Source organism: Cellulomonas sp. P4_A2, from assembly GCF_056402515.1.
On sequence record NZ_JBFUHG010000012.1, the window covers coordinates 1 to 115,343 of the forward strand.

The following is a 115,343-nucleotide window of genomic DNA, read 5'->3' on the forward strand; positions in this document are numbered from 1 at the left end:
GGCCCACCGTCACGTCGCCGGTGAGGGTGGTCAGCTTCACGCTGGCGGCCTCGTCGAGCTTGACGACGCCCTCGGCGCCCTCGAACGTGACGTCGCCCAGGCGGCCGACGCCCCGCAGCTCGGCGCTCGCGGCCTTGGCCTCGACGCGGGAGCCGGCGGGCAGCTGCACCGTCACCTCGATGTAGCCCGAGCTGCCGAGGATCTGGTGCGGGGCGACGGACTCGACCCGCAGGACGCCGTCGGTGAACGACACGGTGGTCTGCTCGGCGACCTTGACGTCGCGGCTCTTCGAGGAGTCCGCGGGGAGGACCTCGACCGCGGTGTCCGAGCGATCGGCGGCGATGATCTGGACGCGGCCCGCGGGGATGTCGAGGACGGCGGAGATCGGGGTGGGGGTGGCGAAGGTCTGCATCGGTCTCAACTCCTGGCTCGTAGTTTCTGACATCGCAAACGCTACGTTGCGTTCGCGAAGTGGGCAACAGTGTTTCTGCAATGAAGATGCATATACGCAGTTCAGACGGCAGAAATCGTTGCAACAAGAGTGAAGCTAACGCAACAAGGCCGCGGCCTAACGTTGCAATGACAAGGAGTGAACGCTAGCCTGGCTGCACGTCGAGAGCAGGAGGTCGCGATGCCTGGAGGCAGGCTCACCCAGCAGGAGCGCCAGCAGATCGCCGTGGGCCTGGGGGACGGACTCGCGTACGCGGCGATCGCCCGGCGTCTCGACCGACCCACCTCGACGATCACCCGCGAGGTGATGCGCAACGGCGGCCCGACGGCCTACCGCGCCGACCTCGCCCACCGCGCCACCGAGCGTCGCGCCCAGCGGCGCACGCCGGCGGCTCCGCGTGCGCCGCGGCAGGGGCAAGGACGTGACGCCGACGCCGTGCGCGAGTACGAGGAGACGTTCACGACCCTGCTCATGCAGTCCGGCGTGCCCAAGATGATGGCCCGGGTGCTGACCTGCCTCTACACCTCGGACACGGGCAGCCTCACGGCCTCGGACCTCGTCGCGCGCCTCGACGTCAGCCCCGCGTCGGTCTCCAAGGCGATCACGTACCTCGAGACCCAGGGCCTCGCCCGCCGCGAGCGCGACGGAACCCGTCGCGAGCGGTACGTGGTCGACGACGACGTCTGGTACCAGTCGATGATCGCCGCGGCCCGGTCCAACGCGCTGCTCGCCGAGACGGCCCGGCAGGGGGTCGCGGTCCTCGGTCCGGGAACCCCGGCCGCCGTGCGGCTCGAGAACATCGCACGCTTCGTCGACTTCGTCGGGGAGAGCATCGCGCGCGCGGCCGAGCAGGCCCGCGAGCTCCTCTACACCAAGCCCGTGCCGATGTCGGACCCCCGGTAGACACTCGTCCGTGACGCCCGAACTGACCGGTCCGTTCGACGAGGAGAAGACATGGCCACCTTCGGTAGGTCCGACGAGCTGCAGGGTGCACTGTTCCGGGGCGTGAACCTGCGGGGCGCGCGGTTCGTCGAGTCGGACCTGTCCGGCATCGTCATGCGCGGCATCGACATCGCCGACGCGGACATCGACGCGCCGTGGATCACGGAGCCCGACGCCTCGTTCTGGATCAACGGCGTGGACGTCGCCCCGTTCGTCGAGGCGGAGCTCAACCGCCGGTTCCCGGGTCGCGACGAGAGGCGCGCCGAGACCCCCGAGGGCCTGCGTCACGCCTGGGCGGCGATCGAGGGCCAGTGGACGGCCACGCTCGACCGGGTCGCGACGACGCCCGAGGGGACCGTCGACGTGTCGGTCGGCGGCGAGTGGTCGTTCGCGCAGACGCTGCGTCACCTGGTGATGGCCACGGACATCTGGCTGGGCAAGGCGGTCCTCGAGCTCGAGCAGCCGTTCCACGCCATCGGCCAGCCGGACGCGTCGATGGACGACGAGGACACGTCGGCGTTCTCGGGGGACAAGCCTGCCTACGCCGAGGTGCTCGAGGTGCGCACCGGGCGGCAGGCGATGGTGCGCGACTTCATCGCCACGGTCACGCCCGAGGAGCTGGACGCCGAGCGCAGGAACCCGCACGCCCCCGAGTTCCCGGTGACCGTCCGGCACTGCCTGCACGTGATCCTCGAGGAGGAGTGGGAGCACCACCGGTTCGCCGTGCGTGACCTCGGCCTGATCGAGTCGCCGCGCGCGGACCCGTCCGAGGCTCGGGACGAGGCTCTGCCCGAGGGGTGAAACAGCGGCGCCGATGACCCAGCGTCAGCCAGCCGTTCAGGCGGCGGGTGCCCACGTCACACCCCCTGTTCGCCGTGGTGCAGGAGCCTCGTCGAGGTCGCTGCGGGCGGGCAGCGTCGTCGCAGAGCGGTCGACGTGCGGCCCCGGCGGTGAGATGGTCGGTTGACGGGATACGGCGGAGGGGCGCAGTGCCGGCACCACGATGGAGACACAGGGCGCGGCATCGTGCGCGCCCGATTCCCGCGAGGTGGCGCTCCCAGTCCCTCGCGGTGCTCTCATCGACGACCGTCCTGGCGGGTGTGCTGGCGGCCGTCTCGTTCGCGCCCGCCCCGTCGGTCGGGGTCGGCCGGGCCGTCGAACCCGTCACCGCGAGCCTCCCGTCCACGCAGAAGGACGTCGCGCCGGAGCCGACGAGCACGTCGTACCGCCTGGCGCTGGCCCGGCTCGACCAGCGCGTGAAGGCGGTGGAGGCCGCGACGGTCACCCTCGTCGGAACCCCGCAGGCCCCCGTCGAGCCCGCGCCGCCCGCGGAGCCGCGCCTGCCGGTCGAGACCGTCGAGGCGGTCGTGGACGCACCGGCGGTCACGGGGGCGGCGCTGACGGTCGAACAGCTCCGGCCCCGGGTGCTGGACGCGCGCCAGCAGGTCGCGGGCGGCGACCTCTCGTCTGCCGCGCGCGTGGTCAAGGGCGTCGAGACGGACGTGCTGCTGGTCGCCATCGACCTCGCGGACCAGTCGGCACAGAGCGCGGCGCTGGCCCGCCTGCTCGTCGCGACCGACCCGAACGTGGCGGCCCTCGACGCGGCGGTGGCGGCCACGCACGCGGCCGCGGACGACCGGGACGTCGTGGTCGCGGCCACGTGGGCCGCGAAGGCCCGGGACGCGGTCGCGGGCATCACGCTCGCCGCCCAGCAGGCCAGCACGAGCGCGGACGAGACCGTGAAGGCGGCGATCCTGCGGGCGGAGCAGCAGGCCCGCTCGACGGACGGCTACACCAACGGGAACATCCCGCTCGAGGTGCTCTGCCCGGTCGACTTCGCACCCGAGCACCACCTGCGGTGCGACGCGGCCGAGGCTCTGAGCCGGATGAACGCGGCCTACCGTCAGGCGTTCGGCCACGACATAGTGCTCACCGACTCCTACCGCAGTCTCGTCGACCAGGTCCTGACCAAGGCGGCGAAGGGCGGGCTCGCCGCCGCGCCCGGCACGTCGAACCACGGCTGGGGCCTGGCGATCGACCTCGGCGACGGCGTCGACAGCTATGGCTCGGCGCAGTACGCCTGGCTCAAGGTCAACGCGGCCCTCTTCGGCTGGCACCACCCCACGTACATGGACCAGGACGGCCGCGGACCTCACGAGCCGTGGCACTGGGAGTTCGGCACGACGGACGACCGCGGCGCCGGCACCTCGACACCGATCCTGCTGAACGGGCAGCCCAACGGGGCGACCCCGGTGGTCCCCGTCCAGACGCCGGTTCCGGAGCCGACCGTCGAGCCCACGCCGAGCGCCACGCCCGATCCCACGCCGGCACCGAGCCCGTCGCCGACGCCCGACCCGACGCCCACCCCGACCCCGAGCGAGTCGCCGACACCCACGGCGACGCCGACCCCGACGCCCACGCCGACGGAGTCGCCGACGCCGGACCCCACCGCGACCGAGCCCGCGGAACCGACGGCGACGCCGACCCCCTGACGTCGCGCTCCTGACGCAAACGGGTGATTTGGACGCTCGTTCAGGTCAATGCCGCTAGGCTCCGCTCTCACCATGGCCGATCTGACAGAGCCGTCCCAGGCCCGGGGGCGCACCGTGCTGCGCCGCCGCGACCTCCGCGCGTCCGCAGTCGCGGGTGCCGTCGTCCTCCTGCTCGTCGTCGCGTTCGCGCTGGTCGACCCGACGGGCCTGCTGGCACCGGTCGGCGGGCACGGGATGCCCCCGATCCGCTTCGGCGGCGTGTACCAGTGGGCGCCGCTGCTGGTCGGGCTGCCCGTCCTGCTCGTCGCGACGACCGTCCCGGTGTACGCGGCCGGCCGGACCTCCGTGACCGCCCGCCGGCTGTTCGTCGTGACGTGGGCCGCGGTGACCGGCGCGGTCGCGCTGGCCGCTGCCGCCACCGGCCTCGTCGCCGCGCTGCCGCTGGTCGGGCCGCACCTGAGCTTCGTCGCGGCGCTGAAGTTCGCCGTAGCGACGAGCGGGTTCGCCGGTCTCAAGGGGCTCGTCGTCGGACCGCTGGTCGCCCTCGCGGCGGCGCTCGCCTACGGCCGGCGTCCGTCGGGCGAGCGGGGGAGGACCGAGTCGAGCGGGTTCGCGGTCGCCGTCATGCTCGTCGTGGTCGCGCTCGCCGCGGTGGGGAGCACGACGTGGCGCGGCGGACCCGTCGGCTACGCGTTCGCCGGGCCGCTGCTCGCCCCCACGAATGCCGCGAGCGCGCTCGGCACGCTGGTCGGGATCCTGGTCTTCCTCGGCCTCTTCGCGCTGGCCGTCCGGTCGGGCGTGCGACAGCGTGCCGACGAGACCGCGCTGGCCGTCTGGCTGGCCGCGGTCGTCGCCGGTGTGGGTCTGGGCGTGCTCGGTGCCGTCGTCGCGGCGCTGACCGGCGGCCTCGAGAACGCCGGGCCGGACAGCTGGTGGATCGCGACCACGGTGATCGCGGTCGCCACCGGTATCGGGTACGGCGTCGGCGTCGGGCTGGTCGCCGCCCTCGCGACAGGCCTGACCTGGCGCTGGCGGGCGCGCGTCGTCCCCGTGCACGCGGGCTCGCGGCGGCGGGCGTGGATCGTCGTCGGGACCGCCGCGGTCCTTCTCGCCGTCCCGCTCGTGGTGCCGACGAACGCCCGGGGACCCGAGGCCGTGGCCCCGGTCGAGGCGAGTGGGGGGATGGAGCGGCTGCACCTGCTGCCCGCCCGCGAGGCGGGCGGTCTGCCGGTCATCGGCGACGTCACCGGGCGTCGGGTGATCCTGCGCGGCGTCAACGTGAACCAGCTGATCGACTACTACCTGCGCGACCCCGACGTCCCCGCGACGCAGCCGCCGACGGACGAGGACTTCGCGCAGATCGCCGCGATGGGCTTCAACGTGGTGCGCCTGGGCATGTCCTGGTCGCGGCTGGAGCCGACGAGGGGCGACTTCGACGAGGCCTACCTCGACGAGATCAAGAAGGCCGTCGCGGACGCCAAGGCGAACGGTCTGTACACCGTGCTCGACATGCACGAGGACGCCTGGGGCAACGCGCTGGCGCGCCCGGACGAGCAGTGCGACGGCGGGACCTCGCCGACGACGGGCTGGGACGGCGCCCCGGACTGGGCGACGATCACGGACGGTGCCCAGCACTGCCAGTTCATGGCCCGCGACCTCGCGCCGGCGGTCGCGACGGCGTACAGCAACTTCTACACGGACCGCGACGGCATCCAGACCGAGCTGCTCCGCACCTGGGCGACCGTGGCCGAGGCGTTCGCCGACGAGCCCGCCGTGGCCGGCTACGACCTGTTCAACGAGCCCGGCATCGGCGCGATCCCGCCGGTCACCTCGGGCCTGCTGCTCGGGCGGTACTACGACGCGGCGATCACGGCGATCCGCGAGGCGGAGACCGGTGGCTTCACGCACCTGGCGTTCTTCGAGCCGAGCGTGCTGTGGTCCGGGCTCGGCTTCGACGTGACGCCGCCGCCCGGCTTCACGTCGGACACCCAGCTCGTGTTCGCGCCGCACCCCTACAGCGAGTCGATCACGCTCGACCAGAGCCTCGGGCTGACGATCGCGTCGATCGAGCGGAACCTGGCCATGTCGGCGGATGCCGCGAAGTCGTACGGCGCGGCGCTCTGGCTCGGCGAGTGGGGTTGGTTCGGCGACCCGGACGTCGACGGCGCGAAGGTGCAGCGGTTCGTCGCCGCGCAGGACCGGCTCGGCGTCGGCGGCGCGTTCTGGGTCTGGCGGCAGGGCTGCGGCTCGCCGGAGACCGGCGACAACGCAGAGAGCTCGGGCAACCTCGTCTCGGTCGACTGCGCCACCGGCGCCCTGACCCCGCCGCCGGCAGGCTTCGCCGAGCCGCTGAGCCGGGCCTACCCGCGCGCCTTCCCGGGGCGGCTGGACTCGCTGGTCTCCGGCGGTGCGGACCTCGAGTTCTCCGCGACGGTCGACGATCCCGCCATCAACTGCGAGCTCGACATCTGGGTGCCGGGCGAGAACGAGCCCGTGCTGAGCACCACCGGCGTCACCGGCGCGGAGGCGGTCGAGGTGCCCGGTGGCTGGCAGGTCACCGGCTGCGCCGAGGGGAGCTACACCGTCACGGTAGAACGGGCCTGACGGACGCCGACGAGAGACGATGACGGTCTGTCCTCGGAGCAAAGGAGCTTGCGATGCGCACGGTCGTCGTCACGGGAGCTGCGTCCGGGATCGGCGGGGCCACCAAGGCCCTGCTCGAGTCCCGCGGGGACCGCGTGATCGGGGTGGACGTCCACGACAGCGACGTCGTCGCGGACCTCTCGACGACGGCCGGGCGGTCCGACCTCGTCGAACGGGTCCGCGAGCTGAGCGGCGGCGACGTCGACGCGATCGCGGCCATCGCGGGCGTCGCGGGCCAGACCGCGCAGGACGTCGCGGTCAACTACTTCGGTGCGATCGCCACGCTCGAGGGCCTGCGCCCGCTGCTCATGGGCTCGTCGGCGCCGCGGGCCGTCGTCACCGCGTCGATGTCGAGCCTGCTGCCGCACGACGACGAGCTGGTCGACCTCTGCCTCGCGCACGACGAGGCGGGCGCCCGGGGACGCGCCGACAAGCTCGTCGAGTCGGGGCACCCCGGCAGGATCTACAGCAGCTCGAAGCGCGCCCTGGCCCGTTGGCTGCGCCGCACCGCGGCCACGGACGACTGGGCCGGCGCCGGGATCCCGCTCAACGCGATCGCGCCCGGGATCGTGAACACGCCGCTCATGGCCCCGATGCTCGCCACGGCCGAGCAGCGTGCGGGCATCGCCGCCCAGGTGCCCATGCCCCTGCACGGCTTCATGGAGCCGTCCGCACCCGCCGCCCTGCTCGCCTGGCTGGTCAGCGAGGAGAACACGCACCTGTGCGGCCAGGTCATCTTCATCGACGGCGGCTCGGACGTGACGATCCGCGGCGACTCGACCTGGTGAGCTCCGCCGGTCACGTCCTCGTCGCCACCCAGAGCTCCTCGGCCGGCCACCGGCGTGCCCAGTCCGCCGACACGATCTCGTAGAACGCGTGGTCCGCGCCCTGCGGCGGCGCATAGATCTCGTGCATGGCCTCGACGACGAACCCCGCGGCGCGCAGCAGGCGGATCCAATCGCCGTGCGACGGGTGGAACTCGACCCCGCCGCCGGGCCACGCCACCTCGTAGGCCTCGCGCTGGCCCCGCAGCAGGTGGTCGGTGGCCAACCCCTCCTCGGCGGGCACGCAGAGCGCCGACAGGTTGCTGTTGGTGAGGAACACCAGCCGCCCGCCGGGGCGTAGCAGGCGGGCCGCCTCGGGCAGCCAGCGCTCGGGGTCGCACCACGCGGCCGACCCGTGCTCGCTCACGACGAGGTCGGCGCACGCGTCGGCCAGGGGGACCTGCTGCGCGTCACCCTGGACCAGCGCGAACGTCGGGCCGTGCTGCCGCTGGAGCCGTGCGGCGGTCGCGAGCTGCTCGAACGACAGGTCGACGGCGACCGGCCGGGCGCCGGCCCGCGCGAGCCAGGCCGAGAAGTAGGCCGTCCCGCTCGCCAGCTCCACGACGTCGAGACCGCGGAGGTCCCCGAGAACGCCGAGGGTGCGCTCGGGGACCGCGAACAGCCCCCAGACCACCTCGGTCCGCGCCCACAGCTCGTCGGCGGCAGCGTCGGTGAAGCGCTCGTTCATGATCGACCACAGCGCCCTGTTCAGCGCTGTCTCGGAGGCTCTCCCGTCGGACATGTGCCGACTCTAGGGGGCCCGATCAGTCGTCCAGGCTGCCCATGGTGAGGTTGACGGTGGTCCCCGTCATCCCGCTCGCCCGGTCCGACGCCATGAAGACCGCGACGTCGGCCACCTCCCGCAGCGTCATCACGCGCTTCGGGTGGGTCGTGCTGGCGAGGTACGCCTGGAACTGCTCCCACGTGAACCCGGCGCCCTTGAGCTCCCAGACGTCCCGCATCGACTCGCTCTCGGGGATGCCGTGCGGCCGCACGCCGACCACGCGCAGCCCGCGCGGCGCGAGCTCGGCGGACAAGCTCCGCGTGAGCGCCTCCTTGGCGGCGTGCGCCGGGCCGTACCCGCCGACGAGCACGCTGCCGGCCCGCGACGGGAGCGCCGTGACGGTCATGATCACGCCCGACCCGTTCGGCACCATCCGCCGGGCCGCCTGCTGCGCGGTCAGGAAGTACGACCGGGCGTAGCCGACGACGGGCGCCAGGAAGCTCTCGGAGTCGAGGTCGATCAGCGGTGTGCCGACGATGCCGTGGTCGTCCATGCCGACCGCGTTGAACGACACGTCGACGCGCCCCTCCGCGGCGACCACCCGGTCCAGGTGGTCCGCGATCGCGAGCTCGTCGAAGGCGTCGACCGCCGCGACGTCGGCGCCCCCCGGCAGGGACCGTGCGACCTCGTCGACGGGCCCCCCCTTGCGGCCCGTGAGGTACAGCCGAGCACCCTCGGCGGCCGCGGCACGCGCGATGGCACCGCCGATCGCCCCGCCGGCGCCGTAGATCACCATGACCTTGTCCTCGAGCAGCATCTCGTGTCCTCCTTCGTCGGGGCCGCTGTGGGTGCGGCCGTCGAGGATGTAGAGGTCGCGTCGTCGGGAAACTGGTCCGTGCCGGACCGCCCAGTTCGGGGTGCGGTCGGCGTCGATAGATCGACGACGACGAGAGGAGGCGGCGTGGAGACGGATCTCCTGACCCGCGCGCGGGCGGGCGACGGCGAGGCGTTCCGCGAGCTGACCGACCCGCACCGCACGGAGCTGCAGGTGCACTGCTACCGGATGCTCGGGTCGTTCCAGGACGCCGAGGACGCGCTGCAGGACACGCTGCTGGACGCGTGGCAAGGGCTCGCGGGGTTCGAGGGGCGGGCCTCGCTGCGCACCTGGCTCTACCGGATCGCGACCAACCGGTGCCTCAGCGCACGTCGCTCGGCGGGGCGGCGTCCGCCCGTCGACTGGAACGTCCCGGGCGTCGACCCGCCCGAGCCGACCCGGCTGGGCGAGGTGGTCTGGCTCCAGCCGTACCCGGACGAGATGCTCGACCCGCAGACCCGGTACGAGCGGACCGAGTCGATCTCGCTTGCGTTCGTTACCGCCCTGCAGGTGCTGCCGCCGCGGCAGGTCGCCGTCGTGGTCCTGCGCGACGTGCTCGGTTTCCCCGCGTCCGAGGTGGCCGACATGCTCGACACGACCGTCTCCTCGGTGACCAGCGCGCTCAAGCGTGCGCGCTCCCGTCTGCCGGTCCTCTCGGCCTCGACGGCGCCCGTCGACGACGGGTTGGTGAAGCAGTTCGTCGCCGCCTACGAGGCCGCCGACCTCGACGCGGTCGTCGCGCTCCTGACCGACGACGTCTTCGTCTCCATGCCGCCGATGCCGTTCGAGTACCTCGGCCGCTCGTCGGCCGCCTCGTTCTGCGCGCGCATCTTCGGGGCGGGTCGACGCTTCGACCTGGTGCCCACGCGAGCCAACGGTCAGCCCGCTTTCGGCACGTACATGCGTGGGGTCGACGGCGTCCGCCACGGCGTCGGGCTGATCGTGCTGGAGGTCCGCGGCGACCGGATCAGCGCGATGACCCGGTTCGAGAGCACGGTCCTGCCGTGGTTCGGGCTGCCGCGGACGCTGCCTGCGCGGGGCGTCGGACCCTCAGCGCGCTGAGCCGTCGGCCCGGCCGAGCGCCTGACGGCCGCGGTGGACGTTCTCGATGTGACGAGCCGTCAGGCCGTCAGGTGGCCGAACGCCACGATGTTGTCGACGTAGTGACCGGTGGCGTGGTCGAACGCGCCGCCGCAGGTGATCAGCCGGATCTCGGCGCGGTCGGTCGAGTTGCCGTAGACGAGCGACGTCGGGAAGTCGGCCTTGGCGTAGCTGGCGACGGTGTCGATGGTGAACCGCGCGACCGTGCCGTCGGCCCGGGTGACGTCCACCTCGGCGCCGGGGGTGAGCTCGCCCAGCCGGTAGAAGATCGCCGGCCCGCTCGGACCGTCGACGTGGCCCGCGATGACGGCGGGTCCGAGCTGGCCGGGGTCGGGGCCGCCTGTGTACCAGCCGGGCTGGGCGTAGTCGCTGGGCGGCGGCAGGACGCCGTCGGAGCCGACGCTCAGGGGCGCGAGCGTCGTCGCGTGGACGTCGATGCTGGGGATGTCGAGCGCGACGGGCTCGGACGCGGGCAGGACGGGCCCGAGGTCGGTGACCGGGAGGTCGGCTGTCGTCGTCCGAGAAGGTGCCGGTGTCGGCGTGGCGACGACCGCCGCCGCCGGCGGCTGCGGCGGACCGGGCTGGCCGTGCAGCCCGACGACGAGGGCGAGCACGCCCGCGACGGCCAGCACGGCGGCCGCCGCGGCGAGGATGCCGCGACGGCCGACGAACGTGCTGGCGGACATCAGACCTTGGCGCGCGCGCGACGAGCGGCGAACGCCCCGGTGCCGGCGGCGACCAGCAGCAGGCCGGCGCCGGTGTAGAGGTAGGCGACGCTGTTGTCGCCGCCGGACGCACCGCCGGCCCCCGTCGCCATCGAGCCGATCGGCGCGGCGGTCAGCACGCCGCAGAGGGCCGGGTCGGTGGCCTCGGTGGGCAGCGTGGCGTCGAGGTCGGACTTCGTGGCGCCGTCGTACGTGCCGTCGTGGTTGTGGTCGACGCCGTGGATGACGACCGCGGACTTGCCGTCGACGATCGCCTGGGCGACCTCCGGCGAGACGGTGATGCTGCCGCGCTGGTAGGCGATCTTGCCGCCCGGCGCGGTGTCGAACCGGTCGACGGCCAGGCCGCTCGCGGGGCTCGTGTCTCCGGTCTTTGTCAGGGAGACGACGATGTCGCCGTACGCCGGCCCGCCCTCGCTGGTGTTGAGCGTCCCGTCCTTGCTCGCGTCGTCGCTGGCGGCCGGGCACTCGTGGCGTGCCTCGGCGCCGAAGTGGATGTGCGCGGCGTGCGGTGCGTCGGGCAGCAGCCCGTTGGCGGCCATCGTCACGGTGATCGTCGTGCCGGTGACCTTCACCATCGCGGTCCCGCTCCCGGTGACCCCGTTCAGCGCGACCGGCGTGAGGTTGGCGTTCACGTCGCCGTCCGCCGCGAACGCCGTGGAGGTGCACAGGGGGATGAGCACCGCGGCGCCGAACGCGGCGGTGGCGAGCTTGAAGCTCGTGCGCATGATGTCTCCGAACCGGGCTCGTCGCGAACCCCTTGTCTCGTGTGCTTCGTGTCGGGGCTGGTTCGGGGCGGAGTCGATGCCGGATTGGTCCGGATCTGGGGACGACGTGACCGCGGTGTCCCCGGCGGCTGGCAGGGTGGGCGCGTGACGTCCTCCACGTACGACGATGCCCTGACGGTCCTGCGGCGCCTCGTCGGCAGTCCCGCTGCGGTGTTCCACGACGGGCAGTACGAGGCGATCGAGCAGCTCGTCGACGAGCACCGTCGGGCGCTCGTCGTGCAGCGGACGGGCTGGGGCAAGTCGGCGGTGTACTTCGTCGCGACGATGTTGCTGCGCGCGCGGGGCGCGGGTCCGACCGTGCTCGTCTCGCCGCTGCTGGCCCTGATGCGGGACCAGGTCGCGGCCGCCGAGCGGGCGGGTGTCCGGGCGGTCGCCATCAACTCGACCAACGCGCACGAGTGGTCGTCGTTGTTGGAGTCCCTGGCTGCCGACGAGGTCGACGTGCTGCTCGTCTCGCCCGAGCGGCTCAACAACCCGTCGTTCCGCGAGACCCAGCTGCCCGCGCTCGTCGAGCGGCTCGGGATGCTGGTGGTCGACGAGGCGCACTGCATCAGCGACTGGGGCCACGACTTCCGCCCGGACTACCGCCGCCTGCGCGACCTGATCGCCGCCATCCCGCCGGACGTCCCGGTCCTGGCGACCACGGCCACGGCGAACGCGCGGGTCGTCGCCGACGTCGCCGAGCAGCTCGGGGGATCGTCGGTCCTGACCATCCGCGGACCGCTCGCGCGCTCGTCCCTGCGGCTCGGCGTCCTGCGCCTGCCCGACGCCAAGACCCGCCTCGGCTGGCTGCTCAGCCACCTGGCCGACCTGCCCGGCTCGGGGATCATCTACACGCTCACCGTGTCGGCAGCCGAGGACACCGCGCGCCTGCTGCGCGAGGCGGGGCACGCCGTCCGCGCCTACACGGGTCAGACGGATCCCGCGGAACGCGAGTCGTTGGAGGCTGCGCTCCAGGCCAACGAAGTCAAGGCCCTGGTAGCCACGAGTGCGCTCGGCATGGGCTTCGACAAGCCCGACCTCGGGTTCGTCCTGCACCTCGGCGCGCCCTCGTCGCCCGTCGCCTACTACCAGCAGGTCGGCCGCGCCGGCCGCGCCACCGCCTCAGCGGACGTGCTGCTGCTCCCCGGGCCCGAGGACCGCGACATCTGGCAGTACTTCGCGACCGCGTCGATGCCGTCGGAGGACCGGGCGTCACGAGTCCTGCGCGAGCTCGCCGACGGGTCGGTCCTGTCGACGCCCGCGCTGGAGGCGCTGGTCAACGTCCGTCGCACCCAGCTGGAGCTCCTGCTCAAGGTGCTCGACGTGGACGGCGCGGTGCGTCGCGTTCGCGGCGGCTGGGAGTCGACGGGCCGGCCGTGGACCTACGACGCGGAGCGCTACGAGCGGATCGCGGCCGCCCGCACCGCCGAGCAGGACCACATGGTCGAGTACGAGCGGACGACCGGCTGTCGCATGGAGTTCCTGCAGCGGTCCCTCGACGACGACACCGCCGTCCCGTGCGGCCGGTGCGACTCGTGCGCGGGCGCCTGGTACCCCGTGGACATCGTCTCGTCCGCCTCGGACTCCGCGGCGCGCGCCATCGACCGCGTCGGCGTCCCCATCGAGCCGCGCGCCCAGTGGCCGGTGGGCGTCGCCGACCGCCTCGGTGTCCGCGGCAACATCCCGGTGGGCGAGCGCGCGTCCGAGGGCCGAGCACTCGCCCGCCTGACCGACCTGGGCTGGGGCAACACGCTCCGGTCGGTGTTCGCGGCCGGTGCTCCCGATGCATCGGTCACCTCGGCCATGCTCGCCGGCTGCGTCCGCGTGCTTGCGCAGTGGGACTGGGAGGAGCGCCCGGCGTCCGTCGTCGCGATGCCGTCCCGCCGCCGACCCCTGCTCGTCGACTCCCTCGCCCGAGGCCTCGCCGAGATCGGCCGCCTGCCCTACGCCGGCGCGCTGTCCCTCGTGGACGGCGGCCCCACCGGCGACCCGGGCGGCAGCAGCGCGTTCCGCCTGGCCGCCGTCTGGCAACGGTTCGACGCCTCGGGCCTCGCGCTGCCGCCCGGCCCGGTGCTGCTCGTCGACGACCTCGTCGACAGCCGCTGGACGATCACGGTCGCCGCCCGCGAGCTGCGCCTGGCGGGTGCACCGGCGGTCCTCCCGTTCGCCCTCGCCCTTCGCGGCTGACGCGAACGGTCGACCGATCTCAGAACCGCGCCGGACCGTATCGATCCGACCGGCGCGGGGTCGACGACTTTCGTCGGCGCTACTCGACGACCTTGACGTCCTTCCAGAAGGCGACGTAGCCGGTGAAGTCCTGGCCGACGCGGTCGAAGGCGCTCGGGTACGGGTTGGGGTAGCGCCACGCGCGGTCCTGGAGCGCCGCGTTGTCGACCGTCACCGTCAGGTACTCGCACGCGCCCTTCCACGGGCAGGTGTACGGGGTCGGGCTGGTCGAGACGTACTCCTCGTTGACGCTCGACGGCGGGAAGTACCAGTTGCCCTCGATCTTGATCAGGTCTTCCACGGGTGCCTCGGCGATGACCGTCTCGCCCACGACTGCCTTCATGCGTCTCCCCATCGGATGCGGGTGCCGAGCGTCGGCACCGGAAGCCATGAGAAGCCCCGCCCGGGCAGGCCGCAAACGCACGCCACCTGTCGAGACCGACCTTTCGCCGCGAGATCGGTGGTTCGCACCGCCGGTCTCGCGCCGAAGGGTCGATCTCGTCGGGACCGTTCTCGACGAGCGAGAGACCCCGGCTCGGCGCAGGTAGGCCGTCAACGTCGGACGCGGCTCAACACGGCTGCCTGGCGTGCCGATGCGACTCGGGTGACTGTTGTGAGAAGGCTGATCAGGTGCTGAACGACCTCTCCGACCTCTGGGCCTTCCTGCTCGTCGTCGCCGCGATCGTTCTCGTGGCCGGATTCCAGAACCGACGTCGGATCAGGCGGGAGCTGGACACGCTCTTCCCGGACGACCCCGAGTACGTACGCAGGTCGCTCGCGAGGATGCCCTTCATCCAGGTCCAGCGCAGGACGCCCGAGGACATGTTCGCCAGAACGCACCAGGTCGTCGTGCCACCGCTCGGCGACGGCAGGCCGGGCGAGTCGTTCTGGGCCTCCGGCAAAGGCGGACCCCAAGCTGCCGAGGACACGCCCAACGGCATGCGCCACGACACGCACGTCGTGCTCGCCGAGGGCGTTCACCTCCTGGTCGTGTCGCTCGGACACGTCGGACGGGACCACCACGGGATGGCCCTGCTGCCTGCCGCCGGTCGCGCGGCCGAGGCGCAGGCAGACTGCGACAGGGACCGCCTCGTGCGGCCCGTGGAGCGTGTCGACAGCGCGGGCGGCGTCGGCTGGCGCTGGACGTCCCGGCCACGTCAGGGCGACAAACTGCTCACCGACACCCACATCGACCACGACGGCTGGGCGTTCATCGTCGGCGTCGTATCCCTGGGACGCACGCACGACCGAGCCGTCGAGGCCGTCGACGCGGTGCTGGCGAGCTGGGAGTGGATCCCCGTCGGCCCCGCCACCCCGCGCCCCTGATCGGCGACCTCACGGCCGCGCTGCTTTCTGACAGCCAGCCGTTCATGGGGAGCCGTGTGCCGGGCGGGCGCGAGGACGGCACCCGAGGACGACGTGCGGCGTCAGCGACCCTCGAGCTCGTCGAGCTCCGCGATGACCTCGTCGAGCGGGGCGCGACGGATCTGCGCGACGGCCGCGGCGGGCGCGAGCTCGCCGGCGATCACCGCGTCGAGCGGACCCCGGAAGCGGGCGGCAAGGGTCTCGACGGCCTCGACCGAGGCCACGAGCAGCTGGCCGAAGGTGTCCACGTCGAGCTGGGCATCGCCGAGCAGGACGGGCATCCGGTACGCGACCGAGCCCGTCGTCACGTCGACCTCGAGGGACGCGTCGAGCCGTTCGGGCGTCGACTGCACGATGAAGTCACCGACGTCGGGGTAGGCGCTGATCGGCACGAGGGTCGGGTGCACCACGTAGAAGGTCACCGCGCGGGCGATCGGACGCACGATCCCGAGCACCGAGCCGATGGTGGCGTCATCCGAGGCGACGTCGATCGCGTTCAGGTTCGCGTCGATCTCGAGGTCCCGCCCGGCCGAGGCGAGCGCCTCGGCGACGTAGGTCAGGAACGGGTCCTCGCTCACGGCTTCCCCGACGGTGTGGCCGAGACCCAAGGGGTCGGCGCCGGCGACGACGGCCGCGACGGTGCCGACTTCGCCGCCTTGTTGCGGAGGGCCTCGCGCAGGAAGTCGATCCACTCGGGCGAGTTGCGACGCGGGGTGCGCTTGAGCTCGGCCTCGATCCCCGCGACGGTCAGGGCGTCGGTGAACGTCTTGATCTGCACGGGGCTGGACTGGTCCTTGAGCTGCAGGTCGCCGACGACGCAGACGATGCCGGGCGGGAGCTTCTCCGCCGACCCGAGCGCCGCGGTCTTCTCCTTGAGCATGCCGCGGTTCTCGGAGGCGAAGAGCTGCTTGATCCGCCAGCCGAGGCCGCGGTCCGTCTTCTTGTTGTCGCCGAGCTTGCCCTCCTTGGCCTGCTTGTTGCGGTCCTTGGCGAGCCCGTCGGTCTCGGCCCATGCCTCGGAGAGCCCGCCGAGCGCTCCGGTGACGGGGGCGGCCTTCTTCTTGAGGTCCTCGAACATCGACTGCGGGTCGGCGTTGGTGTCCATGCCGGCCAGCACGACCGCGCGGATCTTGAGCAGCAGCGCGTCGTTGCTCGTCTGCTCCTCCTTGCCGTCCGGCTTGGCCTTCGGGTTGAACGGCTTCACCGGCCGCGGCTTGATCTGGGTGACGTAGTCCGGCGTGATCGGCTTGCCGTCGATCCGATAGTTGGCCAGGAACTTCTGCGCGGTCTTGTCGCCGCCGGCGGCCTTCATGATGATGCCGTCGACAGCCATCTTCGGGTGCTTCTTCAGCTCGTCCTCGGCGCCGCCCTCCAGGTGCATGACCGCGGACTCCTTCTCCGCGGTCTTCGCCATCTGGTTGAGCAGCTTGCTCGCGATGTAGTGCGCGATCTTGTGCAGGTTGTCGATGACGGCCGTGGCTGCCTTGATCGCCGCGGGGACGCCGAAGCCGCCCGCCGAGGCCACCTGTGCGACCGACGTCGAGAAGTTGATGATGCTCACGCCCAGCGACCAGCACTGCTGCTCGAGGTGCTTGGTGTAGACCTGCGACACCTTCATCAGCGGGTACACCATGACGTTGACCTTCTCGCCGCTGCCGGCGCGGGCCTCGAACATCGAGAGGTCCGTCTCGCGCTGCCGCATTCCGGCCGAGGCGACCTCGGTCACGCCGCGCACCATGGCGAGCGCCGACGCCGCGATGTCGAGCCCCGGGATCACCTGCTTGACGCCCTCGGACACGCCGCTGTCGATGAGCTTGGCCAGGTCCGCGGAGTTCTTGGCGACGCTGACGAGCCCGTCGAGCCCGACCGCGCCGGCCTTCGTCGCCTTGAGGGCCTCGTACGGGTCCTTCGTCGTCCAGGCCGCCTCGGCGGACTTGACCATCTGGAACGCGGACTCGACCGCGGTCATGAGCCCGGACAGGATGCCGGTGACCTGGCCGATGCCGAACTTGGCCTTCGTCGCGTCGGACTGGGGGAGCGACTGCTCCTTGAACGCCCGCTGCCCGGTGGCGAGCTGCTTGTCGGCCCGCATGCCCGAGCGCACGGCCTCGCCGGTGCCCTGGTCGATGAACCCGGGCACGTAGGTGGTGAACTCCTTGTTCTTCACCACGCCCTGGTCCGCGCGGAGCTTCTTGTCCTGCTTGCTCCCGACGAGACCCGCGATCCCTCCGCCCGCGCCGTTGATGATCGTCTTGCCCAGACCCACGCCCTTGCCGACGTCCTTGACGGTGTCCAGCGTCTCGCTGGTCGCCTCGGGCTTCTTCTCCGCGCCGGCGCGCTTGGCCGGGTCGAGGAGCATCAGGTTCTCCTCGATCGTCGCCGCGTCGCGCTTCGCCTGCTTGTCGCGCGCGGCGACCCGGCCCTCGGCCGCGGCGAACGCGGCCTGGTCCAGGGCGCCGTCCTTGGGCGGGAGCAGCGCCTGGTCCTTGACCGGCATGCCCTTCTTGATCAGCTCGTAGGCCTCGTCCTGCGCCAGCACCTCGCTGCGCTTGGGGTCGGCCTTCATCAGGCCGTTGCGGTGCGTGACCATGCGCTCGTAGGCGGCCTCGACGTCCTTGGGCAGCATCTTGACCTTGAGGACGGCCTTCTCCTCGTCGGCCGCGCTGTTCGCCATCTCGCCCTCGTTGCGCGCCTGCCGCACCTGGATCACCAGGCGCTCGGCGGCGGTCTCGCGCGGCGGGCGGACGGCCTTCAGGTCGTTGAACTCGCCCTTCCACACCTGGTCGTAGGCGATCTCGGCGCGCTTCTCGTCGGAACCGCCGAGCTTCTTGGCCTTGAGCTGGTTGAAGACCTCCTGCTCGCGGAGCAGAGCCTTCTCGAACCGCTGGTGCATGTCGTCCATGCGCGCGCCGGTCGCGTCCTTGCCGAGCGGCACGTGCCCGGCGTCGTTGACCTTGCCGGAGACCGGCGCCTGGGGGGCGTCGTTCGTGGTGTCGTACAGCTCGGTGGTCAGCGCCTCGCGGCCCGCGACACCCTCCTTGCGCGACTCCTTGAGCCCGGCCTGCTCGGTCTTCTCAGTCTTCTTGCTCTGCTTGGCGCGGACGGCCTTGGCCTCTTCCTCGCGCTTCGCCGCCGCCTTGGCGGCCTTCTCCTCGGGCGTCTTCTTCTTGCCGAAGAGGCGCCGGGTGGTCGAGCCGCCCTCGGTGAGGACGTGCGCGATCTCGTGGGCCAGCACCTGCTCGCCCGCGGGCGTCTCGGGGGCGAACCGGCCGGCCCCGAAGAAGATGTCGTTGCCGGTGGTGAACGCCTCGGCGCTAATACCGGCGCTCAGCGCGCTCGCCTGCGCCCCGTCGTGCACCCGCACGTGACCCAGGCTCGTGCCGAACCCGGTCTCCATGCGGCGGCGCACGCCGTCGGGTAGCGGTGAGCCGCCACCGCGCGCGGCCTCGATCCGGTCCGACGACGTCGCGTCGAGCGCACCACCCTCGAGGCCCACGGTCGCGGTCGGCGAGACCGACCGGCGCAGGTGACCGCAGCCGGGGTTGTGCGCGTGCACGTCGTTCTCGGGGGCCGCCGGAACGTTCGAGCGGTGCAGCCGGCCCAGCGCGTCGTCCGCCATCCGGTCGGCGGCGTGCTCGGCCGGGTCCTCGGCGTGCCCGACGGTGAGCCCGGCGACCGGAACGCCGATCGAGGGGACGGCGACGGTCGGTGCGGCGGTCGCGAGTTCCCCCGCGGGCGCGAACTGCGTACCCGCGGCGACCGGGACACGTGCGTCGTGGCTGCTCACAAGACCTCCGGGCGTCGGACGAGGACACAGAGCCCCCTGCCGCTCAGCGTGCCGGGCGCGGGGGCACCACGACATCAGTAAGGCCTACGCAGGTTGCGGTGTCCAGCACAGATCACCCGTTCGCCCCTGGTTGTCCGCACGAGATGCTCAGCGTGCTTATCGTTGGCTCCGTGAGCTCGCTCGGTCGTCGACTCCGTGACGCCCGGTTGACCGCCGGGATCAGCCAGGGGGACCTTGCGCGCGCGGTCGGCGTGCACCCCACCTACGTCTCGCACGTCGAGCGGGACACGCGCGTCCTGCGGGGCGACGCGCTCGCGCGTGCGGCCGGGACGCTCGGCGTGACGGTCGAGTTCCTCCTCGACGGGGACCGCGCGCCGGCCTACCTCGCCGTCGAGTCCGCGCTCGTCCAGGCCCGGCAGCTGTCCCGCGCTGGCTCGGCGCTCGCCGCGGCGCGGGTGCTCGCCCGCACCGACGTGGCGCAGGTGGACGTCGAGACCGCCGCCGAGGTGGGCCTCGCGCACGCCGAGGCGCTCGACGTCGCCGGCGATCTCGGGGCGTCCATCGAGGTGCTCGAGAAGGTCTTCGCCGGCGTCTCGCTCACCAAGCGGCACCGGCTCGCCGCCCGCGCAGCGATGCGCATCGTCATGGCGCTGACCGAGGCCGCCGACCTGCAGAGTGCCGTCGCCCGGGGTGAGCAGCTGCTGGCGACGCTCCCGGAGTCCGTCGCGGGGACCGAGGAGGTCGTGCGGCTGGAGTCGACGATCGTCTGGGCCTACATCGCGCGCGGCGACACCACCTACGCGCGCTTCCGCGGGCAGAACCTGCTCGAGCGCACCCGCCGGCTCGGCAGCCCGAGCGCGGTCTCGGCGGTGCACTGGAACCTCGCGTTCATCGACGACGCGCTGGGCGACCTGGACGCCGCCCTCGGCCAGCTCGACGCCGCCATCGCGCTCACGCAGGCCGACGACGTCAACCGCGACCTGCCCCGGCTCCGGCTCGACCGCGCCTTCCTGCTCGTCTCCGTCGATCCGCCGCGCCCGCAGGAGGCCCTCGCCGAGCTGGACGCGGCCCAGACCGCCCTCGAGATCGACGAGTCCACGGTCGAGCTCGCCCGGGCCGCGTCGGTTCGCTCGCGGGCGTCGTTGCAGCTCGACGACGCCCTGGCCGCCCAGCGGCACGCCCTGCACGCGCTCGAGCTCCTCGGCGACGAGGTCCGTCGGGACGCGGCCGCCGCGCACGAGGCGCTCGGCGACGCGCTGCTCGCCCAGCGGGCCGGCGCCGAGGCCGTCGCGGAGTACCGCCGGGCGGCCGAGCTCATGGACCTGGCCTCGTCGGGCCGGCCGGCCGCGACGCTCTGGCGGCGGATCGGCGACCGGCTGCGGCTCGCGAAGGACCACGACGACCGCGTCGTCGAGGCGTACTCGCACGCGCTCGCCGCCGCGGGGATCCGCGGCTCGGTGCCGACGCGGATGTGGGCCTGACCGCTCGTCCCGGCTAGCCCTCGTCCGTCCAGCGGGCGTCGCCGGTGCGCCGCCCGAGCTTCGCCATCTCGCGGACGGTCGCCGCGCGGACGTCCCGCATCCCGACCACGCGGCTGTCCGCGACCGCGTCGTAGGCGGCCGCCAGCACGATGTTGCGGATGTCTCCGCCTGCGACCTCGAGGCTGCGCGCCAGGAACTCGACGTCCATCGGGTCCGCGGGGTCGGTGCGGGGCAGCTGTGCCAGGTGGTGCGTCCAGAGCATCCGGCGCGTCGGCTCGTCGGGGTCGGGGAAATGGACCATGAAGTGCAGCCGACGCGCGAAGGCGGGGTCGAGGTTGCCGCGCAGGTTGGTCGCGAGGACCGTGATGCCCTCCGACGCCTCCATCCGCTGCAGGAGGTAGGACACCTCCTGGTTGGCGTACCGGTCGCGTGCGTCGGACACCGAGGACCGGCTGCCGAACAGCGAGTCGGCCTCGTCGAAGAACAGGACGGCGTTGAGCGACTCCGCCTGCGTGAAGACGCGTTCGAGGTTCTTCTCGGTCTCGCCGATGTACTTGTCGACGACGGACGAGAGGTCCACCTGGAAGAGGTCCATGCCCAGGGAGTCCGCGACGACGTGCGCGGCGAGCGTCTTGCCCGTGCCCGGGCTGCCCGAGAACAGGGCGCAGATGCCGGTGCCCTTTCCGCCCTTGCCCTGCAGCTCCCCGAGAGCGAGCACCTCGTCGCGGTCGCGGGCCCAGCCGATCAGGCGCTCCACCTCGCCGCGCGTGTGCGCGGGCAGGACCAGGTCGTCGAGGGTCGCCGGCGACCCGCTCGTGCGGACGCGCGGGCCGTGCGTGTTCCCGAGCCGCCGGGCCGCCAGGCGCACGTCGTCCGGCTCGACCTGCCGGCCGGTCCGGGCGGCATCCGTCTCGGCGCGACGACCGACCGCGCTGATCTCCTCGGGCGTCATCCGCAGCGTGAGGACGTCGCGCGTGGTCGCGTGCTCGCCGACGACACGGTGCCACTGCTCGGCGCGCTCGTCCTGGGTCAGCCGTCCGGCGATGACGGCCGCGGGGAGCCCCACCGCCCACCGCGGGTCCCAGGGAGACCGGCCGACCGCGATCACGGGGACGACGGCGTCGAGGTCGCCCAGCAGCTCGGCGGCGAGGTGCGCCCCGGCGAGCACCAGGACGCTGCCGTCGAGGCCGGCCTCGAGCACCAGGGCGCGGGTCGTCTCACGCACGAGGGCGGGGTCGGTGCCCAGCCCGGGGGTGACGGGCAGACGCTCCAGGTCGCCGACGAGGCACGTGACCTCGACCTCCCGGCAGGCCGCGACCGCGAGAGCGGTGCCGGCGGTGCCGACGGGGGAGTGCACCCAGACGAGCTGCTCGCCCAGGGTCATCGCGCCGGCGACCTCCAGGTAGCCGTCCACGTCCACCGGCAGCGGGGTACGCAGGACGCGGGCCACGAGGTCCGGCACCCGGTGCGAGCCGAGCAGCCGGGCGACCACGCGGTCCGGCACCCGCAGGCGGCGGGCGAGCAGGACGTCGTCGCCCTGGAGCGTCAGCAGACCGCGGCGCTGCAGGGGGCCGTCGTCCATGAGTCGGGCGCGCGCCGCCGCGTCGACCACGCTCGCGCCCGCGAGCTCGAGGGCCAGGGCGGCGGTCGGCCGCGCCGGACCCTCGTCGCCCGAGAGCAGACCCGTGAGCAGGTGCGCGCTCGGGTGCAGCTCGGCCAGGAGCGCGACCTCGAGGAGGGCACGGTCCGTCGACGAGAGCCCGAAGATGTCGCTGACCGTGTCCAGGTGCTCCTGGGCTGCGCTGGCGGGGTCGTCGACCTCCAAGGCCGTGAGTGCGGCCCGCGCGCGCTCGCGGCCGGGCCAGTCGCCGCGACGGTCGACCGCCGCGGCCAGTGCCGCGGTCGTCGACCGGGCGGGCTGGTCGGTCGTCGTGCTCATGGGGTCTCCTCGGGGCGTGCTTCTCGACCCGTACTCTCGCCCGCCCGCGGCCCCCGCGTCGAGGGTGAGCCGCCAAGTCCGGTAGCGATTACCCAGCCCGGGCTCCGCCGCGACGGTCCCGTTGCTCCGTTCCGGGGACACGTCTCGAACGCATCCCTGTGCCCCACCTGTGTGCGAAGTTGGTGGTCTACAAGAATGTCACTGAAGTCGTTTGAAGGCTGACGAGATGCCTTGTTGGGGCGTTGCCGCGGAAAAATCACGTGAGGCCGCCTACAACTCATTCTCGGGGTGAGAATGACTGGACAGACCCGCTCGGTTGCCGCGTGATCGTGCGGATCGACGCGTGATACGTCATGCGAGCGAATCATCCGTGAATCTCCACTGGACGTTTGACCAGCACAGTTTTGTGCAGCAGACTCATCCCCGACGGTGCGCATCGCCTGCCCCCTGCGCGGTGCGCACCGTCTTCACGTCCGAAGGGCGCGGCGGATCATCTGATCCGGACCGCGCCCTTCGTGCGTCCGCCTCCGCGGCCGGGTGTGCCTCCGCTTCCGCGGCCGGGGGTGCGTCCGCTCCCGCGGCCTGGGTGCGTCCGCTTCCGCGGCTTGGCGGGAGCCTTGGTGCGACCGCCTCGGCGCGCCCTCCCGGGCCGGTGAGGGGTCCGCGGTTAGCGTTCCATCGTGACCGTCCCCGCGCGCTCCTCCGGCTCGGGGCCCGACCAGGCTCCCGAGTCCGCCATCGCTGTCGACGACTCTGCCGAGGCAGGCCTCGACGGCGCCGATGCCGTCGTCGCGCTCGTCGAGCCGCCCAGTCCCGCCGAGGTCCTCGAGGGTGCCGTCGCCACGTGGCGCGCCGCCCTGGTCGAGGCCGCGGGCGGGTCCACGCTCGTCGACGTCGAGCTTCTCGGCGAGGCCGCGCTCGACCTCACGGCCGCGCACCCGTCGGGGATCTCCCAGCTCTTCGCCGGCCGCGAGACGCGCCTGTCCAACCTGGTCCGTGAGGGCGCCGCGCTGTCCACCGCGCGCCGCCGGGCCCGCGCCGTCTCGGCCCGTGCCTCCGTCTACGCCCAGCGCTACGGGATCCTGCCCACGTCGCTCGCGATCGGCGTGGCCACCTGGACCGAGCGGACCACCCCGGACGTGGCCACCGACGACGTCGCGGCGCTCGCGACCGTCACGCGCCAGCGCGACCACTCCGGCATCGAGCAGCCCGAGGCCGCGCCCCGCACGGTCCGGGCACCCGTCCTGCTCCGGCCGGTGAGCCTGCGGGCGCGCGGGTCGGGCGAGAGCGACTACGAGCTCGCGCTGGAGCCGTCGCTCGAGGTCAACCCCGTGCTGGCCCGCGCGCTGCGGTCGCGCGGCGCACTGCTCGACCCGGGCGCCGTCGCGCGCGGCACCTTCACGTCCAACGGGTTCGACCCGCGCGGCGCCCTGCAGCGGCTCGCCTCGCTCGGCGAGGCCGTGCTGGACGACTTCTCGCTGACCGAGCGCGTCGTGGTCGGCACCTTCGTCCACCCGGGACAGATCCTCGTCGATGACCTGGACAACCTCTCGGGCACCCTCGAGCGCCACGAGGTGGTCGCCGCTCTCGCCGGCATCGACACCGACCTGCGCCGGCCCCTTCCCGCGCCCGTGGCCGGAGACCGCGACCCCGCCCTCGAGCGTGGCGTCGGCGACCTCGACCCCGCGCAGCAGCACGTGCTCGACGTGGCGGCCACCGGCGCGCACCTGTTCGTCGACGCGCCCGCCGGCGCCGACGTCACCGGGACGCTTGCCGCCCTCGTCGCCGATGCCGCCGCGTCCGGGCGCACGGTCCTGTACGTGCCCGGCCACCGCCGCGCTGCGACCGCGCTGGCCGCCCGGCTGACCTCGCTGGGGCTGGGTGACCTGCTGCTCGACGTCGCCCCCGACGCCGGCTGGCGGTCGGCGATCTCGCGTCGGCTGCTCGGCGCCATGACGCTCGAGGCTCCGGCCGTCGACGCGCAGGGCGTCGTCGCGCTGCGGTCCTCGCTCGTCGCCGAGCGCGAGCGGCTGCGTGCCTACGTCGACGCGCTGCACGCCGAGCGCGCCCCGTGGGGAGTCTCCGCCTACGACGCGCTGCAGCAGCTTGCGCGCCTGACCTCGACCCGGCCGACTCCCCGCACGACCGTCCGACTGACCACCGACGTCGCACGCGTGCTCGACGCCGAGCGCCGCGCCGAGCTGACCGCCGACCTCGTGCGCGCCGGCGAGCTCGGCGCGTTCCAGGTCCGGCCGACCGACACTCCCTGGTACGGCGCCGACCTGCGCACCCGCGCCGACGCGGACAACGCTGTGCGCCGCATCGAGCGCCTGCTGGACGGCACCCTGCCCGGCCTCGTCGAGCGGACCGCGCAGGTCGCCGTCGAGACCGGACTCGTCCAGGCGACGACGCTGCGCGCGTGGGCCGAGCAGCTCGGCATGCTCGACGGGGTGCGCGCCGCCCTCGACGTGTTCCAGCCGATCGTCTTCGAGCGAACCGCAGCCGACCTCGTCGCCGCGACGGCCACGAAGCAGTGGCGCGAGAAGCACGACGTGCCCATGGGCTACTGGGTGCGTCGCAGGCTGCGCAAGCAGTCCAAGGACATGCTGCGGCCCGGCCGGCCCGTCGCCGACCTGCACGCCGCGCTGCTCGAGGTCCAGGCTCAGCGCGAGGTGTGGCAGGCGCACTGCCCGTCCGGCGGGTGGCCGCGGCTGCCCGATGGTCTGGAGCTCATCGAGGAGGAGTTCGCCGCCGTGCGGGCCGACCTCGACGCCCTCGACGAGGTGCTCGCGGGCACGCCGCTCGGTGCGGGCCTCTCCGGACTGGCGTTCCCGGTGCTGCTCGAGCGCCTGACCCGGCTGCGCGCCGACACCTCGGCTCTGAAGACCCTGCCCGACCGCACCGGCCTGCTGCACCGCCTGCGCTTCGCCGGGCTCGGCCCGCTGGTCGAGGACCTCGCGTCGCGCAAGACCGACCCGTCGCTGGCGCCCGCAGAGCTCGACCTGGCCTGGTGGAGCACGGTCATCGAGCAGATCCTCGCCGACGACCCCGCGCTGGCCGGCTACGACGGCACCGCGCTCGGCGGGCTGTCCGCGCACTACGCGTCCCTCGACCGCGCGCACGTCGACAGCCTGCCCGGACCCGTCCTGACCTCGGTCGTGGGGCACATCGGCTCGGCCCTGCGCCAGCACCGCGACCAGGCCGAGGCGCTGTTCGCCGACCTCGTCGAGGAGCGTCTGACCACCCTGCGCGACACGGTCACCCGGCACCCGGACGTCGCCCGACGCCTGCGTCCGGTGATCGCCGCGAGCCCGATGCTGGTGCCGCAGGTGCTCCCGCCCACCCGCACCGTCGACCTCGTCGTCCTCGACTCGGCCGCGCACCTGCCCGTCGAGGTCGCGCTCGCCGCGATCGCCCGCGGCCGGCAGATCGTCGTGATCGGCGACGCCCGCTGCGCCTCCAGCACTGCCGTCCGCGCGCTCGCGGACGTGCTGCCGTCGGTCGCCCTGCTCGCCGGTGCGTCGCGCCGCGACCCCTACCTGACCGCGTTCCTCGGCGCGCACGGCTACGCCGGGGTCCTGCGCCCCACGCCGCTGCCGCAGCACCGGCCGCTCGTGCACCTCGACATCGTCGAGGGCACCGGGATGCCGTCGCGGACCACGGGGATCATCGACTCGACGCGCGAAGAGGTCGAGCACGTCGTCGAGCTCGTCCTCACGCACGCGCTCCTGCGTCCCGACGAGTCGCTCGCCGTCATCACCGCGACGCCCGGGCACGCCGAGGCCGTCCGCGAGGCGGTGCTCGGGGAGGTCCGCGCCAACCTCGCGCTCGCCGCGTTCTTCGACGCCGGCCGCACCGAGCCGTTCGTCGTCACCGACCTCCCGAACGTCGCCGGCCTGCGCCGTGAGGCGATCATCCTGTCGGTCGGCCTGGGCCGGACCCCGCACAAGCGCGTGCTGCACTCCTTCGGGCCTGTGTCTGCCGCGGGCGGCGACGCGCTGCTGCTCGACGCCCTCGGCTCCACGCGGCACCGGCTCACGGTGGTGTCCTGCTTCGGCGCCGACGACCTCGACCCGACGCGCTTGCGCGGCGCCGGCCCGCAGCTGCTCGCCGACCTGCTGTCGTTCGCGGCCCGCCGCTCCGCCGGTTCCGCCGACGCCGACCTGGTGACGCCACGGTTCGGTCCCGCCCTCGAGGCTGGTGCCGTCGCGCCCGGCTCCTCGGCGGCGCTCGACATCCCGGCCATCGAGCCCGACCGGCTCCTGCTCGACATCGCCGAGCGCCTGTGGAAGCACGGGCTGCTCGTCGAGGCCGACCACGGCATCCCCGGCGGCGAGCGCATCCCGCTGGTCGTCGGGCACCCCGACCTGCCCGACGAGATGCTCGTCGCCGTCCTCACCGACGACGCCGAGTACACCGCCGAGCCCTCCGTCCGCGTGCGCGACCGGCTCACCGCCGACCGCCTCGAGAGCGTCGGCTGGTCCGTCGTGCGCGTCTGGTCCGCGGCCGCGTTCATCGACCCGCAGGCCGAGGTCGACCGCATCCGTCGCGCCGTCCACGCCCGCGTCCCCGCCCCGGCCAGCCCCCGAAGCGGTCCGTTGCACCTCGGCCTTCCGGGCCTTCTCGACGAGTCCGACGACGTCGACGAGCTCCCCACGGCTGCGGCACCCGACGCCTCGGCTGGCGACGCAACCGTCACTGACGCCGTCGTTGCCGACGCACTGGTGACCGACCTCCCGGTCGACGCCGCGGCGGCCGACGCCTCGTCGACCGGGTCCGCACCGTCGGCGGAGCTTCCGAAGAAGGCGTCTGCCGCCCAGCCTGAGGCTCCCGCCACCGCGTCCGAGCGGGTCCCGGCGACCGCCGGCCCGGACTCGTCTGCCTCGGCGCCCACGACGACCGGCGCGGTGCCTACGACCGGCTCGGTGCCTACGACGACCAGCGCGGTGCCGACGACGACCGGCGCGGTGCCCACGACGACCGGCGCGGTGCCCACGACGACCGGCGCGGTGCCCACGACGACCGGCGCGGTGCCGACGACGACCGGCGCGGTCCCGACGAGCTCCGGCTCGTTGCCCGTCCACCCCGACGGGTCCGTCTCGACGGACTCGGGCGCCTTCGCGTCCCACCCCGACGACGTGGCCCGCCCCGACTCCGGCCCGGTCCGCTCCGTCCCGGCGCACCCTGTCCTGGTCGACTCGGTCCTGACGGGCTCCCTCAGCGCGGCAGCCGTCCGCGCCGAGGCCTCTCGCCCGCCCGCCGCACCGGCAGCACCCGCCTCGCGCGCCGCGCACAGCGCCCCGCGCGGCATCCCGGTCGTCCCGGCCCGGATCGAGGTCCCCTCCTCCAAGGCTGCCGCGGCCGCCGGAGCTGCAGACTCCGCATCGCCCACCGCCGAGGCAGCCAGCTCCGACCAGACCACGGACACCGATCAGCCCGCCGGCTCCGGCAAGCCCGCCGAGGATCCGGCGCCGCCGAGCCGCCCGCTCCAGCTGGCACTGGCCGTCCCGACCCGTCAGCGTCCCGACGTCCGCAAGGGCCTGCCGATCGGCGCCTACAGCGACGACCAGCTCGACGAGCTCGTCGACTGGCTCCGGTCCGACGAGCAGGAGCGCACCCGCGAACAGCTGGCCGCAGCCCTGCGCGACGAGCTGGGCGTGACCCGCCGCTCCTACCGCATCGACACAGCGGTCCGCTCAGCCATCGCCCGCGCCCTGTCCTGACACCCGCAACGTCCGCACTGGTGGGGGCAATACCCCTCACGAGCGCGGACGTCCCGACAGCACCCACGCAACGTCCGCACTCGTCGACGCAATAGCCCTCACGAGCGCGGACGTCCCGGCAGCACCCCACGCAACGTCCGCACTCGTCGCTGTCATAGCGCGCACGAGCGCGGACGTCCTGGTCGAGTGCCAGGCCCCACACGCGGGCCAACGTGCCCTCCACGCGTCCGTGCGAGCGCTCGCCTGGGCGCACATCCGCTCGGACCTTGCGGGCCCGCGCGGGGTTGCGTCCCGAGCAGAAATGGTCAGTGCTGTCACCCGCTCGTAGATCGCTCGTGCCTCCGCTTCGAGCCGCGGGCCTGGCGACCCTCGCATCGAGCCGCGGGCCTGGGCGACCCCTCGCCTCGAGCGACGCCAGCTCGCTGAGGTCGGGTGGGATCATGGGCGGGTGGTGGAGTCTGGGGATGCGGGCGACGCGGTGCCCGTGCGGCGGTCGCGGCGGGCCGTCCGGCATGCGGGGACGGTCGGTGGCGACGACGCGAACCTCGTCTCCGTGCTGCCGGCGCTGACGAGCGACGCCGACACACCGCCGACCGAACAGGCGGCGACGCCCGCTCCACGCACGAGTCCCCTCGCCCGGAGCGACGACGACACGGACGTCGGCTGGGGCGAGCGCGAGACCGGTACCAATGACGACCGGCTCACCACGGACAAGCCGCCGCACTGGTGAGGCCGACCCCCTGAGAGACAGCGACGGCACGTGAGCAGACGACGAAGGCCCGACCTCGCTCAGGAGGCCGGGCCTTCGTCAACGGTCGACGGTGCGGGTCAGGTGCCCGGCGGGATCGACGGCGGGACGGGGCCCGTGCCGCCGGGGTAGCCGACGTCGGGGGAGTCCGGGCCGGCGTCGTTCGCGACCGCGGGCGACGGGCGGCCCGCGAGCAGGTCGCGGATCTCCTGGAGCAGCAGGATGTCCTCGGCGGGGGCCGCCGGCTCGTCCTCGATGCCGGCCTTGCGGCGGGTGGCCAGGGCGTTCAGGGGCAGGACGATGAAGAAGTAGACGGCGGCGGCCGTGAACAGGAACAGGATGATCGCGTTCAGGATCAGGCCGATCGAGAAGATGGCCCCGTTGATCTCGAACGTGAGCACGTTGCTCAGGTCGGTCTTGCGGAAGATCGCGGCGATCAGGGGACTGATCAGCCCGTCGACGAACGCCTTGACGACGGCCCCGAACGCGGCGCCGATGACGACACCGACGGCGAGCTCGATCGCGTTGCCGCGTGAGACGAAGTCCTTAAATCCCTGGAGCACCTTCGCGGTGCCCTGCAGCCGCTCGCCTGCTCCGCGCAGGCCGCTGTTGATCCGGTCGGTCATGGGTGCTCCTCGTGGAGGGGTGGGCTGTCGTCCGTGCGACGCCGCGGGTGTGCACTGCTGGTCGATCGATCCGATCGATCATGGCACGACGACGGCGGACAGCAAGGCGGAGGCGGCGGCGCCAGCGAGCGCGGGCGCCTCGTCGGGCGACACGGCGACGAGCACGGGGACCGAGTCGTCGCCGGAGGCGCCACCGCCCAGCAGCCCGCTCGACGCGGCGGGCGGGCGCGCGACGGGCAGGACGAGCGCCCGGCGCGCGACCACCCCTCCCGGGCCGCCCTCGGCGGTCGCCGCGAGCACGTCCACGTGCATACCGGCCGAGAGGAGACCGGCGACGGCGGGGTCGGCGAACCGGACCGTCGCGACGACCGTTCCGGGTGGTCCGCTGACCTCCGCGGAGGCGAGCACGCCGGGCCCGAGCGGGCTGCCGGCGCTGAGCGGGACGGCCGTCGAGGCGCCGACGGCGGACGCGAGAGCGGTCAGCGCACCGTCGGGCACGGTCGCGACCGGGTATCGGGCGACCCGCACGTCGGACGCGGTCAGCGAGACACCGGCGGGAACCGCGCGGGCCGCGACGACGACCCCGACGGTGGGCGCCGCAGGCGGTCGGACCGCCTGGACCGTCGAGGCTGCGGCGAGGCCGAGGAAGAGCGCGCAGACCAGGAACCGGCACCGCCACAGGAAGACCCGCAGCCGGACGGGCAAGGGAGGCCGGCGCGGGGTGAGCGGTGGCGGCCGGCCGGCGAGATCGCGCATGCCCCGACGTTAGGAGGCCGTCGAGCCTCCTCGACGAGTCCGGGCCGCAGAACGCGGGCGGCGGGGCTGTGGTCGGCTGGTGACACCCAGCACCTCGAGCCCGAGTCATCGAGAACAGGCAGACGCCGTCAGAGGCGGCGCCGGGGAGATCAGGAGGTCGCGGCCGGCTTCGCTGCGGGCGCGGGGGTCGAGGGCGCAGGTGCCGGCGCGGGGGTCGTCGAGGTGGACGACGACGAATCCGACGTGGAGGACGACGTCGACGGCGCTGGGCTCAGGGTGGACGACTTCGCTCCGGCGCGGGCGTCGTTGCGGTAGAACCCGGACCCCTTGAACACGACACCGACGGACGAGAACACCTTGCGCAGGCGTCCGTCGCACTCGGGGCACACGGTCAGGGAGTCGTCGCTGAAGGACTGGACCGCCTCGAAGGCGTGGCCGCAGGCGGTGCAGGCGTAGGCGTAGGTAGGCACGAAGAACGACTCCTGGCAGGTGGTCGGCGGCTCAGGCGATCAGACGAGGACCTGGCACTCACAACATCCGAGTGCCAATCCTAACGGCATCCGGGGCCCCGACATTCCGAGCGACCACGCGATCGAACGGTTCAGGGTCCGGCGAAGTACCCTCCGAAGCGTGCCTCGTCGTCACCTGGTCCGCCTCTCGTTCATCACGCTCGCCGTGGTGCTCGTCGTCGTCCTCGTCGGCGTCGTCGTCGCCGGGTTCGTGGTGGTCCGCCGCCCGTTGCCGGAGGTCGCGGGCTCACTGGATCTCCCGGGCCTCGGCGCCGACGTCACGGTCACGCGCGACGACCGGGGTGTCCCGACGATCACCGCGCGGTCGTCGCGTGACCTGTTCATGGCGCAGGGGTACGTCGCGGCGCAGGACCGGTTCTTCGAGATGGACTACCGCCGGCACGTGACGTCCGGCCGGCTCGCGGAGCTCGTCGGCAACGTGAAGGACGCCGTCGACGCGGACAAGGTCACCCGGACGCTGGGCTGGCGACGGGTCGCCGAGCAGGAGTGGCAGCAGGTCACACCGGCCACGCGGGCGGCCCTGCAGGCGTACGCGGACGGCGTGAACGCGTACCTGGACGGCAAGCCGAAGGGTGCGATCGCGGTCGAGTACACGATCCTGGACCTCCAGCTCGACATCAAGGACCCGGAGAAGTGGGACCCGGTCGACTCGCTGGCGTGGCTCAAGGCCATGGCGTGGGACCTGCGCGGCAACTTCGACGACGAGCTGGGCCGCGCGGCCGCGTTCTCGACGATCGGTGACGTGGCCCGTGTCGACCAGCTCTACCCGGCCTACCCGCAGGACCTGAACGCGCCGATCCTGACGCGCGAGGACCTGCCGAGCACGGTGACGGGCACGGCGTCGACCACCAGCCTCGACCTGGGGCAGGACGACCTGCAGCGGGCGATGGCGAGCGCCCAGAAGGCCCTCGAGGCGGTGCCGCACCTGGTCGGCGAGGGCGAGGGCGTCGGGTCGAACTCGTGGGTCGTCGGCGGCGCGCTGACCGAGTCGGGCAAGCCGCTGCTGGCCAACGACCCGCACCTGGGCATCTCCGCGCCGGGCGTCTGGGCGCAGGTCGGTCTGCGGTGCGCGGACGTCTCGAGCGCGTGCCCCTACGACGTGTCCGGCTTCTCGTTCGCCGGGATGCCCGGTGTCGTCATCGGCCACAACGCGAACCTCGCCTGGGGCCTGACCAACCTGGGCGCGGACGTCAGCGACTTCTTCCTCGAGCGGGTCGACGGCAGCACCACGCGGATGAACGGCGGCACCGAGCCGATCACCGAGCGCACCGAGATCATCACCGTCAACGGCGGTGACCCGATCCGGCTCCCGGTGCGCGAGACGGTGCACGGCCCGATCGTCTCCGACGTGCTCGACGTCGACACCGTGGCGGGCGCGCCGGTGCCGGACAACGCGCCGGGCAGCCGCTTCGAGGTCGCGCTCGCGTGGACCGCCCTGCAGCCGAGCCGGAGCATGGAGGCCGTGCTCGCGATGGACGTCGCGAAGGACGCCGACGACATCCGAGCCGCGGCTGCGCTGCTCGACGTCCCGTCGCAGAACATCGTGTTCGCGACGACCGACGGTCACATCGGGTACCAGGCGCCGGGCCGGATCCCGGTCCGCGCGGACGTCGTCGGCGGGCCGGTCCCGTCGGACGGCACGTGGCCGCGGCCGGGCTGGGACAGCGTCTACGACTGGCAGGGCTACGTCGACCCCGACGACATGCCGCGCGCGCTCGACCCCGCTGCGGGCTTCATCGTCACGGCCAACAACGCGGTGACGCCCGCCGGGGTGGGCCCGTTCCTCACCGACGACTGGGACTACGGCTACCGGGCACAGCGGATCCGGGACCAGATCGAGGCGGCCAAGGACCACAAGCTCACCGTCGCGGACATGAGCGAGATCCAGTTCGACCAGCACAACCCGTACGCGGACGTCCTGGTCCCCACGCTGCTGGAGCAGAAGATCCCGAAGGTCGGCACCAGCTCGCAGCTGGCGTTCGACCGCGCCGGGCAGGACCTGCTGCGCAGCTGGGACCGCGTGCAGTCCGACGACTCCGCGGCCGCGGCCTACTTTGCGGCGGTGTGGGCCGACGTGATGCGCTCGGCCTTCGCCGACGACCTGCCCGAGGGCGAGGGCCCGACCGGCGGCTCGCGCTGGCTCGAGGTGGTCCGCAACCTGCTCGACGAGCCGACGTCGCCATGGTGGGACGACAAGACGACCGCAGGGGTGGTCGAGGGGCGCGACGAGATCCTGACCGACGCCATGGTCTCGGCCCGTCGCCAGCTCACCGCCCAGCTGGGCCGGGACGCGACCCAGTGGCGCTGGGGCAAGCTGCACACCGCCGCCCCCGAGCACCTGCTGCTCGGCGGCTCGTCCGTCCCCGGGCTGATCCGCTCGCTGGTGAACCCCTCACCGCTGCCGGTCGGCGGCGGCTCCTCGATCGTGGACGCGACCGCCTGGGACGCGAGCGCGGTCGGCGAGGACGGCACCAGCCAGGACTACGGGGTGACCGCCGCACCGTCGATGCGCATGGTGGTCGACCTCGGCGACCTGGACTCGTCGACCTGGGTGACCCTCACGGGAGCCTCGGGGCACCCGGCGAGCGTGCACTACGCCGACCAGCTCGGACCGTGGTCGAGGGGTGAGACGTTCCCGTGGCCGTTCTCCGCCGCGGCCACCGAGGCGGACGCGAACGACCGTCTGACGCTGCACCCCTAGGGCACCGCACCTCAGTGCAGCAGGTGCCACTCCTCGGGCGTCGCCACGGCGTCGACCGCGCGGTCGTGGCGCTCGCTCGGCAGTGGGCGCACCTCGGCGTCGTAGAGCTCCTCGGGGAAGACGAGCGCGACCACGGGGACGCCCGGCCGCAGGTGCTCGAGCGCCCGGTCGTACCAGCCGCCGCCCTGCCCGAGCCGTGCGCCGCTGGTGTCGACGGCCAGCGCGGGGGCGATCACGACGTCTGCCTCGGCCAGCGCCGCGGCGCCCAGGGTCGGACCGCCCGGCTCGGGCGGACGTCCCGGCGCACGCTCGCGCAGGTCGTCGGGACCCGCGTACTCCGCCCAGTCCCGCTGCAGGCCGCTGCCCAGGACGGGCATAAGGACGCGAACGCCACGGGCGGACAGCTCCTCGAGCAGGACGCCCGTGCCGGGCTCCGTCGCGCGCGCGGCGTAGACCGAGACGCAGCGCGCGTTCTCGACGGCCGGGATGGTCAGCACGACCTTGGCGAGGGCCTGCGCGGCCTCCTCGCGACGACGGGCGGACCGCGTCTTGCGCGCCTCCCGGATGGCCAGCCGCAGCTGCTCCTTGACGTCCTCGACCTCGTCCCCCTCGGAGACGTGCGGATAGGGCTGGGCGACGCTGCTCATGCCTCCAGTGTCGCACCTGGGACCCCGTCGGAGATCCTCCCCAGGGCGGGTGTGGTGACCTACGCCACTGCGCGGTTCCGCACCCGCGGCTAGGGTCCCCAGATGACCATCCAGAAGGCAGTCATCCCCGCCGCGGGTCTGGGCACCAGGTTCTTGCCCGCCACGAAGGCGACTCCCAAGGAGATGCTCCCGATCGTCGACAAGCCGGCGATCCAGTACGTCGTGGAGGAAGCGGTCCGCGCCGGCCTCGACGACGTCCTGCTGATCACGGGCCGGTCCAAGCGCTCGCTGGCCGACCACTTCGACGCCGCCCCGGAGCTCGAGCAGGCGCTCGAGGCCAAGGGAGACACCGAGCGGCTGGCCAAGGTCCGCGAGTCCAGCGAGCTCGGGCACGTGCACTTCGTCCGGCAGGGACAGCCCAAGGGCCTCGGGCACGCAGTCTTGCAGGCCAAGCACCACGTCGGCGCGGAGCCGTTCGCGGTCCTGCTCGGCGACGACCTGATCGACGAGCGCGACGAGCTCCTGAGCACCATGCTCGAGCTCCAGGAGCGCACGGGCGGGTCGGTGATCGCGCTGCTGGAGGTGCCGCCGTCGCAGATCTCGCTGTACGGGTGCGCCGCGGTGGAGCCGTTCTCCGACGACGACGAGGACCAGGTCCGCGTGACCGCCCTCGTCGAGAAGCCGGACGCCGCCGACGCGCCGAGCAACCTGGCGATCATCGGCCGGTACGTGCTCAACGCGGCGGTGTTCGAGGTGCTCGAGCGCACGGAGCCCGGGCGCGGCGGCGAGATCCAGCTGACCGACGCGCTGGCGACGCTCGCCGAGATGCCCGCCGACCAGGGTGGCGGCGTCTACGGCGTGGTCTTCCGCGGTCGTCGCTACGACACCGGTGACCGGCTCGACTACCTCAAGGCCGTCGTCCAGATCGCCTCGGACCGACCTGACCTGGGCCCCGACTTCCGGGCGTGGCTGACGGAGTACGCGGCGAAGCTCGACGACTGACGTGCCACGCCTGCGCCCGCGGCGGGGCAGAATGCGCGCATGAGATCGGTGCAGGACCACCTGGCCGCGGTGCTCGCGGCTGTCGGGCCGGTGTCGCCGCTCGACGTCGTCCTGCACGACGCCGTCGGCTGCATCCTGGCCGCCGACGTCGTCGCCACGCAGGACCTGCCCGCGGTGGGCGTCGCTGCGCGAGACGGGTACGCCGTCGCCGCGCACGACACGTCGCGGTCGGGCTACGCGACGGAGACGCCGCTGCCGGTCGCGCACGACGTCCGCCCCGGGCAGGGCGCCCCGCTGCGGCTCGTGCCCGGCACCGCCGTGCGGATCGCGTCCGGTGCGCCGCTGCCGATCGGCGCCGACGCGGTCGTGCCGCTGGAGGAGACCGACCGGGGGACCGCTCGGGTCTCGATGCAGCGTCCCGCCGTCGCCGGCCAGCACGTGCGGCCCGCGGGCTCCGACGTGCGGACGGGGCAGGTCGTGCTCGAGGCCGGCACCCGGCTCGGCGCGCGCCAGCTCGCGCTCGCCGCGTCGATGGGTCGGGGTCGGCTGCGCGTGCACCCGACGCCGCGCGTCGTCCTGCTCTCCGTCGGCGACGAGCTCGTCGAGCCGGGGAGCACCGGCGCACCGGCCGGCACCGTGTTCGAGGCCGACGGGCACGCGCTCGAGGCGGCCGTCCGGGACGCCGGAGCCGCGTCCGTGCGGGTCGCCGCGCTTCCCGACGACCGCGCGGTCCTGCGCGAGGCGCTCGAGGACCAGCTGGTCCGCGCCGACCTGATCATCCTCACCGGCGGGCTGTCCGAGCTGACGCACGACACCGTCAAGGACGTCCTGGCCCCGATGGACAGCGTCCGCCTCGACCAGGTCGCGATGACGCCCGGGTACCGGCACGGGTTCGGGACGTTCTCCGGCGAGGACGGCGACCGGGCGGTGCCGATCTTCGCGCTGCAGGGCCACCCCGTCGCCGCGCAGGTGTCGTTCGAGGTCTTCGTCCGCCCCGCGCTGCGGACGATGGCCGGCCACACCGAGGTGTTCCGACCGTCCGTCGCCGCCGTCGCGGACACCGGGTGGATCTCCCCGCCCGGCCTGCGCCAGTTCGTGCCGGCCACCGTGCTCGGGTCTCCCGACGAGGGCTACCGGCTCACGCCGCTCGGCGACCCGTCCGAGCCGAGCATCAGCGCCCTCGCGCACGCCAACGCGCTCGCGGTCGTCGGCGAGCAGGAGCTGACCGTGCACCCCGGCCAGACCATCCACTGCCTGGTGCTCGAAGGATGACGGCCGTCGGATGGCCCGCCGTCCTCGTCGACGGGGACGTGCGCCTGCGGCCGCTGCGTCGTCGCGACCAGGACGCCTGGATGGAGCTGCGCCAGATCAACGCCGGCTGGCTGGAGCCCTGGGACGCCACGAGCCCGATCCCCGTGACCGGTCCGCGGCCCTCGTTCGGCGCGTTCGTCCGCACCCTCGGCTCCCAGGCCCGCGCCGGGACGACGCTCCCGTTCGCGATCGACCTGTCCGGGGAGCTCGTCGGGCAGCTGACCGTCTCCTCGATCACCTACGGCTCGCTGCGGTCCGCCGCGATCGGGTACTGGGTGTCCGAGCACGTGGCCGGACGCGGCATCACCCCGACGGCCGTGGCCCTGGCCACCGACCACTGCTTCAGCGTGCTCAACCTGCACCGCATCGAGGTGAACATCCGGCCCGAGAACGGCCCCTCGCTGCGGGTCGTCGAGAAGCTCGGGTTCCGCGACGAGGGCGTGCGCGAGCGCTTCCTGCACATCCAGGACCGCTGGTGCGACCACCGGTCGTTCGCCCTGACCGTCGAGGACGTGCCCGAGGGGCTCCTGGCGCGCTGGCACGCCCGCCGCCTGACCGGCTCGTAGTCGTCCCCGGGCGCTCGCCGGCGTCGTCGTCACCCGCCCGGGGTGTCCCGGCCGGCCCGAGGTCCGACACGCCGCCGCCCTCCCCGGTCGAGGCTGCTCCCGCGCCTACCGTCGGTGCGTGAACGATCTCGCAGGACCGGTCGCGCTCGCGCTGGTCGGCCTGTGGGTGGCCTACCTGGTGCCGCACAAGCTGAGGCACCGGCAACAGCTGCTCGAGTCCCGGGCGGACGACCGGTTCTCCGAGGCGCTGCGCGTGGTCGCAGTGACCACGCGTCCGGCCTCGGTGGCCGTTCCGGCCCTGGCCTCGACGGCCAGCAGTACCGCGGGGCTACTGACCCCGGGCAAGGGGCTCCCGGTGCAGATCGGGAGCGGAGGAGGAGGCGCCACCGTGGACCGACCGCGAGGCATGCAGGACCGGATCACCGCAGACGCCGCGAGGCGTGCCGCCCAGGCGCGCGCTGCTCGCGCCGCAGCGGTCGCACGTCGTGCTGCCGCCGCTCGTCGCCGCGCCGTCCTGGCCGGCCTCCTCCTGCTCGCCACCGTCGCCGGCTGGACCGCCGTCGCCCTCGTGCCGACCGTCGGCTGGGTCGCCGGTGTCGCCCCGACCGTCCTGCTCAGCACCGTTCTCGTCCTCGGTCGTCGGGCCGTCCTCGCCGGCCGCGMGGCCGACGCCGAGTGGGAGGCCCGGATCGCCGACGAGCGTCGCGTGGCCGGTGCCCCGCGCACCGGGGCCCAGCGCGCCGTCGCGACCGCCGCCGCCCAGGCCCGCGTCGCCGCCGAGCCCACGGCCACCGCGGCGGGATCGGGTGCCGCTCGTTCGGCGACGGCAACCTCTGCCTCTGCCTCGTCGACCTCGTCGTCCACCTCCACCGCCGCCCGCCCCGCCGCGTCGTCCGCGCCGGCGGCGAAGTCCGCCACTGCCGCGAAGTCGGCCCCCGCTGCGACGTCCGCTCCGGCCGCTGCGTCGGGTTCTGCCACGAAGTCCGCTCCTGCTGCGAAGTCCGCTCCTGCTGCGAAGTCCGCTCCTGCTGCCAAGTCCGCGGGTGCGGCCGTGGGCGCCGAGCCGGTCGTGACCGCCGGGCTCGACACCGCGCACGCGACCGCACCGGACCGGCGCGAGTCCACGCTCGCGTTCGTGGGCCGCGCGATCCACCCGTCCGACGCCAGCACCGAGGTGTTCGAGCGCATCGTCGAGGACAAGGGCGAGACCGGCGGGCCCGCGCGGCACTCCACGGGTGCCATCCCGGTCGTCCGCCGCTCGGCGCTCACCGACCCGGTCGCCCAGGTCGCCGAGTTCACCGGCGCCGATGCGGCAGCCGCGGACGACGAGGCCTGGTCCCCGGTCCCCGTCCCGCGGCCGACCTACACGATGAAGCCGTCCGCGCCCCGTCGCGAGCCCGCACCGCTGGAGAACCTCGAGGGTTCGACGGCGGCCCGCACGCCCGTCGAGGTCCCCGCCGAGGACCGCGCCCCGCTGGAGGCCCCCGTCGAGACCACGGGCAGCATCGACCTCAACGCGGTCCTGGCGAAGCGTCGCGCCGCAGGGGAGTGATCGACCCCGACCCACGGCTGCGGAAGGCTCCCGGATTTCGCGAAGCGAGCAGCCGTGGTGTTAGTCTTTAGCCCGCTCGCGGGGCTGTGGCGCAGTTGGTAGCGCGTCTCGTTCGCAATGAGAAGGTCAGGGGTTCGAATCCCCTCAGCTCCACCCGCACACGACGGCGGCCCCCCTCGGGAGGCCGCCGTCGTCGTCTGTCCGGAGCGCGCGATCCGTCGAGTGGTTCGCCGGACGTCGCGGCCGAGGTCGCCTCGCGCCCCCCGTTCCCACCCCGTCCGCGGCTCCTCGTCGTCCCTCGATCGACTCAGCCTCCACGCAGCGCCCGGCCCCAGGAATTCGGGCTCAGGGGGCGCTTCAGGCGCCCGGTTCCGGCTAGCGTTGCGTGCGAACCGAGGGGGCTCAGTGATCCGCGTTCGGAACCTGTCCAAGTCCTATGGCGCGACCCGGGCGGTCGACGACGTCTCGTTCGAGGTCGCAGCCGGGTCGATCTTCGCGTTCCTGGGCACCAACGGAGCCGGCAAGAGCACCACGATCAGCTGCGTCACCACGGTGCTCGCGCCGGACGCCGGCGAGATCGAGGTGGGCGGCCACGCGGTCGGGACCCAGGACGACGAGGTGCGCAGGCTCGTCGGCGTGGTGTTCCAGCAGTCGCTGCTCGACCCGATCCTGACGGTCCGCGAGAACCTGGACGTGCGCGCGGCGTTCTACGGTCTCGACCGCGCGACCCGACGCCGGCGGCTCGGGGAGGTCGCGCCCCTCATCGGGATCGACGGCATCCTCGACCAGCGCTACGGCACCCTGTCCGGCGGGCAGAAGCGGCGTGCCGACATCGCTCGCGCGCTCACGCACGGACCGTCGGTGCTCTTCCTCGACGAGCCGACGGCCGGCCTCGACCCCGCCAACCGCGAGCAGGTCTGGGAGACCGTGCACGCGCTGCGGCGCGACGCGGGGCTGACCGTCTTCCTGACGACGCACTACATGCACGAGACCGAGGAGGCCGACCAGGTCTGCATCATCGACGCCGGCCGGATCGTCGAGCAAGGGACGCCCGGCTCGCTGCGCGAGCGCTACAGCAGCAGCGTCCTCACGGTCACCCCACGGGATCCGGTGCCCATCCGCGCGACCTGCGCCGCGCGCGGTCTGACGTTCACCGAGGTCAACGGGGTCCTGGCGATCGAGGTGGACTCGAGCGTCACGGCTCGCGAGCTCCTGCAGCGGCACGACGCCGACATCCTCGACTTCGAGTTCCGGCACGGCACCATGGACGACGTCTTCCTCGCGCTGACGTCACGGACGGTCGACGCGTGAGCACCGTCGTCGTCGCCGCACCACGACCTGTGGGTGTGCTGCCCGTGGCCCTCGTGGTCGCTCGTCGGAACCTGATGCTCTTCGTGCGCGACCGCGCCGCGGTGTTCTTCTCGATGCTCTCGCCGCTCATCCTGCTCGCGCTCTACACGTTCTTCCTGGGCGGGCTGCAGGTGGACACGATGAAGGAGCAGTTCCCCGCGGCCGACGTCGGCGACATCCGGGGCTTCGTCGACGCCTGGGTCTTCGCCGGCATCACGATGATCACGTCGCTGACCACGGGGCTCGCCGCGATGAGCGTGTTCGTCGAGGACGGGGAGTCGGGACGCTTCAAGGACTTCCTGGTCTCGCCGGTCCGCCGGTCCAGCCTGATCCTCGGCTACATGGGTGCGACGGTCGTGATCGCCTTCACGATGACGACGTTCTTCCTGGTGGTCTCGCAGGCGTACACGTTCGCGCGCTACGGCTCGGCGATGACGGCGGGCGAGTTCGTGCGGTGCCTCGGGATCATCCTGCTCTCCGCCGGCGCGTTCTCGGCGTTGTCGGCCTTCGCCGTGACCTTCGTGCGGACCAACGGGGCGTTCGCCGCGTTGAGCACGATCGTCGGGACGCTCATCGGCTTCCTGGCCGGCGCGTACATCCCGATCGGCGACCTGCCCGCCGGTGCCGTGAACGTCATGAACGCCCTGCCGTTCGCCCAAGCGGCCATGCTCGTCCGTGGGCCCTTCACCGACCGACCGCTGGCGGTCCTCACGGACCCCGTGCCTGGATCGGCGGCCGACGTCGAGGCCTACTTCGGGATCACCGCCTCAGTCGGCGGCACCGAGATCACGACGACGATCGCGGTCGTCGTCCTGGTGGCCGTCTTCGTCGTGTTCTCAGCGCTGGCCGCCTGGCGCATCGGCCGCCGCATCCGGTAGCAACGAACCGCGACCGCCGGAAGCGACACGTCGCGATCTCGCCCGCTGCCAGGACAGAGTTGTGGACAAGCGGGGCAGGCGAGTCAAGCAAGGGAACAAAGAGACACCGAAACGAGGGCGCAGCCGCGACGATCCCGCGACTGCGCCCTCGTCGGAACGCCGAACCACGAACCCCTAGAGGATCGACCGCCGACGCCGACGCGACGACACGGCCGCGACGAACACGGCGGCGAGGCCCACCTGCAGCGCGAGCTCGATCCAGTCGACGCCGCCGGTGTCCCGGACGCCGATCAGGCTCGCCAGCCACGTGCCGACGAGTGCTGCCACGATGCCGACGATGATCGTCACGAGCCAGGAGATCCGCTGCTTGCCGCGGACCAGCAACCGGCCGAGGATGCCGACGATCGCACCGATGAGGATGGCGCTGATGATGCCGTTCTGAGTCATGGTCCAACTCCTGTTCGAAGACGGGCCCCCCACGACAACTAGCGAAGATAGGGGCAGACGCCCCCGCCCGCTCGCTGAGAGGCGACGAGACGGCAGACTTGCCCGCGTGACCCGGGTGCGCGGATGGCTGGATCTGCAGGTCATCGTGGTCCTGGTGGCGCTGGTCCTGGGCCTCGTCGTGCCGGCCACGGGCGACGCGGCCGATGCGGTGGCGGGCGCTCGGACGGCCGCGATCGTGCTCCTCTTCTTCCTCTACGGCGCCCGCATGGCGACGCGCGAGGTCTGGGACGGCCTGCGCAACACGAGGCTCCAGGGCCGGATGCTCGCGGCGACCTACCTGGCCTTCCCGATCCTGGGGCTGCTGGTCCAGCTGGTGCCGGGGCTGGACACCGACACCAAGCGCGGTCTGCTGTTCCTGAGTCTCCTGCCGTCGACGGTCCAGTCGTCCGTGGTGTTCACGTCGATCGCGCGGGGCAACGTGGCGGGGGCGATCACGGGCGCGACGATCTCCAACCTGGTCGGCATCGTGCTCACCCCGGTGCTGGTCGGAGTGCTCCTCACCAGCGAGGGGAGTTCCACCGACCCGACGGCCATCGTCGTCCAGCTGCTCCTCCCGTTCGTGCTCGGCCAGCTGGCGCAGCCGTGGCTCGGTGGGTGGCTGCGGGCGCACGTCGGCTTCACGCGCACGACGGACCGGGCGACCATCGCCCTGGTCGCGTACGTCGCGGTGAGCGAGGCCACCAACGACGGTGCCTGGGAGCACGTCACCCCAGGGGCGCTCGCCGCGCKCGTCGCGACGMGCGCGGCCCTCCTGGCGGCGATGCTGACGATCACGTGGGTCGGTGGACGCGACCTCCCGTGGCGCGACCGCATCGCCCTGCTGATGGTCGGCTCGAAGAAGAGCCTGGCCACCGGCCTGCCGATGGCCGCCGTGCTGTTCAGCCCGGTCGTCGCGGCGGGCGTGACGCTGCCGGTGATCGTCTTCCACCAGCTGCAGCTCGCGACGTGCGCGGTTCTCGCCCGGCGGCTTGCCGCCCGTGTCCAGTAGCGTTTCCCCGGCGATCCCCCCGTCGCCCAGGACAACCTCAGGAGCCTCGTGCCCGCCGTGCCCGCCATCATCCCGAAGCCCGCGCGCCTCGAGACGACCGAAGGCGACCCCTTCGTGATCTCCGAGTCGACGACCGTCGTGGTCAACGGCCGACCCGACCTCATCGGGATCGCGGTGCTCGCCGCCGACCTGCTCGGGCGTGTCACCGGTCGGTCGATCGAGATCCGGTACGCCGAGACGGACGCCCCGGACGTGGTGCGGCTGCGGCTGACGGCCCAGGACGCGGAGGGCGACGAGTCGTACAGGCTGGTGTCCAGCGCGGGGCGCGTGGAGCTCGAGGCCAGGTCGCCGGCCGGTCTGGTCCGCGCCATCGTCACGCTGCGCCAGCTGCTCACGACCGCCCCGGACGGCTCTCTGCGGGTCCCTCCGGTGATCATCGAGGACGCGCCGCGCTACCAGTGGCGCGGGCTGTCGCTGGACGTCGCCCGGCACTTCGTCGCCAAGCGTGACCTCAAGGTCATCATCGGGCTGATGGCCCACTACAAGCTCAACGTCCTGCACCTGCACCTCACGGACGACCAGGGCTGGCGCCTGCAGGTCCGGTCGCGTCCGCAGCTGACCCGGCTGTCCAGCAGCACGTCGGTCAACGGCGACCCGGGCGGGTACTACTCGGCCGACGACTACGCGGAGATCGTCGCGTTCGCGTCGGTTCGCGGCGTGCGGGTGGTCCCCGAGGTCGACGTCCCGGGGCACGTCAACGCGGCCACGCACGCCTACGGCAACCTCACGCCGACCGGTGAGCCGACCGATGCCTACACCGGCATCGAGGTGGGCTTCAGCCGGCTCTACGCGGACCTGCCCGCCACGGGGGACTTCCTGCGGGAGGTCTTCGCCGACGTCGCCGCGATGACCCCCGGCGAGTACCTGCACATCGGCGGCGACGAGGTGCTGACCATGGAGCCCGAGGAGTACGCGACCCTCGTGGCCGCCGCGTCCGACGCCGTCCGCGCAGCCGGCAAGAAGGTCGTCGGCTGGCAGGAGATCGCCCACACACCGCTCGAGCCGGGCACGGTCGTGCAGTACTGGGACACCCGCGTCGACCCCGAGCCGTTCGTCGCGGCCGCGCAGGCCGGCGCGCTCCTGCTCATGTCGCCGGGCTCCAAGGCGTACCTCGACATGAAGTACGACGCGGACACGGTCCTGGGACTGGAGTGGGCCGGGCACATCGAGCTTCGCGACGCCTACGACTGGGAGCCGTCGACGCTCATCCCCGGTGTCCCGCAGGAGTCCGTCATCGGCGTCGAGGCGGCGTTGTGGACCGAGACCCTGCGCGACCTGCCGGCCGTGACGTCGATGCTGCTGCCGCGCCTCGCCGCGATCGCCGAGGTCGCCTGGACGGACCCCGAGCAGCGCGACTGGGAGGACTTCCGCGGACGGGTCGCCGGCCAGGGCCCGTTCTGGGACCGGCTCGGGCTGTCCTGGTACCGCAGCCCGCAGGTCGACTGGTAGGCGGCAGGCCTCAGATCCAGGTCCGCAGCCACATGTGGACGTGCCAGAACCTGTACGGCACGATCCACGCGGACCAGATCGGGTAGAAGAACAGCCCGACGAGGACGATCAGCCCGACGAGGATCCCGCAGCCGATGATCGCCCGTCGTCGGCCGACGGGTTCCAGGTCCTTCGGCCCGACCACTAGGCCCATCACGTACGTGAGCGTCAGGGCGATCCAGGGCGTGAAGACGATCGCGTAGAACGTGAAGATCGTGCGGTGCTCGTAGGCGAACCACGGCAGCCAGCCCGCGACGATGCCGGCCAGGACCGCGCCGGCCCGCCAGTCGCGGTAGCGGATCAGCCAGACGACCGTGACGAGGATCGCGGCGGTCGCGCACCACCACAGGATCGGGTTGCCGAGCGCGGTGATCGCCTGCGAGCACGCCGACGCCCCGCACGCGTCCTGGGCCTGCTGGCCGGTCAGGCCGGACACCTCGGTCGGGTAGAACATCGACGTCGGCCGCCACTGCACGATCCAGCCGAGGGGGTTCGCGGCGTAGGAGTGCGGGGTCTCGAGGCCGTTGTGGAACGCCCACATGTCCTGGTGGTACTTCCAGAACGACCGCAGCGCCGGCGGCAGCCACTGCACGCCCTGGCCCGGGTTCTGCTGCGCCCACTGCCGGCCGTAGGACTCCGCGTGCGTGAACCAGGTGAACCAGCTGGACACGTAGACGGCGAGCGCGATGAAGACCATCGACACCCCGGCGATCAGCCCGTCCTTGACGATCCCCGCCCAGACCCACTGCCGGACGCCCGCCGTACGCCGCGCCGTGACGTCCCACGCCACGCTGAGCAGCCCGAAGACTGCCAGGAAGTACATCGCCGACCACTTGGTCCCGAGCCCCAGCCCGAGCAGCACGGCCGCCGCGAGCCGCCACCAGCGCACGCCCAGGCCGGGCCCCCAGCCGATGTCCCGACCCGCGTCGAGCAGGACCGACGTGCGTTCCGCCAGCCGCCGTCGGGCCTGGTCGCGGTCCAGCAGCAGCGCCCCGAACGCGGCGAGCATGAAGAACATGAGGAACGGGTCGAGCAGGGAGACCCGCGAGAGCACGATCGCCTGGCCGTCGACGGCGAGCAGGAGGCCCGCCACGGTGCCGAGCGCGGTCGAGGCGAAGATCCGCCGCCCGATCCGCGCGGTCATCAGCACCGCGAGCGTCCCGCAGATCGCCGCCGAGAGCCGCCATGCCGTCGAGCTGTCGATCCCGCCGCCGAAGTGGATGCCCAGCGCGATGAGCCACTTGCCGATCTGCGGGTGCACCACGTACTCGCCGGTGGTCCCGAGCCCGCTCAGGTCGCCCGACTCGAACGCCGGGTTCGGGTTGTCCGCCCAGTTGGCCTCGTAGCCGTTGACCAGCAGCGACCAGGCGTCCTTGACGTAGTAGGTCTCGTCGAACACGAGCCGGTGCGGGCGGCCGAGGTCCCAGAAGCGCAGCAGGCCCGCCAGCAGCGTCACCGCGAGCGGCCAGAGCCAGCCCATGAGGCGCGCGCGAGGGGCGTCGTCGATCGTGAGGGTGTCCGTGCCGAGCAGCAGCCGCAGCAGGCGCGGCCGGTTGTCCTCGCGCTCCGCCGGCTCGAGGTCGGTCTCCTGCGGTCCGTCGAGCGTGGCGACCGCGGTGGGAGCGGAGCTCTCGTCGCGGGAGGCGTCGTCCGGCGACGAGGGCGCGACGGCCTGCGGCGAGGCGAGGGTGGCGTCGGGTGACGGCGTCGCGGCGTCGTCTTCGGTGGGCGGCACGACGGTCATCGTAGGGGCGGCGTCTGTGGCTGGGCAGATCAGGTGGCAGGCTGACCGCGTGGATGCCCCAGCCCCCGGCCGGCTCGTGCTCGCGGCGACCCCGATCGGCAACGTCGAGGACGCGTCGGCGCACCTGCGCCGCCTGCTCGAGCAGGCCGACGTCGTCGCCGCCGAGGACACGCGTCGGCTGCGCGCCCTCGCCGCGCGGATGGGCGTCGTGATCGGTGGGCGGGTGGTGAGCCACCACGAGCACAACGAGGCGACGTCGTCCGCGGAGCTGCTCGCCGTCGTCGCGGGCGGCGGCACGGTCGTCGTCGTGACCGACGCCGGGATGCCCGCGGTGTCCGACCCGGGCTTCCGCGTGGTCACCGCCGCGGTCGCCGCGGGTCTGCCCGTCACGGCGGCACCCGGCCCGAGCGCCGTGCTCACCGCCCTCGCGCTGTCCGGGCTGCCGACCGACCGGTTCTGCTTCGAGGGCTTCCCGCCGCGCAAGCCGGGCGAGCGGGCGCGGGCCTTCGAGCTCCTCGCCGACGAGCGCCGCACGATGATCTTCTTCGAGGCCCCGCACCGGCTCGACGACACCCTCGCGGCCATGGCGGCCGCCTTCGGCGGTGACCGGTCGGCCGCCGTCTGCCGCGAGCTGACCAAGACCTACGAGGAGATCCGACGAGGGCCGCTGGCCGATCTCGTCGCCTGGGCGGCCGCGGACCAGGTGCGCGGCGAGATCGTGGTGGTGGTCGGCGGTGCGTCCGGCGCCGTCGAGCTGTCCACCGTCGACCTCGTCGCCGAGGTCCTGTCGCGGGCCGACGCGGGGGAGCGTCTCAAGGACGCGGTCGCCGAGGTCGCCGCGGCCGCGGGTGTCCCGAAGCGGGACCTCTACGCGGCAGCCCTCGCCGCCAAGGGCCGCTAAGTTAACCCGTCGAAGTAAGGCGCCTCGAATCGTTACGATAGGCGGGTGACCCAGCCCCTCCTCGAAGAGTCGTACGACGGCGCCCACCCGCTCCGTACGCTCGGCCACCTCTTCCGGCCGCAGCGGCGGCGCATGGTCGTCGCGGGGCTCGCGTTCGCGGCCAAGCACTCGCCGATCTGGGTGATCCCCGCGCTGACGGCCAACGTCATCGACGTCGTCGTCCAGCACCAGCCCCTGCGCCAGCTCTGGGTCGCCGCGGTGCTCATGGCGCTCGTCGTCGCGCAGAACCTCCCGCTGGCCAACGTCTACAACCGGCAGCTCTCGATCGCCGTGCGCACCGTCGAGACGAACCTGCGCATGGCGCTGTCCCGGCGCCTGCAGGAGCTGTCCATCGGCTACCACCGCCGCATGAGCGCCGGCGTGCTGCAGGCCAAGATCGTGCGCGACGTGGAGAACGTCGTGGAGAGCAGCCGCCAGACGTTCGACTCCGGGATGGCCGCGATCACCACGCTCGCGGGTGCGCTGGTCATCACCGCGTTCCGCGTCCCCGAGTTCCTCCCGGTGTTCGCGCTCGCCGTGCCGGCCTCCGCCGCGCTCGTCGTCTCGATGCGCCGCCGGATGACGTCCCGCAACGCGGACTTCCGTGCCCAGGTGGAGCGGATGTCCGCACGCGTCAGCGAGATGACCCACCTCATCCCCATCACGCGCGCGCACGCCCTGGAGCGCGACGAGCTGGACCGCATGGACGCGACCCTCGGGGACGTGCGCGCCGCGGGCATCCGTCTGGACGTGACCAACGGTCGGTTCGGCGCGATGTCCTGGACCGCCATGCAGCTGCTCTCGGTCGCGTGCCTGATCGGTGCGGCGTGGGTGGCGTGGTCGGGGATGTGGGGCATGTCCGCGGGCGACGTGACCATGCTGAGCAGCTACTTCGTGGCGCTGACCGGGTCGGTCACCGCGCTCATGAGCCTCGCGCCGATCATCACCAAGGGCCTCGAGTCGGTGCGGTCGATGTCCGAGGTGCTCACCGAGCCCGACCTCGAGCGCAACGCGGGCAAGGCGACGGTCGAGCACGTGCGCGGCGACGTCGACTTCGAGGGCGTCCGGTACGTGTACGACGACGCCCCGGACGAGGTCGCCGTCGACGACCTGTCCCTGCACGTCCGCGCCGGGGAGACGATCGCGCTGGTCGGCCCGTCGGGCTCGGGCAAGTCGACCGTGCTGAACATGGTGATCGGCTTCCTGACCCCGAGCGCCGGCCGGATCCTGCTCGACGGCCGGCCGATGACCGAGCTCGACCTGCGCTCGTACCGCCGCTCGCTGGCCGTCGTCCCGCAGGAGTCGCTGCTGTTCGAGGGGACCGTCCGCGACAACGTCACCTACGGCAGCCCGGACCTGACCGACGAGGCCGTCCGCGACGCCCTGCGCGACGCGAACGCGCTGGAGTTCGTCGAGCACATGGGCGGCCTCGACGCGGTGATCGGCGAGCGGGGTGCGCGCCTCTCGGGCGGCCAGCGCCAGCGCCTGGCGATCGCCCGCGCGCTGGTCCGCGACCCGCGCATCCTCGTGCTCGACGAGGCGACGTCCGCCCTCGACACCTCGTCGGAACGGCTGGTGCAGGAGGCGCTCGGGCGGCTCATGACCGGCCGCACCACGTTCGTCGTCGCCCACCGGCTGTCCACGATCCGCGGCGCCGACCGCATCGCGTTCATGCGGGCCGGCCGGCTGGTGGAGATCGGGTCGCACGACGAGCTCGTCGCGGCCGGTGGCGCCTACGCGGAGCTGGACCGGCTGACGAGCGTCCCGGGTTAGGTCTGGTCACGCATCGTCCGACATGCGAGATGCCTTGACAGCATGTGGACGGCTCCGCACACTCGTGTCATGTCCATCGCCACACCCGTGCCAGTGACCCCGCGTGCCGCGGGTTCCGTCGACGTCGCGTCGACGCACGAGTGTCTCTGTCGAATGTGTCTCTGACGACCCAGTCGTCCTGGTCCTGCCCGCTCTAGCGAGCTCCCCACGTGTCGTTCCCGTGGGTCGCAGGACCGTCCCGCCGCCTCGCGGCGCAGCCCCGCCACCGTGCACCCCTGGTCGACGACCTCGGGCAGGCCGGAGCGGACCCGACACGATTCGCAGAACGACCCGATGGAGCCGACATGCTCGACCGCACCCGTATCGACGTCCTCCCGATCCAGGAGGCTGTCGCGAACGCCTCGCCGAGCGCCTGGCGCGACGGCATCGCGCTGTCCCGCGACGAGGACATGCTGACCGTCGCCCTGCTCGACGGCCAGGTCACCGTCCTGACCACGCGCGCGGCACCGGCCCCGGGCGAGCCCGTGGCGGTGCACCCCGTCGCGGAGCTCGTCGCGATCGGGGGCGCGTGGTACTCCGCGCGCACCCTGACCGGCCGGGACGCCGGGGTCGCGCGCTAGCCGGTCAGGCTCGCCGCACCCAGGACGTCAGGCCGTCTGCATCGAGGACATCGCCGACGAGCACGCCGCGACCATCGCCCGGCACGCGGACGCGCAGATGCGGCAGTGCTCGGACGTGCCGGCGTGCATGTCGCACTCGGCCGCGCACGCCTCGCCCATGGCCATGCACGCGGTCATCATCGACGTCATGACGCCCATGTCGTAGCCGGCCGGGCGCATCATCATGCGCATCATCGTGGTCGCGACGTCCGCGGTGTTCATACACATGGACGCACATCGGCCCATGCCCTCGCCGCCGTCCGCGTCGGCGCACATCGTGGCCGCCATCGCCGCCGCGGAGCACGCCTCCACGCAGTCCTGCATCATCGGCATGTCCATGCCCGACATGCCCGCCGTCCCCGGCATCGACATGGACTTCATCATGTCCGCCATCATGCTCATCGCTGCTCGCCCCGCTCTCGTCGACCGCTGACCCTGGTCCGATCGACGGTACGCCGCGAGCCTGCGCCGATCTAGAAGAAGACCGCATCCCGCGGACCGACAGGGTGCCGGAACGTCGACCACACCCACCACTGCGCGGCGAGCAGCACGGGCACGCACGCCGCCAGGACGAGGGCGAGCCCCGGCGTGGCCCCCGCGCCCTCGGCGAGCGCGGGGTAGAGCCCGGTCGCCGCGCCGACGACCGGCAGGGCGCCCGCGACGACCACGGCCAGCCGGGCGCCGGCGACGCGTCCGCCGGCCAGGAGCCGGCGCGCGACCAGCAGGCTCGCGGCCGCGCCGACGATCAGCAGCGGGGGGACGACCGCGCACACGACCGACTCGGCGGGGACCAGGACGCCGTAGCCGATCGCGCTCAGCGCCAGCAGCGTCGCGGCCCGGGGCAGGGCGCGCACGGCCGTGGCGAGCGCGCGCTCGTGCAGGGCGCCCGTGGTCCGGGTGGCGACGAAGACGGTGCCGAGCACGCGCGTCAGGGCGACCGCCGTGGCGGCGCCGAGCACGGGCACGAGGATGCGCGAGGCGAGGTCGAGGCCCGGGAGCCACGCCAGGGCGGCACCGACGAGGGCGCCCGCCGAGGCGGCCAGGCTCACGGAGGCGACGACGACCACGCGTTCCCACCACGTCCGCCACGACGCCGACGGCCGGCGGCTGCGCAGCCACACGCCCGCGTCGCGCAGGACCCACGAGACGAGCAGCGCGATCACCAGCGGGTACGCGACGAACCAGAGGTCGGCCTCGAGCTGCGCGAACCCCGCCAGCAGGATGCCGACCCCGGCGATCAGCCACACCTCGCCGGACAGCAGGAACGGACCCAGCGCCGTGAGCACGGTGCGGCGCTCACCGGGGGTGACGCCGACCGTGCGGAGCGTGGCGCCGAGCCCCTGGTTGGCACCGTCGAGGACCGCCCACCCGACGAACGCGCCGGTGAGCAGGACGAACCAGAGCGCAGTCATCGGGTGGCCTCCGCGAACGTCAGCTCGTCGGGTTCTCGCGCGGCGAGGGGCGGCGCGCCGAGCGTCGGCTCCTGCGGACCGCGCCGGGCCAGCCGCGCGAGCACGGCCCAGTCGACGACGGCGAGCGCCGCGACGAGTCCCACGAGCACACCGAGGGAGACGAGCACGGTCGTGGACGTGTGGGCCGAGGCGGCGTCCGCTGTCCGGAGCACGCCGACGACCACCCACGGCTGCCGCCCGATCTCCCGCGCGAGCCAGCCCAGCACGGCGATGACGAATGGCACCGGGATCACGAGCGTGAGGAACCCGTAGATCGTGTCCTGCACGCCCCGCGGGAGCCGGAACAGTGCGGGCAGCAGCAGGAGCATCGGGATCGCTCCGAGGAACAGGGCGAACCCGCCGAGGATCATGAAGCCGAGCGCGACGCCGACGACGGGGTTCGTGCTGGTGGCGTCGCCGAGGTAGCTGAACTGCGAGAACCCGAACCCGACCGCGAGCAGCGCACCGACCGCGCCCACGACCACCCCGGTGCGCAGAGAGCGCTGGAAGAGCTCGTCGTGACCCGTCTGCCGGCGCAGGTGCCACGCGCTGACGCCGATGACGACGAACGCGCCGGCCACCAGGCACGCGCCGACGACGTGCCCGAGCGAGAGCACGGCCGCGGGGTTGAGCACGAGCTCGCTCGTCGACGTGATCCGCGCGACCCCGTCGACCAGCTCGTAGCCGACCGGGTGCCGCAGGAACCCGTTGGCCACCATGACCGCGAACGCGGACGCGTACCCGGTCAGCACGACGAGCCAGAACACGAGCGTGTGCACGCCCCGGTTCAGCTGGTGCCAGCCGAAGATCCACAGCCCGAGCAGGGTGGACTCGAGGAAGAACGCGACCGTCGTCTCGACCGCGAGCGGCGCCCCGAACACCTCGCCGGCGACGTCGAGCAGACCGGGGAAGTGCAGGCCGAACTGCAGCTCGAGCAGGATGCCGGCGACGATCCCGAGCGCGTAGTTGACGAGGTACAGCTGCCCCCAGAACCGCGTCGCGCGCTCCATCACCATCGAGCCGGTGAGGGCCCAGCGGGTCTGGAACACCGCCACGACGGGTCCCAGGCCGAGGGTCACGAGCACGAACAGGAAGTGGATGCCGGCCAGCAGCGCGAACTGCACGCGGGAGGCGTCGACGGTGGTCACCCGGCCGACGCTAGGGCCGCGAACGTCGGTCGGAACCCCCTTCCAGGGGAAGATCAGGGAAACACCGGGACCGTCCCTGAGGTCGGGCTCAGGGGTCTCCCGGAGTGCGTCGCGCGGCGGCGCGTGCTGGGCTGAGGGATGGCTCGTGCACCCGTCGTCCTCGCGCTCCTGGTCGGCCTGCTCGCGGGCTGCACGGCCGCGGACGACGACGCGCCGGGGCCCACCGGCACCACGGGCGCGGTCACCGACGTCGTCACCGACCTCGAGGTGCCGTGGGGGCTGGCGTTCCTGCCGGACGGGCGGGCCGCGGTCACGCTGCGCGATGCCGCTCGGCTGGTGCTGGTGGACGCCGACGGCGAGGTCACCTCCGTGACGGGCCCGGGCGCGGACCAGCTGGTCGACGTCGTCGAGCCGCAGGGGGAGGGCGGGCTGCTCGGCGTCGCGGTGCTCGACTCCTCGTCCGACGGCGTGGATCTCGCCCTCTACGCCACGACGGCCGACGACAACCGCGTGCTGCGCGGCACCCTGCAGGACGGTCGCCTCGGCGCGCTGACGCCGATCGTCACGGGGATCCACAAGGCGGGCAACCACGACGGCGGCCGGCTGGCCGTGGGCCCGGACGGCTATCTGTACGTGACCACGGGCGACGCAGGGGAGCGGCCGGACGCGCAGGATCCGGACAGCCTCAACGGCAAGATCCTGCGGGTCACGTTCGACGGCGAACCGGCGCCCGGCAACCCCGGAGGCAGCCGCGTGTGGAGCCTCGGGCACCGCAACGTCCAGGGCCTCGGCTGGGCCGACGACGGACGGATGTTCGCCTCCGAGTTCGGCCAGGACACCTGGGACGAGCTCAACGTCATCGAGCCGGGCGGCAACTACGGCTGGCCCGAGGTGGAGGGCGTCGGCGGGAACGACGGCTTCGTCGACCCGGTGGCCACCTGGTCCACCGACCAGGCCTCGCCCAGCGGCCTCGCGGTCACCGACGACGCCGTCTACCTGGCGGCGCTGCGCGGCGAACGGCTGTGGCGCGTCCCGCTCACCGCGGACGGCGTCGGCACGCCCGAGGCGCTGCTCGTCGGGACGTACGGTCGGCTACGCGCCGTCGCGGAGTCGCCTGACGGGTCGTTGTGGGTGCTGACCAACAACACCGACGGTCGCGGCGACCCCCGCCCGGGCGACGACCGCATCCTGCGCGTGGCCGTGCCCTGAACCGCCGCTCACCTAGGATCGGGCCCATGTCTCGCATCCTGTCTGCCGTCGCCTGGCCCTACGCGAACGGCCCCCGCCACATCGGTCACGTCGCAGGCTTCGGTGTCCCCTCGGACATCTTCAGCCGCTACATGCGGATGGCGGGCAACGAGGTGCTGATGGTCTCCGGCACCGACGAGCACGGGACGCCGATCCTCGTGCTCGCCGAGCAGGAGGGCGTCGGCCCGCAGGAGCTGGCGGACCGGTACAACCGCGTGATCGTCGAGGACCTGACCAACCTGGGCCTGTCCTACGACCTGTTCACGCGCACCACGACGCGCAACCACTACGCCGTCGTGCAGGAGATGTTCCGCACGGTGCACAAGAACGGCTACATGATCGAGCAGTCGACCATGGGCGCCATCTCGCCGAGCACCGGGCGCACGCTGCCCGACCGGTACGTCGAGGGCACCTGCCCCATCTGCGGCTACGACGGCGCGCGCGGCGACCAGTGCGACAACTGCGGCAACCAGCTCGACGCCATCGACCTGATCAACCCGCACAGCCGGATCAACGGCGAGACGCCGAAGTTCGTCGAGTCCAACCACTTCTTCCTCGACCTGCCCGCGTTCGCGAGCGCGCTCGAGGCGTGGCTGCGCACGCGGACCGACTGGCGCCCCAACGTCCTGAACTTCTCGCTGAACCTCATCGACGACCTGCGCCCGCGCGCCATGACGCGGGACATCGACTGGGGCATCCCGGTGCCGCTGCCGGGCTGGGAGGAGAACCCGAACAAGCGCCTGTACGTGTGGTTCGACGCGGTCATCGGCTACCTGTCCGCGTCGATCGAGTGGGCGCGCCGCTCGGGCGACCCGGACGCCTGGCGCCCGTTCTGGAACGACCCCAGCGCCCTGAGCTACTACTTCATGGGCAAGGACAACATCACCTTCCACTCGCAGATCTGGCCGGCGGAGCTGCTCGGCTACGACGGCGGCGGCACCCGCGGTGGCGCGCCCGGGCCTTACGGGAAGCTGAACCTGCCCACCGAGGTGGTCTCGTCGGAGTTCCTGACGATGGAGGGCAAGCAGTTCTCCTCGTCGCGCGGCGTGGTCATCTACGTGCGCGACGTGCTGTCCCGCTACCAGCCGGACGCGCTGCGCTACTTCCTGTCGGTCAACGGACCCGAGAACCAGGACTCGGACTTCACGTGGGCGGACTTCAAGACGCGCACCAACACCGAGCTCGTCGCCGGCTGGGGCAACCTGGTCAACCGCACCGCCAGCATGATCGCCAAGAACTTCGGCGAGATCCCGGCGGCCGGCTCGTTGCAGCCCGTGGACCAGGCTCTCCTGACGACGACGGCCGCGGGCTTCGGCCGGGTCGGCGAGCTGCTCGAGGGCCACCGCAACAAGGCGGCGATCGGCGAGGCGATGCGGGTGGTCCAGGAGGCCAACCGGTACATCTCCGAGACCGAGCCGTGGAAGCTCACCACCGACCGCGACCGCCTGGGCACGGTGCTGCACACGGCCGCGCAGGCGGTCAGCGACGCGAACACGCTGCTCGCGCCGTTCCTGCCGCACTCCGCGCAGCAGGTGCACGAGGTCCTCGGCGGCACCGGGGTCTTCTCGCCGCTGCCGCGCATCGACGAGGTCACGGACCTGGACGACGACTCCCGGCACTACCCGATCATCACCGGCGACTACGAGCTCGGCCGGACGGTCGCGCCGTGGGCCGCGAGGCCGGTCGTGCCCGGGACGCCGGTCGCCAAGCCGACACCCGTGTTCACCAAGCTCGACGACTCGATCGTCGAGGAGGAGCTCGAGCGGCTGCGGCAGGGCTGATGGCGCGCTCGCGCGAGCAGTCGAGGGACCGGAGCTGGCCGGAGCCGCCCGAGGCACTGCCCCTGCCTGTCGTCGACAACCACACCCACCTCGACTCGGTGCTCGGCTGGCGGGCCGACGGCTGGGAGGCGGCCCACGACCTCGACGCCCAGCTCGACCGCGCCGCCTCCGTGGGCGTCACGCGCCTGGTCCAGGTCGGCTGCGACCTCCAGGCGGTGGACTGGACCTCCGAGGTGGTGCGCGGCCACGAGCAGCTGCTCGGCGCCGTCGCCATCCACCCCAACGAGGCCGTGCGTCATGCCGGCATCCAGGAGGTGGCGGCGGACGGGCTCGACCCGGAGGGCCCGTACGAGGTGTCCCTGGACGACGCGATCGCGCACGTCGCGTCGGTCGCGCGCGGCAACGACCGCGTCCGTGCGATCGGGGAGACCGGCCTGGACCACTTCCGCGCCGGTCCCGCCGGCCGGGCGGTCCAGCGGGAGGCGTTCCGGGCGCACATCGCGCTGGCCAAGGAGCTCGGCCTGGCGCTGCAGATCCACGACCGCGACGCGCACGACGAGGTCGTCGAGGTGCTGCTGGCCGACGGTGCCCCCGACCGCACTGTCTTCCACTGCTTCTCGGGCGACGCCTCGCTGGCCCGCCTGGCGGTGTCGCAGGGCTGGTTCCTCTCGTTCGCCGGACCCGTCTCGTTCGGCCCGAACGACGCGCTGCGTGAGGCGCTGCGGGAGGTTCCGCCCTCCCGGCTCCTCGTCGAGACGGACGCCCCCTACCTGACCGTGCACCCCTTCCGCGGCCGCCCGAACGCGCCCTACCTCCTACCCGGCACGGTGCGGACGGTCGCCGAGGTCACCGGGCGGTCGCTGGCCGACGTGTGCGCCGACATCGCGGCGACCTCCGAGGCCGTCTACGGCTCCTGGTGACCGATATGTCCGGTCGTGGGCGATGCCGAGGTACCGCAACTCGGACGCCGGGTTTCGGGGATCATCACGGATCGGTTACGGTCGGACCGCCGTCCAGGACGGTGTCCTGTCCCCAAGGCCGAGGAGTCACCGCGTGAGCGACGACGAGGAGCGCGCGACGACCAGTCGCCTCGTGCCTCGTGGACGCCTCGGTCGGCTCGTCGCCCAGGCCGCCGTGCTGGCGGTCGTGGCCGGGGTGACCAGCGCTTTCGCCGTCCTGCACAAGCAGGTCACCGTCGACGTCGACGGGAAGGCCGTCCAGGTCGAGGCCTTCGGCCGGACCGTCTCCGACGTGCTGGCCAGCGGCGGGATCACCGTCGGCGACGGGGACCTCGTGGCGCCCTCGCTCGGCGAGACCATCGCGTCCGACGGGCAGATCGTCGTCCGGCACGGGCGCAACGTCGAGGTCGAGGTCGACGGTTCGGCGCGCAAGGTCTGGACCACCGCGCTGACGGTCGGCGAGGCCGTGGACGGGCTCGGTCTGCGCGACGACGAGGTCCGCCTGTCCGCGTCGCGCTCCGCCGAGCTCGGCCGCGACACGCTGCGGGTCTCGACGCTCAAGACGATCCACCTCGTCGTCGACGGGCAGGTGATCGACGGCGTGAGCAGCGCCGCCACCGTCCGCGACTCGCTCAAGGACGTCGGCCTCGTGCTCGGGGAGGGCGACCAGGTCTCGGTCCCGCTCGACGCGACGTCGGTGGACGGCCTCGTGGTCCTGGTGACCCGCGCGAGCACCGGCGGCGAGACCGTCCAGGAGGCCGTGCCCTTCGACTCCCAGGAGGTCGAGGACCCCAAGTCCGTCAAGGGCACCAAGGTCATCGAGACCAAGGGCAAGGCGGGCGTCCGGACCACCACGTACGAGCTGCAGATGGTCGGCGGCGTCGTCACCGGTCGCACGGCCGTCTCGTCGGTGGTCACGGTCCCGCCGGTCACGCAGGTGACCAAGGTGGGCACCCAGGAGCTCCCCGACCCTGCGGTCGTCGTGGTCGAGCCGGGCAGCGCGCAGGCGATCGGCAAGGAGCTCGCCGCGGCCCGAGGATGGGGCGACGACCAGTTCGCCTGCCTGCTGTCCCTGTGGAACCAGGAGAGCGGCTGGCGCGTCAACGCGGCCAACAAGTCGTCCGGCGCCTACGGCATCCCGCAGGCGCTCCCGGGCTCCAAGATGGCATCCGTCGGGGCCGACTGGCAGACCAACCCGGCCACCCAGATCACGTGGGGCCTGAACTACATCGGCGGCCGGTACGGGAACCCCTGCGGCGCCTACTCGCACCACGAGTCGAGCGGCTGGTACTGATCTTCACCCGATCTCCTCGACCGGCGGCAACAACGTCCTGACGTGCACCGATGGGTGTCGGTTCCGCATGATCACGGGCTTGCGAGGGGTCGGCGAGGCCCACTGGCTTTGCCAATTGCGTAACGGAACGGTTACGGTCGACGCGCTCCTCGAACCTGGACGCCGGCCCATCTGGGCAGACGACCAGTCTCCGGGAGCCGACGGGGCCCGCTGCAGGCGGGCCGCCGTGACGGCCGGATCGGGGATCCGGGACCGACGGTTGACGCCTCCCTCCAGGCGTCTGCACGAGCCGCACTCCGGGCTCACCGCCGGGTGTCGCACCGCGGCACGACCTGCACCCCGTGCCCGGGCACCTCGACGGCTGGAGCCTCGTGCAGTTCTCGACCCTGAACCCCTTCGCGCGCGCCGCCGCCGCCTCCGACGTCACCCCTGACGACCTGGCCGGCACGACGCCCGACGACACCGCCGCGAAGGGCCATCGGTCGATGCGCACTCGCGTCCTGCCCATCACGGCGGCAGCCCTCGTCCTCGTCCTCGCGGGCGGCACGGCGGCCTACGCCCACGCCCAGAAGACCGTCACGCTCGACGTCGACGGCAAGGTCACCAAGATCACCACGTTCGCCGGATCCGTCGAGGGCCTCCTCGACACGCACGACGTGACGGTCGGCGCCCGCGACGACGTGAGCGCGAGCGGCGCGCTGACCGAGGGCGCGGACGTGGTCGTGCGGCACGCGCACCAGGTCACCGTGAACGTGGACGGCCAGGTGACGAAGCTCTGGACGACCGCCTTGTCCGCCGACGACGCGCTCGACGCCCTCTCCGCCCGCGGCGACCAGGTCGCGCTCGTCGCGTCCCGGTCCTCCGGCCGCGCGGAGCTCCCGCTCGACCTGACCGTCAGCGGCCCGGCCGAGGTGCTGGTGGACGGCACGACTCTCGCCATCCCGGATGCCGACGCCACGGTCGCGCAGGTGCTCAGCGAGCTCGACGTCACGCTGCAGCCGCTGGACCTGGTCTCGGTCAAGCACGCCGACACCGGTCGCCTGCAGGTCGTCGTGAACCGCGTGGTCGAGCAGGACGTGACCGCGACGGTCGAGGTGCCGTTCGCCTCCGTCCAGCAGGACGAGCCCACGCGCTACGTCGGCCAGAAGCGGGTGCTCACGGCCGGCGTCGCCGGTGTGCGCACCGTGGTCGACCACGTGACCACCGTCGACGGCGTCGAGACGGCGCGCGTGAACCTCTCCGACACCGTCACGACGGCGCCGGTCAACGAGGTCGTCGGCGTCGGCAGCAAGGCGCGCCCGGTCGTCGCGAAGGCTCCGGCCGCCGCGTCCGGCACCCCGGTCACCGCCGGTGGGTCCGCCGACTCCCTGAACTGGGCTGCGCTCGCCGCCTGCGAGTCCGGTGGCAACCCCACCGTCGTCTCCAAGAACGGGCTGTACCACGGGCTCTACCAGTTCTCCGTGGGCACCTGGGCAGGCGTCGGCGGCTCCGGCCTGCCGTCGCAGGCCTCGTCCGACGAGCAGACGGCCCGCGCGAAGATGCTCTACAACCGCTCCGGCGCGAGCCCCTGGCCCGTGTGCGGGAAGCGGCTGTTCAGCTGATCGACGTGCCGCGAGGCCCTCGTCCCCTGGTGGGACGGGGGCCTCGCCCGCATCCGGCGTGTGTGCGTCGGAGCGAGACGTCTCGCCTAGGCTCGGGCCCATGTCGAGCATCGAGCTGCTGAGCGCCACGGAGATCCGTGAGCTCGCGGCCCGTGCCGGCATCCGCCCCACCAAGCAGCTCGGGCAGAACTTCGTGCTCGACGGCGGGACCGTGCGCAAGATCGTCCGGCAGGCCGACGTCGTCGCGGGCGACCGCGTCGTCGAGGTCGGGCCCGGGCTCGGCTCGCTGACGCTCGGGCTGCTCGAGGCCGGGGCCGACGTGATCGCGGTCGAGATCGACCCCGTGCTCGCCCGGCTGCTCCCGTCCACGGTCCTCGCGCACCTGCCCGGGCTCACGGTCGTGGAGCAAGGTTCCGACGAGGACCCCGTGGTGCTGCGCGACGCGGACGGCCGCGACCGGCTGACGATCGTCCTGTCGGACGCCCTCGAGGTGCGCGCGCTGCCCGGACCCCCGCCCGTCGCCCTCGTCGCGAACCTGCCGTACAACGTCTCCGTGCCCGTCCTGCTCACGTTCCTCGAGCGGTTCGACTCCTTGCAGCGTGTGCTCGTGATGGTGCAGGCCGAGGTGGCCGACCGCCTCGCGGCCCCGCCCGGCAGCCGCACGTACGGGGTGCCGTCCGCGAAGGCAGCCTGGTACGCCTCGGCCCGACGCACCGCGACGGTCGGCCGCACCGTCTTCTGGCCCGCCCCGAACGTCGACTCCGCGCTCGTCCGGTTCGACCGTCGCGAGCCGCCCGAGACCAGCGCATCGCGCGAGGAGGTGTTCGAGGTCGTCGACACCGCTTTCGCGCAGCGCCGCAAGATGCTCCGCTCCGCGCTGGCGACCCTGGCGGGGTCGCCCGACGCCGCCGTCGCGGCGATCGGGGCCGCGGGCGTCGACCCGCAGGCACGCGGCGAGGTCATCGACATCACGGCGTTCGCGCGGATCGCCGCGGCTCTGGCTGCGCGGGCTCCCGGACCTGGCAGGGTGGAGCCGTGACCCTGACTCCCGTAGCGCCGCTGCCCGAGCACGAGGTCCGGGTCCGCGCGCCGGGCAAGATCAACCTCTCGCTGCGCGTCGGCCCGCTCGAGGCGGACGGCTACCACCCCGTCTCGACCGTGTTCCAGGCGGTGTCGGTGTTCGAGGAGGTCGTCGCGACCCCCGCCGACCGTCGCACGCTGACCGTCAGCGGGCCGCAGTCCGAGCTCGTCCCGACCGACGCCACGAACCTCGCCCTGCGCGCCGCGCAGCTGCTCGCCGCGCGCGCGGGGATCGACGACGGCGTCCACCTGCACCTGCACAAGGGCGTGCCCGTCGCCGGGGGCATGGCGGGGGGCTCCGCCGACGCCGCGGCCGCCCTGATCGCCTGCGACGCCCTGTGGCGCACGGGCATGAGCCGCGACGACCTGCTCGAGCTGGCCGCCGAGCTCGGCTCCGACGTGCCGTTCGCGCTCTCGGGCCACACCGCGGTCGGCTCCGGCCGCGGGCACCTGCTGACGCCCGCCCTCAGCCGCGGCGAGTTCCACTGGGCCTTCGCCGTGCAGGACCGCGGCCTGTCGACCGCCGCCGTGTACGCCGCGTACGACGAGCTCGCCGACGCACCGCGCGACCCCGAAGCCGAGGACGACGTCCCGCTCATGCAGGCCCTGCGCGCGGGCGACCCGCGTGCGCTCGGCGCAGCCCTGCACAACGACCTCCAGCTCGCCGCCCTGTCGCTCGACCCCGGCCTGGCCGAGCCGCTCGCGGTCGCCCAGGACGCCGGGGCGCTCGGCGTCGTCGTCTCCGGCTCCGGACCGACCATCGCCGCGCTCGGCCGCAGCCGCCAGCACGCCCTGGTCCTCGCCGCCGCGTTCACCGCCTCCGGCGTGGCCGACCGCGTCCTGACCGCCGCCGGCCCCGTCGCGGGCGCCCGCGTCGTCAGCTCGACGGACTGATCTCCCGCGCACCCCTTGACATCCGTCGCGCATGGGCAATACTTAAGCACATGCTTAACCATGACGGGCTGGACAAGGTTTTCAAGGCCTTGTCCGACGGGACCCGCAGGGCGATGGTCGAGCGCCTCGTCCGCGGTCCGGTGTCGGTCAGCCAGCTCGCCGAGCCGTTCGCGATGTCGCTCCCGGCGGTCCACCAGCACCTCGCGGTGCTCGAGGACGCGGGGATCGTGACCTCCCACAAGATCGGTCGCGTCCGCACGGTCCAGCTCGCCACGGACGCGCTCACGCCCGCGGGGGAGTGGATCGGCCGCCAGCGGCTGCCCGCCGAGCGGCGGCTCGACCGCCTCGGCGCCCTCCTGGCCGACCCGCACGCCTGACCCGAGGAACACCCACCCGGCCGCCTCGTCGGCCATCCCGAAGGAGCACCCCATGTCCACGGACACCAGTACCGAGAACACCGTCACCCACGCGACCTTCGTCGTCGAGCGCACGTTCGACGCGCCGCTGGACCGCGTCTGGGACGCGTTCGCCGTCCCGGAGCAGCACGCGCAGTGGTTCGGCGCCGAGGACAACTTCACGGCCACCGAGGAGTCGGAGGACTTCCGCGTCGGCGGCGGCTCCGTCCAGGACGGTCAGTGGCACGAAGGACCGACCAGCCGGTACGTCGGCACCTACACCGACATCGTCGACAAGCAGCGGATCGTGGCCACCTACGACATGTGGGTGGACGGCAAGCACCTCTCGACGTCGGTGAACTCGACGGTGTTCGAGGCGGTCGAGGGCGGCACACGCCTCACGTACACGGAGCACGGCGTCTTCCTCGACGGCCAGGAGGACGGCTCGCAGCGCGAGGCCGGCTTCGGCGGCATCTTCGACGTGCTCGCGGCGTACCTGGCGCGCTGAGCCGACGACACCTCACGACCGCACCTCGCGGCGGTGGATCCCCCTGCGGTCCACCGGCGCGAGGTGCGGTCGTCTCAGGTGCAGGTCGTGGCGGCGTCGGCCGACGTGGTCACGCCGTTCGAGGGCGTCCAGGGCGGGACGACGAGGGGTGGGACGGTAGCGGCCGGCGACGCGGCGGGGCCACCGGATTCGACCAGTGGCGACGGCGCGACCTCGCCCACCGGCTGGTCCGCCGCGAGCCGGGCCCAGAGGGTGTCCGCCTCGGGCGCCCACACCAGGCGGTTGCGGTCCTTGGGCGACACCGCGGTCGGCATGGACAGGAACACGACGTGGTCGGCGCCCACGTGCCGCAGCGACAGCCCGAGCCCGGTCAGGTCCGCCAGCGACGAGAACCCCTCGCTCGCGGTCAGCGAGCTCGTCGCGGCACGGGCGAACGAGAAGAGGGCCACGGGATCGGCGAGCGTCTGCGCGCTCAGCAGGGACGCCGACATCGCACCCATGAGGTCGTGCTGGCGCAGGATCCGCTGCGTGTCGGAGCCGTCGCCGAGGTCCTCGCGGGCCCGCGCGAACTGCACGGCGGTCGTCCCGTCGAACACCTGCGGGCCGGCCGGCACGTGCAGGCCGGTGCTGGCGTCGTCGTACGCCTCGGGCAGGCAGATCGGGATGCCGCCGATCGCGTCGACCATGGCGGTCAGCCCGACGAAGTCGAGCAGGACGAAGCCGTCGAGCCGAAGCCCGGTGATCGTCTCGACCGTCCGCCACGTGCACGCGGCCGCGGTGGCCAGGTCCTGGCTGTGGTTCCAGCCGACCGAGAAGGCGTCGTTGAACATGTCCTGGGACTTCCCGGGGATCTCGGTGCCGTCCCGGGTGACGCACGTCGGGCGGTCGATCACGAGGTCCCGGGGGATCGAGACCAGCTCGACGCGGCTGCGGTCCGCCGAGATGTGCGCGACGATCGTCGTGTCGGAGTGCATCCCGTCGTTGGCGCCGCCGATCGCCGCGTTCGCGCCGCTGCGGTCGTCGGAACCGAGGATCAGCACGTTGACCGCGGAGCCCACGTGCACGTCGCCGGGAGCGGACGGGGTCGCGCTCGGCGACGGGCGGTCGCCGAGCATCGCCGTGACGTCGCCCGCGTCGTCGATGTTGTCGTCCAGCGACAGGTAGGCGGCCGCGGCGGCGCCCGCCCCGAAGGCCAGGGTCGCGACGACCCCGAGGGCGATCCCTCGACCGATGCGCCGGCCGGGCCGGCGCCGTCCGTGCTGTGCGGCGGCTGTGCGCATGCTCTGGACGTTAGGCCGCAGGTCAGGGGCTGTGTGCGGGCTTGGGTGGAGATCCGGTCGAGGAGCTGTGCACGTGTGCGGGTAACCTTCACGCCGATGGCTCACCTACTCGGCGCGGACCGCGTCACGCTCACGCTGGGCACCCGGACGCTCCTGGACGAGGTCTCCCTCGGGCTGGACGACGGCGCCCGGATCGGCGTCGTCGGCCCCAACGGCGCCGGCAAGTCCACCCTGCTGCGCGTCCTGTCGGGCCAGCAGGAGCCCGACGCCGGCCGCGTCACCTGGGCCGGCGGTGTCCGGGTCGTCGTCCTGGACCAGCGCGACCAGCTCGCTCCGGGCCGTACGGTGCTGGACGTGGTGCACGGGTCCGCCGACGAGCACGAGTGGGCCGCCGACTCCCGGATCCGTTCCGTGCACGCGGGGCTGCTCGCGGACGTCGCGCTGGACACCCCGGTCGACAGCCTCTCCGGCGGGCAGCGCCGCCGGGTCGCGCTCGCGGCCCTGCTCGTGCGCGACGAGGAGGTCCTCGTCCTGGACGAGCCGACCAACCACCTGGACGTCGAGGGCGTCGCGTGGCTGGCCGAGCACCTGGTCGAACGGTTCGGCCGCGGGCAGGGAGCGCTCGTCGTCGTCACCCACGACCGGTGGTTCCTCGACGCCGTCTGCACGCGCACGTGGGAGGTGCACGACGGCGGCGTCGACCAGTACGAGGGCGGGTACGCGGCGTACGTCCTCGCGCGGGCCGAGCGGGCCCGCAACGCCTCGACCGCCGAGGAGAAGCGGCAGAACCTGCTGCGCAAGGAGCTCGCCTGGCTACGCCGCGGGGCACCCGCGCGCACGTCCAAGCCGAAGTTCCGCCTCGACGCCGCCGCCGAGCTCATCGCCGACGAGCCCCCGCCCCGCGACCAGCTGTCCCTCACGAGGATGGCGACCGCCCGGCTCGGCAAGGACGTGCTCGACATCGAGGACGCGTCCGTGGTCTACGGCGACCGCACCCTCCTGCACGACGTCACGTGGCGGCTCGGCCCGGGCGACCGCGTCGGCCTGGTCGGCGTCAACGGTGCCGGCAAGACGACGCTGCTGCGGCTCCTGTCCGGTCGGCTCCAACCCACCACCGGCCGGGTCAAGCGCGGCAAGACCGTGCAGGTCGCCGAGCTGCGCCAGGACGTCGAGGACCTCGACGAGCTCGCCGACCTGCGCGTGATCGAGGTGATCGAGCGCGAGAAGCGGTCGGTCGTCGTCGGCGGAAAGGAGCTGACGGCCGCGCAGCTGGTCGAGCGGCTCGGCTTCACCCGGGAGCGGTCGAGCACGCCGGTGCGCGACCTGTCCGGGGGCGAGCGCCGACGGCTGCAGCTGCTCCGGCTCCTCGTCGGCGAGCCCAACGTCCTGCTCCTCGACGAGCCCACCAACGACCTCGACACCGACACGCTCGCGGCCCTCGAGGACCTGCTGGACGGCTGGCCGGGCACGCTGATCGTCGTCTCGCACGACCGCTACCTGCTCGAACGCGTCTGCGACACGCAGATGGCCCTGCTCGGCGACGGCATGCTGCGCCAGCTGCCGGGCGGCGTCGAGCAGTACCTGACGCTGCGCCGGACCGCGATCGCCGCGGGCGGCTCGGTGACCTCGGTCCTCGATGCCGGCCCGGCCCCCGTCGACCGTCCTGCGGTCTCCGAGGCCGACCTGCGCACGGCCCGCAAGGAGATCGCGCGGATCGAGCGTCGGCTGTCGCGGATCGCCGACCAGGAGTCCGCGCTCCACCAGAGGATGTCCGAGCAGGCGACCGACCACCAGGCCGTTCTCGCGCTGGACGCCGAGCTGCGCGCGCTCGCGGCCGAGAAGGACGACCTCGAGACCGCCTGGATGGAAGCCGCCGAGATCGTCGGCTGACGTCAGCGGTCGGTCAGGACTTCATCGACCGCAGCGCCAGCCCGGACGCCGACGCCATGGCGACGACCGCGACGAGCACCACGGCCAAGGGTCCCGACCACCCGCCCGACGCGGTGTGCACGGCCCCGAGCACGGACGGCCCGAGCGCGCCGGCCGTGTACCCGATCGACTGCACCGTCGCGGACATCCGGCGCGCGGCGGCCTGCGACCCGGCGGAGGACGCGATCACGGTGAAGATGACGGTGAAGTTCCCGCCCTGGGCGATCCCGGCGCAGATGCACCAGACGGCCCACAGGGACGGTTCGAGGAGCAGGCCGAGGGGCAGAGCCAACCAGAAGACCGCGATGCCGAGCGACACGAGCGGCAGGGGAGTACGGCGCGCGAGGACGAGCGGCACGGCGACCCCGCCGACCATGCCGAACAGCTGGAAGAGCGCGGCCGCGCCCCCGGCGCCGGTCGGGGCCAGTCCGAGGGTGTCGCCGAGGATCGAGGGCAGCCAGGCGCTGACGGCGTAGTACCCGAACGCCTGCCCGGCGAACGCGACGGCCAGGAACCACGTCACGGGCCGTCGCCAGACGGAGTCGCCGGAGGCGGACGCGAGCACCGGCGGAGCGACGTCGTCGCGAGCGGGGTAGGCCCGTCGCCACACGACGATCGCGATCACCGCCAGCAACCCCCACGACGCCAGCGCCCACCGCCAGCCGACCAGCGCCGCCAGCGGTGCGGTGAAGACGGTGGTCAGGACGGACCCGCCGTTGAGCGCCGCGGTGTACAGGCCCGTGACCCGAGCGACCGACCCGGGGAAGTCCCGCCCGATCACCACCGGCACGGCGACGTTCCCCGCGGTGATCGCGACGCCGATCAGGACCGTGCCCGCCAGGGCGAGGGCGAACCCGCCCGACGAGCGCAGCAGCGTCCCGGCGAGCACGATCACCAGCGACGCGAGGACGACGCGTGAGGTCCCGAGCCGCCCGAGCAGCACGGCCATCACGGGCGTCAGCACCGCGAAGCAGAGCACGGGGATGCCGGTGAGCAGCCCGACGCCGGCGGCGGAGAGCCCCAGCGACGCGCGCACCTCGTCGGCCACGGGTGCCAGCGCGGTGATCGGCGCGCGCAGGTTCAGGGCATACAGCAGGACGGCAGCAAGAAGGAGGCCCCGCGACGCTGAGCGAAAGGTCGTCAAGACGCGTCGAACGGGGCGACGACCTCGCGCAGCAGGGCCGCGAGCTGCTCGCGGTCGCCCTCCTCGAGGTCGCCGAGCAGTCCGCGCTCGACGTCGAGCAGGTCGGCGAACGCCGCGTCGACCCGGGCACGGCCGGCCGCGGTGAGCTGCACGAGCACACCGCGGCGATCGTCGGGGGCGGGCAGCCGCTCGACCAGCCCGTGCTCGGCCAGGCGGTCGATGCGGTTGGTCATGGTGCCGCTGGTGACCAGCGTCTGGGTCAGGAGCGCGCCGGGCGAGAGCCGGTACGGGGACCCGGCCCGGCGCAGCGCTGACAGGACGTCGAACTCCCAGGTCTCCAGGTCGTGCCGCGCGAACGCGGACCGTCGGGCGAGGTCGAGGTGCCGTGCCAGGCGGCTGACGCGCGAGAGCACGGTCAGGGGGCGGACGTCGAGGTCGGGTCGCTCGCGCTGCCAGGCGAGGACGATCTTGTCGACCTCGTCCCGCGCGCCGTCGCGATCCGGGAGTGCCATAGCGCCGAGATTACTCGACGTCGACAGAAGACCGCGTCAGGGTGGGCCGGCGCTCGAGTCCGGACAGACCGTTCCACGCCAGGTTGACCAGGTGCGCGGCGACCTGGTCCTTGCTGGGCTTGCGCGCGTCGAGCCACCACTGCCCGGTCAGGGCCACCATGCCGACGAGCATCTGCGCGTACATCGGGGCGGTCTTGGGGTCCTGCCCCTGCTTCTTGAACTGGTCGGCGAGCAGGTGCTCGACCTGGGTGGCCACGTCGCCGATCAGGCTCGAGAACGTGCCGGTCGCCTGGGCGACGGGGGAGTCGCGCACGAGGATCCGGAAGCCGTCCTCGGAGGTCTCGATGTAGCCGAGCAGGGCCAGGGTGGTCCGTTCGACGAGCGCCTTGGGGTGGCCGCCCTCTTCGAGCGGCGCGCTCAGCGCGCGGGTCAGGGCCTGGATCTCCCGGTCGACGACGACCGCGTAGACGCCCTCCTTGCCCCCGAAGTGCTCGTAGACGACGGGCTTGGACACCTCGGCGCGCGCGGCGATCTCCTCGACGCTCGTGCCGTCGAACCCCTTCTCGGCGAACAGGCGGCGCGACACGTCGAGCAGCTGTGCTCGACGCTGCGTCCCCGTCATCCGGGTACGAGCTGCGCGCTTGGGGTCGGTGGCCACGCGCCCATCATGCCGTGGCGGGGTGCGCAACCTGTGCGTTCTCCCTGGCAGACTTGGCGACGAGTGGGCACAGCCCGCCGGTCCGCCCTGGTGTAACGGCAGCACGCCGGCCTTTGGAGCCGTGCAGTCCAGGTTCGAATCCTGGGGGCGGAGCCTCGACTGCGCGCCTCTGCGCAGGCCGAACGCGCCCCGCCCTGTCCTCGTCGGCTCGCGCTGCGGTCTGCCTCGCGACCCTGTACAAAAGGTACGGGACTAGTGCCGATCAATACCCGGACTTTTGCCGGAGGATTGTCAGAAGTCCGGCAAAAGTGTTAGTTTGCGCCTGCCGCCCGATGCGGGTCGGCGCACAGGAAGCACCTTCGAAGGAGAAGGAATGCTGTCTGCCAGGCATCCCGAGACGCACGGTCCTCGCGTCGGAGATGGATCGGTCCCGCTCGTCGCCGAGCGGCGATCGCCCGGCCCCGAGAGCGACCAAGGGCCGCCGGTCGTCAGCTAGAGCGGCGCCCCGCCCGGGGCGCCCACCCTGTGGCCCGCCACGGGTGCTGCCGAAGGCAGCGAACACTGCCGCACTCGCGGCCATGTCGCACCGACGCTCGTGGGTCGGCGCGGAGATCACCAGCAGGGAGAGCGCGGCTGCGCGCGCCCATCTCCTGCCCACCCGGTTCGATCACGAAAGGACTTCACCATGCCCGGTCTCACAGACCGACGTGCCGGCCGTTCGCCGGCAGGTCAGCAAGCCCTCCACCCGCAGGCGAGCACGCACTGCGGACGGGGTGCCGCATGACCCCCCAGCGGCGGAAGGGGCAGGGTGTCGCAGCCGCCCTCCCCTTCCGTCCTCGCCGGCGCCTTGCTGCAACGATCGCTGCCGTCGTCGCGTTGGCCGTCACCGGTCTGGTCGGGGTCGCGCCTGCCGCGAGCGCGGCGTCCACCGGCTCGGTCCAGCAGGCGCCGGCGATGCCGGCGCTCGCGCAGTCGGTGCCGTCGGTCCTGCCCATGCACGAGGAGGGCGTCGAGCCCTACAAGGTGCTGGTCTTCTCCAAGACGGCGGGCTTCCGGCACACCGACGGCATCACCGCCGGGATCGCCGGCATCACGGCGCTCGGCGCTGAGCACGGTTTCACCGTGGACGCCACGGAGGACTCGTCCGCGTTCACGACGGCGAACCTGGCGCAGTACGCGACGGTCGTCTTCCTGTCGACGACCTCACCGACCGCGGACGCGCTGCTGGACACCGCGCAGCAGCAGGCCCTGCAGGCCTACGTCGAGAACGGCGGTGGCTGGTTCGGCATCCACGCCGCTGCCGACGCCAACTACGACTGGCCCTGGTACCAGGGTCTCGTCGGCGCGTACTTCAAGCAGCACCCGGCGATCCAGCAGACCAAGGTGCTGATCGAGGACCGGGTCCATCCCGCGACCGAGGGCCTCGGTGACGAGATCACCCTGACCGACGAGCTCTACGACTACCAGACCAACCCCCGGGACAGCGTCCACGTGCTCGCGTCCCTGGACGCGCGCTCGTACACCGGCAGCACGATGGGCCTCGACCACCCGATCGCCTGGTGCCAGGACTACGACGGCGGTCGGTCCTTCTACCTGGGCCTCGGCCACGACGCCACCAACTGGACCAACGGCGCCTTCCTGCAGATGGTCTCCGGGGGCATCGAGACCACCGCCGGTGTCGTCTCGGCGGACTGCGGCGCCTCGGTGCCGAAGAACTACGAGCTGGTCAAGCTCGACGACAACACCTTCGACCCGATGCAGCTCGACGTCGCCGCTGACGGACGGGTGTTCTACATCGAGCGCGAGGGCGCGATCAAGGTCATCGACCCGACGACCGGCCACACCTCCGCCGTCGCGACGCTCAACGCCTTCACCGCCAACGAGTCCGGAGTGCTGGGCCTGGCCCTCGATCCGGACTTCGTGACCAACAACTACGTCTACGTCTTCTACTCGCCAGCGGGTGCCGACAGCGTCGACCAGCTCTCGAGGTTCACCGTGTCGGCGACGAACACCTTGGTCGCGGGCTCGGAGAAGGTCGTCCTCCAGGTGCCCGTGCAGCGTGGCGAGTGCTGCCACCACGGCGGTTCGATGGTGTTCGACCGGGCCTCGGGTGACCTCTACCTCGCGACGGGTGACAACACCAACCCGTTCGCGTCGGACGGGTACGCGCCGCTGGACCAGGGCGCCGGTCGGGCGGCCTGGGACTCCGAGCGCACGGCGGGCAACACCAACTCGCTGTCCGGCAAGCTCCTGCGCATCCACCCCGAGGACGACGGCACCTACTCCGTCCCCGCCGGCAACCTGTTCGCGCCCGGGACCGACAAGACCCGGCCCGAGGTCTACGGGATGGGCTTCCGCAACCCGTTCCGCATCAACATCGACCCGAAGACCGGCACCGTGTTCGTCGCCGACTACGGACCCGACGCGGGGAGCGCGGACCCGAACCGCGGTCCGCAGAACACCGTCGAGTGGAACATCATCGCCAAGCCGGGCAACTACGGCTGGCCCTACTGCACCGGCCCCAACAAGGCCTACAACCACTGGAACTTCGCCACCCACCAGTCCGGTCCCGCGTACGACTGCGCAGGCGGGCCGGTGAACGACTCGCCGAACAACACCGGTCTGGCGCAGCTGCCTGCGGCGATCCCCGCAACGCTCTACTACCACTACAACGCCGCGGAGGACTTCCCCGAGATCGGCGGCGGTGGCGCGCCCATGGCAGGGCCGATGTACCGGTACGACGAGACGAGCACGTCGGACACCAAGTGGCCCGCGTACTGGGACGGCAAGGCCCTGTTCGGTGAGTGGAACAACAACGTCGTCTACTCGTTGCTGACCACGTCGGACGTCCGCCGGCTCCAGAAGATCACCAAGATCAACGAGGCCAGCCTCGGCGCCGGCCAGCGCTCCATCAAGATGATGGACGCGAAGTTCGGTCCGGACGGCAGCCTCTACATCATCGACTGGGGCTCCGGCTGGGAGAACAACGGCGACTCCGGCCTCTACCGGATCGACTACGTCTACGGCAACCGGTCGCCCATCGCGAAGGCGTCGGCGGACGTCGACTCCGGGCCGGCACCGCTCGCGGTCCAGTTCTCCTCCACCGGGTCCCGCGACCCGGACGGCGACGAGCTGACGTACTCCTGGGACTTCGGCGACGGGACGACGTCGACCGAGGCCGCCCCGAGCCACACGTTCGCGGCGGGCACGTACAACGTCGTGCTGACGGCGACGGACGCCGACGGCCGCTCCGGGCTCTCCAGCGTCTCGGTGATCAGCGGGAACACCCGGCCGACCGTGACCGTGACGGCGCCTGTGGACGGCGGGTTCTTCCAGTTCGGTGACCAGATCAAGTTCGACGTGACCGTCACCGACCCCGAGGACGGTTCGACCACGTCGCAGACGATCTCGTGCGACGACGTGCACGTGCAGAACCAGCTCGGTCACGTGTCCGGCAGCGACTCCCACGCGCACCCGATGAGCCAGACGACCGGCTGCACGGGTGTGGTCCAGACGCTCGAGGACGGTGGCCACGGTGGCGACGTCCACCTGTTCTGGGTCATCGAGGGCTCCTACACCGACAAGGGTGCGCCCGGCGGGGTCCCGTCGCTGACGGGCACCACCTCGGTCGTGCTGCAGGACAAGCACCACCAGGCCGAGCACTTCGACTCGACCGGCCGCCTGCCCGGATCGGCCTCCACCGGAGACCCGGGCGTGCAGAAGGAGACCACGTCCGACCCGCTCGGCGGCACCCAGAACATCGGCTTCATCGAGCCCGACGACTGGTTCGCCTTCGCCCGGGTCAACCTGAGCGGGATCGACCGGATCCAGATCCGGGCCGCCAGCCCGGCTGACGGTGGCGCCGACCTGAACCTTCGCTGGAACGACCCCGTGGACGGCCCGCTCCTGGGCACCGTGCACGTCGACAACACCGGAGGGTGGCAGAGCTACCAGAACTTCGGGGTGGACCTCACCGACGCTCCGACCGACACCGGCACGATCTACGTCGTCGCCGCGAAGCCGGGTACCACCGGCTCCGTGACCAACGTCAACTGGGTCGACTTCGTCGGCAAGGGCGTCACGGCCAACGAGCGGCCGGTGATCGGCACCGCCGACCTCTCGCCGACGAGCGGCACGGCGCCGGTGAGCGTCACGGCCACGGCCGCGGCGAGCGACCCGGAGGGCAAGGCCGTCTCGTACCACTGGGACTTCGGTACGGCTGACGGTGCGACGGCTGACACGGCTTCCGCCTCCTACACCTACACCGTGCCGGGCAAGTACACCGCCAAGCTCACGGTGACGGATCCGGGCGGGGCCACCGCCAGCCGCACCTTCCCGGTGACGGTCGACGCACCGCCGGACGGCTGCTTCGGCAACCTGTCCGACCAGTTCGACGGCACCACCTTGAACACCGGTCGGTGGAGCACCGTCGTCCGGCCCAACCAGGACCTGCAGGTCCGGGACGGTGCGCTGCACATCCCGGCGTCCAAGACCGACATCTACGGTGCTGGCGGCGACGTCCCCAACATCGTGCTGCAGGATCTGCCGAGCGGCGCCTGGCAGGCCACGACCAAGGTGAACATCAAGGCGTACACGTCGTACCAGCAGGCAGGTCTGCTCCTGTACAGCAACGACGACAACTACGCGAAGCTCGTCGTCCAGGGTCGGAGCAGCAACCCGGCCGACCACATCATCCAGTTCGCCCACGAGGTCGGTGGTTCGGCGCAGGAGGCCAACTCCGCCGCGCTCGGTACCGCCTTCCCCGACACCGTGTACCTGCGGATCTCCAGTGACGGCACCACCCTGTCGCCGTCGTACTCCACCGACGGGACGACGTGGATCACGCCGGACCAGTCGTGGAGCGGCTGGGACGCGATCCGCAAGACTCAGGCGAGCCTGGGCAGCCCGAAGATCGGGCTGGCCGCCTTCGCCAACGGCTCCGGAACGGTGACCGACGCGGCCTTCGACTGGTTCCGGCTCAGCCCGGACCCGTCCGAGTCGGTGTCCACCCCTGATGACGAGTTCACCGGGGATGCACTCGTCGCCTGCCGGTGGACCACCCTGCGTCCCGACGCCACGGCCCTGCGGGTGGGTGACGGGAAGCTCTCGATCGACACCAAGCCGGGTGAGATCGACACCAGCAGCAACGTGATCGTGCAGAACCAGCCGGCGGGCAACCACTGGGTGGTCGAGACCAAGATCGACGGCTCCGCGCTGAACGAGCACTTCCAGCAGGCCGGCATCGTGGTCCTGGGCGACGACCGCAACTACGTCAAGCTGGACTTCATCACCGACAACAACCCCGGCAGCGCCGTGACCCGTCGGCTGGAGTTCCGCAGCGTGCTCGACAACGTCCAGCAGCAGCCGCAGCCGAACCTGAACAACCTGACCCAGGGTGTCTGGTACCTGCGGGTGGAGCGTCAGGACAACAACTTCGCCGGTTGGTACTCGACCGACGGAGCGACCTGGACGAAGTTCGCCGACACGGTGGCCAACATCCCGGCGGCCTCCGGCGGCAAGGTGGGTCTGTTCGCCATCGGGGTGGACCAGACCGGGTCGGCGACCGCGGCGTTCGACTACTTCCGCGTGATCGGAGGTGCTCCGGCGGACACCACCGCGCCGGTCACCACCGCCATCAAGGACCCGGCCGAGCCGACCGGTACGAACAGCTGGTACACCGGTCCCGTGACGGTCAGCCTGACGGCCGTCGACGAGACGGGCGGCTCCGGTGTCCAGGGCATCTCGGCAGCTGTCGACGGTGGTCCTGCCGGGACCTACACGACGCCCGTCGCCCTCAGTGGTGACGGCGTCCACACGGTGGCGTTCGCGGCCACCGACAAGGCGGGCAACGTCGAAGGATCACGGACGCTGACCGCGAAGATCGATGCGACCGCACCGGTCACGGCGCACGCTCTGTCCGAGACGGGTCTGCTGACCCTGACGGCGGTCGACGCCACCTCGGGAGTGGAGCGGACCGAGTACAGGATCGGCACCCAGCCGTGGTCGGCGTACACCGCGCCGGTCCAGGTGGAGCTCACGGCCTCCGAGCAGACCGTCGAGCTCCGGTCGGTGGACAAGGCCGGCAACACGGAGGCGACGCAGTCGGTCACCGTGCCGGCCGCGGGCGACACCACACCTCCGGTGTCGAAGGCCACCGTCGACCCGTCCAGCCCGGACGGCCAGAACGGCTGGTACACCGGAGACGTCAGCGTCACCCTGACCTCGGACGACGCCGACAGCGGCGTCGACCGGATCGAGTACGCGACGACGGACGACGCGTGGACCGCCTACACGGCGCCCATCGCGATCACCGACGGCATCACCGCGATCCGGTTCCGGGGCGTGGACGAGGCCGGGAACGTCGAGTCGCCCAAGACTCTGACGCTCAAGCGGGACACGGTGGCGCCGGAGACCGCCGCCGACGTGGACTCCGACGCCGCGAACGCCACGGTCACCCTGGTCCGGGCGGACGACACCTCCGGTGTGGCTTCGACGCAGTACCGGGTCGACGGTGGGGCGTGGAGAACCTACTCCGCACCGTTCGTCGTGGCCCGGACGTCGGCTCCGCAGGTGATCGAGTTCCGGTCGACCGACAAGGCCGGGAACGTCGCCGGTCCCCGGTCGGTCACCGTCCCCGCCAAGCAGGTCCAGGGGAAGCCGTCCGTGACCACGCTGTCGCTGTCGGCCACCCGGATCACGGTCGGCAGCCCGATCAAGGTGACCATCTCGGTCGTGACGAGCGGAACGCTCGGCAACGAGCTGGTGACGCTCTACGACGGGTCCACCCCGATCGGTGCCGGCATCCTCAAGAAGGGCACGGTGACCGTCACCGTGCCGGACCTCGAGGTGGGTACCCACGCGTTGCAGGCGAAGTTCGCCGGCAACGCAGGCGTGGCGGAGTCCGCGTCGCCCGTCCGGCAGGTGGTGGTCGACGCCGCGGCGTCCACCACCAAGCTGACTGCCAGTGCTGCCGGGCAGACGTACGGCACCGACAAGCCGGTGCTGCTCACGGCAAAGGTGACGCTCACCAACGGCGCCGTGCCGGCCGGCGGCGTGGAGTTCCGGTCGGGCGGTCAGGTGGTCTACACCGCCCCGGTCTCGTCCGGGAAGGCGACCTACCGGCTGCCGTCGGACGCGACCGTCGGGGCGACGTCGTTCACCGCGACGTTCGTCCCGGCCGATCCGACCACGTCCGCGGGGTCCACCTCGACGGCCGTGACGGTGACGGTCGTCAAGGCGGTCTCCAAGACCTCCTTGAAGGCGAGCGCGACGAGCCAGAAGTACGGGACGAGCAAGCCGGTCACGCTGACGGCTGCGGTGTCGCTGGACACCGGTGGACCCGCCACCGGCACGGTGGTGTTCGCCAGCAACGGCAGCACCGTCGGCACGGTCGTCGTCTCCGGCGGCAAGGCGGCGTACACGCTGAGCCCGACGACGCCGGTCGGCTCGCAGAAGGTCACCGCGACCTTCGTCCCGGCGACACCGGGAGGAGTCGTCGGATCGACCTCGGCGGCGGTCACCGTCGTGGTGAAGTGAGGTAGCAGGACGAGGAAGGGGCAGATCCGCGAGGAGCACCCACAGGTGACGTTCCCCCGCCCAGCCGCCGTCGTCGTCCTCGCCGCAGGCGAAGGAACCCGGATGCGCTCGGCGACACCCAAGGTCCTGCACACGTTGGCCGGCCGCAGCCTGCTCGGCCACGCGATGGCCACCGCGCGGGCGCTCGACCCCGGTCGCGTGCTCGTCGTCGTCCGGCACGAGCGCGAGCTCGTCGCCGCGCACGTGCGTGAGCTCGACTCGCAGGCCCTGCTGGCCGACCAGGACGAGATCCCCGGCACCGGCCGCGCGGTCCAGGTCGCCATGCGAGGCCTCGACGCCGCCGCCCAGGCCGACGCGGCGGGCGAGGGCACGGTCGGATCGGCGACGAACGCGCAGGTCGCCGGTGCCGTCGTCGTCATCGCGGGCGATGTCCCGCTGCTCGACGCGGCGACTCTGCACGAGCTGCTCGAGGCGCACCACGCGGACGGCAACGTGGTCACCGTGCTCACCACCGAGGTGGCCGACCCCTCGGGCTACGGCCGCATCCTGCGGGAGCCCGGGACCGGGGACGTGCTCGGCATCGTCGAGGAGAAGGACGCGACCGACGAGCAGCGCGCCATCGCCGAGATCAACTCGAGCATCTACGTCTTCGACGCCGAGATGCTGCGCGGTGCGCTCGGCCGGCTCGGTCGCGACAACGCGCAGGGCGAGGTCTACCTGACCGACGTGCTCGCGATCGCCCGCACCGACGGCGGCCACGTGCGGGCGCTGCGCACCGACGACCCGATGCTCGTCGAGGGCATCAACGACCGCGTGCAGCTCTCGGTCCTGCGCGCGGAGCTGAACCGCCGGATCCTCGAGGACTGGATGCGCGAGGGCGTCACGGTCGTCGACCCGGCCACCACCTGGGTGGACGTCGACGTCGAGCTCGAGCGCGACGTGACCCTCCTGCCGGGGACGCAGCTGCACGGCGCGACGGTGGTCCGCGAGGGCGCGACCGTCGGCCCCGACACCACGCTGACCGACGTCGAGGTGGGTGCGCGCGCCACGGTCGTGCGGACGCACGGGAACCTCGCGGTCATCGGCGCCGGCGCGAGCGTCGGCCCGTTCGCGTACCTGCGCCCGGGCACCGAGCTCGGCGAGGACGGCAAGATCGGCACGTTCGTCGAGACGAAGAACGCGCAGATCGGCACGGGCTCGAAGGTCCCGCACCTCTCCTACGTGGGTGACGCGACGATCGGCGAGCACACGAACATCGGTGCGGCGTCGGTGACCGTCAACTACGACGGTGTGAACAAGCACCGCACGACGATCGGCTCGTACGCCCGCACCGGTGCGGACAACATGTTCGTCGCTCCCGTGACGATCGGCGACGGTGCCTACACGGGCGCCGGCAGCGTGATCCGTCGCGACGTCCCCTCGGGCGCCCTCGGCGTCAGCGCGGGCGCGCAGCGCAACATCGAGGGGTGGGTGTCGCGCTCGCGGGCCGGCACCCCCGCGGCGGCCGCCGTCGTCCGTCCGCGCGACGACCTCTCGCCCCAGGCGCGCGCGGAGCTCGACCGCGCCGCGACCGCCGCCGGAGCCACCCCTGCGACACCTCCTCCTGTACTACCCGTCGACACGAAGGACTCCGCACGATGACCGGGATCGTCTCCACGGACGGCGAGAAGCGACTGGTGCTCCTCTCCGGTCGCGCGCACCCCGACCTGGCCAACAACGTGGCCACGCACCTGGGCATCGAGCTGCTGCCGACCACCACCTACGAGTTCGCCAACGGCGAGCTCTACACCCGGTTCGGTGAGTCGGTGCGCGGTGCGGACACGTTCGTCCTGCAGTCGCACTCGTCGCCGATCAACACGTGGATCATGGAGCAGCTGCTCATGGTCGACGCCCTCAAGCGCGCGTCCGCCAAGACGATCACCGTCGTCGCACCGTTCTACGGGTACGCCCGCCAGGACAAGAAGCACCGCGGCCGCGAGCCGATCTCCGCGCGCCTCATGGCCGACCTGTTCAAGACGGCCGGTGCGGACCGCCTCATGAGCGTCGACCTGCACGCCGCGCAGATCCAGGGCTTCTTCGACGGACCGGTCGACCACCTGTGGGCCATGCCGATCCTCACGGACTACGTGCGCAGCCGCGTCGACACCTCCAACGTCACGGTCGTCTCGCCCGACGCCGGCCGCATCCGCGTGGCCGAGCAGTGGGCCGCCAAGCTCGGCGGCGGACCGCTGGCGTTCGTGCACAAGACCCGCGACATCCGCAGCGCCAACAAGACGGTGTCCAACCGCGTCGTCGGTGACGTCGAGGGCCGCTCCTGCGTGCTCGTCGACGACCTCATCGACACGGCCGGGACCATCGCCGGCGCCGTCCGCGTGATCCTCGAGGCCGGCGCCAAGGACGTCATCGTCGCGGCGACCCACGGCGTCCTGTCCGACCCGGCCGTCGAGCGGCTGCAGGGCAGCGGCGCCCGCGAGGTCGTCATCACCGACACGCTCCCGATCGCCGACGACCGCCGCTTCCCCAAGCTGACGGTCCTGTCCATCGCCCCGCTGATCGCCCGCGCGATCCGCGAGGTCTTCGACGACGGCTCGGTCACCTCCCTCTTCGACGGCCAGGCCTGACGGTCCCGATGGGCGACGAGCGTCGAGGGTCCCGCGGCGGCGTCACCGTCCGCGGTTCCGGCGAGGCGCTCACCGTCCCGGACGTCGTGATCGCCGAGCTGGGCGCCGAGGCGCGCGCGCTCGACGCCAACCGTGCGCTGGTCCTGGCGAGCGCCGCGGTCGTGCGCATGACGGACTCCCTGCGCGAGGCGGGCGTCGAGGCGCGGGCCCTGCAGAGCCGGGGCACGTCGACCTGGACCGACGGCGACCACGCCGTGGCCCGGACCGACCTCACGTGACGCTGCGCGACATCGACGCGGCGGGCGACCTGCTGGGTGCCGCGGTCACCGCGGGGGGCGACGAGGCCCGCGTCGGCACGCTGCGCTACGCGGTGAGCGACCCGAGCGCCGCCCAGGCGTCCGCGCGCGAGCTCGCGTGGGCCGACGCCGTGACCAAGGCCACGCACTGGGCGACCCTGGCCGGGCGGCCGCTCGGCGAGGTGGTCTGGGTCCAGGAGGGCGGCGCGGACGCGGCCCCGATGTTCGCGCGGGTCGCCGCCGCGCCGATGGGCATGTCGATCCCGGTCGAGGCGGGCGAGCAGACCGTCCGGGCCGACGTGACGGCCCGCTTCGCCTGGGCGGAGTAGACCTCCGGGGTTGGGAGCACCCACCTGCCTCGGGTAGTCTCTTCAGGTTGCCTCGGCGAGGGACGAAGGACGGTCGGAAGGATCGGCGCCACGGCGTCGGACCCGCAAGGCCCCTGAGCTCCGTGATCGACTGGGCGAGCCGCCTCCGCGTGCCCGTCCTGCGTCCCGCGTCGAGGCCACCACCACTGCCACCAACTGCGGCTCGTGCCGCCTCACGTTGTTCCGTCCGCCCGCGACACTGCGCGGGCGCCTACTCCCGGAGTCACCATGGCTGAGATCAAGCTCGTCGCCACCACCCGCACCGAGTTCGGCAAGGGCGCTGCGCGCCGCCTGCGTCGCGCGGAGCAGATCCCCGCGGTCCTCTACGGCCACGGCTCGGACCCGCTGCACGTCGCCCTCCCGGGCCACCAGACGATGCTCGCCGTGAAGCAGGCCAACGCGCTGTTCTCGATCGAGCTCGACGGCAAGTCCACGCTCGCGATCACGAAGGACGTCCAGCGCGACGTCGTCAAGAACACCATCGAGCACGTCGACCTGCTCATCGTCACGCGCGGCGAGAAGGTCACCGTCGACGTCCAGGTCACCGTGACCGGCGAGTCCTACCCCGGCACGATCCACGTCTTCGAGGCGCAGACGCTGTCGCTCGAGGTCGAGGCGACGCACATCCCCTCCGAGGTCCAGGTCTCCATCGAGGGCCTCACGGGTGGCACCTCCATCACCGCCGGCGAGATCACGCTGCCCTCGGGTTCCACGCTGCTCAGCGACCCCGACCTCACCGTCATCGCGATCAGCGTCCCGCACGCGTCGGCCGACGACCTGGCCGCCGAGGCCGCCGCCTCGGAGATCGCCGCGTCGCAGTCGGCCGCGTCGGCCGCCGCCGCCGAGGCCTGAGCCTGATCCGACGTCTCACCGACGCCCGGTCCGTCATCGACGGGCCGGGCGTCGTCGTGTCTGCCGTGGGATCAGCCGATCCCGGCGCGCACGGGGTCCGGCCGAGGGGTGTCGAGCGAGGCCGGCGGGGTCGACGATCGTCCCGAGCCGACGAAACGCTTCTCCACGAACTGGTAGGAGATCGTCGCCCACACGGTCGACAACGCCATGATGGCCACGACGGCGGCCGCGTAGAACAGGCTCGACCGCCGCTGGCCGTCGATCTCCGACTGCAGAGCCTTGATCATCGGCAGGTGCCAGAGATAGATGCCATAGCTGACGACGCCGACGTAGCGCACGGGCCGGAGCTCGAGCGCAGAGCGGATCCAGCTGGGTCGTGAGCAGGCGCCGATCAGGATGAGGGCGAAGCACGCGGAGAGCATCGGCCGCAGCGCGACGATCGGGAGGACACCCCATCGCGAGTCGCCGGACCAGAACTCCGAGAGCCCGATGCCACGCTGGATGGTCCAGACGACGGCCGCGACCCCCAACGTCCCGACCGCCACCAGACTCATGGCGAACCAGAGGCGAAGTGGCTGGGCGCGCCGCTCGAGGACGGTCCAGAGCGCTGCGGCGGTCATGCCGAACGCGAACTGGTCGATCACGCCAGGGAACTGCATGATCACGTCGAAGTAGGAGTCGACGCCCTCGACGGTGGAGACGACGAGCCAGCGATACGCACAGCCGACGAGCACCGCGCCAGCGAGGCCCACGATCCAGCGCCGCCCGATGAACGCGAGCGCCATGAGCGGCAGCACGATGTAGAAGGCAAGCTCGCAGTACAGCGACCAGTAGACCGGGTTGACGGACGCCACCCCGGCGTATCCGGCGGTGAACGTGGCGTTGGCGACGATCACCGACCAGCCGTGGGCCGACGTCATCAGCGCGGGGACGGTGAGGGTCACCAGGACGAACAGGTTGAGCCAGTAGGCGGGCACGATCCGCCGCACGCGTCGGACGAAGTAGCGCCGGAGCGGCACGGTCCCGCCGTCGCGGGCGGCCCGTGCGAAGGGCAGGAAGAGGATGAACCCCGAGATGGTGAAGAAGAGGTCGACACCGATCCATCCCACGGCCGCCGTCGGGGGAACGGGTCCTGTGCCCTGACGGGCGAGAAAGTTGATGTGATACGCGACGACGGCCGTCGCGGCCAGGGCCCTGAGGCCGTCGAGGCCCTTGATCGAGTGCGACGGCCGGGGGCCGGCGGTGTCAGTTGCTGTTGGCTGCTCTGTCGTCATGCGATCCCGTCCGCGAGCGAGGCACTGTGGGCGTGGGGGGCGGCGCAGCCCAGGCACGGTCGCGCAGGCGGAGCCTCAGGCTAGGGGAGGGCTGCCGGGGTCGGCCACGGTTGGTCGGGTGAACTGACCAACGCTCCCCGGACATCGGCGCTGCCCGCGGAAGGTAGCGTTTCGCCCGAGTCGGTCGTCGCTGCGACGGCCAGGCAGAAGAAGAGAGAGAGGCAGATGACCGACGGACCCTGGCTGGTCGTGGGCCTGGGCAACCCCGGCGCGCAGTACGCCGGCAACCGCCACAACGTGGGCCACATGGTCCTGGACGAGCTGGCGAGGCGCACCGGTGTCAGCTTCGGCACGAAGGGCGGCCTGCTGTCGCGACGACCGCAGGCGGCGGTCGCCGAGGCTCGCCTCGGCGTGCTGCCGGGCGGCGTCCCGGGGCCGCGAGTGGTGCTGGCCAAGCCGACCACCTACATGAACGTGTCGGGCGGACCGGTCTCGGCGCTCGCGCAGTACTACGACGTGCCGGTCGAGCGGACGATCCTCGTGCACGACGAGCTCGACATCCCGTTCGCCGACGTCCGGCTCAAGCGCGGTGGGGGCGAGGGCGGCCACAACGGCCTGCGCGACACCAGCAAGGCCCTGGGCAGCAAGGACTACGTGCGCGTCCGCGTCGGCGTCGGGCGCCCGCCGGGTCGCATGGACGCGGCCGAGTACGTCCTGCGCGACTTCGCCAAGGTCGAGCTCAAGGAGCTCCCGTGGCTGCTGGACCGTGCCGCGGACGCCGTCGAGGCGGTCGTCGTGAAGGGTCTCGAGGCCGCTCAGCTGGAGTTCCACACCCGTTCCTGAGCCGTCATCGTCTGTTCACTCGTCTGAGGGTGAAGTCGGCACAAGCCGGGTGAAATCGGACACAAGGTACTGAACGGTACAGATCGTCGCTATAGCCTCTCCGTGTCCACAAAGCACACACGAGGGGTGGGGGAGTAGTGACGCTCGCAGCGGATCACGAGTACTCGCTCTTCCACGACCCTGCGGACCGTCGCGGAACCGCGAGCGAGCCGCGTCGGTCGTGGGCCTCCTCGCAGCCCTTCGAGCAGCGCAGGACGCTGCAGGACGCCGACGACAAGGCCACCGGCTGGCGTTCGGTCGGCAGCCGCTACGGTCTCGCGGCCGTCGCCTCCGACGCCGGGATCGCCGTGTTCGTCACGGGCATCACGCTGGCCCGCTCGTACGACCTGCGCACCTCGCTCGGCCTGGGCATCCTCGGTGCCGCGGCCTTCGTCGGCCTCGTCGCCGCCTTCGGTGGCTACCGCGCCCGGCACCTCGGCGACGGCCCGGGGGAGTTCCAGTCGCTGCTGCGTGCCGCCGTCTCCGCGGCGCTGGGGCTCATGGTCCTCGGCTACGTCTTCCAGGTCCCCGTGCCGCGGGCGCTCGTGCTCGTCGGGCTTCCGGTGGGGACGGCCCTGTGCTGGTTGTTCCGCCACATGCAGCGTCGGTGGTTGCACCGGTGGAGGCAGTCCGGCGCCGCGATGATGACCACGGTCGTCGTCGGTGACCCGGACTCGGCGAGCAAGGTCATCCGTGACCTCACCATCGCCCCGCACCACGGCTACCGGATCGACGGTGTCTGCATCCCGTCGCTGAACGGTGAGCGCGCCGTCGCGGGCGCTCCGGTGCTCGGCGCCGTCGCGGACGTCGTGCAGGTGGTCGCGGACCGCCAGATCGACGTGGTGGTCGTGACCGGCAACTACCTGTCGGGTGCTGCGCTGCGCCGCCTGTCCTGGGCCCTGGAGCGGGCCGGGGCGCACCTGGTCGTCGCGCCGGACATCATCGAGGTCTCCGGGCCGCGCCTGACCGTGCACCCCACCGCGGGGCTCTCGCTGCTCGAGGTCGAGGTGGGTTCGCCCCGCCGTCGCCTCGTCGCCAAGATGTTCATCGACGTGACCCTCGCCGCGATGGCGCTCCTGGTCTTCGCCCCCGTCATCGCGGTCGCCGCGATCGCGGTGCGGGCCACCAGCAAGGGTGGTGCCTTCTACAAGCAGACCCGCGTCGGCATCGACGGTCGCCCGTTCACCATGTGGAAGCTGCGCACCATGTACTCCGACGCCGACCAGCGCCGCGAGGCGCTGCTCGACTCTCGCATCGGCGACGGCGTGATGTTCAAGATGGCCGAGGACCCCCGCGTGACGCGCGTCGGCAAGGTGCTCCGCCGGTACTCGCTGGACGAGCTTCCCCAGCTGTTCAACATCCTGCACGGCGACATGGCCCTCGTCGGCCCTCGCCCTCCGCTGCTCGAGGAGGTGGAGGCGTACGAGGACCAGGTCCAGCGTCGGCTCCACGTCCGCCCGGGCCTGACCGGGCTGTGGCAGGTCAGCGGTCGTTCGAACCTCGGCTGGATGGAATCGGTCCAGCTCGACCTGCGGTACGTCGACAACTGGTCCGTCACGATGGACATGCTGATCCTCTGGAAGACCGCTCGCGCGGTCGTCACGGGGAACGGCGCGTACTGACGACGCAGACATCGCCCGGGTGAATCGATCCCATCCGGACCCGGTCGGGCAGCCCACGACCTAGGCTCGCCGCGCGCGAATCAGAGCCCACGACGAGCGAGGAGACCCGATGAGCGAGCCGAAGGCCCCCATCCGTCGGAACCTCTCGATCGCGATGGTCGGGACGCGGGGCGTGCCGGCGCGGTACGGAGGCTTCGAGACCGCCGTCGAAGAGGTCGGGCGCCGGCTCGCCGCCCGGGGTCACGCGGTGCGCGTGTACTGCCGGTCGCAGGACGAGCCCGCCCGTGGCGAGTACCTGGGCATGGAGCTGGTGACGCTCCCCGCGATGCGCAGGCGCTCGCTCGAGACGCTCAGCCACACCGCTCTGTCGGTCGCCCACCTGGCGGCGCACCGCACCGACGTCGCCTTCGTGTTCAATGCCGCGAACTCGCCGCTCCTGCCGGTGCTGCGCGCGCGACGCATCCCGGTCGCCACCCACGTCGACGGGCTCGAGTGGAAGCGCGCCAAGTGGGGCGGCACCGGGCGTCGGTACTACCGGACGGCCGAGGGGCTCTCCGTGCGCTGGTCGGACGGTCTGATCGCCGACGCCCGAGGCATCAGCGACTACTACGACGCCGAGTTCGGCGCCGTGACGAGCCTGATCACGTACGGCGCGCCGCTGCTGATCGACCCGCCGGACGACAAGCTCGCGCAGTTCGGCGTCGTCCCAGGCGGGTACCACCTCGTCGTCGCGCGGTTCGAGCCCGAGAACCACGTCGACGTCGCCGTCGCGGGGTACGTCCGTTCCCATGCCCGGCTGCCCCTTCTCGTCGTGGGGTCCGCCCCGTACGCCGACGAGTACACCGCGAAGGTGCGCGCCGCGGCGGGGGACGACGACCGCGTGCGCCTCCTCGGTGGCGTCTGGGACCAGGACGCGCTGGACCAGCTCTACGCGCACGCCCTGACCTATGTGCACGGGCACTCGGTGGGCGGCACCAACCCGTCGCTGCTGCGTGCCATCGGTGCCGGCACCTCGACGATCGCCTACGACGTCTCGTTCAACCGCGAGGTGCTGGGCGTGCCGGGCCGGTACTTCACGTCCGCCGACGACGTGGCCGCGGCGGTCGCGGAGGCCGAGTCCGACCCCGCCGCCGCGGAGGCACGGGGCAAGGCACTGCAGGACCGTGCGCGCGACTACGACTGGGACGACGTCGCTCGCGGGTACGAACGGCTCGCCTACGAGCTGCGCAACCGGACGGCGCCAGGCCCTCAGCGCAGTCGCCGCAGCACCACCGACACTCCGACCGCCGCGAGGAACTGATGAGCCAGACGACGGGCCCGGCCACGAGCTACCGGGACACGGTCCGGCTCCTCGCCGGTGCCCAGAAGGGCGCGGCGCGCAGCGCGCCCGCCTACTCGCGGTTCGTGAACCGTCGACTGGGCCGGCTGCTCGCAGCGTGGGCATACCGGCGAGGTCTGTCGCCGAACGCGGTGACCGGGCTGAGCGCGCTCGCGACGTTCTCCGGTATCGCGCTGCTCGCCCTGTTCGCGCCGTCGTGGATCGTCGGCGCTGCGGTCGCGCTGCTCCTCGTCCTCGGATACGCCCTCGACTCGGCCGACGGTCAGGTCGCGCGGCTCACCGGTCGGGGGTCACCCGCCGGGGAGTGGCTGGACCACGTCGTCGACGCGACCAAGATCTCCGCGATGCCGCTGGCCCTCGCCGTCGGCCTCTTCCGCTTCGACACGGTCGACGTGGGCTGGCTCGCCGTCCCGCTCGTGCACGCCGTCGCCGGTGCCGTCTTCTTCTTCGCGATGATCCTCACCGAACAGCTGCGTCGCGCCCACGGGGTGCAGAGCACTGCCTCGACCGAGGGCCGGGCGCCGTGGCTGCGCTCGCTGCTCGTCATCCCGACCGATTACGGCGTCCTGTGCCTGTCGTTCTTCCTATTCGGGGCGCCGACCGTGTTCTTCGGGGTCTACACGGTGATCGTCGCGTGCACGGCGGCATTTACCTGTGCGGCAGCAGTGAAGTGGTTCCGTGAGATTGGTCACCTCGGCGCATAAGCGGAATTGCCGCTTTGTCCGATTTGACGCCGGATCCACATCTTGCGCCCGGGCGCGGGGGACCGCGACGGTCCGAGCTTCTCTGCGCGGCCCCGTCAGAGCTAGTTGTCACGACTCGTGTCACGCGCTCTGTTACAGCGTGAGCGAGCGTGGGTAAGCGGTTGCTCGCTCGCTCGGCCTGTCATGGGCTACTCCGATCGGGCGAACGACGCGCGACGACCGTCCACATGTTGGACAAACGACCAGGTATTTCTGAGAGTGTCGCAGATCACAACCACAGCGATATGTCCGTGTGATAGTCGGGCCGCCGACAATGACTCCGCAGATCAGCCATTCGTGACGTTTCGGAATGTCCGGTTTGCCCATTGGCGGGCGTCGTCTCCTCAGTTGTCACGAGACCTGGGGATAGGTTCTGTCACACGCGTTCTGACACCTAGGGTCCTCGGCTAGCACTCGTCCCCCGAGTGAGAGCGAGCCCCTAGGAGAGATTCGAATGAGCATTCGCAGGCAAGAGACGGAGCGCCATCAGCGCTCCCGCGACGCGCGCCGCGACGGTGTGTCAGCGCGTCCCCGGTTCGTCCGCAAGCCGTCCGTCTGGGCGGGCGCCCTGGTCGCCGCGCTGACGATGGGCGTCGTCGCCGTCGCCACCGGCCCTGCGGCCTCCGCGGCCCAGACCGAGACCCAGGCCGTCGGATCGACGCTCCTCGACTACCAGCTGGTCGGGTCCAACACCTCGGTCGTCGTCCCGCTCAAGGGTGTGCCGGCCGACGCGACCTCCGCGACGTTCGAGCTGACCGCCAAGTACGCGTACAAGGCCACGAACCTGTCGATCTGCCCCGGCACCGTCGTCACCGACGCGTGCAAGGCGGCACCCTCCTTCGTGACGCCCGTGCAGACCCAGGGCACCACAACCGTGACGGTCCCGCTTGCGGGCGCCGGTGGCAACGTCGTCCTGTACAACTCCGTCGCCAGCGTCCGCGCGACCCTCAAGCTCACCTCCGTGCAGATCCCGCTCGTCGAGGTGCCCCGCGACTACGCGACGAACGTGCTGCTGCCGTCGGGAACGGCGCAGACGATCGACCTCGCCGACCTGCCCAGCACGGTCTCGACCGCGACGTTCACGGTGTCCGCGAAGTACGCGTACAAGGCGTCGAACATCTCGGTCTGCGCCGGAGCCACCGCGACGCCTGAGTGCCTCGCAGCGCCCGCGCTCGTCACGCCGGTCCAGTCCCTCGGCTCCGCGAAGGTCACTGTCAACCTCGCCGGTGCCGGCCGCAAGGTCACGCTGCAGAACTCGGTCGCGAGCGCGCGTGTCTGGCTGGTCCTCAACTCCTACACGACGACCGCGGGCAGCACCGTGACGTCGCCGGTCGCCGTTCCGACGCCGACCCCGACGCCGACGCCGACCCCGACGCCGACGCCGACCCCGACGCCCACGCCGACGCCGACCCCGACGCCCACGCCGACGCCGACCCCGACGCCCACGCCGACCCCGACGCCGACCCCCGTGCCGAAGCCGGGCCCGGCGGGCGCGACGAACACCGGTGTCCCCGCCGGCACCAACCTGACCGTCCACGAGGGCAACCTGACGGTCTCGGTGGCGAACACCGTCATCAACGGGCTGGACATCCACGGGTTCGTCACGATCGCCGCGCCCGGCGTCGTGATCAAGAACAGCATCATCCGTGGTGCGTACACCGAGTACGACAAGGGCCTGGTCATGCTCTCCAAGACGACGCCGTCGAGCGTCACGATCCAGGACTCAGAGCTGGTCCCGACCTACGAGTCCGCGCACGTCCGCGGCATCATCGGCGCGAACTTCACTCTGACCCGGGTCAACATCCACCGGGTGATCGACCAGGTCCTGATCACCGGTGACAACGTCACGGTCCAGAACTCCTGGCTGCACGACAACCTGTACTACGAGCAGGACCCCAACTACAACAACACCCCGTCGCACAACGACAACATCCAGATCTCGATCGGGAAGAACCTCCGGTTCCTCAACAACACCATGAACGGCACCAAGAACGCCGCGATGATGGTGACGCAGGACCGCGGGACCGTGACCGACCTGGTGTTCTCGGGCAACAACGTCGACGGTGGCGCCTGCTCGATCAACCTCGCTGAGAAGGCCTACGGCCCGCTCAGCGGGCTGACCATCAAGGACAACGTCTTCGGTCGGAACACGAAGGTCGCCAACTGCGCGATCCTCTCGCCGTCGACGACGACGCCTCTGCTCACGCTCGGCAACAACACCTACACCGACGGTGCGGCGGTGACCGTCCACCGCGGCTGACGCGACAGCCACGCGGCTCCGGCCGTGTTCGATGCCCGTCACTCCCTTTCCGGGGTGGCGGGCATCGTCGTGGGTGCCGGTCGTGTGATTCCGGACGCACACGCGTGTCTCGAACGGGTGATGCCCAGGCGCCCGGTGTATAGGAGGTGCCCGGCGCCGGAGACAGCCTGCGCACCGCGTGCTCAATCTCTCTACTCGCGAGCTGCCGGACCGACACGTGCGGGTGGCTCCTGAGCGGTGCGCGACTGGGCCGATCGGGTCGGTGAACCGCGAGTCCGTGCTTCTTGACCGTTTCCGGCCACCCTCCCGGGTGGACCGCCGGCGGCCGCGGCGGCCATCCGTGGAGGGCGACCGGATGCGGCGGGAGGCACTGGATGTCGGCTCGACGCGGCTCGGCGGGTGGTCATTCCTCACCCGACCCCGTAGGTTGACCGGAACTTCCGAGGGCCAAACGGGTGATCCCGGTTGCCACCCGACGTCCGCATGTTGGACAGGCGACCATATTTCCCGTCGGAGTGATGCAGGTCACAGGTGGCGGAGATTTGTCCGGGTCCTGTCGGTATCTCCCGAAGGAGTTGGCTGATCAGCGGACGAAGGCTGTTCAGCGTGTCCGAAATGCCCCCCGAGGGCATCCGAGCAACCGTGCACGGAATCAGAGCCAGACGGTTCTGGTGCCGTCCGATTAACCCCTAGGCTCCCGAATCAGCACTCACCCGACCGTGCGAGCAGCGAGCCATGGAGGCACCGATGACAGTTCCCCGGCACGCCACACGTGAACGACCGGCCCCGTCCCGCGGCATCTCAGCAGCAGTCCGAACCCTCTCGTCGACGTCTCGTCGAACCCAGATCTGGGCAGGTGCAATGGCCGCCGTCCTGGCCGTCACCGCCTTCTCGATCACGACCGGGGAGCGCGCAAGCGCCGCCACCGTCACGCAGGTGGCGTCCGGCACCCTCGTCGACGCGCAGGTTCTCGCTCCACGCGCGAGCGTCGTCGCCTCTCTTCCGGCGGCACCCGCCAACGCCGTCTCGGCGACCTTCGAGGTCACCGGTCGCTGGGCCTGGCGGTCCACGAGCATCTCGGTCTGCCCCGGCACGGTGGTGACCGACGCCTGCAAGGCATCGCCGGCACTCGTGACCCCGGTCCAGTCGCTCGGTACAGCGACCGTGACGGTCCCGCTGGCCTCCGCGGGCGGCAAGGTCGTCGTCTACAACTCCCTGGCGAGCGTCCGCGTCAGCGTCAAGCTCGTCTCCTACACCGTGCCGACCACCGACACGTCGACCAGCTACGTCGACAACGTCGTGATGGCCCCCAAGACGTCCAGGACGGTGACGCTCAGCGGCGTCCCGTCCAACGTGGCCACGGCGACGTTCACGGTCTCGGCGAAGTACGCATGGACGCCCACCAAGATCTCGGTCTGCGCAGGCTCGACGGCCTCCGCGGAGTGCATCGCCAAGCCCGCGCTCGTCAGCCCGACGCAGTCGCTCGGCAAGGCGACGGTCACCCTGAACATGACGGGAGCCGACCGCAAGGTCACGGTGTACAACTCCACGGCCAGCGCTCGCGTCTGGCTCGTGCTCACGGGCTTCACCACGACTCCCGCCGGGGCGACAGCGCCTCCGCCGGTAGCCGCGCCGACGCCGACTCCGACGCCGACTCCTTCCCCGACGCCGACTCCTTCCCCGACGCCGGCACCCGCTCCGGCTCCGGACCCCGCACCGGCTCCCGCTCCGGCACCGGCTCCCGCACCGGCACCGGCTCCGGCGCCCGCACCGGCTCCCGCTCCGGCACCGGCACCTGCTCCCGCGCCCGCTCCGGCTCCCGCGCCGTCAGGCGGACGCCCGGGTGCGACGAACACCGGCGTCCCCGCCGGGACGCCGCTGACCGTCGCCAACGGTGACATCCGCGTGACGACGCCCAACGCGGTGATCGACTCGATGGACATCCGCGGGTTCGTGGTGGTCGCCGCCCCGGGCGTCGTCATCAAGAACAGCATCATCCGCGGTGCGAACACCGACTACGACCGGGGCCTCGTCATGGTCGCGGCCGGTACCGGAAGCGTCACGATCTTGGACTCCGAGCTCGCACCGAGCACCGAGAGCTATCACATCCGCGGGATCATCGGCGCGAACTTCACGCTCGATCGGGTCAACGTCCACCACGTCATCGACCAGGCGCTCATCACGGGTGACAACGTGACGATCCAGAACTCCTGGTTCCACGACAACTCGTACTGGGCGCAGGACCCGAACTACAACAACACCCCGTCGCACAACGACAACATCCAGATCTCGATCGGGAAGAACCTGCGGTTCGTCAACAACACCCTGACCGGCACGAAGAACGCGGTCATGATGGTGACCCAGGACCGCGGGACGGTGACGGACCTGCAGTTCAACGGGAACTACGCCGATGGTGGCGCCTGCTCGGTGAACCTCGCCGAGAAGTCCTACGGCCCGCTGCGGGGGCTCTCGTTCAAGGACAACGTGTTCGGCCGGAACACGAGGGTCGCCGACTGCGCGATCATCGCGCCGGGCACCACGGCCCCGCTGCTCTCGCTGAGCAACAACGTGTACACCGACGGCAAGCCGGTGGTCGTGCACAAGGGCTGACCAGCACGAGCACTCCACGAAGCCCCCGGACCGCCCGKCGGTCCGGGGGCTTCGTCGTGCCGGGAGCAGGCGAGGCCGTCCGCCCGGGAGCAGCACGACCGACCTCGTAGCCCAGGACCGGTGCAGCGCGACCAGTCTCGCGCCGCTCAGGGCACGGTGCAGCACGACCGGACCCGCGTCGCTCAGGCTCGGTGCAGCGCCAGCTTCACGGCGAAGGTCACGTCGAGCACGTCCCGCCGCAGCGGCCGGATCACGAGGCATCCGACGCCGAGGACCAGGACGTAGACGACGGCCTCGATCCCGAGGGCGGCCCAGGGCGACGCCGGGTCGATCGCGTACGCGGTCAGGTAGGCGGCCAGACCGCTGACCGTGAACGCGGTCAGGGTGCGCAGAGCGCCGCCGATCAGGGACCAGAGCTGGACCGGGGTGTGCCGCGACAGCCACCACAGCGACAGGGGCCAGGACAGCATGGGGGCGAGCGCGAAGCCGGCGGCCACGCCGACCGTCCCCCAGTGGCTGCCACCGACGACGCACACGATCTTGATGGCCGCGGACACCAGCGTGTACCGCAGGAGGACCCCGGTCAGCCCTCGGGCCAGGTACACCCAGTACCCGACGTATGCGAGCGTCGCGAACGCGCCGGCGACCGCGAGCAGACGGATCAGGGGTGTCGCGGCCAGCCACTGCGCGCCGAGCAGGATGTCGGTCAGGGGCTCCGCCGCGGCCACGACGAAGGCCAGGCCGGCGACGAGCCCGTAGGCGAGCGCGAGCTGCCCTCGGCGCACGAACTCCGCGAAGCGCACCGGGTCGTCGCGGAGCCGGCTCAGGATGGGCAGCGCGACCGTCGTCGTCGGGGAGCGCAGCTGCGACAGCGTCGACATGAGCAGCTGGTAGGCACGGTTGTAGAGGCCGAGCTGGGTGGCGCCGAACCGGACGCCGATGGTGAGCGAGTCGACGTTGTTGCTCGCGTACGCGACCAGCTGGGTGGCCATCAGGTTCCAGCCGAACGAGAGGAGCCCGCGCATCGGCACGCCCCGTCGGGGGAGCCCGGGCTTCCACGGCGCGACGATCAGCACGCCGATCAGCAGCGCGAGCGCCGCGGTGAGCTGCTGGCCGACGAGCGCCCAGTACCCGGCGCCGAGCAGTGCCATGACGATGGCGACCGCCAGCGCGACGACCGCGCTGCCGACGTCGATGACGGCGAGCCGGGCGAAGGCCATGCGGCGCGTCAGGTCCGCCCGGAACTGCGTGGCCATGCCGTTGAACAGGAACGTGAATGCCAGGGCGTGCACCACCTGCACGAGGTCGGGCTCGCCGTAGAGGTGCGAGATCGGGAGGGCGAGCGACGCCGTGAGGACGCAGAGCAGAGCGCCGATGCCGGAGTTCAGCCAGAAGAGGTTGCTGCGCTGCGCCACGCTGAGCGTCTTGGCCTGGATGGCCGCCGACGAGAGCCCGAAGTCGCGGAACAGCTCGCCGATCCCGGTCACCGCGGTGACCATCGCGATCAGTCCGTAGTCGGTGGGGGAGAGCAGTCGGGCCAGGACGACGACGCCGCCCACCTGCAGCACGATGCGGATCGCCTGGCCGCCGATCGTGACGAAGGCGCCGCGGGCCGCTCGGCGGCCCATGCCGCGCACGTCCTTGCCGTACTCGGCCGGACCTGCCGTGACGGACTCGGCGTCCTGGTCCGCGGGGCTCATCGGCGCAGTGCCGCCCGCAACGCGTCCTGCGCCGGGACCAGCAGCTCGTCGGCGCGGGTGCGGACCTTCTCGGCCTGCGCCCAGAGCCCGGGGTCCCCGACGCGCTCGAGCACCTCGCCCGAGGGGTCCTGCGACGTGCGCAGGTCGACGGTGTGGGACCAGTCGAGCGCGTCGAGCAGGGGCGCGAACTTGCGGGAGTAGGCGAGCGGAAGCGCCGGGACGCCCATCGAGAGGGCATTCAGGCACGCATGCATGCGCGAGCCGATCACGAGCTCGCCCGACGCGATCACCGCACGGACGTCGTCGAGGTCGGTCGGGACGACCACCTCGACCTCGGGGTGGCGCTCGACGACGGCGCGCACGGCGGGGACGTCGTTGTCGGCGAGCGGGGAGTCGAGCACGTGGGCGAGCAGGGTGACCCGCCGGCCCGCTGCGAGCAGGCGGGTCGTCAGGTCGTCGATCGTGCGCTGGTACGCCGGGCCGTCGACGTGCGGGCTACCGTTCCAGAGCAGTCCCGACACGTTCAGCAGCACGTCACGCGTGTGGGTGAGCTCGGGCACGGGCAGGGCGAACACGACGTCGGTGGTGAGGATGTCGACGTCGCGGCCGAGGGCGTGCGCTGCGGCGGCGCTCTCCGGGTCGCGTGCCATTGTCACGGCGGAGCCCTTGAGCGAGTGCCGCGCGAGCGCCCGGCCGGTGCGGGTGGTGAACGGCCCGATCGTCTGCGGACCCAGCACCACCGGGACGCCGGCGCGCTTGGCCAGGTCGGCGAACGCCGCCATCGTCGCGAGGCGCTTGGTGCCGTAGATGTCCGCGAAGCTGTCGCCGGACCGGGTGTCGATCACCAGGTCGTAGGTGGCCAGCCAGTCGCGCACCTGGTGCCGGTCGACGTGCTCGCGCACGAGGCTGCGCAGGCTGCCGACGGGGACCGGCGAAGCGCCCTTGCCGAAGTTCTGGAAGTCGACGTCCACGTCGCCGAACGTGGTGCGGGCCAACGCCGCCGAGCCGTGCGCGAGCGCACGGACCCCGAGGTTGCGAGACCGGTCGTCGGCCCAGGCGACGAGCACCCGCATGCGTTACCTCCTGGTCGGGGCGACGGACGTCCCATGTATTTGAGACGCCAAATCTAGTTGTCGAGACGATGCCCGAAGCGTCCGAAATGGGGTGAACTGTCCGGGCGTTCGGATGAACTACCCGGCAGCAGAGCTGAGCAGGCGGGCGATCCGCTCGTCGTACAGCGCGGTGCCGAACCGCTCGTGGGCGTCAGCCTCCCCGCGGGCGCCGAGCGTGGCCCGCAGCGTGTCGTCGGCGATCAGCCGGTCCACCGCGTCCGCGAGCGCGACCGGGTCACCCGGTTCGACGAGCAGGCCCGTCTCCTCGTCGCGAAGCACCTCGGTGAGACCCTGCACGCGGGAGGCGACGACGGGCCGGCGGGCCAGGAGCCCCTCGACGGCGGTGTTGCCGAACGGCTCGGTGCGTGACGGGACCAGGACGACGTCGCAGTCGGCGAGCTCGTGCCAGGTCGGGTTCACGTACCCGAGCAGCGAGACCCGGCCGGCGAGGTCCGGCTCGGACGCCCGGGCGCGCAGCTCCTCCTCGTACCACTCGTACCCGGGGAACACGGTCCCGCAGACGCTGATCGTCACGTCCCGGCCGCGGCGGACCAGCTCGCCCACGGCGTCGAGCGCGACGTCGATCCCCTTGCGCGGGGAGAGCCGGCCGATCACGGCGAGGTGCCACGGGTCGCCGGTGGAGCGGGTGCGCGCGGACGGGGGTTCCGGAGGCCCAGGGACTCCGTTGTGGACCACGGTCACCCGGCCCGCCAGCCGCGGGAGCGTGTCGGTGACGACGGAGGCGGCGGCCGCGCTGTTGGCGACGATCTCGCGGGCGAGCGCGAGCGGTGCGTTGAGCACGAGGGAGACGAGCGGGTGCTGGTCCAGCTCGGCCTCGTGCACGTGGGCCAGCGACGGGCGCCGCGCGAGGCGACCGGCGACGAGCCACCACGGGATGGTCACCGTGTTGACGTAGAGCAGGTCGGCGCGGGTCGAGCGCAGCAGTCGGACGGCGCCGACCGTCGCCGCGGTGGCCTGCCAGGCGAGCCGCAGGATGCGCAGCGGGTGCAGCAGCGACTTGCGCAGGACGGGGAACGGGACGACGCGGACTGTCGCGCCGCTCGCCTGCGCCAGCTCGACCAGCGGCCCGGTCGCGGGCAGGACCAGCAGCACGTCCCAGCCGTCGGCCCGGGCCGCCTCGATCGAGCGGAGCATCTGGCGGTCCGAGCCGTACAGGTCGGGCGACGGGTGCGCCAGGACGAGCCGTCTCATGCGGCCCGCCCTCCGTGGCGCGCGACGAACCAGGCGCCCTCGCTCGTCCCGCGGATCGCGGCCCAGACGGGGCCGGGGGAGCGGAGCAGCTGACGACGGCCGCCGCGCAGCAGGACCTCCCACGCGAAGGCGGGGGCGCGCAGCACCCAGCGGCGCTGCGCGGCGCGGTCGAGGTTGCGGGCGGCGAAGACGAGCCTGCTGCGGCAGTTGTGCCGGTAGTAGACGTCGGACTTGCGACGTGTCCCGGAGTGGTCCTGCGTCCCGCCGACCTCGTGCACGGCCGTGAGGTCGTCACGCACGACGAGGTGGCGACCGGTCGTCGTCATGCGGAAGGAGAGGTCGACGTCCTCCCAGTAGAGGAAGAACGCGTCGTCGAAACCTCCCACGTCCGACCAGGTGGAGACCGTCATCGCGAAGCACGCCCCGCTGATCCACGCGACGGGTCCGGCGCGCAGACCGGTGGTCCGGCCCCGCGTGAGGTCGAGTTCGCCCCCGACGGACCAGACCCGCCCGTCGGAGCGGACGATCCGGGGACCGACCAGCACGGACGGGTCCGACCGGGCCGCATCGAGGAGAGCCCGTGCGGCGTCCGCGTCGAGACCCAGGTCCGGGTTGAGCACGAGGAAGGTGTCGCAGCCGAGCGCGACCGCCTCGGTCACGCCCCGGTTGACCCCGGCGCCGAAGCCGTCGTTGGGCGTCTGCACCAGGTGCCACCTGCGCGAGCTGGCCACCTCGAAGGCAGCCGCGCGCGACTCCTCGGTGGTCGAGTTGTCGACCACGACGACCTGGGCCTCGAGCTCCGCGGCGAGCGGTGCGAGGTACTGCTCGAGCATCGCGTGGGACCCGTGGTTCACGACGACCACGGCGCTGCGTCCGTCCACGCGCTCGCCTCCCCTGTGTCGCCGCCGGTGGGTGCGCCGGAGAGCCCGGCGGGTCGGAGCGTATCTCGCGGGCACGGGCGTGCAGAGCGGGGCGGTCGGGTGAATCGGTAGCATCCGGGCACGACCAGACGGGAGCGACCATGGCGGACGGCAGCACGAGGGCGACGACCGGTCGGCTGCGCGTCCTCGAGTCGTTCGGTCCGCCACGGCAGACGACGAACCCGCACTCGGTGCTCCTGCTCGACGCGCTGCGGCACCACGCGGACGTCGAGACGTTCACCTGGAAGCGGGCCCTGACGTCGCGGTACGACGTGTTCCACGTGCACTGGCCCGAGGTCGTGGTCACCAAGAGCACGTGGCCGCGGCGGCTCGCGGCGTGCCTGCTGCTGGCCGTCGCGCTCGTCCGGTTCCGGCTGCGCCGGACGGCGATCGTCCGGACGGCGCACAACGTGGCGCCGCACGAGGACAAGGACGTCGTGACGCGGGCGGTCCTGCGGCTGACCAACCGGTGGACCACCTGGTGGATCCGCCTGAACGACACGACGCCGACGCCCTCGGGCGTGCCCGCGACGACGATCCCGCTCGGCGACTACGGCGACTGGTACTCCGGCCACGCGCGCGGCGACGCGCAGCCCGGTCGACTGTTGTTCTTCGGTCTGATCCGGCCCTACAAGGACGTTCCCACCCTGCTGCGCGCGTTCGGCCGGGTTCCCGACGAGGATGCGCGCCTCGTCGTCGCGGGAAAGGCGTCGTCGCCGGAGGTGGAGCGAGAGGTCCGGGCTGCGGCGACGGGCGACGAACGCGTCGAGCTCCACCTGGGGCACGTCGCCGACGCCGACCTCGCGGCGTCGGTCGCGGCGGCCCAGCTCGTCGCCCTGCCGTACCGCGAGATGCACAACTCGGGCGCCGTCCTGCTCGCCCTCACCCTGCGCCGGCCGGTGCTGGTCCCCGCGAACGCAGTCACGGACGCGATGGCGGACGAGGTCGGTGCCTGGTGGGTGCAGCGCTTCGACGGCGACCTGACGCCCGATGTCCTGACGGCCGCGCTCGCGGCGACCACGGACGGCCCGCCCGAGCCGCCCGACCTGTCGGCCCGCAGCTGGGACGCCCTGGCAGTGCGGCACGTCGCGGTGTTCCGGGACGCCGTGGCGCGGGTCCGGCGCGGGTGAGCAGTGGGGTGAATCACGCCGTGGGCCGGGGATCGGGCGATGACGCGAAACGGACATTGCTGCACACTCAGTCCATCCCTCGTGAATGGAGTCGCCGGTGTCACGACCCCTCCCCGCCGCTGCTGACCTGGGCGACCAGGTGAGTGCCCAGGTGCTGGGCGTGACGATCGCGATGCTCACCTACCGTCGCCCGGACGATCTGCGCGCGGTCGTCCCGCTGCTGCTCGAGCAGGCGTCGCAGGTCTCGGACCGCGTCGAGCTGCTCGTCGTCGACAACGACCCCGACGGCGGCGCCGCGGGGACGGTCGCGGCGTTCGGCGACCCGGTCCGCTACGTGCACGAGCCGACGCCGGGCATCGCGGCGGGCCGCAACCGAGCGCTGGACGCGTCCGGGGGCGCGGACCTGCTGATCTTCATCGACGACGACGAGCGCCCGACGCCCGGCTGGCTGGCCTTCCTGCTCGACGCGTACCGGTCGTCCGGTGCCGCGGCCGTCGTGGGACCCGTCGTCTCCGAGATGGCGGTACCGCTGGAGCCCTGGGTCGAGGCGGGCCGGTTCTTCGACCGGCGGCGCCTGCCCACCGGAACGCCCATCGACGTGGCCGCGACCAACAACCTGCTCCTCGACATGACGGTCGTGCGGCGCCTCGGCCTGCGCTTCGACGCGGCGTTCGGCCTCAGCGGTGGTTCCGACACCCTCTTCACGCGGCAGCTCGCAGCCAGCGGCGCCGCGATGGTGTGGTGCGACGAGGCGATCGTCACCGACGTCGTCCCTGCGGAGCGCACGACCCGGCAGTGGGTGCTGCACCGCGCACGCCGGAGCGGGAACTCGGCGAGCCGGTGCGAGGTCGTCCTCGCCCGGAGCGCGCCGAAGCGGTTCGCCGTCCGCGCGCGATGCGTGGCCCTCGGCGCGCTGCGCGTGGTCACGGGGACCGGACGGTCGGTGCTCGGGCGCGTAGCCCGGTCGGACGTGCACGACGCCAAGGGGCAGCGCACGGCTGCGCGGGGCCGCGGCATGATCTCGGGGGCGCTCGGCAGCGTCGTCTTCGACTACGCGCGCTGATGACCCACGCCGTCACGGTGTCCAGGACGCACGTCGCGGCCGCGTCCGAGCGGCGGCGGGCGGCGCTCGCCGGTCTCCTCGGTGCCGTCATCGTGGCCATCGGGTCCTGGGTACCGGCGCTGTGGACCGACGAGGCGGCGACGATCTCGGCGTCGACCCGGAGCCTGCCCGAGCTCTGGCGGATGGCCCACACGATCGACGCCGTGCACAGCACGTACTACCTGCTCATGCACGGCTGGATCGCCGTCGCGGGTCAGAGCGAGCTCGCCCTGCGCGCGCCCAGCGCGATCGCCGTCGGCATCGCGACGACCGGCGTCTACCTGCTCGCGGTCCGGCTGGGCTGGTCGTCGTACGCACCGGCCGCCGCCGCCGCGTTCGTCCTGATGCCCCGCGTCGCCTGGATGGGGATCGAGGCTCGCCCGTTCGCGTTCGCGACCGCCGCAGGGGTGTGGGCCACCTACGTGCTACTGGTGGCGCTCCGCCGGGGGCGTGCGCGGTGGTGGGTCGCCTACGGTGCGCTCGTCGCGCTCGCCATCCTGCTGAACCTTTATCTCGTGCTCCTCGTCGGCGCGCACCTGGTGTCGCTGCTGCTCACGCATCGTTCGGACCGGCGGATCCTCGTGCGCTGGCTGCTCGCGGCCGGCGTCGGCACCGCCGCGACGTTGCCGATGGTGCTCGCAGCGCTCGGCCAGACCGGGCAGATCGGCGTCGCGCCCCGATCCTTGGCGGAGCTGGCCCGCAACGTCGTCGTGAACCAGTGGTTCCTGGGCGAGACACCCACGGTCTACTCGCGCGGCGCCGACCTCGCGGCTGCGGACCCATCCGTGCACGTCTGGCAGGTCGCCTCCGTCCTGCTCGCGCTCGGGTTCGTGGTGCTCGTCGGCTTCGCCCTGGTGGCAGCCTGGCGTTCCCGCCCCCTCGAGCGCCCGACCGTGGACCTGCTCGCGTGGGCCGTGCCGTGGGTCGTCGTCCCGACGGTCGCCCTGGCCGCCTACGCGATCGTCTCGACCACCTACTCACCGCGGTACCTCGCCTTCACGGCACCCGGGATCGCGCTGCTGGCGGCCTTCGGGCTGGCGTCGCTGCGCCGACATGTCGTCGTGCAGGTCGTCGCTGCGACCGTCCTCGTCTCGCTCGCCATCCCCGTCCTCGTCTCGCAGCGCACCGAGAACGCGAAGAGCGGCTCGGACTGGCGGCAGGTGGCCGAGCGGGTGAGCACGCAGGTCGGGCACGGGGACGGGGTCTACTTCTCACCGCGCGTCGAGGCGACCGGTCCCGAGGTGCGGCTGACCACACGGGGCATCGCCGTGGCCTACCCCGAGCCGTTCGCCGGCACCGTCGACCTGACGCAGCTGACGACGCCGGTCGAGGCGGGCGACCTGTTGGGCACCTCGTCGACGATCGAGGATGCGACCGCGCGACTGGCCGGCGTGGACCGGCTCGTCGTCATCCGTCGGCACGACTACCCGCAGACCGCTGCGGACGCCGACGACGCGGTGCTCCAGGGCGCGGGGTTCGTCAAGGGCGAGACGTGGAACGGGTCCCTCGACGAGGTCGTGACCTTCCAGCGCTGAACGTCCGCCTCGACGGGTGGGCCGTCCTCAGGTCCGTGCGGAGGCCTCGTCGCGGCTGAGCTCGTCGTCCTCTGCGAGCTCGAGCTCGTCGACGTGCTCCCGCTCCGCCAGGGGTTCGTCGAGCTCGGTGCTCTCGTGCTGGTCGACGGGCTCGGTCGTGGTCTGCTCGACCAGCGCGTCGGGCTCCTGAGCCTTCTCGGGGACGTCGACGGCCGCGTGCGAACCGACGCGCTCGGTCTCGACGGGACGGTCGGCCGGCGGCATCGGCTCCGGCACGTCGACGGCCTTGACCTCGGAAACCGGGGTCGCGGGTGTCGGCAGCTCGCCTGCAGCGATGGCTGCGAGGCGTGCGGCCGCCTGGGTCCGGGGCTCGGTGGTCGTGCCGCGGCGACGACGGCGACGCGACCTCTTGTTCCTCGTGCTGTACGTGTAGCTGTAGCTGTACGAGTCGCCGCGCCCCGTTCGTACCTTGTTCAGGACGATCCCGAGGCACGTCACCTCGATCGCGTCGAGGGAGGCAAGGGCGTCGCGCAGCTCGTGCCGCCGAACCTTCGACGACCCCGCGACGACGATGACGCCGTCGGTCTGTCGGCCGAGGACCGCCGCGTCGGTGACGGCCAGCATGGGGGGCGCGTCCACGACGACGAAGTCGTACTCCGCGCGGGCGGCCGCGATGAACCGGGTCATCGCCTCGGACTCCACCAGGTGTCCGGGGTTCGGGGGCGTGGCCCCGGCCGTGATGACGTCGAGGTTCGGCGCACCCCACGGCTGCACTACCTCGTCCATGGTGGCCTCACCGACCAGGACGGTCGACAGGCCCGCGCTGCCCTCGAGCCCGCACTCCATCGCGATGCTCGAGCGCCGCAGGTCGGCGTCGACCAGCAGCACGCGCTTGCCCTGCTCGGCCATGGTCAGCGCGAGGTTGATCGACGTGAGCGACTTGCCCTCGTTGGGCACCGCCGAGGAGATGACGACGACCGTCACAGGCTTGGAGACGTTGAGGAACTGCAGGTTGGTACGAACGCGCCGGTAGGACTCGGCCAGCGGGGCGTGCGGGAACACCATGATCGCCCGGGCGCCGTGCTTCCGGATCGCCTTGTCCTGCGGGATGGTGCCCAGCAGCGCGCGCTCGGGCTCGGTCGGCAGGTCCTTGACCGTACGGACGCGCGTGTCGAGGCGGGCGACGAGCAGCGCGATCACGACGCCGATGGCCAGCCCGCCGACGAGACCCGTCGCGACCTTCATCTTCTTGTTCGGGGAGAACGGGGCGGTCGGCGCGGTGGCGGGCGCGACGACGTTCATCTTGACGGTCGCGGCTCCGCTCTCCGACGTCGGCGAGAGGTCGACGACGGTCTCCGAGAGGTGCGCGGCCACCGAGTTCGCGATCGCCGCGGCCCGGTCGGGGTTCTTGGACACGGCCGTGACCTGGATGATGACGGTGTTCAGCGGGGAGGTGGCGCTGACCGCGCCGGCCAGCGCGTGGCTGCTGATCGTCAGACCCAGGTCGTCGACCACAGGGTCGAGGACCTTCGGGGTGGTGGCCAGCTGGACGAACGACTCGACGAGGCTGCGCGTGTAGGTCGACCCCTGGACGAGCTCACCGGTCGTGTCGCCGCGGGCGAGAGACACGTACATCTCGCTGGAGGCGCGGTACAGCGGCGTCGCGGTCTGCGCCTGGTAGTAGCCGATACCTGCGCCGACCACGGCAAGCAGGACGATCACGAGCCAGCGCTTGCGCAACGCGGTGAGGTACTCGTTCATCCCCAAGGACCGAACCTCCGTCTCCAGGCGCCCTCTGCGCTGTGCCCTGCCCGGTGACCTGCGACGAGGTGGAGGCGACGAAGCGCCTGCGCCGGTCCCTCATCGTCTCACGGGACGGTAGCGGGTCCTCCGGTGGCGCGGCTGAAATCCGGCCCGACCCCGCAGAACCCACGGGCTGCCCCCATACACTGGCGCCTCGTCTCGTCCCGTCGGTGCGTGGAGTGTGCGATGTCCGAGCCTGAGAACCCGCAGCCGACCGAGCCGGCGGACGACCCGCGCCGCCTCGCGTGGTGGTGGTGGGCCATCGGTGCGGCGGTCGTCCTCGTCGCGCTCGTCCTCGCGGTCGTGCTCACACGTTCCGACGACACGGACACCGCCGCCACCGGGACGGCCTCCACCGCGACCGTCCGCGAGAGCATCGACCCGTCGAAGGGCTCGCCGCCCGACCCCTCGTCGAGCCCTTCGGCCGGCGACGAGACGCCCACGGCGACCCCCGAGGAGCCGACCGCCGAGCCCGAGCCCGCGCCCACGCAGACCGTCCCGGTCGACGAGGAGGGGACGCCGGAGGCCGGCGTCACGGCAGCGGTCAGCAAGATCGAGGCCGTCGAGGGGACCGCGGAGGTTCCCGGCGAGGTGGGCGGTCCGTCCCTGCGCGTCACCGTCCAGATCGACAACCAGACCGGCTCGGAGCTCGACCTCTCCTTCGCCGTCGTGAACCTGTACTACGGCGAAGCCATGAAGCCTGCGCTGCCGCTGGGACAGCCGGGGGTCGAGCCCTTCCCGGGCTCGGTCGACGCCGGCGAGTCCGCCTCGGGCACCTACGTGTTCAACGTCCCGGTCGACGAGCGCGACGACATCACGATCGAGCTCGACCTGTCCGTCGACTCGACGGTCGTCCTCTTCCGGGGGCCCGCGGGCGTCTGAGCCGTTCGGGTCGCCCGGTTTCACCCAGTTGGGCGTACCCCGCCGGGGCCATCTGGACGGTCGACCGTCTGCATGTTGGACGGATGTCCGCACGCCAGCGCGAGGTCCGCCGCGAATCACCCCAAATACGGGCAAGTTCACCCAGACTCGATGCCCCTAATGTCCGGTTTCGAGGCTAGTTTCTCCCCCAGTCGCTCCGTGGGCACGTCGTCCTGAGCGTTGACCGGGAGGAGCCGCACATGCAGCCGACGAAGTGGGCCAGGAGGGTCGCCGGCCCCATCGCCGTCGCGGCCCTCGCGTTCGCGGGACTGGCGGTCGCCGCACCGGCGCAGGCCGACACCGCTCCCGTGGACCCGACGACCGAGCCGACCACGGTGACAGCGGACTCGCTGCCGACCGTGCAGATCAACGGCGTCGTGTGGAACCAGCAGATCGTCGGCAACACCGTCTACGTCGCGGGCGACTTCACGAAGGCCCGACCCGCGGGGGCCGCGGCCGGCACCAACGAGGTGAACCGGACGTACCTGCTGGCCTACAACCTGACCACGGGTGTGCTCGTCCCGGACTTCGCGCCGGTGCTCAACGGCCAGGTCAAGGACCTCGCGCTCTCTCCCGACGGCACGCGCCTGTACGCGGTCGGCAACTTCACCACGGTGGACAGCCAGAACCGCTACCGGATCGCCTCGTGGGACACGGGGACCAAGGCGCTCACGACCTTCAAGCCGACCGTCAACGCCCCGATCTCCAGCGTCGCGGTGACGAGCAACGCCGTGTACTTCGGCGGCACGTTCACGAGCGTCCAGGGCTCGGCGCGCTCGAAGGTCGCGTCACTGAACCCGGACGGCACGATCCGCCCGTTCACGGCGTCGGTCGCCGGCAGCGTCACGTCGATGACCGCCGCTCCGGACGGCGCCTCCATCGTCATCGGTGGCAGCTTCACCTCCGTCAACGGCGCCGACCCCTACGGCATCGCGCGCCTCGCGGCCGCTGACGGCTCGGTCATCCCGCTCCCGGCGAACGCGTTCGTCCGCAACGGCGGCACGGACTCGGCGATCCTGAGCCTGGAGTCCGACGCGACGAGCTTCTACGGCTCGGGCTACCACTTCGGCGGCGGCGGCAACATCGAGGGCTCGTTCTCCATCAGCTGGGCCACGGGCCAGATGAACTGGGTCGAGGACTGCCACGGCGACACCTACTCGGCGTTCCCGGCCGGCAACGAGGTCTACTCGGCCAGCCACAAGCACTACTGCGGCAACTCGGGCGGGTTCCCGCAGACCAACCCGTGGACGTACTACCGCGCGACCGCGACCAGCAAGAACGCGGTCGGCGTGAACACCCCCGACATCTACGGCTACCCGGACCACGCGGGCCAGCCCAAGCCCCTCTTTCTGAACTGGTTCCCGACGATCAACACGGGCACGTTCACCGGCAAGAGCCAGGGCCCGTGGACCGTGAACGGCAACGCCGACTACGTGCTGTACGGCGGCGAGTTCACGCAGGTCAACGGTTCCGGTCAGCAGGGTCTCGCGCGATTCGCCCGCTCGGTGATCGCCCCCGACCTGCAGGGTCCGCGCCTCTCGGGCGCTCAGTGGGACCTGTCCGCGAACTCGTTCGCCTCGGGCCAGGTGCGCCTGTCGTGGACCACCAACTACGACCGCGACAACGCGACGCTCACGTACAACCTCTACCGGACGAACATCACCACGCCGCCGATCTACACGTCGACCGTGACGACCCCGTTCTGGCAGCCGAAGAACATGGGCTTCGTCGACAAGAACCTGACACCGGGATCCTCCCAGCGGTACCGGGTCGAGGCCGTCGACCCGTTCGGCAACCTGGTGCGCTCGGACTACGTCACGGTCACCGTGAGCAGCGACGGCGCGGCGAGCCCGTACACCGACGCCGTCTGGAACGACAACGCGACGTCCTTCTGGCGGCTCGGTGAGCCGTCCGGCAGCAACGTCTACGACTGGTCGGGCTTCTCCGACTCGACGGCGAACGCCGGTGTGACGCGCGGCGTCACCGGTGCGATCCTCGGCGACTCGAACAAGGCCTCGCACTTCGACGGCTCGGACTCCGGCTTCGCGGCCACCCGTTCGCCCATCGAGGGCCCGCAGGTGTTCTCGATCGAGACGTGGTTCAAGACCACCTCGACCGTCGGCGGGAAGATCGTCAGCTTCGGCAACAACAACACGGGGAACAGCGGCAGCTACGACCGGCACATCTACATCACCCCCGCCGGCAAGGTGGCGTTCGGTGTCTACCCCGGCACGACGAAGATCCTCACGTCGCCGAACACCTACAACGACGGTGCATGGCACCAGGTCGTGGCCAGCCTCGGCCCCGACGGCCAGAAGCTCTACGTCGACGGCAAGCGCCTCGCGACCGACGCGAGCGTGACCTCGGCACAGAACTACTCGGGCTACTGGCGCATCGGCGGTGACTCGGCGTGGGAGGGAAACAACTACTTCAACGGCGACATCGACGACGTGTCGATCTACTCGAGCCCCCTCACGGCCGCCCAGGTCGACGCGCACTGGGTCGCCTCGGGCCGGACCTCGACCCTCCCGGTCGCCCCGGCCGACGCCTACGGTGCGGCGGTCTTCAACCTCGCGCCCGACCTCTACTGGCGGCTCAACGACGCGAACGGCAGCTCCACGGCCGCGGACGCCGGCCCGCTCGAGAACCCCGGCAACTACCTCGGCGCGGTGAACTACCAGGGCGCTGGTGCCATCTCGGGCACCAACAAGTCGGTGGAGCTTCCCTCGACGGGCGGCACCCACGGGCTCGTCGTCGCGAGCAAGTCGGCGGTCGGACCCACGACCTACAGCGAGGAGCTGTGGTTCAAGACGGGCACGAGCAACGGTGGGAAGCTGATCGGCTTCGGCAACGCCACGTCGGGCACGTCGAGCAACTACGACCGGCACGTGTACATGGAGAACGACGGGCGCCTGACGTTCGGCGTGTGGACCGGATTCACCAACACGATCACCACACCGCTGGCCTACAACGACAACCAGTGGCACCACATGGTCGCGACGCAGTCGTCCGCCGGGATGAGACTGTACGTCGACGGCGTGCTGCGCGGTACGAACGGGCAGACCAGTGCCCAGGACTACTCGGGTTACTGGCGCATCGGCGGTGACAACACCTGGGGACCGCAGCCGTGGTTCGACGGGTCCCTCGACGAGGTCGCGGTCTACGCCGTCGCCCTCACGCAGGAGCAGATCGCCTCGCACTACGACCTCGGCCAGGGTGTCCAGCCGAACGTGCTGCCGACGTCGTCCTTCACGGCGACGCCGACCGACCTGAGCGTGGTGTTCGACGGTTCGGCCTCCACGGACTCCGACGGGACGATCAGCAGCTACGAGTGGACGTTCGGTGACGGCGGTACTGCCACCGGTCCGACGCCCCCGGCACACCTGTACGCGGCTGCCGGGACCTACACGGCGACGCTCAAGGTGACCGACAACCGTGGCGGGACGGCGACCAGCACGCAGTCCGTCGCGGTGGTGGCACCGAACCAGCCGCCGGTCTCGTCCTTCACGGCGACGCCGACCGAGCTCAGTGTCGTCTTCAACGGCTCGGCGTCCTCCGACCCCGACGGCTCGCTCGTCTCGTACGAGTGGAACTTCGGTGACGGCGGCACGGCGACGGGTGCGACGCCCGCGGCGCACGTCTACGCGGCTTCGGGGACCTACACGGCCACCCTCAAGGTGACCGACAACCGGGGCGGCTCGACGACCAGCTCGCAGCCCGTCACGGTCCTGGCCGCCAACGTGGTCCCGGTCTCGTCCTTCACGGCGACGCCGACCGACCTCAGCGTCGTGTTCGACGGCTCCGGCTCGTCCGACCCGGACGGCTCGATCGTCTCCTACGCCTGGACGTTCGGCGACGGCGGCACCGCGACCGGCGTGACGCCCGCCGCGCACGTCTACGGCGCGGCCGGGACGTACACGGCGACTCTCAAGGTCACCGACAACCGGGGCGGCTCGACGACCAGCTCGCAGTCCGTGTCGGTGCTCGCGGCCAACCAGCTGCCGGTGTCGTCGTTCACGGCGACCTCGACCAACCTGAGCGTCGTGTTCGACGGTTCGCCGTCGGCCGACCCGGACGGCACCATCGCCACCTACGAGTGGACGTTCGGCGACGGTGGCACCGCCACGGGCAAGAACCCCACGCCGCACGTCTACCCGGCTGCCGGGACCTACACGGCGACGCTCAAGGTCACCGACAACCGCGGCGGGACGGCGACCAGCTCGCAGTCGGTCACGGTCGCGGTGACGCAGCCGGAGAACCAGGTCCCGGTGGCGTCGTTCACGACGACACCGACGAACCTCAGCGTGGTGTTCGACGGCTCGGGCTCCTCGGACCCGGACGGCTCGATCGTCGCCTACGAGTGGACGTTCGGTGACGGCGGGACCGATACCGGTGCGACGCCGCCGGCACACGTCTACGCGGCGGCCGGCACGTACACGGCCACGCTCAAGGTCACGGACAACGGTGGGGCGAGCGCGACGAGCTCGCTGCCCGTCACCGTCGCCGCGGCCAACCAGGCACCGGTCTCGTCCTTCACGGCGACGCCGACCAACCTGAGCGTCGTCTTCAACGGATCGGGCTCCTCCGACCCGGACGGCTCGATCGTCGCGTACGAGTGGACGTTCGGCGACGGGGGCACGGCCACCGGCGCGACGCCCGCGGCGCACGTCTACGCGGCGGCCGGGACGTACACGGCGACCCTCAAGGTCACCGACAACCGGGGTGGCACCGCGACGAGCTCCAGCTCGGTCACCGTGTCCACACCTGCACCGGCGGTGTTCCTGCGCGACCTGTTCTCCAGGACGCTGTCGAACGGCTGGGGAACCTCCGACGTCGGTGGCGCCTGGACCCAGGTCGGCACCGCGAGCAGGTTCTCGGTGAACGGGACGACGGGCGTGCACTCCGTGACCGCGGGTGCCACGGCGATGGGCAGCTACCTGCCCAGCAAGACGTCGGCCCGGACGGACACGAGCGTGACGTTCAGCCCGAACAAGGTCCCGACGGGCGGCGGCGCGTGGATCGCGGTGCAGGGCCGGACGGTGGGCGCCGAGCACTACGACGCCCGAGCCCGACTGCAGGCGGACGGCACGGTGCAGTTCCACATCGTCCGCACCTCGACGGCGATCGTCGGCACCTCGGCGGTTCCCGGCCTCACCTACGCCGCCGGCGACAAGCTGACGATCCGGATTCAGGTCTTCGGCACGAGCCCGACGACGGTGCGGGCGAAGATCTGGAAGGTCGGCACGACGGAGCCGACGGCGTGGACCGTGAGCACCACGGACTCGACGGCGGCACTCCAGTCGGCCGGCAGCATCGGGATCACGTCCTACCTGTTCGGTACCGCCACGAACGGCCCGCTGCTCGTCTCGTACGACGACCTCGTCTCGACCGAGATCCCGTGACCTGACCGGCAGCACCGACCGACGACCGAGGCCCGCGACACCAGCCGCGGGCCTCGGTCGTCGCTGCGCCGCCGGCACAGGTGTCTGGCACGGTGGTGCGCCGCCGGTCCACATGTCCGGCAGGGCACCGACGAACACGAGCCGGGCTGCCTCGTGCGAGCCGGTCGCGCGATCCCGGACCGCAGCCCGGCTCGCTCAGGTGGTGACGCGACCGCCGGGCGGTGCGTCGTCGGTGCGCGCCGCGGCCAGGGGGATCAGCAGGCCCATGGTGACGATCACCAGCCCGACCGAGCTGAACACGGGGCTGAAGAAGATGTTCCACAGCATGCGGATGGCAAGGAACGAGAGCAGCGCGGGCGCGGCACGGCGGGCGATGAGCGTGCTGATCGACGACATGGTGATCCAGAGCATGACCAGGACGAAGACGATGCCCAGAAGTCCCAGCCAGGCCCACATCTCACCGATGATCGAGTGCAGGACGAACCCGTTGCCGAACAGGTAGTTCTCGACGTAGCCGTTGTCCGGGTCGTAGCCGAGCGACGCCATGCCGGTCTTGGCCACGAGGATGTCGGAGACGGTCGGGATCGTGCCCGCCCCGAACCCGGTGGGGTGCGAGGAGAAGAGCGCCAGGGTTGCCCCCAGCTCGGGTCGGGCACCGAGCAGGATGTTCCCGCTCGTCTGCACCTGGACCTCGGTGCGAGCCTGCGCGTCCTGCCCGAGGTAGCCGTCCAGGATCAGCCCCTGGCCCACCTGGTAGATGGCGAACACCAGGGCCGCGATGAGGATCGCGACCCTGGCCCGGGAGCCGGTCTTCGTGCGGCTCGAGGACGCCTGCCAGGCCGTGATCAACGCCGCGACGAGCAGCATGGCGAACGTGGACCGCCCGCCGGCCGCCCCCGACGCGAGCGCCAGGGTCAGCGCCGTGACCACCTCGAGCCAGCGCTTCCCGATCCGCCACGCGATGGCCAGCGCGAGGATCGAGACGGGCAGCGCGAAGCCGAAGCGCCAGGGGTTCTCGGCAAACCGGCCACCGGTCGAGATGCCGAGCACGAGGCCCACGCCGAACAGGATCGCCACGTTGGCGTCGGGCATCAGCGTCCGGGTCCACAGGAGGGTGGCGACGCCGACGAGGAGGGTCACCAGGAGGATGACCGTCGCCTTCAGCAGCTTGCCCGAGGTCGCGTGGTCGACCGTGCTCTCGGTCAGCCAGACGCCGGACACGATCGCCAACCCGCCGGCGGCCATGAACAAGCGGGCGCCCTTGAACCGCGCGAGGGTTCCCCACCAGAGCGGGGTGAACGCGACGGCGCCCACCAGGGCGATCGTGATGCCGCCCTTGAGCTCGCGGTTGAGGCCGAACAGCACGACGAGCACCGCCGCAACCCACGCTTCGGCACCCCACGCGGGGTGCGCCGACGTGGCCGGAGCCGGAGCGAGTGATCCGAGACTGGTCGGCATGCTCACCCTCCTCGGACGCACCGCACGGGCAGACCGTGGTCAGTGTAGGCGTGGGGCATCGGCGCTGGCAGGGGACCCAGACTAGAGGTCGGTGGGGTGGCAAAGATTACCCGCTCGGCCCATTGCACGCCCCGAACGCTCACCTAGCATTGGGGCGTGCGGACAAAAGCGGGCAATGCGGGCAAGGGCCCGGCTGTGCCCGTAGTACCCGGCGCTCGCCTCGAGTGGGTCGATGCGGGACGCGGGATCGCCATCCTTCTCGTTGCCCTCTTTCACAGTTCCAACTGGCTCCTGGCCGCCGGGGCCCACGTGGCCGGTTGGGTCGAGTTCAACCTCATCGTCTCGTCGCTGCGCATGCCGCTCTTCTTCGCCCTGTCGGGTCTCTTCGCCGCGAAGTGGCTGAAGGCCACCTGGGGGACGCTCTGGAGCGGCAAGCTCCGCATGTTCGTCTGGGTCTTCCTCGTCTGGTCCCTGATCGGGTCAGTTCTCTTCACGTTCGCGACGCGTGTGACCAAGGGCGAGGGATCGCTCGTCAAGGGGACGATCATCCCGTTCCTCCTGTCACCCGGCGAGCCGCGACTGGAGCTCTGGTTCATCTGGGCTCTCGTCCTCTTCTTCGTGCTGGCCAAGCTCACCCGGAGCATCGACCCTCGGATCCAGCTGGCGGTCGCCGGGCTAGCGTCCGCCGTGGCGCTCAGCGGATGGGTCACAGCGAGTCCGGGGTGGAGCGGCTCCGTGAAGTACTACGCGTTCTTCCTTGCGGGTCTCTACGGCAAGGCCTTCCTCATTAGGCTCGGACAGACTCCTCGACGCGGGCTCCTCGCTGGGTTGTTCGCCGCCTGGCTCGTCGTCTCGATCCTGCTGTGGCGGCTGGACCTGCGAGAGATCCCTGGCCTGTACTTCGTCAACTGCGTTCTCGGGGTCGGCGCGGGCATCGCACTCAGCCGCGCGCTGAGTTTTGGGCTGCTGAGACGGATCGGCTCGCAGACGCTCCCGATCTACCTCGCACACACGCCGCTTGCGGTGCTTACCAGCGTCGCGCTCTACCTGACGGGCGTCACCGCGATCGCCCCGCTGTGGCCGGTACTGCCGCCGTTGGTCATGGTGTTCGTCGTCTGGGGCGCCTTGCAGGTGCACAAGGGTGCCATGCGGTTCTCGCTCGGCTTCCTGTACGTGGCGCCGTCGTGGTTCCCCGGGCGGACACGGTCGACCACGCCGGCACTGGTCACCGCGGAGCAGCGGTGAGCGAGCCCGTGACGGTCAGCTCGGACGGCCTGAGGGAAACGGTCGTAGCGCCTGCGCCGCGTCCCCGGCTCGCCTGGGTCGATGCCACGCGCGGTTACTGCGTCGCCGCCGTGGTGCTCTTCCACGTCGTCCTGTGGCACTTCGGCTCCGGGGGTGCCGAGGTCGCGCCGGCGGCGGACAGGGTGTGGCGGTTCGTCAACTCGGTGCTCGGCAGCGTTCGGATGCCCGTGCTGCTGGCCGTGTCCGGTCTCGTGCTCGCCCGGCAGGTCCGCGAGGGCATGCACCGCAGGACCACCGGGTTCCGAGCGGCTAACAACTACTACCTCTATGTCGTCTGGCTGCTCGTCTACGCGGTGTTCTATCTGTTCTTTGCCCAGCCCTACCTGCACCACCGGGTCGACGGCTGGGGGATTCTGCGGCAGCTTGTGCTGCCGGCCACGACGCTCTGGTACATCTACGCCCTGGCGCTGTACATCGTGGTGCTCGCCCTGGCGCGCCGTGTGCCGCCGTGGATCGTGCTGTCGGTGCTGTTGGTGCTCTCGACTGTCGTGCACAGCCTGCGCTACCCGGCTGAACTGTGGCTCAAAGTGCCTGAGCTCTTCATCTTCTTCGCCATCGGCGTCTACGGCGCCGAGCGCGTCCGCGGCCTAGCCGAGAAGGCGAACGTGCTGCGCTTGCTCGGAGCCACGTTGGCCGCCGTGGGCATCACGGCGCTAGGGCGGTTCGCGACGACACCCGTCACCGATGCCTTGCTCTTCGTTCTGCGAGGAACGGCATTCATGGTCCTGGCAGTCACGACGGTCGCCATCGCCGTGCGTTGGAGCCCTGTTCGGCGCCTCGGTACTGCGCTCGGCCAGCGCACGCTGATCGTCTACACGCTGCACCCTCTGTTGATCGCGCTCCTGACGATCGTCGCGGCCGGACCTGCCCGGCAGGCGCTCGAGAGAGTCTGGTCCACCGAGGTCGGCGCCCTGCTCTACCCACTGCTCGCGACCCTCGGGATCGTGCTCGCCGCGATGGGCTTCCAGATCCTCGCGGAGCGTGTGCGGCTCGGATTCCTGTTCGAGATGCCTCGACGGTGGCGCGTCCGCTTCGGGCGTGTTCCCGCCGTCCCCGCCGAACCCGTGCCGGCATCGGGTCGCTGACCCCCGAACGGGGTGCAAAAAGGGTGAAATCGGGCACATCCCCTCTGTGATCAGGGACCCGCGCGGTTAGCCTTCGTGGACGCACCAGGCGCTCTCGGGCCTGGTTGTTTCCTACTGGAGGTCACGTGAGCAGCTCGGGCGCACCTGCGTACGACGTGACCGTCATCGTGCCCACGTTCAACGAGGCGCTCAACGTGCCGGAGCTCGTGCGGCAGCTCGGCGTCGCGCTGGACGGTGTCGCGGCCGAGATCCTGTTCGTGGACGACTCGTCGGACGACACGCCCGAGGTGGTGCTGGCCGAGGCGCAGACCGCGACCCTGCCGGTCCGGCTGATCCATCGTGACGACCCGGTCGGCGGCCTCAGCGGAGCGGTGCAGGACGGCCTGGCGGCGACCGACTCCACGTGGTGCGTCGTCATGGACGGCGACCTGCAGCACCCGCCGGACCTCGTGCCGGTCCTGCTGAGCACGGCGACGCGTGAAGGCGTCGACGTGGTCGTGGCATCCCGCTACCTGGCGGACGGGAGCAGCGGTGGGCTCGCCAACGTCACGAGGCAGGCCGTCTCGTCGGTGTCGACCACCCTGACGCGCGCGATGTTCCCCGTGCGGCTCGCCGAGTGCTCCGACCCGATGACCGGCTTCTTCATCGTGCGGCGCTCCGCGGTGGACCTCGAGCGGCTGCGCCCGCGCGGGTTCAAGATCCTTCTCGAGATCGTGGCGCGGCACCGGCTCGCGATCACCGAGATCCCCTTCATCTTCGGCGACCGGTTGGCGGGGGAGTCCAAGGCATCCCTCAAGCAGGGCGTCGCGTTCCTCTCCCAGCTCGCGGCGCTGCGGTTCGGCCGCATGTCGCGGTTCGCCCTCATCGGCGGCATCGGCGCACTCGTCAACATCGCGCTGGTCGCGGCACTGACGTCGGTGGGCGCGGGCTACCTGCTCGCCGCGATCATCGCTGCCGAGGCCACGATCGTGATGAACTTCGGCCTCCAGGAGCGGTTCGTGTTCCGTGACCTGCGGCACGAGGGGCGCGGTGTCTGGCGACGGTTCGGCAGCTCGTTCGGGTTCAACAACGCCGAGACGCTGATCCGACTGCCGCTGCTCGCGCTGCTGGTCAGCACGGCGCACATCGCGGCGGTGCCGGCGACCGCGTTGACGCTGCTGGTCGCTTTCCTTGCCCGGTTCACGTTCCACTCCCGCGTCATCTACCGGCCGCGTCGGTCGTCGCGCCGTTCCGAGCTCTCGCCGGTCGAGGACTCGCTCCTCGACGAGACGCGTTGAGCCGACCGGGGTAAATCGGGCAAACCGGCTGGATTCACCCTTCGGACGCCTGCCCAACTTGCCCTTTTCGCCCTAATCTCGCACTCGAGAGAGTTAGCCGCCGCCACCGTTGCCGGCCCAATGCGTCAGGAGGTCGGATGTCCCGGATCGTCGGCTATGCCCCTGGGGCGTACGACCTGTTCCACGTCGGCCACCTGAACATCCTGCGGCACGCGCGCGAGCACTGTGACTTCCTCATCGCGGGCGTCGTCTCGGACGAGATGCTGGAGCTGGCGCGCGGTCGTCGCCCGGTCGTCCCGCTCGCCGAGCGGATGGAGATCGTCCGGCACATCTCGTTCGTGGACCAGGTCCACGCCGAGATCGTGCCCGACAAGCTCGACACGTGGCGCGCGGTCGGTTTCGACGTGTTCTTCAAGGGTGACGACTGGCGGGGCACCGCCAAGGGCGCCGACCTCGAGCGACGCTTCTCCGAGGTGGGCGTCGAGGTCGTCTACTTCCCGTACACGATCCAGACCTCCAGCACGAAGCTGCGATCGGCACTCGACCTGTTGAACGCGCCGGACGGCCAGGACGACGCGGTCGCCGTCACAGCCTGACGAGCAGCCCGCGAGGCGCGCCTGTCAGACCGTCCTCCTAGACTGAGCACGTACCCCGGGTCCTCGTGGATCCGGGGCGTTCGTGCTGTGCGACACGCTCGCGTGTGCTCCTCGGAAGGACCTCATGGACCTCAGCGGCCTGCTCCCCGCCCTCCTCGCCGATCCCGCCGCCGCCGAGGCGGTCGACTCGGTGCGCGCCCGCGGCGAGCTCGACATCGTCGGACCCGCCGGCGTCCGCCCGCCGCTGCTCGCCGCTCTCGCGCGGCAGCGTCCGCTGGTCGTGGTCACCGCGACCGGCCGGGACGCCGACGAGCTCGCGTCCGCGCTGCGCTGCTACCTGCCCGCCGACGACGTCGCGGTCCTGCCGGCCTGGGAGACGCTGCCGCACGAGCGGCTCTCGCCGCGCAGCGACACGGTCGCGCGCCGGCTCGCGGTGTTCCGCCGCCTGAAGCACCCCGAGGGTGCCGGGTACGCGGGGCCGATCCGGGTACTGGTGGTCCCCGTCCGAGCGCTGCTGCAGCCGGTCGTCGACGGCCTGGGCGACCTCGAGCCGGTGTCGGTCAGCACGGGCGACCGCGTCGACCTGGCGGACCTGGCGGAGCGGTTGGCAGGCGCCGCGTACACGCGCGTGGACATGGTCGAGCGACGCGGCGAGTTCGCGGTGCGTGGCGGGATCGTCGACGTGTTCCCGCCCACCGAGGACCACCCGCTGCGCGTCGAGCTGTGGGGCGAGGACGTCGAGGAGATCCGCTGGTTCTCCGTGGCCGACCAGCGCAGCCTCGAGGTGGCCGAGCACGGGGTGTGGGCTCCGCCGTGCCGGGAGATCCTCCTGACGGATGCGGTCCGGCAGCGGGCGGTCGAGCTGATCCCGCAGCTGCCGGGGGCCACCGACATGCTCGACCGGCTGGGGCAGGGGATCGCCGTCGAGGGCATGGAGTCCCTCGCGCCGGTGCTGGTGGACCAGATGGTCCCGGTGCTCGACCTTGTGCGCGACGACAGCCTGCTGGTGATGGTCGACCCGGAGCGCGTGCGTCGGCGGGCGCACGACCTCGTCGCGACGACGCACGAGTTCCTGGAGGCGGCGTGGACGTCCGCCGCGGCCGGTGCCGCGACGCCCCTGGACCTGTCTGCCGCGAGCTTCGCCTCGTTCGCCGAGGTGCGCGTGCTCTCGGCCGTGCGCGGGCTGGGCTGGTGGACGCTGAGCCCGTTCACGCTGGACGTGGATGCAGCGGCTGTCGGCACCGCCTCGGAGGAAGACACAGCCTTCTACGAGGGCGCGACCGGCACCGGCCACACGGCCGCCCGCAACCAGGCGCCGGCGCAGCTGGCGGGGATGGCCGACGACCTCGCCGCCACCGCGCGGACGGTGGTGCTGCAGGCGCGGGAGGTGGAGAAGTACCGCGGCGAGGTCGACCGCGCCGTCGCGGACGTCCGCACGCTCCAGCAGGCGGGCTGGCGGCTCGTGCTGGCGACCGAGGGGCACGGCCCGGCCCAGCGCATGGTCGAGCAGCTGCGCGCCGCCGAGGTTCCCGCCCGGCTCGTCGCGACGATCGAGGAGGAGCCCGAGGGCGGTGTGGTCCTCGTCGTGCCTGCGGCGGTGGGCCAGGGGTTCGTGGCCGAGCCGCTGCACCTGGCGGTGTTCTCCGAGTCGGACCTGACCGGCCGCGCCGGCACGAGCACGCGCGACATGCGCCGGATGCCGAGCCGCCGGCGCAACGTCGTCGACCCGCTGCAGCTGCGGCCGGGCGACCACGTGGTGCACGAGCAGCACGGCGTCGGCCGGTTCGTCGAGCTCGTGCAGCGGACCATCGGCACGGGCCCGACCGCGACGACGCGCGAGTACCTCGTGATCGAGTACGCGAGCAGCAAGCGTGGGCAGCCGGGCGACCGCCTGTTCGTGCCCAGCGACCAGCTCGACCAGGTGACCAAGTACGTCGGCGGCGAGTCGCCGACCCTGTCCAAGATGGGCGGCGGCGACTGGGCCAAGACGAAGGGCCGCGCCAAGAAGGCCGTCAAGGAGATCGCGGCCGAGCTCATCCGGCTGTACTCGGCGCGGATGGCCACCAAGGGGCACGCGTTCGCCCCGGACACGCCCTGGCAGCGCGAGCTCGAGGACGCGTTCGCCTACGTGGAGACGCCCGACCAGGCCGCGACGATCGACGAGGTCAAGGCCGACATGGAGAAGCCGATCCCGATGGACCGGCTGGTCTGCGGCGACGTCGGCTACGGCAAGACCGAGATCGCCGTGCGGGCGGCGTTCAAGGCCGTCCAGGACGGCAAGCAGGTGGCCGTGCTGGTGCCGACGACACTCCTGGTGCAGCAGCACCTGGACACGTTCCAGGAGCGCTACAGCGCGTTCCCGGTGACGGTGAAGGCGCTCAGCCGGTTCCAGAGCGCCAAGGAGTCCAAGGAGGTCGTCGCGGGGCTGGCCGACGGGACGATCGACGTCGTCATCGGCACGCACCGCCTGATCACCGGCGAGGTGCACTTCAAGGACCTCGGCCTCGTGGTCGTCGACGAGGAGCAGCGGTTCGGCGTCGAGCACAAGGAGACGCTCAAGGCCTTGCGCACCAATGTGGACGTGCTGAGCATGAGCGCGACCCCGATCCCGCGCACGCTCGAGATGGCGGTCACGGGCATCCGCGAGATGTCGACCCTGGCCACGCCGCCCGAGGAGCGGCACCCGGTGCTCACGTTCGTCGGCGCGTACGACGAGAAGCAGATCACCGCCGCGATCCGGCGCGAGCTGCTGCGCGAGGGCCAGGTGTTCTACGTGCACAACAAGGTCGACTCGATCGAGCGCACGGCGTCGCGGCTCATGGAGCTGGTGCCGGAGGCCCGGGTGGCCGTCGCGCACGGGAAGATGAACGAGCACCAGCTCGAGCAGGTGATCGTCGACTTCTGGGAGAAGCGGTTCGACGTGCTGGTCTGCACGACGATCGTCGAGACGGGCCTGGACATCTCCAACGCCAACACGCTGATCCTCGAGCGTGCCGACCTGCTCGGCCTGAGCCAGCTGCACCAGCTGCGCGGGCGCGTGGGCCGCGGGCGCGAGCGGGCGTACTCCTACTTCCTCTACCCGCCCGAGAAGCCGCTCACCGAGACGGCGCACGACCGGCTGCAGACGATCGCCGCCAACACCGACCTCGGTGCGGGCATGGCGGTGGCGATGAAGGACCTCGAGATCCGCGGCGCCGGCAACCTGCTGGGCGGTGAGCAGTCCGGGCACATCGAGGGCGTCGGCTTCGACCTCTACATCCGCATGGTCGGCGAGGCCGTGGCCGGCTTCCGCGGCGACGCGGAGGAAGAGGTCCCCGACGTCACCATCGAGCTGCCCGTCGACGCGCACATCCCGCACGACTACATCGCGCACGAGCGGCTGCGGCTGGAGGCGTACCGCAAGATCGCGGCGGCCCTCGACGCGACCGCCCTGGGCGAGGTCCGCGCCGAGCTCGTCGACCGGTACGGCCCGGTGCCGGCGGCGGTCGACAACCTCTTCGAGGTGGCCGAGTTCCGCCTGCACGTGCGGGCGTCCGGCCTGTCCGACGTCACGGCGCAGGGCAAGTTCGTGCGGTTCGCGCCGGTCGAGCTGCCCGAGTCGGCCCAGCTG

The 115,343-nt window shown here is 72.0% G+C and carries 84 protein-coding genes, 2 tRNA genes and 1 pseudogene (1 of these 87 running past the window's edge); 58 read left to right on the plus strand and 29 right to left on the minus strand.

Annotated elements, in window-relative coordinates; genetic code table 11:
- Positions 1-412: pseudogene (locus AC1DUE_RS12725) on the minus strand (DUF4097 family beta strand repeat-containing protein); the annotation flags it as partial.
- 219 nt (positions 413-631) lie between these two features.
- Here AC1DUE_RS12725 and AC1DUE_RS12730 point away from each other — a divergent pair.
- The 5 genes from AC1DUE_RS12730 (at position 632) to AC1DUE_RS12750 (ending at position 7,316) form a co-directional block, all read left to right on the plus strand.
- The gene (locus AC1DUE_RS12730; RefSeq protein WP_477039796.1) at positions 632-1,354 is read left to right on the plus strand and encodes a GbsR/MarR family transcriptional regulator; all 723 of its coding nucleotides are present in this window, start codon (positions 632-634) and stop codon (positions 1,352-1,354) included.
- Between the two features lie 51 nt (positions 1,355-1,405).
- Positions 1,406-2,194: a DinB family protein gene (locus AC1DUE_RS12735; RefSeq protein WP_477039797.1), complete on the plus strand. Its 789-nt coding sequence runs from the start codon at positions 1,406-1,408 to the stop codon at positions 2,192-2,194.
- A 269-nt stretch (positions 2,195-2,463) separates the two neighbouring features.
- Positions 2,464-3,885, plus strand: coding sequence for a M15 family metallopeptidase (locus tag AC1DUE_RS12740; RefSeq protein WP_477039798.1), 1,422 nt, complete (start codon positions 2,464-2,466; stop codon positions 3,883-3,885).
- Positions 3,886-3,957: 72 nt separating this feature from the next.
- Positions 3,958-6,489: a glycoside hydrolase family 5 protein gene (locus tag AC1DUE_RS12745; protein WP_477039799.1), complete on the plus strand. Its 2,532-nt coding sequence runs from the start codon at positions 3,958-3,960 to the stop codon at positions 6,487-6,489.
- 53 nt (positions 6,490-6,542) lie between these two features.
- Positions 6,543-7,316 (plus strand): SDR family oxidoreductase, encoded by a 774-nt coding sequence (locus tag AC1DUE_RS12750; protein WP_477039800.1) that lies wholly within the window; start codon positions 6,543-6,545, stop codon positions 7,314-7,316.
- 10 nt (positions 7,317-7,326) lie between these two features.
- Here the strand turns inward: AC1DUE_RS12750 and AC1DUE_RS12755 are convergent, their stop codons facing one another.
- A complete protein-coding gene (locus AC1DUE_RS12755) occupies positions 7,327-8,094 on the minus strand; it encodes a class I SAM-dependent methyltransferase (RefSeq protein WP_477039801.1) in 768 nt (255 codons plus the stop codon).
- Positions 8,095-8,116: 22 nt separating this feature from the next.
- Entirely contained in the window at positions 8,117-8,893 is a 777-nt protein-coding gene (locus AC1DUE_RS12760; RefSeq protein ID WP_477039802.1) for an SDR family NAD(P)-dependent oxidoreductase, read from the minus strand.
- A gap of 144 nt (positions 8,894-9,037) precedes the next feature.
- Between AC1DUE_RS12760 and AC1DUE_RS12765 the strand changes: the two genes are divergently transcribed.
- Positions 9,038-10,012 carry a sigma-70 family RNA polymerase sigma factor gene (locus AC1DUE_RS12765; RefSeq protein ID WP_477039803.1) on the plus strand — a complete coding sequence of 325 codons (975 nt, stop codon included), beginning with the start codon at positions 9,038-9,040 and terminating at the stop codon, positions 10,010-10,012.
- A gap of 59 nt (positions 10,013-10,071) precedes the next feature.
- On the opposite strand, the gene AC1DUE_RS12770 is transcribed toward AC1DUE_RS12765, so the two are convergent.
- Both AC1DUE_RS12770 and AC1DUE_RS12775 read right to left on the minus strand, forming a co-directional pair.
- Positions 10,072-10,737, minus strand: a complete 666-nt coding sequence (locus tag AC1DUE_RS12770; RefSeq protein WP_477039804.1) for a class F sortase — start codon at positions 10,735-10,737, stop codon at positions 10,072-10,074.
- Entirely contained in the window at positions 10,737-11,501 is a 765-nt protein-coding gene (locus tag AC1DUE_RS12775; protein ID WP_477039805.1) for a hypothetical protein, read from the minus strand. Before AC1DUE_RS12775 ends, AC1DUE_RS12770 begins: the two co-directional genes overlap by 1 nt.
- A gap of 144 nt (positions 11,502-11,645) precedes the next feature.
- On the opposite strand from AC1DUE_RS12775, the gene AC1DUE_RS12780 reads away from it, so the two are divergent.
- A complete protein-coding gene (locus AC1DUE_RS12780) occupies positions 11,646-13,730 on the plus strand; it encodes a RecQ family ATP-dependent DNA helicase (RefSeq protein ID WP_477039806.1) in 2,085 nt (694 codons plus the stop codon).
- 79 nt (positions 13,731-13,809) lie between these two features.
- Here AC1DUE_RS12780 and AC1DUE_RS12785 read toward each other — a convergent pair whose 3' ends face one another.
- Positions 13,810-14,112, minus strand: coding sequence for a DUF427 domain-containing protein (locus AC1DUE_RS12785; protein WP_477039807.1), 303 nt, complete (start codon positions 14,110-14,112; stop codon positions 13,810-13,812).
- A 287-nt stretch (positions 14,113-14,399) separates the two neighbouring features.
- Here AC1DUE_RS12785 and AC1DUE_RS12790 point away from each other — a divergent pair, with 287 nt between their 5' ends.
- Entirely contained in the window at positions 14,400-15,095 is a 696-nt protein-coding gene (locus AC1DUE_RS12790; protein WP_477039808.1) for a hypothetical protein, read from the plus strand.
- A gap of 101 nt (positions 15,096-15,196) precedes the next feature.
- Here the strand turns inward: AC1DUE_RS12790 and AC1DUE_RS12795 are convergent, their stop codons facing one another.
- Both AC1DUE_RS12795 and AC1DUE_RS12800 read right to left on the minus strand, forming a co-directional pair.
- Positions 15,197-15,712 (minus strand): hypothetical protein, encoded by a 516-nt coding sequence (locus tag AC1DUE_RS12795; protein ID WP_477039809.1) that lies wholly within the window; start codon positions 15,710-15,712, stop codon positions 15,197-15,199.
- On the minus strand, positions 15,709-18,921 hold the full coding sequence (locus tag AC1DUE_RS12800) for an eCIS core domain-containing protein (protein WP_477039810.1): 3,213 nt from the start codon (positions 18,919-18,921) through the stop codon (positions 15,709-15,711). The genes AC1DUE_RS12795 and AC1DUE_RS12800 overlap by 4 nt, the downstream gene beginning before the upstream one ends.
- 170 nt (positions 18,922-19,091) lie before the next feature.
- Here AC1DUE_RS12800 and AC1DUE_RS12805 point away from each other — a divergent pair, with 170 nt between their 5' ends.
- Positions 19,092-20,402: a helix-turn-helix domain-containing protein gene (locus tag AC1DUE_RS12805; protein WP_477039811.1), complete on the plus strand. Its 1,311-nt coding sequence runs from the start codon at positions 19,092-19,094 to the stop codon at positions 20,400-20,402.
- A 13-nt stretch (positions 20,403-20,415) separates the two neighbouring features.
- On the opposite strand, the gene AC1DUE_RS12810 is transcribed toward AC1DUE_RS12805, so the two are convergent.
- Positions 20,416-22,341 (minus strand): ATP-binding protein, encoded by a 1,926-nt coding sequence (locus tag AC1DUE_RS12810; RefSeq protein ID WP_477039812.1) that lies wholly within the window; start codon positions 22,339-22,341, stop codon positions 20,416-20,418.
- A 680-nt stretch (positions 22,342-23,021) separates the two neighbouring features.
- Here AC1DUE_RS12810 and AC1DUE_RS12815 point away from each other — a divergent pair.
- Together AC1DUE_RS12815 and AC1DUE_RS12820 are read left to right on the plus strand one after the other, a co-directional pair.
- Positions 23,022-28,064 (plus strand): hypothetical protein, encoded by a 5,043-nt coding sequence (locus tag AC1DUE_RS12815; protein WP_477039813.1) that lies wholly within the window; start codon positions 23,022-23,024, stop codon positions 28,062-28,064.
- A gap of 448 nt (positions 28,065-28,512) precedes the next feature.
- A complete protein-coding gene (locus AC1DUE_RS12820; protein ID WP_477039814.1) occupies positions 28,513-28,794 on the plus strand; it encodes a hypothetical protein in 282 nt (93 codons plus the stop codon).
- A gap of 98 nt (positions 28,795-28,892) precedes the next feature.
- On the opposite strand, the gene mscL is transcribed toward AC1DUE_RS12820, so the two are convergent.
- From mscL to AC1DUE_RS12835, 3 genes are all read right to left on the minus strand, one after another.
- Complete coding sequence (mscL, locus tag AC1DUE_RS12825) at positions 28,893-29,438, minus strand: large conductance mechanosensitive channel protein MscL (protein ID WP_477039815.1); 546 nt, start codon at positions 29,436-29,438, stop codon at positions 28,893-28,895.
- 78 nt (positions 29,439-29,516) lie between these two features.
- On the minus strand, positions 29,517-30,194 hold the full coding sequence (locus AC1DUE_RS12830) for an SAF domain-containing protein (RefSeq protein WP_477039816.1): 678 nt from the start codon (positions 30,192-30,194) through the stop codon (positions 29,517-29,519).
- A gap of 149 nt (positions 30,195-30,343) precedes the next feature.
- Entirely contained in the window at positions 30,344-30,664 is a 321-nt protein-coding gene (locus AC1DUE_RS12835; RefSeq protein WP_477039817.1) for an FmdB family zinc ribbon protein, read from the minus strand.
- Positions 30,665-30,824: 160 nt separating this feature from the next.
- On the opposite strand from AC1DUE_RS12835, the gene AC1DUE_RS12840 reads away from it, so the two are divergent.
- Positions 30,825-33,425: a penicillin acylase family protein gene (locus tag AC1DUE_RS12840; RefSeq protein ID WP_477039818.1), complete on the plus strand. Its 2,601-nt coding sequence runs from the start codon at positions 30,825-30,827 to the stop codon at positions 33,423-33,425.
- A gap of 11 nt (positions 33,426-33,436) precedes the next feature.
- Here the strand turns inward: AC1DUE_RS12840 and AC1DUE_RS12845 are convergent, their stop codons facing one another.
- Positions 33,437-34,072, minus strand: a complete 636-nt coding sequence (locus AC1DUE_RS12845) for a 5-formyltetrahydrofolate cyclo-ligase (protein WP_477039819.1) — start codon at positions 34,070-34,072, stop codon at positions 33,437-33,439.
- 102 nt (positions 34,073-34,174) lie between these two features.
- Here AC1DUE_RS12845 and galU point away from each other — a divergent pair, with 102 nt between their 5' ends.
- From galU to AC1DUE_RS12880, 7 genes are all read left to right on the plus strand, one after another.
- On the plus strand, positions 34,175-35,074 hold the full coding sequence (galU, locus tag AC1DUE_RS12850; protein WP_477039820.1) for a UTP--glucose-1-phosphate uridylyltransferase GalU: 900 nt from the start codon (positions 34,175-34,177) through the stop codon (positions 35,072-35,074).
- 39 nt (positions 35,075-35,113) lie between these two features.
- Positions 35,114-36,346, plus strand: coding sequence for a molybdopterin molybdotransferase MoeA (locus tag AC1DUE_RS12855; protein WP_477039821.1), 1,233 nt, complete (start codon positions 35,114-35,116; stop codon positions 36,344-36,346).
- Positions 36,343-36,951, plus strand: a complete 609-nt coding sequence (locus AC1DUE_RS12860) for a GNAT family N-acetyltransferase (RefSeq protein ID WP_477039822.1) — start codon at positions 36,343-36,345, stop codon at positions 36,949-36,951. Before AC1DUE_RS12855 ends, AC1DUE_RS12860 begins: the two co-directional genes overlap by 4 nt.
- 118 nt (positions 36,952-37,069) lie before the next feature.
- Entirely contained in the window at positions 37,070-38,503 is a 1,434-nt protein-coding gene (locus AC1DUE_RS12865) for a hypothetical protein (protein WP_477039823.1), read from the plus strand.
- A gap of 80 nt (positions 38,504-38,583) precedes the next feature.
- Positions 38,584-38,656: transfer RNA gene (locus tag AC1DUE_RS12870), tRNA-Ala, on the plus strand.
- Between the two features lie 252 nt (positions 38,657-38,908).
- On the plus strand, positions 38,909-39,814 hold the full coding sequence (locus AC1DUE_RS12875; RefSeq protein WP_477039824.1) for an ABC transporter ATP-binding protein: 906 nt from the start codon (positions 38,909-38,911) through the stop codon (positions 39,812-39,814).
- A complete protein-coding gene (locus tag AC1DUE_RS12880; RefSeq protein ID WP_477039825.1) occupies positions 39,811-40,731 on the plus strand; it encodes an ABC transporter permease in 921 nt (306 codons plus the stop codon). Before AC1DUE_RS12875 ends, AC1DUE_RS12880 begins: the two co-directional genes overlap by 4 nt.
- 174 nt (positions 40,732-40,905) lie before the next feature.
- On the opposite strand, the gene AC1DUE_RS12885 is transcribed toward AC1DUE_RS12880, so the two are convergent.
- On the minus strand, positions 40,906-41,178 hold the full coding sequence (locus AC1DUE_RS12885; RefSeq protein ID WP_477039826.1) for a GlsB/YeaQ/YmgE family stress response membrane protein: 273 nt from the start codon (positions 41,176-41,178) through the stop codon (positions 40,906-40,908).
- 106 nt (positions 41,179-41,284) lie between these two features.
- Here AC1DUE_RS12885 and AC1DUE_RS12890 point away from each other — a divergent pair, with 106 nt between their 5' ends.
- Complete coding sequence (locus AC1DUE_RS12890; RefSeq protein WP_477039827.1) at positions 41,285-42,226, plus strand: bile acid:sodium symporter family protein; 942 nt, start codon at positions 41,285-41,287, stop codon at positions 42,224-42,226.
- 48 nt (positions 42,227-42,274) lie between these two features.
- Positions 42,275-43,735, plus strand: coding sequence for a beta-N-acetylhexosaminidase (locus AC1DUE_RS12895; protein WP_477039828.1), 1,461 nt, complete (start codon positions 42,275-42,277; stop codon positions 43,733-43,735).
- Between the two features lie 10 nt (positions 43,736-43,745).
- Here AC1DUE_RS12895 and AC1DUE_RS12900 read toward each other — a convergent pair whose 3' ends face one another.
- Positions 43,746-45,518 carry a dolichyl-phosphate-mannose--protein mannosyltransferase gene (locus AC1DUE_RS12900; protein WP_477039829.1) on the minus strand — a complete coding sequence of 591 codons (1,773 nt, stop codon included), beginning with the start codon at positions 45,516-45,518 and terminating at the stop codon, positions 43,746-43,748.
- Between the two features lie 49 nt (positions 45,519-45,567).
- Between AC1DUE_RS12900 and rsmI the strand changes: the two genes are divergently transcribed.
- The 3 genes from rsmI (at position 45,568) to AC1DUE_RS12915 (ending at position 48,851) form a co-directional block, all read left to right on the plus strand.
- Positions 45,568-46,419 carry a 16S rRNA (cytidine(1402)-2'-O)-methyltransferase gene (rsmI, locus tag AC1DUE_RS12905; protein ID WP_477039830.1) on the plus strand — a complete coding sequence of 284 codons (852 nt, stop codon included), beginning with the start codon at positions 45,568-45,570 and terminating at the stop codon, positions 46,417-46,419.
- 45 nt (positions 46,420-46,464) lie between these two features.
- A complete protein-coding gene (locus AC1DUE_RS12910; RefSeq protein ID WP_477039831.1) occupies positions 46,465-48,231 on the plus strand; it encodes an ABC transporter ATP-binding protein in 1,767 nt (588 codons plus the stop codon).
- 344 nt (positions 48,232-48,575) lie between these two features.
- Positions 48,576-48,851 (plus strand): nuclease, encoded by a 276-nt coding sequence (locus tag AC1DUE_RS12915; protein WP_477039832.1) that lies wholly within the window; start codon positions 48,576-48,578, stop codon positions 48,849-48,851.
- Positions 48,852-48,878: 27 nt separating this feature from the next.
- Here the strand turns inward: AC1DUE_RS12915 and AC1DUE_RS12920 are convergent, their stop codons facing one another.
- Positions 48,879-49,223: a four-helix bundle copper-binding protein gene (locus tag AC1DUE_RS12920; protein WP_477039931.1), complete on the minus strand. Its 345-nt coding sequence runs from the start codon at positions 49,221-49,223 to the stop codon at positions 48,879-48,881.
- Here AC1DUE_RS12920 and AC1DUE_RS12925 point away from each other — a divergent pair.
- Entirely contained in the window at positions 49,135-49,323 is a 189-nt protein-coding gene (locus tag AC1DUE_RS12925; RefSeq protein ID WP_477039938.1) for a hypothetical protein, read from the plus strand. The genes AC1DUE_RS12920 and AC1DUE_RS12925 overlap by 89 nt on opposite strands.
- Before the next feature lie 40 nt (positions 49,324-49,363).
- On the opposite strand, the gene AC1DUE_RS12930 is transcribed toward AC1DUE_RS12925, so the two are convergent.
- The gene (locus AC1DUE_RS12930; protein WP_477039833.1) at positions 49,364-50,302 is read right to left on the minus strand and encodes a cytochrome d ubiquinol oxidase subunit II; all 939 of its coding nucleotides are present in this window, start codon (positions 50,300-50,302) and stop codon (positions 49,364-49,366) included.
- Positions 50,299-51,489, minus strand: coding sequence for a cytochrome ubiquinol oxidase subunit I (locus tag AC1DUE_RS12935; protein WP_477039834.1), 1,191 nt, complete (start codon positions 51,487-51,489; stop codon positions 50,299-50,301). Before AC1DUE_RS12935 ends, AC1DUE_RS12930 begins: the two co-directional genes overlap by 4 nt.
- A gap of 138 nt (positions 51,490-51,627) precedes the next feature.
- Between AC1DUE_RS12935 and AC1DUE_RS12940 the strand changes: the two genes are divergently transcribed.
- The 9 genes from AC1DUE_RS12940 to AC1DUE_RS12980 all read left to right on the plus strand — a co-directional run bounded on the left by AC1DUE_RS12940 (position 51,628) and on the right by AC1DUE_RS12980 (position 61,249).
- Positions 51,628-52,698 (plus strand): PQQ-dependent sugar dehydrogenase, encoded by a 1,071-nt coding sequence (locus tag AC1DUE_RS12940; protein WP_477039835.1) that lies wholly within the window; start codon positions 51,628-51,630, stop codon positions 52,696-52,698.
- 26 nt (positions 52,699-52,724) lie between these two features.
- Positions 52,725-54,518: a methionine--tRNA ligase gene (metG, locus tag AC1DUE_RS12945; protein ID WP_477039836.1), complete on the plus strand. Its 1,794-nt coding sequence runs from the start codon at positions 52,725-52,727 to the stop codon at positions 54,516-54,518.
- Positions 54,518-55,438: a TatD family hydrolase gene (locus AC1DUE_RS12950; RefSeq protein ID WP_477039837.1), complete on the plus strand. Its 921-nt coding sequence runs from the start codon at positions 54,518-54,520 to the stop codon at positions 55,436-55,438. Before metG ends, AC1DUE_RS12950 begins: the two co-directional genes overlap by 1 nt.
- A 133-nt stretch (positions 55,439-55,571) precedes the next feature.
- Positions 55,572-56,771 carry an aggregation-promoting factor C-terminal-like domain-containing protein gene (locus tag AC1DUE_RS12955; RefSeq protein ID WP_477039838.1) on the plus strand — a complete coding sequence of 400 codons (1,200 nt, stop codon included), beginning with the start codon at positions 55,572-55,574 and terminating at the stop codon, positions 56,769-56,771.
- 341 nt (positions 56,772-57,112) lie between these two features.
- Positions 57,113-58,372 (plus strand): transglycosylase family protein, encoded by a 1,260-nt coding sequence (locus AC1DUE_RS12960; protein ID WP_477039839.1) that lies wholly within the window; start codon positions 57,113-57,115, stop codon positions 58,370-58,372.
- Between the two features lie 100 nt (positions 58,373-58,472).
- Positions 58,473-59,411, plus strand: coding sequence for a 16S rRNA (adenine(1518)-N(6)/adenine(1519)-N(6))-dimethyltransferase RsmA (rsmA, locus tag AC1DUE_RS12965; protein WP_477039840.1), 939 nt, complete (start codon positions 58,473-58,475; stop codon positions 59,409-59,411).
- Positions 59,408-60,346 carry a 4-(cytidine 5'-diphospho)-2-C-methyl-D-erythritol kinase gene (locus tag AC1DUE_RS12970; protein ID WP_477039841.1) on the plus strand — a complete coding sequence of 313 codons (939 nt, stop codon included), beginning with the start codon at positions 59,408-59,410 and terminating at the stop codon, positions 60,344-60,346. Before rsmA ends, AC1DUE_RS12970 begins: the two co-directional genes overlap by 4 nt.
- Positions 60,347-60,396: 50 nt before the next feature.
- A complete protein-coding gene (locus AC1DUE_RS12975) occupies positions 60,397-60,723 on the plus strand; it encodes an ArsR/SmtB family transcription factor (protein ID WP_477039842.1) in 327 nt (108 codons plus the stop codon).
- Between the two features lie 52 nt (positions 60,724-60,775).
- Positions 60,776-61,249 (plus strand): SRPBCC domain-containing protein, encoded by a 474-nt coding sequence (locus AC1DUE_RS12980; protein WP_477039843.1) that lies wholly within the window; start codon positions 60,776-60,778, stop codon positions 61,247-61,249.
- A 74-nt stretch (positions 61,250-61,323) separates the two neighbouring features.
- Here the strand turns inward: AC1DUE_RS12980 and AC1DUE_RS12985 are convergent, their stop codons facing one another.
- Positions 61,324-62,529, minus strand: a complete 1,206-nt coding sequence (locus tag AC1DUE_RS12985) for an LCP family protein (RefSeq protein ID WP_477039844.1) — start codon at positions 62,527-62,529, stop codon at positions 61,324-61,326.
- A gap of 96 nt (positions 62,530-62,625) precedes the next feature.
- Between AC1DUE_RS12985 and AC1DUE_RS12990 the strand changes: the two genes are divergently transcribed.
- A complete protein-coding gene (locus tag AC1DUE_RS12990) occupies positions 62,626-64,419 on the plus strand; it encodes an ABC-F family ATP-binding cassette domain-containing protein (protein ID WP_477039845.1) in 1,794 nt (597 codons plus the stop codon).
- 13 nt (positions 64,420-64,432) lie between these two features.
- Here the strand turns inward: AC1DUE_RS12990 and AC1DUE_RS12995 are convergent, their stop codons facing one another.
- The 3 genes from AC1DUE_RS12995 to AC1DUE_RS13005 are packed head-to-tail and all read right to left on the minus strand — an operon-like array spanning position 64,433 to position 66,736.
- Positions 64,433-65,602 carry an MFS transporter gene (locus AC1DUE_RS12995; RefSeq protein WP_477039846.1) on the minus strand — a complete coding sequence of 390 codons (1,170 nt, stop codon included), beginning with the start codon at positions 65,600-65,602 and terminating at the stop codon, positions 64,433-64,435.
- Positions 65,599-66,114 (minus strand): MarR family winged helix-turn-helix transcriptional regulator, encoded by a 516-nt coding sequence (locus AC1DUE_RS13000; RefSeq protein WP_477039847.1) that lies wholly within the window; start codon positions 66,112-66,114, stop codon positions 65,599-65,601. The genes AC1DUE_RS12995 and AC1DUE_RS13000 overlap by 4 nt, the downstream gene beginning before the upstream one ends.
- 10 nt (positions 66,115-66,124) lie before the next feature.
- Complete coding sequence (locus AC1DUE_RS13005) at positions 66,125-66,736, minus strand: TetR/AcrR family transcriptional regulator (protein ID WP_477039932.1); 612 nt, start codon at positions 66,734-66,736, stop codon at positions 66,125-66,127.
- A 117-nt stretch (positions 66,737-66,853) separates the two neighbouring features.
- Between AC1DUE_RS13005 and AC1DUE_RS13010 the strand changes: the two genes are divergently transcribed.
- The 7 genes from AC1DUE_RS13010 to AC1DUE_RS13040 all read left to right on the plus strand — a co-directional run bounded on the left by AC1DUE_RS13010 (position 66,854) and on the right by AC1DUE_RS13040 (position 78,445).
- Positions 66,854-66,925: transfer RNA gene (locus AC1DUE_RS13010), tRNA-Gln, on the plus strand.
- A gap of 723 nt (positions 66,926-67,648) precedes the next feature.
- A complete protein-coding gene (locus AC1DUE_RS13015; protein ID WP_477039848.1) occupies positions 67,649-74,308 on the plus strand; it encodes a ThuA domain-containing protein in 6,660 nt (2,219 codons plus the stop codon).
- A gap of 45 nt (positions 74,309-74,353) precedes the next feature.
- Positions 74,354-75,949: a bifunctional UDP-N-acetylglucosamine diphosphorylase/glucosamine-1-phosphate N-acetyltransferase GlmU gene (glmU, locus tag AC1DUE_RS13020; RefSeq protein ID WP_477039849.1), complete on the plus strand. Its 1,596-nt coding sequence runs from the start codon at positions 74,354-74,356 to the stop codon at positions 75,947-75,949.
- On the plus strand, positions 75,946-76,929 hold the full coding sequence (locus AC1DUE_RS13025) for a ribose-phosphate diphosphokinase (RefSeq protein ID WP_477039850.1): 984 nt from the start codon (positions 75,946-75,948) through the stop codon (positions 76,927-76,929). The genes glmU and AC1DUE_RS13025 overlap by 4 nt, the downstream gene beginning before the upstream one ends.
- An 8-nt stretch (positions 76,930-76,937) precedes the next feature.
- Positions 76,938-77,207 (plus strand): SIMPL domain-containing protein, encoded by a 270-nt coding sequence (locus AC1DUE_RS13030; RefSeq protein WP_477039851.1) that lies wholly within the window; start codon positions 76,938-76,940, stop codon positions 77,205-77,207.
- Entirely contained in the window at positions 77,204-77,554 is a 351-nt protein-coding gene (locus AC1DUE_RS13035) for an SIMPL domain-containing protein (protein WP_477039852.1), read from the plus strand. The genes AC1DUE_RS13030 and AC1DUE_RS13035 overlap by 4 nt, the downstream gene beginning before the upstream one ends.
- A gap of 267 nt (positions 77,555-77,821) precedes the next feature.
- A complete protein-coding gene (locus tag AC1DUE_RS13040) occupies positions 77,822-78,445 on the plus strand; it encodes a 50S ribosomal protein L25/general stress protein Ctc (RefSeq protein WP_477039853.1) in 624 nt (207 codons plus the stop codon).
- Positions 78,446-78,516: 71 nt separating this feature from the next.
- Here AC1DUE_RS13040 and AC1DUE_RS13045 read toward each other — a convergent pair whose 3' ends face one another.
- Entirely contained in the window at positions 78,517-79,719 is a 1,203-nt protein-coding gene (locus AC1DUE_RS13045) for an acyltransferase family protein (RefSeq protein WP_477039854.1), read from the minus strand.
- Between the two features lie 225 nt (positions 79,720-79,944).
- On the opposite strand from AC1DUE_RS13045, the gene pth reads away from it, so the two are divergent.
- From pth to AC1DUE_RS13075, 6 genes are all read left to right on the plus strand, one after another.
- Positions 79,945-80,562 (plus strand): aminoacyl-tRNA hydrolase, encoded by a 618-nt coding sequence (gene pth / locus AC1DUE_RS13050; protein WP_477039855.1) that lies wholly within the window; start codon positions 79,945-79,947, stop codon positions 80,560-80,562.
- 137 nt (positions 80,563-80,699) lie between these two features.
- Positions 80,700-82,223, plus strand: a complete 1,524-nt coding sequence (locus AC1DUE_RS13055; protein WP_477039856.1) for a sugar transferase — start codon at positions 80,700-80,702, stop codon at positions 82,221-82,223.
- Positions 82,224-82,332: 109 nt separating this feature from the next.
- A complete protein-coding gene (locus AC1DUE_RS13060; RefSeq protein ID WP_477039857.1) occupies positions 82,333-83,523 on the plus strand; it encodes a DUF1972 domain-containing protein in 1,191 nt (396 codons plus the stop codon).
- Positions 83,523-84,266, plus strand: coding sequence for a CDP-alcohol phosphatidyltransferase family protein (locus AC1DUE_RS13065; protein WP_477039858.1), 744 nt, complete (start codon positions 83,523-83,525; stop codon positions 84,264-84,266). The genes AC1DUE_RS13060 and AC1DUE_RS13065 overlap by 1 nt, the downstream gene beginning before the upstream one ends.
- Positions 84,267-84,759: 493 nt before the next feature.
- Entirely contained in the window at positions 84,760-86,565 is a 1,806-nt protein-coding gene (locus AC1DUE_RS13070; protein WP_477039859.1) for a right-handed parallel beta-helix repeat-containing protein, read from the plus strand.
- A gap of 861 nt (positions 86,566-87,426) precedes the next feature.
- The gene (locus AC1DUE_RS13075) at positions 87,427-89,175 is read left to right on the plus strand and encodes a hypothetical protein (RefSeq protein WP_477039860.1); all 1,749 of its coding nucleotides are present in this window, start codon (positions 87,427-87,429) and stop codon (positions 89,173-89,175) included.
- Positions 89,176-89,357: 182 nt separating this feature from the next.
- Here AC1DUE_RS13075 and AC1DUE_RS13080 read toward each other — a convergent pair whose 3' ends face one another.
- The 4 genes from AC1DUE_RS13080 to AC1DUE_RS13095 form a co-directional block, all read right to left on the minus strand.
- Positions 89,358-90,875, minus strand: a complete 1,518-nt coding sequence (locus tag AC1DUE_RS13080) for a lipopolysaccharide biosynthesis protein (RefSeq protein ID WP_477039861.1) — start codon at positions 90,873-90,875, stop codon at positions 89,358-89,360.
- On the minus strand, positions 90,872-91,948 hold the full coding sequence (locus tag AC1DUE_RS13085; protein WP_477039862.1) for a polysaccharide pyruvyl transferase family protein: 1,077 nt from the start codon (positions 91,946-91,948) through the stop codon (positions 90,872-90,874). Before AC1DUE_RS13085 ends, AC1DUE_RS13080 begins: the two co-directional genes overlap by 4 nt.
- Positions 91,949-92,065: 117 nt before the next feature.
- Positions 92,066-93,199, minus strand: coding sequence for a glycosyltransferase family 4 protein (locus AC1DUE_RS13090; protein WP_477039863.1), 1,134 nt, complete (start codon positions 93,197-93,199; stop codon positions 92,066-92,068).
- Positions 93,196-94,080, minus strand: a complete 885-nt coding sequence (locus AC1DUE_RS13095) for a glycosyltransferase family 2 protein (RefSeq protein WP_477039864.1) — start codon at positions 94,078-94,080, stop codon at positions 93,196-93,198. Before AC1DUE_RS13095 ends, AC1DUE_RS13090 begins: the two co-directional genes overlap by 4 nt.
- Before the next feature lie 140 nt (positions 94,081-94,220).
- On the opposite strand from AC1DUE_RS13095, the gene AC1DUE_RS13100 reads away from it, so the two are divergent.
- From AC1DUE_RS13100 to AC1DUE_RS13110, 3 genes are all read left to right on the plus strand, one after another.
- A complete protein-coding gene (locus tag AC1DUE_RS13100; RefSeq protein WP_477039865.1) occupies positions 94,221-95,249 on the plus strand; it encodes a glycosyltransferase in 1,029 nt (342 codons plus the stop codon).
- A gap of 97 nt (positions 95,250-95,346) precedes the next feature.
- Positions 95,347-96,312 (plus strand): glycosyltransferase family 2 protein, encoded by a 966-nt coding sequence (locus tag AC1DUE_RS13105; protein WP_477039866.1) that lies wholly within the window; start codon positions 95,347-95,349, stop codon positions 96,310-96,312.
- The gene (locus AC1DUE_RS13110; RefSeq protein ID WP_477039867.1) at positions 96,312-97,886 is read left to right on the plus strand and encodes a glycosyltransferase family 39 protein; all 1,575 of its coding nucleotides are present in this window, start codon (positions 96,312-96,314) and stop codon (positions 97,884-97,886) included. The genes AC1DUE_RS13105 and AC1DUE_RS13110 overlap by 1 nt, the downstream gene beginning before the upstream one ends.
- A 27-nt stretch (positions 97,887-97,913) precedes the next feature.
- On the opposite strand, the gene AC1DUE_RS13115 is transcribed toward AC1DUE_RS13110, so the two are convergent.
- Complete coding sequence (locus tag AC1DUE_RS13115) at positions 97,914-99,647, minus strand: tyrosine-protein kinase domain-containing protein (protein WP_477039868.1); 1,734 nt, start codon at positions 99,645-99,647, stop codon at positions 97,914-97,916.
- A gap of 228 nt (positions 99,648-99,875) precedes the next feature.
- Here AC1DUE_RS13115 and AC1DUE_RS13120 point away from each other — a divergent pair, with 228 nt between their 5' ends.
- Entirely contained in the window at positions 99,876-100,571 is a 696-nt protein-coding gene (locus AC1DUE_RS13120; protein ID WP_477039869.1) for a hypothetical protein, read from the plus strand.
- Between the two features lie 239 nt (positions 100,572-100,810).
- Positions 100,811-106,012, plus strand: a complete 5,202-nt coding sequence (locus AC1DUE_RS13125) for a PKD domain-containing protein (protein ID WP_477039870.1) — start codon at positions 100,811-100,813, stop codon at positions 106,010-106,012.
- A 195-nt stretch (positions 106,013-106,207) separates the two neighbouring features.
- Here AC1DUE_RS13125 and AC1DUE_RS13130 read toward each other — a convergent pair whose 3' ends face one another.
- Positions 106,208-107,470 (minus strand): hypothetical protein, encoded by a 1,263-nt coding sequence (locus tag AC1DUE_RS13130; protein ID WP_477039871.1) that lies wholly within the window; start codon positions 107,468-107,470, stop codon positions 106,208-106,210.
- A gap of 195 nt (positions 107,471-107,665) precedes the next feature.
- Here AC1DUE_RS13130 and AC1DUE_RS13135 point away from each other — a divergent pair, with 195 nt between their 5' ends.
- From AC1DUE_RS13135 to mfd, 5 genes are all read left to right on the plus strand, one after another.
- On the plus strand, positions 107,666-108,715 hold the full coding sequence (locus AC1DUE_RS13135; RefSeq protein WP_477039933.1) for an acyltransferase family protein: 1,050 nt from the start codon (positions 107,666-107,668) through the stop codon (positions 108,713-108,715).
- A gap of 8 nt (positions 108,716-108,723) precedes the next feature.
- A complete protein-coding gene (locus AC1DUE_RS13140) occupies positions 108,724-109,860 on the plus strand; it encodes an acyltransferase family protein (protein WP_477039934.1) in 1,137 nt (378 codons plus the stop codon).
- A gap of 125 nt (positions 109,861-109,985) precedes the next feature.
- Positions 109,986-111,137, plus strand: a complete 1,152-nt coding sequence (locus AC1DUE_RS13145) for a glycosyltransferase (RefSeq protein WP_477039872.1) — start codon at positions 109,986-109,988, stop codon at positions 111,135-111,137.
- 137 nt (positions 111,138-111,274) lie between these two features.
- The gene (locus AC1DUE_RS13150) at positions 111,275-111,733 is read left to right on the plus strand and encodes an FAD synthase family protein (RefSeq protein ID WP_477039873.1); all 459 of its coding nucleotides are present in this window, start codon (positions 111,275-111,277) and stop codon (positions 111,731-111,733) included.
- Between the two features lie 124 nt (positions 111,734-111,857).
- Positions 111,858-115,343: the 5' portion of a transcription-repair coupling factor gene (gene mfd, locus AC1DUE_RS13155; protein WP_477039874.1), read on the plus strand. The gene runs 198 nt beyond the window's last position; the window shows 3,486 of its 3,684 coding nt (coding positions 1-3,486); it begins with the start codon at positions 111,858-111,860; its stop codon lies off the right edge, out of view.

Bases quoted from the DNA above. Each gene is read 5' to 3' on its own strand.
- AC1DUE_RS12915 (WP_477039832.1), top strand. From the start codon at position 48,576: ATGCTCGACCGCACCCGTATCGACGTCCTCCCGATCCAGGAGGCTGTC.
- AC1DUE_RS12920 (WP_477039931.1), bottom strand. From the start codon at position 49,223: ATGCCGATGATGCAGGACTGCGTGGAGGCGTGCTCCGCGGCGGCGATG.
- AC1DUE_RS13130 (WP_477039871.1), bottom strand. From the start codon at position 107,470: ATGCCGACCAGTCTCGGATCACTCGCTCCGGCTCCGGCCACGTCGGCG.
- AC1DUE_RS12755 (WP_477039801.1), bottom strand. From the start codon at position 8,094: ATGTCCGACGGGAGAGCCTCCGAGACAGCGCTGAACAGGGCGCTGTGG.
- mscL (WP_477039815.1), bottom strand. From the start codon at position 29,438: ATGACCGACCGGATCAACAGCGGCCTGCGCGGAGCAGGCGAGCGGCTG.
- AC1DUE_RS12985 (WP_477039844.1), bottom strand. From the start codon at position 62,529: ATGCGCACAGCCGCCGCACAGCACGGACGGCGCCGGCCCGGCCGGCGC.
- AC1DUE_RS12925 (WP_477039938.1), top strand. From the start codon at position 49,135: ATGCCCTCGCCGCCGTCCGCGTCGGCGCACATCGTGGCCGCCATCGCC.
- AC1DUE_RS12975 (WP_477039842.1), top strand. From the start codon at position 60,397: ATGCTTAACCATGACGGGCTGGACAAGGTTTTCAAGGCCTTGTCCGAC.
- AC1DUE_RS12900 (WP_477039829.1), bottom strand. From the start codon at position 45,518: ATGACCGTCGTGCCGCCCACCGAAGACGACGCCGCGACGCCGTCACCC.
- AC1DUE_RS13115 (WP_477039868.1), bottom strand. From the start codon at position 99,647: ATGAACGAGTACCTCACCGCGTTGCGCAAGCGCTGGCTCGTGATCGTC.
- AC1DUE_RS12845 (WP_477039819.1), bottom strand. From the start codon at position 34,072: ATGAGCAGCGTCGCCCAGCCCTATCCGCACGTCTCCGAGGGGGACGAG.
- AC1DUE_RS12785 (WP_477039807.1), bottom strand. From the start codon at position 14,112: ATGAAGGCAGTCGTGGGCGAGACGGTCATCGCCGAGGCACCCGTGGAA.
- AC1DUE_RS13100 (WP_477039865.1), top strand. From the start codon at position 94,221: ATGGCGGACGGCAGCACGAGGGCGACGACCGGTCGGCTGCGCGTCCTC.
- AC1DUE_RS12855 (WP_477039821.1), top strand. From the start codon at position 35,114: ATGAGATCGGTGCAGGACCACCTGGCCGCGGTGCTCGCGGCTGTCGGG.
- pth (WP_477039855.1), top strand. From the start codon at position 79,945: ATGACCGACGGACCCTGGCTGGTCGTGGGCCTGGGCAACCCCGGCGCG.
- AC1DUE_RS12775 (WP_477039805.1), bottom strand. From the start codon at position 11,501: ATGCGCACGAGCTTCAAGCTCGCCACCGCCGCGTTCGGCGCCGCGGTG.
- AC1DUE_RS12810 (WP_477039812.1), bottom strand. From the start codon at position 22,341: ATGAGCACGACGACCGACCAGCCCGCCCGGTCGACGACCGCGGCACTG.
- AC1DUE_RS12950 (WP_477039837.1), top strand. From the start codon at position 54,518: ATGGCGCGCTCGCGCGAGCAGTCGAGGGACCGGAGCTGGCCGGAGCCG.
- AC1DUE_RS12760 (WP_477039802.1), bottom strand. From the start codon at position 8,893: ATGCTGCTCGAGGACAAGGTCATGGTGATCTACGGCGCCGGCGGGGCG.
- AC1DUE_RS13090 (WP_477039863.1), bottom strand. From the start codon at position 93,199: ATGAGACGGCTCGTCCTGGCGCACCCGTCGCCCGACCTGTACGGCTCG.
- AC1DUE_RS13045 (WP_477039854.1), bottom strand. From the start codon at position 79,719: ATGACGACAGAGCAGCCAACAGCAACTGACACCGCCGGCCCCCGGCCG.
- AC1DUE_RS13060 (WP_477039857.1), top strand. From the start codon at position 82,333: ATGAGCGAGCCGAAGGCCCCCATCCGTCGGAACCTCTCGATCGCGATG.
- AC1DUE_RS13040 (WP_477039853.1), top strand. From the start codon at position 77,822: ATGGCTGAGATCAAGCTCGTCGCCACCACCCGCACCGAGTTCGGCAAG.
- AC1DUE_RS13075 (WP_477039860.1), top strand. From the start codon at position 87,427: ATGGCCGCCGTCCTGGCCGTCACCGCCTTCTCGATCACGACCGGGGAG.
- rsmA (WP_477039840.1), top strand. From the start codon at position 58,473: ATGTCGAGCATCGAGCTGCTGAGCGCCACGGAGATCCGTGAGCTCGCG.
- AC1DUE_RS12730 (WP_477039796.1), top strand. From the start codon at position 632: ATGCCTGGAGGCAGGCTCACCCAGCAGGAGCGCCAGCAGATCGCCGTG.
- galU (WP_477039820.1), top strand. From the start codon at position 34,175: ATGACCATCCAGAAGGCAGTCATCCCCGCCGCGGGTCTGGGCACCAGG.
- AC1DUE_RS12830 (WP_477039816.1), bottom strand. From the start codon at position 30,194: ATGCGCGATCTCGCCGGCCGGCCGCCACCGCTCACCCCGCGCCGGCCT.
- AC1DUE_RS13030 (WP_477039851.1), top strand. From the start codon at position 76,938: ATGGGCGACGAGCGTCGAGGGTCCCGCGGCGGCGTCACCGTCCGCGGT.
- AC1DUE_RS13110 (WP_477039867.1), top strand. From the start codon at position 96,312: ATGACCCACGCCGTCACGGTGTCCAGGACGCACGTCGCGGCCGCGTCC.
- AC1DUE_RS12770 (WP_477039804.1), bottom strand. From the start codon at position 10,737: ATGTCCGCCAGCACGTTCGTCGGCCGTCGCGGCATCCTCGCCGCGGCG.
- AC1DUE_RS13070 (WP_477039859.1), top strand. From the start codon at position 84,760: ATGAGCATTCGCAGGCAAGAGACGGAGCGCCATCAGCGCTCCCGCGAC.
- AC1DUE_RS13150 (WP_477039873.1), top strand. From the start codon at position 111,275: ATGTCCCGGATCGTCGGCTATGCCCCTGGGGCGTACGACCTGTTCCAC.
- AC1DUE_RS12745 (WP_477039799.1), top strand. From the start codon at position 3,958: ATGGCCGATCTGACAGAGCCGTCCCAGGCCCGGGGGCGCACCGTGCTG.
- AC1DUE_RS13080 (WP_477039861.1), bottom strand. From the start codon at position 90,875: ATGAGCCCCGCGGACCAGGACGCCGAGTCCGTCACGGCAGGTCCGGCC.
- AC1DUE_RS12860 (WP_477039822.1), top strand. From the start codon at position 36,343: ATGACGGCCGTCGGATGGCCCGCCGTCCTCGTCGACGGGGACGTGCGC.
- metG (WP_477039836.1), top strand. From the start codon at position 52,725: ATGTCTCGCATCCTGTCTGCCGTCGCCTGGCCCTACGCGAACGGCCCC.
- AC1DUE_RS13025 (WP_477039850.1), top strand. From the start codon at position 75,946: ATGACCGGGATCGTCTCCACGGACGGCGAGAAGCGACTGGTGCTCCTC.
- AC1DUE_RS13000 (WP_477039847.1), bottom strand. From the start codon at position 66,114: ATGGCACTCCCGGATCGCGACGGCGCGCGGGACGAGGTCGACAAGATC.
- AC1DUE_RS13005 (WP_477039932.1), bottom strand. From the start codon at position 66,736: ATGACGGGGACGCAGCGTCGAGCACAGCTGCTCGACGTGTCGCGCCGC.
- AC1DUE_RS12980 (WP_477039843.1), top strand. From the start codon at position 60,776: ATGTCCACGGACACCAGTACCGAGAACACCGTCACCCACGCGACCTTC.
- AC1DUE_RS12990 (WP_477039845.1), top strand. From the start codon at position 62,626: ATGGCTCACCTACTCGGCGCGGACCGCGTCACGCTCACGCTGGGCACC.
- AC1DUE_RS13085 (WP_477039862.1), bottom strand. From the start codon at position 91,948: ATGCGGGTGCTCGTCGCCTGGGCCGACGACCGGTCTCGCAACCTCGGG.
- AC1DUE_RS12930 (WP_477039833.1), bottom strand. From the start codon at position 50,302: ATGACTGCGCTCTGGTTCGTCCTGCTCACCGGCGCGTTCGTCGGGTGG.
- AC1DUE_RS12735 (WP_477039797.1), top strand. From the start codon at position 1,406: ATGGCCACCTTCGGTAGGTCCGACGAGCTGCAGGGTGCACTGTTCCGG.
- AC1DUE_RS13125 (WP_477039870.1), top strand. From the start codon at position 100,811: ATGCAGCCGACGAAGTGGGCCAGGAGGGTCGCCGGCCCCATCGCCGTC.
- AC1DUE_RS12940 (WP_477039835.1), top strand. From the start codon at position 51,628: ATGGCTCGTGCACCCGTCGTCCTCGCGCTCCTGGTCGGCCTGCTCGCG.
- AC1DUE_RS13120 (WP_477039869.1), top strand. From the start codon at position 99,876: ATGTCCGAGCCTGAGAACCCGCAGCCGACCGAGCCGGCGGACGACCCG.
- AC1DUE_RS12750 (WP_477039800.1), top strand. From the start codon at position 6,543: ATGCGCACGGTCGTCGTCACGGGAGCTGCGTCCGGGATCGGCGGGGCC.
- AC1DUE_RS13065 (WP_477039858.1), top strand. From the start codon at position 83,523: ATGAGCCAGACGACGGGCCCGGCCACGAGCTACCGGGACACGGTCCGG.
- AC1DUE_RS12885 (WP_477039826.1), bottom strand. From the start codon at position 41,178: ATGACTCAGAACGGCATCATCAGCGCCATCCTCATCGGTGCGATCGTC.